This window comes from Neptunomonas sp. CHC150 (assembly GCF_030397555.1).
GTDB lineage: Bacteria > Pseudomonadota > Gammaproteobacteria > Pseudomonadales > Balneatricaceae > Neptunomonas > Neptunomonas phycophila.
Genome location: NZ_JAPNXU010000010.1, coordinates 230,687 through 346,029 on the forward strand (window position 1 = coordinate 230,687; position 115,343 = coordinate 346,029).

Genomic DNA, 115,343 nt, shown 5'->3' on the forward strand with positions numbered 1-115,343 from the left:
GCGCAGAACGGCGCTGCTCCGTCAACGATGCTTTTTTCTTACGTGGAGCGGGGGATGTTTCTTCAGTCATTTGACATTATGCCTCAAGGTTACGCAATAAACTCACCATTTCCATGGCTGATAAAGCGGCTTCCGCGCCTTTGTTTCCGGCTTTTGTACCCGAGCGCTCGATGGCCTGCTCAATACTGTTTACCGTCAAAATACCGTTCGCTACTGGGATGTCGAAATCCAATGAGATTTGAGCAACACCACCAGAGCTTTCACCAGACACATATTCAAAGTGCGGTGTACCACCACGAATAACAGCACCTAATGCAATGATGGCATCGTCTTTCTTTTGCTCAGCAACTTTTTTTACTGCCAATGGAATTTCAAACGCACCCGGCACACGGACAACACGTACCTTGTCATCGCTTACTCCATGGCGTTTTAGCGCGTCCAGCGCACCTATTAACAAGCTCTCAACGACAAACTCATTAAAACGACCTACGACGATTGTGTAACGGCCATCAGCCGAAACGAAATCACCTTCTATTACAGTTACAGACATGGGAATTCCCTATGATTCATCACAACTAATGTATTCCACAATTTCCAGATCGAAGCCAGAAATCGCATTAAACTTCATTGGTGCACTTAATAAGCGCATTTTACTCACACCCAGATCTCGTAGTATTTGTGATCCAGTACCAACCATCAGATAAGCACCCGACGCGTTGTGCGTGGCAGGCCGACGATGCACAGGCTTGCCTAGCAAGCGATCGAGTGCCGCTCCAATATCTTCACGACGCCCATTATCCAGCAGTAGCACCACACCTTTGCCTTCCTCAGCAACCGACTGCATGGCTTGCTGCATGGTCCATTTCGATTCGCCTTCACGCGTCACGCCCACTAAATCTCGTAGCACGTCACCACGGATGTGCACACGCACCAAGGTTGGATCTTCAGGCGTAATATCGCCTTTAACCAGCGCCATGTGCGTAACATCCTGAATAGTGTCGTGATAGGTCACATAGTTAAATTCGCCAAAGTCCGTCGCCAAAACACCTTCAGATTGCTTTTCCACTGTGCGTTCATTAGTGGTGCGATAATGGATTAAATCCGCGATCGTACCTATCTTAAGATTATGTTTTTCTGCAAACACTTCTAAGTCAGGGCGCCGTGCCATGGTGCCGTCATCATTCATGATTTCAACGATAACTGATGCAGGCGTCATTCCGGCCAAACGCGCCAAATCGCAACCCGCTTCAGTGTGCCCTGCCCGGCTTAACACGCCACCAGGTTGCGCCATGAGTGGGAAAATATGTCCAGGTTGAACTATATCTTCTGGCTTTGCATTTGCTTTTACCGCCGTTCTAACCGTTAATGCACGATCCGCCGCAGAAATACCGGTGGTCACTCCTTCAGCGGCTTCAATAGAAACCGTAAAGTTTGTGGCGTACACAGTGCCATTACTTTGCACCATTAACGGGAGTTTGAGCTGCTCGCATCGTTCACGTGTCAGCGTTAAACAAATCAAACCTCGACCGTGAGTTGCCATAAAATTGATATCTTCAGGACGAACCATTTCTGCCGCCATGACAATATCGCCTTCATTTTCGCGATCTTCATCATCCATCAAGATAACCATTTTGCCTTGACGGATATCTTCAATAATTTCTTGTGGCGTATTCAGCTTCATAACCCAGCCTGTGTCGATTGGTTAATACGATCATTAAAATGATAGGTTAGACGTACATCTTCACCTAAGTGGCGCACATCAGTGAGTATCAGTCGTTGTTGCTCTCGCATCTCCGATAGCGGTAAGTCAACTAATGGACGAGCTTGCGACCCAAGTAAAGTGGGAGCCATATAAACCACTAGCTCATCGACCAACTGCGCCTGAATAAATGCACCCGCTAAACGCGCGCCCGTTTCCACTAATACTTCGTTACATTGCTCCTGCTTTGCCAAGTAGTTTAGCAAAGCAGGTAAATCAATCCCTTGAGGTGAAGCAGGCATCACTAACTGTTCACATTCAAGACCAACTGATGCCATCGCCTCTTCTTGGGTTACGACCTGAACCGTCCGTCCTGACTGCTGAATGATAGATGCCGATTTGGGCAAACGAGCATGACTATCCAATACCACACGTAACGGTTGACGAATAAAACCATTTTCATCAGCTAAATCTACATCACGGACAGTGAGCGCAGGATCATCAAGTAAGACCGACTCAATGCCTGTAATAATGGCCGAGCTACAGGCCCTAAGCCGCTGAACATCACTACGAGCGGCAGCTCCTGTAATCCACTGCGACTCCCCACTACTCATAGCCGTTCGCCCATCTAAACTCATGGCTAGTTTTACACGAACAAATGGTTTGCCCGTCTCCATGCGTTTAATAAAGCCTGGGTTTAACGCTCGCGATTGAGTTTCTAGCAAACCCACCTCAGTGCTTATGCCTGCGGCTTTCAACATGCCCAGCCCACGCCCAGCAACACTTGGGTTTGGATCTTGCATCGCACTGACAACACGCGCCAACCCCGCATCAATCAACGCTTGGGCACACGGGGGCGTGCGACCAAAGTGACTACAGGGTTCTAATGTGACATAAGCCGTTGCACCACGCGCCTCATCCCCAGCCTCCCGCAAGGCATTAACTTCTGCATGCCCCTCGCCGGCTCGGATATGATAGCCTCGGCCTACAACTGTGTTGTTTTTAACAATGAGGCAACCAACACGAGGGTTTGGATCCGTTGAATAAACACCGCAACGCGCTAACCGGATTGCTTCCGCCATACATTGGTAATCATTGGCAGACCATGACGAACCACCTGTAACAAAACCTGAATCAACCGGATTCATGCTTTACCTTCTGACTGTTTACCGTCTGGCAGATCATCAACAGACAAGCGCTCAATCTCTTCCCGGAATTCGTTAATATCTTGAAAACTGCGATATACAGAAGCAAAACGCACATAGGCAACCTGGTCTAACTTACGCAGTTCAGACATCACTTCTTCACCAAGCTGGCGTGATGGCAATTCGCGTTCACCGGTAGCTCGAAGGCGATGCTTAATACGATTAATACAGGCTTCGATAGCCTCAACGCTCACAGGGCGCTTTTCGAGTGCTCGCTGGATACCGGCGCGGAGTTTATCTTCATCAAAAGGTTGGCGAGTGCCGTCCGCTTTAATCAAGCGAGGCATAAGAAGTTCGGCAATTTCAAACGTGGTAAAGCGCTCATGACAGGCGATACATTCACGACGACGCCTTACCTGCTGGCCTTCAGCCACCAAGCGGGAATCGACCACTTTAGTTTCATTGGTTCCGCAAAACGGGCAATGCATAGCGTGTTCCTGTCAGTAAAGAGCGTGGACACTAGTAGACTGGTATTGCAAAAATACGTTCAGCCTTGATTAGTTGTCCTAAATAAAGAGCGATGTAATTTTGTCATAACGACAAAAAGGGCGACTCAATGAGCCGCCCTGCGCATTCTACCGATTTACGCGTTATTTATAAACCGGGAAACGCGCGCAGATATCAACAACCTGGCCTTTAACACGTGCAATAACGTCTTCGTTGTTGATGTCATCAAGGATATCGCAGATCCAATTAGTTAACTGGGCCACTTCTTCCTCTTTAAAGCCGCGACGTGTCACCGCAGGTGTACCAATGCGAATACCCGATGTCACAAATGGAGAGCGCGGGTCATTAGGTACCGAGTTTTTATTCACGGTAATATTTGCGCGACCTAACGCAGCATCGGCATCTTTACCCGAGAACTCTTTGTCGATCAAATCGACCAAGAAAAGGTGGTCTTCAGTGCCATTTGAAACGATGTTAATACCACGAGACATAAATGTCTCAGCCATCGCTTGTGCGTTTTTAACCACTTGCGCTTGGTATGCTTTCCACTCAGGCTCCATTGCTTCTTTGAAGCAAACGGCTTTAGCAGCAATAACGTGCATGAGTGGGCCACCTTGCGATTCAGGGAATACCGCAAAGTTTAATTTTTTCTGCAGATCTTCATCAGCTAGCTTAGATAAGATCAAACCGCCACGTGGACCACCTAATGTTTTATGCGTCGTTGTAGTCACCACGTGCGCATGATCCATTGGAGATGGGTACACGCCCGCCGCCACTAAACCTGCAATGTGTGCCATATCAACGAATAGGAAAGCACCTACTTTATCAGCGATTTCACGGAATTTAGCCCAGTCCACAATACGAGAATACGCAGAGAAACCAGCCACAATCATTTTTGGCTTATGCTCAACCGCTAAACGCTCAACTTCGGCGTAGTCAATTTCACCCGTATCAGGATTTAGACCGTACTGAACTGCGTTGTAGATACGCCCAGAGAAAGAAACCGATGCACCATGAGTTAAGTGGCCGCCATGTGCCAAGCTCATACCTAAAATAGTATCGCCTGCTTTACACAACGCCATATAAACAGCCGCGTTAGCTTGTGAGCCAGAATGCGGCTGAACATTAGCATAAGTTGCGCCGAACAATTCGCAAGCACGATCAATGGCTAGCTGCTCAACAATATCAACATACTCACAGCCACCGTAATAACGCTTGTTAGGATAGCCTTCAGCGTATTTGTTCGTCAGAGCAGAACCTTGCGCTTCCATCACACGAGGGCTGGTGTAGTTTTCAGATGCGATCAGTTCGATGTGCTCTTCCTGACGCGTCGTTTCTGATTGCATCGCTGACCACAGATCGGCGTCAAAGTCGGCAATTGACATATCTTTGCTAAACATAGCTATCCCCTAAGATGTAGGTCTTACCCGATATAGGACGGGCTTTCAAAAAAAGGTCGTTAATTATACGCCTAAAGCAGAAGAAAACACACTTGAAACTCGATCACGTTTCAACAAACTGCATTCATATTTTGAGCAGATCATCGTTAGACTGTGCGGAAAAGTTCCGAACCGTGATAAACTCCGCGCGTTTACTTTATCGACACCCTTAAATATAGGTATCCAAAATGCGCTTTGTTCGTTGGTTTCTAGGTAATCTCATCCTCTTTATCGATTTTATTACGACACCACGTGGTATTAAACGATCCCCTGATGCACAAGCTCAAGTAGATCAACAGACACGCATGCTAGCACTCTACCAATTCCATGCCTGTCCTTTCTGCGTCAAAGTTCGTCGCTCAATGAAACGTTTCAGCCTTAATATCGAATTACGTGACGCCAAAAACAACAGCATGTATCGAGAAGAGCTAGAAAAGGAAGGTGGCCGCATCAAAGTCCCTTGTTTACGGATAACAAATGATGACGGTAGCGTTAGCTGGATGTATGAGTCCTCTGACATTATTCGTTACTTAGAAAAGCGTTTTGTTGAAACAACACCAACAAATAGCCAACACAGCAAAGCGTAAATCACAGCGTTAGCACAAATAAGCTCCCCGAAAGCGTGACGAGATTAGCAATCGCCACGCTGCAAGGTTAAAATCAGCGGCAATTGATCGAACATCACCGCTGAGGGCTTATGGCACAGTACGTTTATACAATGAATCGCTTAGGCAAGATTGTTCCGCCTAAGCGTCAAATTCTCAAAGATATTTCTTTATCCTTCTTCCCTGGCGCCAAAATTGGCGTGCTCGGCTTAAATGGTTCGGGTAAATCAACCCTTCTAAAAATTATGGCGGGCGTAGATACCGATTTCATCGGCGAAGCGCGTCCCATGCCAGATTTGAACGTAGGTTATTTACCTCAAGAACCGCAGCTAGATGACAGCAAAACAGTTCGCGAAATTATCGAAGAAGCAGTAAGCGATGTTAAAAATGCTATGGCTGAGCTCGATCAGGTGTATGCGGCCTACGCAGAGCCTGATGCCGATTTTGAAGCACTAGCCAAGAAACAAGAAACACTTGAAAACCTCATTACCGCTAAAGATGGTAATAACCTTGATCTTTCTTTAGAGCGCGCAGCAGATGCCATGCGCCTACCACCTTGGGAAGCTAAAGTTGAGCACTTATCCGGTGGTGAACGTCGCCGTGTAGCGCTATGTCGCTTATTACTTGAAAAACCTGACATGCTGCTACTTGATGAGCCGACCAACCACTTGGATGCTGAGTCCATAGCGTGGATTGAACGCTTCTTACAAGAGTATACGGGCACTGTTGTGGCCATTACCCATGACCGTTATTTCCTCGATAATGCAGCTGGCTGGATCTTAGAGCTAGACCGTGGACACGGCATTCCTTATGAAGGCAACTATTCATCTTGGCTTGAGCAAAAAGAAAACCGTTTAGCTCAAGAAAGCAAACAGGAAGCCGCACACCAAAAAGCCGTTAAATCCGAGCTTGATTGGGTACGCCAAGGGCAGAAAGGCCGCCAAGCAAAATCTAAAGCGCGCTTAAAACAGTTTGAAGAAATGAATTCTCGCGAATTCCAAGAGCGGAACGAAACACAAGAGATCTATATTCCGCCAGGACCTCGTTTGGGTGACAAAGTCATAGAAATCAATAACGTAAGCAAAGCCTACGGCGACAAGTTACTGATAGAAAACATGAATGTTAGCATCCCTCAAGGAGCTATTGTTGGTGTTATTGGCGGTAACGGTGCGGGTAAATCAACGTTATTTAAAATGATTGCCGGCGAAGAAAAGCCTGATAGCGGCGAAGTTGTTCTAGGCAGCACAGTCAAGCTGGCTTATGTTGACCAAATGCGTGAGCTCGATGGAAATAACACCGTATGGCAAGAGCTGTCAGACGGTCAAGACATCATCACAATCGGCAACTACCAAACATCATCACGCGCCTATTGCGGTCGTTTCAACTTCAAAGGCTCCGACCAGCAAAAACGAGTGGGCGATCTATCAGGTGGTGAACGTAACCGACTGCACCTAGCCAAGCTACTAAAAGAAGGTGGCAACGTTTTACTACTCGATGAGCCAACCAACGATTTGGATGTAGAAACGCTGCGTGCACTAGAAGAAGCGCTGCTAGCGTTCCCAGGTTGTGCCGTTGTGATCTCGCATGACCGCTGGTTCTTAGACCGCGTATGTACGCATATGCTAGCGTACGAAGGCGATTCTCAAGTCACTTTCTTTGATGGCAACTACACTGAGTACGCTGAAGACTTTAAAAAGCGTTTCGGCAAAGACCACCAGCCAGAGCGCATTAAATACAAGCGCATCAACTAGTTACACAATAAAGCCCCGTTTAGGGGCTTTTTATTTTCTGTAATTTCACGCCACATTTTTACAGAAAATTGACTATCATAAATAGAGTTTATGAAACTGGCCTATTGGCCTACGGAGGCTGCTGTGACCACCCCTACTACTGAACGCCGTCGATTCGCTCGCATTCACTTTGATGGCGACTGTATGTTTTATTCTGATACTGTCAAAGCCCCACTTAAAATCAATGACATTAGCTTTAAAGGCGTATTAGCCGAATCAGAACACCTACCTGAGCTAAAAGTCGACGATAAAGGCTTACTGATTATACAGCTCGATTCAGGCGAAACCCGGATCGAAATGCCCGTTACAGTCAATCATTTAACGGCTCGGTGCATCGCATTCCAAGCTGGCACCATGGAACTGGAAAGCATCGCCTACTTGCGCCGATTGGTCGAGCTCAACTTAGGCGATCCATCTTTGCTAGAACGCGAATTAGAAAATTTAGTGGCTCAAGAATAACAAACGGGTCTAGCTCTTTTATGCCAGCACTTTGTCGGGATCAGCTATCGTACTTAAATAGCATCTAGCGCTTCTTCTAATCGCGAGACGCCGACCACTTCCAAGCCAGGAATTTTTTCTTTCGGTGCATTGCCTTTAGGAACAATAGCCCTTGTAAAGCCATGTTTGGCCGCCTCTCTAATACGCTCTTGGCCATTAGGAACAGGACGGATCTCCCCCGACAAGCCAACTTCCCCAAATACCATCAAGTCTTGAGGTAAGGCGCGATCGCGATAACTCGAAACAACCGCCAGCAACAAGGCTAAATCGGCACTGGTTTCAAGCACCTTCACGCCACCTACGACGTTGACGAAAACATCCTGATCTCCCATATGCATACCGCCATGACGATGCAACACAGCTAGCAACATCGCCAACCGATTAGCTTCTAACCCCACGGCAACTCGGCGAGGGTTATTCATATGCGACTCATCTACTAAGGCTTGAATCTCAACCAGTAAAGGGCGAGTTCCTTCCCACACCACCATCACTACACTGCCTGGGCTTGGCTTTTCACCACGATTAAGAAAAATCGAGCTTGGGTTCTTCACCTCTTTCAAGCCTGTTTCAAGCATGGCAAATACACCTAACTCGTTCACAGCGCCAAAGCGATTTTTATGTGACCGTAGCGTCCTAAACCGACTATCCGACGAGCCTTCCAGCTGCAGCGAGCAGTCAATCATATGTTCCAGCACTTTTGGCCCTGCTAGCGAGCCGTCTTTAGTAACGTGCCCTACTAAAAATAAAACCGTACCCGTTTGCTTCGCATAGCGCGTCAAATCCGCCGCCGATTCCCTTACTTGCGCAACGGAGCCCGGAGCTGACGAGATCTCTGCCATATGCATAACTTGGATAGAATCAATGACGATCACTTTTGGCTGCAGTTCAGAAGCCACCTGTGTTATCGACTCCACACTGGTTTCCGATAACATTTTGAGCTGATCCGCTTTTAAGCCTAGACGATGCGCCCGCATTGCCACCTGCTGCAATGACTCCTCACCGGTTATGTAAAGCGCCGGCATTTTTTCAGCAAGGTAACACATAATTTGCAACAAAAGCGTGCTTTTACCGGCTCCGGGATGCCCTCCCATTAATACTGCCGAGCCTTGAACCAAACCTCCACCTAGTACCCGATCAAGCTCATTAGACCCTGTGGACATACGCGGCATTTCGGCCAAGTTCACTTCACTTAAGCTTTGCACTCGCCCACTGGTCTTGCCCGCATACCCATCAAAGCGAGGTTTAGCAGCCGCGCTTTTTTCTGCGGCGCCCAAACGCATTTCGGTTAATGTATTCCATGCTTGGCATGCTGTGCACTGACCTTGCCACTTTGAGTAATCAGCACCACACTCGGTGCAAACATACGCGGTTTTGGTTTTAGCCATAAAGCCTACTACCTACCTAAATATTTTATGAACATTACTTAATTAACAAAACTTTAGCATAAGAAACGCTAAAAATATGTATATCCATACAGCTTTTAAACTCATTTAATGAGTTTAATATAAAAGAGGCAACACATGGGTATATAGATCTGCTTACTCGTCTATCCACAAAAAAGGACGCTCGAAGCGCCCTTTTAAATCATTCGTTATTTCAACTGCTCTCAGGCATGGTACTTAGCACTGAGCTCATGCACAGCATCCACAAACACCTTTGCATGATCCGGATCGGCAAACTGATGAATACCATGACCCAAGTTAAAAACTTGACCATTCCCCGGCCCAAAGCGCTCTAGAATATCAGCCACTTCTGCCCGGATACGCTCAGGAGATGCATACAATACGCTAGGGTCCATATTGCCCTGCAAGGCCACTTGACCACCAACACGCTGGCGAGCCTCACCAATATCTGTCGTCCAATCAACACCTAGTGCATCAGGCTTAGCAGCTGCCATAGACTCCAACCACTGACCGCCATTCTTAGTGAACATAATCACTGGCACTTTGCGGCCTTCATGTTCTCGTATCAGGCCAGCGACAATGCGCTCCATATAAGCCAGCGAAAACTGTTGATACATTTCACGACTCAATACGCCGCCCCATGTATCAAAAATCTGGACCGCTTGAGCACCTGCACGAATCTGCGCGTTTAGATAAGTCGTTACCGATTGCGCAAGTTTATCCAGCAGTGCATTTAACACGTCGGGCTCGGCATACATCATTTTTTTAATATGACGGAAATCCTTCGAAGAACCGCCCTCAACCATATAGGTCGCCAGCGTCCAAGGGCTGCCAGAAAAGCCTATAAGAGGAACCCTACCGTTTAACGCGCCACGTATTTCTGTGACGGCGTTCATTACATAATCCAAATCGACTTCCGCATTTGGAACGACGATATCAGACACATCTTTTTCTGTGCGGATGATCTTTTTAAAGCGCGGCCCTTCGCCCTGCTCAAAATACAAACCCAAATCCATAGCATCAGGAATTGTTAAAATATCCGAAAATAGGATTGCAGCATCTAAATCAAAACGCTCAAGGGGCTGTAGTGTCACCTCACAAGCCAACTCACGATTCTTACATAAGCTTAAGAAATCGCCAGCTTGAGCTCGGGTCGCACGGTATTCAGGAAGGTATCGCCCTGCTTGGCGCATCATCCATACGGGAGTTACATCAACAGATTCGCGTAGTAAAGCACGCAGAAATCGATCGTTTTTTAGTGGCGCTTGTACTGTCGTTTGTGGTTCAGCCATAATCAATGTCAGCCATCATCAAGTTCGGATTCTGGCGAGCTATTCTACCGATTTCTTCACAAAAATGCGCCGCAATTCGTCCTAACTGAATTATCAATTAGGTTAGTCAACAAAATAACGAATACCGATAGCTTTAAGGCAAACAATCACCTAGCATAAATGATACTTGTTTCGATGATTGTATAATTATTAACCAAACCAGCTTATACTAAAATAACTATGCCAATCGCTGATACTAAACTACTCACATTACCAGAGACAGCAAACCATCATGACCATCAATACCACCAACTGGTGTTTGGTCTTGAAGGTGATACTGAATTTGATATCCAGGGTCGTGGTCAACACGTCAAGCTTGGTCACGGTTGTTTAGTACCTTCATCTACTGACCATGCTTTTTGCGGCATGGGTGACAATCGAATTGTTGTTATTAATATCCCAACAGACAAACTCGACGCTGGACTTATCGATCCTATTTCGCGCTTATTCAATGCGCCGTCTTATTTCACGCTCGATACTCAACGTAAGGTGCTACTGCAATCTATTTGTCGAGAAATGGCTGTCACCCCGCCCGAATCTCCTCTTCTTCAGGCATGCGGACAAGCATTACTGCTATCAATGCATAATTTCATGAACACACCTCGGCCGCGGAACAGCCAATCGGCGATAGACAAAACCGCTTTAGATCAGTACATCGCGATGAACATGCATCGTAAAATATCAATTTCTGAACTAGCCGCTTTAGTGTTTTTAAGCCCCAGCCATTTCCACAGCCGATTTAAAGAAGCCTTTAACATCACACCACATCAATATGTTCTACAAAAACGTTTAGAATACGCGCGACAGAAACTTGAGGAAGGATGGACGGTAATGAGAGCGGCTGAACATAGTGGTTTTAGCAGCCAAAGCGCATTTACCCACGCCTTTAGAGATTATTTTGCTATAACACCGGCACGCTGTAGAAAGCTTGTAAAAGAGCACTGACACATAACAAGCCAGCACTCTTAACTCTTAATGATCAACGCTGTTTAGATGAATACGGCTATCACCAAACGTTTGTTATTTATCGGACGACGATAGATTGCGATCAACCCATTCAAAGACTGTCGGGTATGGTTCTGGTAACAAGCTCGATAACTGGTGTAAAGAAGCACACAAATCAGATTGCTTGGGTGCACACACATTAATATGTCCCAATTTACGACCTGCTCTTACTTCCTTTCCGTACCAATACAGCTCAGCACCTTCAACACCCAACCAACCATCATTACGCTCAACGCCAATCAAGTTAATCATAACCGTTTGGGCTTTGATACGTGCAGGTGCCAACGTCAAACCCGCTACAGCGCGCACATGGTATTCAAACTGGCTAATTGACGCTCCTGCTTGAGTCCAATGGCCACTATTATGAACACGAGGAGCCAGCTCATTGACCATTAACTGATCCCCAACCCGGAAGCACTCCATTGCCATTACGCCCACATAATTTAGCGAGGTAAGTAGCTTACCGAGCATAGACTCCGCCACAGGCTGTAACTGAGCTAAACGCGAGAGCGGAGAGACCGATGCCATAAGAATGCCATCTAAGTGCAGGTTTAGCGTTAAGGGGTAAAAGAATAGGTTACCATCTTTATCGCGCGCGCCAACTAACGACACCTCTTCATCAAATGGTATTTTCTGCTCGGCGATCGATTGATTTAGAAAATCTTCTGGAACTTGAGTGGACTCAGCATTCTTTAACCAATATTGCCCGCGCCCGTCATAGCCACCTGTTCGGCGCTTCAATAGAACCGTATCGCCTAAGGCTGAGTACAAGCTAGCAGCCGTTGTTTCTGCTTCAACGACACGCCAAGGTGCCGTAGCAATGGAAAGCTCATCCAGCAACTGCTTTTGTGTATAACGGTCAGCCAAGCGAGGAAAGACATCTTTGTTAACAAAGTTTGGATGCGCCGATAGCTGATCAGTTACAGCCGACTGGGGCCACAATTCAATCTCTGCTGTTACGGCATCGTCAGAGCCAAGACTTACCTTAGGCGCGTCAAATGCAACAGCTTCTACGTCAACATTAAGCGGCAAACCGGCATGTTTCATCATCGCGCCTAATTGCCCAGCGCCAAGAACCCACACTTTTTTCATAACAACTACGCTTCCCGAGGATCCGGATTATCTAAAATGGTTTCAGTTTGTTCGTGACGGAAGCTATCTAAACGAGCAGCAAGCTCCGCGTCTTGGTTCGCTAAAATTTGCGCCGCGAGCAAGCCCGCATTGAATGCACCTGCTGTACCGATCGCCAGCGTACCTACCGCTATACCCTTGGGCATTTGCACAATAGATAACAGGCTATCCATACCGCTCAACGCTTTACTTTGAACAGGAACACCCAAAACCGGCAAACGAGTTTTAGAAGCCACCATGCCCGGTAGGTGCGCCGCACCGCCAGCCCCGGCTATGATAACTTGATAGCCATCATCCACAGCAGCAGCCGAAAACGAAAATAATTTATCAGGCGTGCGGTGAGCAGAGACTACTTCGACATGATAAGGAACCTGCAATAGGTCTAAAATATCAGACGCATTTTTCATCGTTTCCCAATCACTTTTGGAACCCATGATGATGGCAACTTTCGGCTGCATAGTAAGAAAACCCAGTTTAATCTAGTGATCTATAGTAGTGCGATAAGCGAGGCCAATCGCGAAAGCAGCGCATAATAGCAAATAACCCCGTTTTGATCTGCATAAAGTCGCATTTTAGATCGCATATGCGACATCAAATCAAAAAAGTTCCTTAAAAGCGGGGCAAAACCAACCCTCGTGTAGTTTTTCACAAAAGCTCCGTAGTTTTTCGCAAGACGAAAACTACATGTTGTCCCTAAAGTGAAACAATCATGTTTTAGGTTACTCCGCATTTTGCGAACGGCCTGTGTTGTGTTTTAGGAGAGCATACCTATGTTCAAGGCTATTGATGTCTTAACGCCCGGTTTTATCGACCAGCCACTATCGGCTATTTGGTCACTTATATCACCGCTTTACTCGGTCGACGAGTCAACTTGGTTACAAGAGCTGTTGCCCTTGGCCACCCCTACCGAGCAGGAACGCCAAAATACAACAACAGCGGCTACACAGCTGATCCAGCAAGTTCGTAAGGATGACGATGCCATCCACATGATCGACGCTTTACTACTGGAATATAGTCTAGATACACATGAAGGTATCCTTCTCATGTGCTTGGCTGAGGCTTTGATGCGCATTCCTGACGCGGATACGGCTGATGCGCTGATCCGCGACAAACTATCTGTTGCCGACTGGAAAAAACACCTTAGCAACTCAGATTCCCTATTTGTAAACGCATCGACCTGGGGCTTATTAGTCACAGGAAAAGTCGTAACAATGGATGAAAATGAAGACGGCACGCCTTCCAATGTCATCAATCGCCTTGTTAACCGCGTATCCGAGCCTGTAATTCGTAAAGCCATGAATCAGGCGATGAAGATCATGGGGCACCAATTTGTATTAGGTCGCAACATGAAAGAAGCCCTTAAACGCGGCCACGGCTTTCGTGACAAAGGCTACACCTACTCGTTTGATATGCTAGGCGAAGCAGCTTTAACACAGCAAGATGCAAATAAGTACTTCGACGATTACATGAAAGCCATTACGGCTGTCGGTAACGACGGCTACCAAGGCAGCAACTCTCCTAGCCCAACCATTTCTATTAAGCTTTCTGCCCTGCACCCTCGCTACGAGGTAGGACAAAGTGAGCGTGTGATGGGAGAAATGCGTGAACAACTACTTGGGCTTATTCGCCATGCGCGATCGCTTAATGTGGGTATCACCATTGATGCAGAAGAAGCCGATCGTCTAGAGCTGTCTTTGCACTTATTCAAATCACTATACGAACACCCAGACACCCGCGGCTGGGGTCAGTTTGGCTTAGTAGTCCAAGCCTACTCAAAACGCGCGCTACCGGTCCTCGCTTGGTTAGCAGCCCTTGCCAAACAGCAAGGAGACTGTATTCCTCTGCGTCTGGTTAAAGGCGCTTACTGGGATACTGAAATTAAAAACTGCCAACAGCGCGGCCTTAGCGGTTACCCGGTTTATACTCGCAAAGAAGCGACTGACACGTCTTACCTAGCTTGTGCGCGCTTCCTATTGAGTGAACCTGTTCGTGGGAATATCTTCCCGCAGTTTGCCAGCCATAATGCCCACACAGTAGCGGCCATTACTCAAATTGCCCAACACTCAGATTTTGAGTTCCAACGACTTCATGGCATGGGCGATGCTCTATACAACACTGTAATCAAACAAAACGATGTAAACGTACGCATATACGCACCGGTAGGTAGCCATAAAGACTTGCTTCCTTACCTCGTACGCCGTTTACTTGAAAACGGAGCCAACAGCTCATTTGTTCACCGTTTGGTGGACGCTCGCTGCCCTATTGAGGACCTTGTTCACCATCCCGCAGACGTCCTTGCGGGTCGTTCACCACTGGCTAATCCTCACATTCCGTTACCAGCTGACCTTTACGGTGATGAGCGTCGTAACTCACAAGGCTTCAACATCGAAATTGAGCACGAGTGGTCAACGTTTAGCGATCGCATTAAGCCTTTCATGCAGACACAATGGAAGGCTGGCCCTCTTATCAATGGCCAATTAATAACCGAAAACGTGGACATTAAATCTGTTCTAGCGCCATACGACCACAGCGAAACCGTAGGCAGCATCGGATGGGCTAATGCTGATTTGGTTAATGATGCTCTGAACACCGCCGCCCAAGCCTACCCTGCATGGCGTGATACGCCAGTGAATGAGCGCGCAACGGCGTTAGAAAAACTAGCTGATTTATTGGAAGAAAACTACGGCGAGTTCATGGCTCTTTGTCATCGTGAAGCCGGCAAAACAATCCAAGACAGTATTGATGAAGTCCGCGAGGCTGTTGATTTCTGCCGTTATTATGCTGTCCAAGCACGCAAAAACATGAGCGCTCCCGTCAGCTTTACTCGCCATGATCAACGCACCGTTCAGATGACTCGTAAAGGACGCGGCGTATTCGTGTGCATTTCGCCTTGGAACTTCCCGTTAGCGATATTTTTAGGCCAAGTTACTGCAGCCTTAGCCGCAGGCAACACGGTTATTGCTAAACCTGCAGAGCAAACAGGTCTTATTGCATTTCGTGCTATTGAACTCATGCTTGAAGCTGGCATTCCAGCCGGAGCTATTCAGTTTATGCCGGGTGATGGTGCGACAGTAGGTGCACCGCTGACCTCCGATAGCCGTGTAGCTGGCGTTGCCTTCACCGGCTCCACTGATACAGCTCGTTTAATTAACGCCGCTTTAGCAACACGTGACGCAGCGCCTGTGCCATTTATCGCTGAGACCGGCGGTCAAAACGCAATGATTATTGACTCTACATCTTTGCCTGAGCAAGTGGTACGTGATGTGGTTCGATCCGCATTTGCATCAGCCGGCCAACGTTGTTCTGCGCTTCGAGTGCTGTTTGTACAACAGGATGTAGCTGATCGAATCATCCCAATGATCAAAGGTGCCATGCAAGAACGCTCTGTAGGTCTGCCTGAGCAGCACAAAACCGATATAGGTCCAGTTATTGACCGTGAAGCGCAAAGCGGCTTACTTAACCATATCGCACGCCTCAAACAAGAAGCGACACTCATTGCAGAGTCTCCTTTACCGGCGTACGCTGAAAAAGGAACGTTTGTTGCTCCAACTGCATTTGTTATCGATTCTATCGATCAGCTTACCGAAGAGCAGTTTGGCCCTATTCTTCACGTAGTCCGCTATAAAGCGAAAGAGCTGGATTCGGTTATCGATCGCATTAATGCAACAGGTTTCGGCCTCACTTTAGGGGTGCATTCACGCAACGAAACGACAGCCAAGCATATTGCACAGCGCGTAAAAGCTGGCAACATATATATCAACCGAGATCAAGTCGGCGCTGTTGTTGGGGTTCAACCTTTCGGCGGACAAGGTCTTTCAGGTACCGGCCCTAAAGCCGGCGGGCCGCACTATCTCAATCGTTTTACGGTAGAACACCATACCGTTTTAGATACAGCTCAGGCATAAGGGGAAGAACATGACTGAATTAAACACTCAGACCCAATCAGCCTTGTCAGCACAAGAGCTATGGAATAATAAAAGCGCGGCTGCTCGAGTGGCTCTTTTAACCCCGATCGCGCAACATTATTCATTAGCGGCGTGGCTACTTGAAAAAATAGCTAACCATATGGAAGAAGAGCTGGTTTTACCAGGACCAACGGGTGAAGCAAATACACTGCTATGGGGCGGACGCGGCGTTGTGGCTGTATGTTGCGACGACACAGCATCCACACCAGCAGCCAGTAATGCATTTGCAGCTCACGCCTTTACAGCATTGGCGACTGGCAACGCTGTCGTCTTACAAGCGTGCTCACCTGCGGCAAAAGCACTAGCTTCCTCTTTGGCTGAAGCCTTGCCAAAAGGGCTCGTACATATCAGCGACTCCTCTCTAGAAACGCTAGCGAACGATATTAATTTTGCGGCATACGCCTTTGTCGGAAGTGCCGAAAACGAAACAGTACTCAACCGCCTTTTATCAAAGCGCGGAGGAGCATTGGCGCAGTTAATCTCAGAAACCGACTGGGATAACAGCGTGCTACAAACTAGCCAAGATTACCCTTGGCGGTTTACGACAGAAACCACTCTCACCGTAAACACTACGGCCGTGGGTGGGAACGCCTCGTTGCTGGAATTGGGTGGCAGCAACGATCATTAAAAAAAGAATAACGCCAGCGCAATGTCTGGCGTTTTTTTCATCTATCGGCCAGTAAACCCTGTGCTTACTGGAAACTATACTTATAAAAGGGGTCATCTCAATGATTGAGAATAGCGGTGCAATTATAGGCACTTTTATCGTCTATCTGGGTTTAATGCTCGCCATTGGTGTGTACGCATACAGGCGCACAGCCAATTCTTCCGACTACTTCTTAGGTGGTCGTACCTTAGGACCGTGGCCAGCGGCATTATCGGCCGGCGCTTCTGACATGAGCGGCTGGTTGCTATTGGGGTTACCCGGTTACGCCTTTTCATCAGGCTTAGAATCTTTGTGGCTAGGAGGAGGTTTACTGTTAGGTACGTGGCTCAACTGGTTACTGGTTGCCAAGCGCCTACGCACTTATAGCTTTGTTGCTGAAGATGCGATCACTCTTCCAGAATTTTTCGCTAAACGCTTCCAAGACAAATCTAATTTGTTGCAAGTAATTTCCGCTTTTTTCATTTTGCTGTTCTTCTTGTTTTATACCAGCTCGGGTCTAGTAGCAGGCGGCAAATTATTTGAAACCGTATTCGGTTTGGATTACACCCTAGCACTTGTCATCGGCACGCTATGTGTAGTCTCTTACACTTTATTCGGTGGTTTCTTAGCGGTATCTTGGACTGACCTTGTGCAAGGTCTATTAATGGCTGCGGCATTGGTTGCTGTTCCTGTAATTGCTATGCAGTCTGAAGGCGGATTTGACGCTCTCTTCGCTGCTGTAGAAGCCAAGAACCCAGAACTTCTCACTATTTGGAATGACGCCTCAGGTGAGCCTCTCACATGGATTGCCATTGTATCGCTAGCAGCTTGGGGCTTAGGCTACTTTGGCCAACCGCACATTTTAGCTCGTTTTGCGGCTATTCGAAGCAATGCTGATGTACCTACAGCTCGTCGTATCGCTGTAACTTGGTCAGCCATTGCAATGGCCGGTGCTATATTAGTTGGCTTCACCGGTATGATTTACGTGGACACTAACCTTGCTGGCACTCTAGGTGACGGCGAAAAAATCTTCATGGTTTTAGTGAACGCAATGTTCCACCCCGTTGTGGCCGGTATTCTATTAGCTGCGATCTTGGCTGCCATTATGAGTACTGCTGACTCACAACTGCTTGTATCTTCTTCTGCATTAGCCGAAGACTTTTATAAGCAAGTGTTCAATAAAGATGCTACCCAAAAGCAAGTTGTCTTAGTGGGTCGTGTAGCGGTTATTGGTTTATCCATTATTGCTCTTTTACTGGCACTTAACCCTGATAGCTCAGTACTTGGCCTAGTGTCTTACGCATGGGCAGGCTTTGGTGCTGCATTTGGTCCTACGCTAGTTCTAAGCCTCTACTGGAGCGCTATGAACCGCAAAGGCGCCTTGGCAGGTGTCATTGTGGGTGGCCTAACTGTAGTTGTCTGGAAACAACTCAGTGGCGGTTTGTTCGACTTGTACGAAATCGTACCAGGCATTGTGTTCGCAACAATCGCGATTGTTGCCGTAAGCCTAGCAACTGGCGAGCCTAGCGATGAAGTTAAAGCTCAGCACAAACGCTTCAAAGACGCGCTTTAAGCCAAGTCGAAGCACCCAACCTAAAGAGATCGAGCCTATGTAGATCTCTTTAGGTACACCTAAAAACACTAAGGTGTCAGAAACAAAAAAGCCGCTAATAAAATTAGCGGCTTTTTTAGGTCCGTAAACAGATGACCATTTACTACATGTCGTGTCTTAAACTTCTAAAAAGTCCAAGATACCTTCAGCTGCTTTGCGGCCTTCAGCAATAGCCGTCACCACCAAATCAGAACCACGAACCATGTCTCCACCGGCAAACACTTTATCGTTCGTTGTTTGGAACGCATGACGACCAAGTTCTGGACTCTCCGGCGCGATCACCCGCCCATCTTGGTGCAAATCTATACCAAAATCAGCAAACCATGGAGCAGGGCTTGGACGGAAACCAAAAGCGACAAGCACAGCGTCAGCAGGCAACACTTCTTCAGAACCCGGCACCACTTCAGCACGCTGACGGCCGTTTTCATCTGGCTCACCCATTTGCGTGCTAACCACTTTGATACCAACCACTTTTCCGTTTTCACCAACAACCTCAACAGGTTGACGGTTAAACTGGAACTTAACGCCCTCTTCACGTGCATTTTCCACTTCACGCTTAGAACCTGGCATATTGGCTTCATCACGACGATAAGCACAAACAACGCTTTTAGCACCCTGACGGATTGAGGTACGGTTACAGTCCATTGCTGTATCACCGCCACCTAATACGACCACCCGCTTTCCTTTCATCCCTATGTAATCCGCTTCATCTTTTTCAAAACCAAGGCAACGATTAACATTAGAAATTAAGAAAGGCAGTGCATCATAAACACCTTCAAGCTCTTCGCCTGGGAATCCACCTTTCATATAGGTATATGTACCCATGCCTAAGAAGACAGCATCATATTGGTCGATTAAGTCCTGCATTTGAACATCTTTACCAACTTCGGTGTTAAGGCGGAACTCAACACCCATATCGGTAAAAATTTCGCGACGACGAGACATAACATCTTTTTCGAGCTTAAACTCAGGTATCCCGAACGTCAGCAAGCCACCCACTTCTGGGTTACGATCAAAGACAACGGGCGTCACACCGTTACGCACCAAAATATCAGCCGCGGCTAATCCCGCAGGGCCAGCACCAATGATGGCCACTTTCTTGTCTGTTTTGACAACATGCGACATATCAGGACGCCACCCCATCGCAAAGGCGGTATCAGTGATGTATTTTTCAACAGAGCCGATGGTCACAGCACCAAAGCCTTCATTCAGCGTACACGCGCCTTCACATAATCGATCTTGCGGACATACACGACCACAGACTTCAGGCAACGAGTTGGTTTGATGGCTTAATTCAGCGGCTTTAATGATATTCCCTTCTGATACCAACTTGAGCCAGTTAGGAATATGGTTATGAACCGGACATTTCCATGAGCAATACGGGTTACCGCACTCTAAACAACGATGGGACTGCTCTGCAGCCTCTTCGCCTTTATAAGGCTCATAAATCTCGGCGTACTGTTTTTTACGAACAGATGCTTTGATCTTCTTGGGGCCTTCACGACCCACATCGAGGAACTGAAAATCGTTATTGAGACGTTCAGTCATATTGTCACCTCGTTTGAGGCACCCTTCAAAGGTGCAAATTAAAACTGGTTAGTGGTTAGCGCACAAACGGCAGCCGACCACATTACTACTCGAAACTTAACTGTGAACTTGAGGCCTGCAGGAAGTAAGCAAAGCGCATACCATACCAACAGGCCTTCGATATCACCGTATTATTCTGGGCGCTTACGTACGCTATTCATTAGATCGTTAATGCTGGCAGCTTTAGGTTTCACTAACCAGAAACGACCCAAGTAGTCTTCGTAGTTATCAAGGATCTCTTGACCCCACGCGCTACCCGTTTCTTTAACAAACTTGATGATGACTGAGCGTAAGTGGTTCTTATAAACCTCCATATGCTCAATATGAATACGATGTATCTCGACTAACTCGTGGTTATATTTATCCACGAAGTTCTTTTCAAGATCTAATACATAAGCAAAGCCACCGGTCATACCCGCACCGAAGTTATAGCCTGTCGGGCCTAAAACCGTGACAAGACCGCCGGTCATGTACTCACAACAGTGATCCCCGGCCCCTTCAATAACGGCATGACAGCCAGAGTTACGCACAGCGAAACGCTCACCTGCCGTACCCGCTGCATACAATTTACCACCGGTAGCACCGTATAAGCAGGTATTACCAATGATAGAAGTCTCATTCGACTTGATTGTTACTTCGCGGAATGGACGGATAACGACTTTACCGCCAGCCATGCCTTTACCTACGTAATCGTTGGCATCACCCTCTAGATACAGTGACTGACCACCCGCATTCCACACACCAAACGACTGTCCAGCATGACCTTTAAAACGGAAAGTAATCGGTGATGACTCCATCCCCAAATCGCCATAACGCTTAGCGATAGCTCCCGACGTACGGGCACCTACGGAGCGGTCACAATTGGTAATGGTCAATTCCCATTCACCGCCTGTTTTGTTTTCGATGCTCTCTAGCGACATCGCTAACATTTCAGTGTTTAACGAGCCTTGGTCATATGGCTCATTACGCGGCTTTTGACAAATCTGAGGATATTCAGCCGGTACACCCGCATCACTGATGATCGGCGACAAGTCCAAATTCTTTTGTTTAGAAGTAAAGCCTTCCGCTAACTCTAACAAATCAACGCGGCCAACTAATTCATCCATGGTTCGCACACCCATGGCAGCCATCCACTCTCGTGCTTCTTCAGCTACAAAGCGGAAGAAGTTCTTTGCCATTTCGACAGTACCACGGAAATGATCACGACGAAGCTCTTCATTTTGAGAAGCCACACCGGTTGCACAGTTATTTAGGTGGCAAATACGTAAATATTTACATCCCAGCGCAACCATTGGCATAGTACCAAAACCAAAGCTTTCTGCCCCAAGCATAGCTCCTTTCACAACATCCAAACCGGTTTTAAGACCACCGTCAGTTTGCAAACGGATATTGCCACGCAAATGGTTAGCACGTAGTGATTGGTGTGCATCTGCCAAGCCTAATTCCCACGGAGAGCCCGCATAGTGAATAGACGTTAATGGAGAAGCCGCTGTACCACCATCGTAGCCAGAGATAGTAATTAAATCGGCATACGCCTTAGCAACACCACACGCAATTGTGCCGACACCTGGACGTGATACTAATTTTACAGATACCAATGCTTCAGGGTTCACTTGTTTCAAATCGAAGATCAGCTGAGCCAAATCTTCAATCGAATAAATATCATGGTGTGGTGGAGGCGATATTAGCGTCACACCCGGAACGGAATAACGCAAACGGGCAATCAACTCATTTACCTTACCGCCAGGTAACTGTCCGCCTTCACCTGGTTTAGCGCCTTGAGCTACTTTAATCTGCATAACATCAGCACTACTCAAGTAACCCGGTGTAACACCGAAGCGACCAGAAGCAACCTGTTTAATTTTAGATCGCTTATTAGTGCCGTGGCGAACAGGGTCTTCACCGCCTTCGCCAGAATTAGACCGGCCACCTAGCTCATTCATCGCCATTGCTAGCGCCTCGTGAGCCTCAGGCGACAAAGCACCCAACGACATTGCGGCAGAGTCGAATCGTTTTAAGATATTTTCAACCGGCTCAACCTCATCCAGAGGAATAGGTTTAACGCCTTTTTTAAGCGACAGTAAATCACGGAGCGTAGCAACTGGGCGCTTGTTAACAAGATCAGCATAGATACGATATTTAGCCGGATCTCCTGTTTGCACAGCCTCGTGAATGGTACGCACCACATCAGGATTGTACGCATGGTACTCACCATCATGTGTATATTTGAGCAAGCCACCTTGCTGAATAGGCTTACGTGCAGTCCACGCTTCCTTAGCCAGCAACGACTGTTCAAATTGAAAATCTTCGAAGCGAGCCCCTTCAATCCGGCTAGTTACACCATTAAAGCAAAGATCAACTACTTCAGAACTCAAACCAATGGCTTCAAACAATTGCGCGCCACGGTAAGAGGCTATAGTTGAAATCCCCATCTTAGACAGGATTTTCATCAAGCCTTTCTTGATGCCTTTGCGATAATTTTCATGGCTCTCAAGCGGCGACAATGGAATCTCACCGTCTTTACACAAATCAGTCAAGACGCGATATGCCATGTACGGGAATACTGCCGTTGCACCAAAGCCAAACAAAACAGCAAAGTGGTGAGGATCTCGAGCGGTGCCGGTTTCAACAATGATGTTGGCATCACAACGCAGGCCGGTTTCTACTAGACGATAGTGCACAGCACCTGTCGCCATCGAAGCATGAACAGGAAGCTTGCCTTGCTCAATATCCGAGTCAGACAAAATAATGAGGGATTTTCCTGCACGAACGGCCTCTTCAGCCTGATCAACGATTAGCGTAATCGCCTGCTTCAAGCTTGTTGTTTCTGGGTCGTAATGCAGGCTTATTTGAGCGACTTCAAAGCCCTTCTCTGTATTATCACGCAAACGTTTAAACTTAGAGGCGGATAAAACAGGACTTGTCAGAATAACCCGACGCGCATGCTCGGCCGTCTCTTCGAACATATTTTGTTCGCGACCTAAGCAGGTTTCAAGCGACATCACGATGGCTTCTCGCAATGGATCGATTGGCGGGTTAGTCACCTGTGCAAACTGCTGACGAAAGTAATCATACGGTGAGCGAATGCGGCTAGAAAGCACAGCCATTGGCTTATCATCACCCATGGAACCAACAGCTTCCATACCGGACTCGCCTAAAGGACGTAAGATTTGCTCACGTTCTTCAAACGTCACTTGGTACATTTTCATGTACGCTTTTAACTCGTCAGCCGACATGTCCGTGAAGGATCTTGCTTCCTCATGGTTATCCAATGTCTGCTCTAAGCGTAATGCGTTCTCTTTAAGCCATTTTTTATAAGGCTTAGCCGCTTTGAGACGGTTATCGACATCGGCTGTATGTAAAATTTCACCAGTCTGAGTGTCAATCGCCAAGATTTGACCAGGACCCACGCGTCCTTGTGCCACAATGTCTTCCGGCTTGTAAGAAAACACGCCGATCTCAGATGCCGTGCAGATATAATCCTGCTTAGTCATTACCCAACGCGACGGACGCAAGCCGTTTCGGTCAAGCATACACACAGCAAAACGACCATCAGTCATTACCATACCCGCTGGACCGTCCCATGGCTCCATATGCATAGAGTTATACTCATAAAATGCACGTAAATCAGAATCCATAGTATCAACGTTCTGCCAAGCTGGCGGAACCACCATACGAACAGCACGGTAGATATCAACACCGCCCGCCATCAAAAACTCCAACATATTATCCATGCTGGAAGAGTCTGAACCAGTTGTATTAACAATAGGCTGGAGTTCATTTAATTCAGGTAGCAAATCTGTAGCAAACTTACGTGAACGAGCACGCGCCCAGCTACGGTTACCTTCGATTGTATTAATTTCACCATTATGGGCCAAGAAACGGAATGGCTGCGCCAATGGCCAGCGAGGTGCTGTGTTTGTTGAGAAGCGCTGATGGTATGTACACACCGCTGTTTTCAAACGCTCATCTGCCAAATCTTTATAAAAAGCTGGCAAATCAACCGGCATCATCAAACCTTTGTATGAAATTACGCTCTCAGACAAGCTGCAGATATAAAAATCGGCATCTGAAGTCAGGGCGTTCTCGGTTTTACGACGGGCAACAAATAAACTAATACCAAAAGCACGCTCGCTATTTTGGTCAGGCTCTACAAACACCTGTTCCATATGAGGGAGCGTGTCTTTTGCGATCGGCCCAAGACATGATTCATCTGTAGGCACAACACGCCAACCAGCGACTTTAAGGCCTTGAGCCTTCAATTCCTGATTCAGCGTTTCACGTGCTTTTTCAGCAAGTTTGGGTTCACGCGACATGAAAACCATGCCCACCGCATACTGCTCTCCTAATGTGATACCAAGCTCATCTTTGGTAACCATTCGAAGGAAGCTATCGGGCTTTTGCATAAGCAAACCGCAGCCGTCACCTGTCTTCCCATCGGCAGCGATACCGCCACGGTGGGTCATACACGCTAATGCTTCAATTGCCTTTAACAACAGATCATGACTGGCTTCACCTTTGAGGTGCGCCATCAGACCGAAGCCACAGTTATCCTTAAACTCACCGGGGCGATACAGACCTGTGCTCATAAGTCATTCTCACTTAAAAGTTCTTGTAAAACAAAGACTTAACAAAAAGCCTTTTCGACTGATTCTTATTATTGCAGGCAAAAAGGGACGGGTATTTTACACAGAGATACCGTTCGGGACAAATTTTAAGCAATTTGCCTTGCCCCTAAAGATTGGAAAAGCGCGATTTATGGCGCTTTTTTAAAAGAATTTACTAAAAAAGCGAAAGAAAAAGCTATTTTTTCTTTATGTCCAGCTGAACACCCCTAATACTTCTAGCCCAAGGTTTAAGACGTTTCAGCTCTTCTGGTAAGGTACTGACTGCTCGGTTGGCGGCGGTACGATCAGAATATTGACCATATACGACTACATGCCAAGGAGCACCTTTATAGACCGTTCTAAAATAATACAGTTTATCGCGATTATTTAAACCCGCCATAAACTGCGCAACACTCTGTTCCGATCTCGCACCTAATAACTGCAAAGTATACCCTTTTGCAGGCCATGCGAGTAGCTGATCCTCTTTTAACCACTTAGTGGCAGGCCCACTAGCGGCAACCTTAGCCGGTTCCACATCATTTTTCTGAACAACTTTTGGAGCTGGAGCTGGAGCTGGAACAGGTTCCTGGCTTGCTAAGGCCTCGTCAAGTATTCTTGCATTATCAACAACTTGTTGATCAACACTTGCCTCAGCCGGTACTGATTGACTCACCTGTTCGTTATCTTTAACAACAGGCGATGTCACAACTTCTGGCACTGAGGATAAAGTGGATTCCTCAACTATATCTGACTTAGCAGGAGCTTCTACTACCGAAGGAGGCGCTTCAATAACACGTTGGTTTGCACGTAATTCTGCTTCTTGAGCCGCTAGTCGTTTGGATAACTCACTTCGCTCATCCGCCATTTCAATAGGTGCGGGTAATACCTCTGACTGATCAACGCTATCAAGCGGTAGCGTTACCGGCATAGAGACCCGTCCATCCACAATCTCAGGTTCGGAGGAAACATCACTTGGAAACAGTTGCCACAAAGAAATTCCAACTAATACCAATATGACGACAGCAATGGCAGCTATATGAGGAACAGGCAAAGGCAAACGTGAGGCTGGAGATGATGTTTCAGGCCCCTGCAACAAGTCAACACTCTCGACCAAACCTCCGGGATAACCATCACTTAATTGATAGACTTTTTTATAAGCCTTTGGTGTTAATTCAGGCCGCAGCGGGTCGAGAAGCCTAAGAAATTCATGCCCTTCTTCTTCGGTAAATGCAGATAAGGTCTCAACATGAACACGCCCCTCTAATAGCTCAGGAATACCCAACGAGACCAAGCGCTTAACTAATGACTCTTCACCTGCCAGCACCAAGCGAGGACCGCCTGTGCCGGACATGAGCAAGCCTGCTAATAATTCTATTGCTTCATCATTGAGCCACTCAGCATTATCGATAACTATCATCAAATGCTGGCCCACTTCATCCAGCGCTTTACACTGCTCATGCATAGCAGCTAATGCTTCTGCTTGTGTATTAGCCTCTAGTTGCAGCGCTTTTTTTAAAGAAATCAGAAGTGGTTTTGTGCCAGTATCTGCAGACAGACTAACAATTGCTTGCTGTGTAGAAGAGTCGCTCGTAACGTGCATAAGCTGATGAGCTAAGCGTGTTTTACCGCTTCCTGAGGCCCCAGTAACCACCAACAAAAAGTCAGAATAGCGCAATAAATGCGCCATTTTATCAACTAGCTGCAGCCGACTGGGAGGCTCATAGTAAAATTCTTGGCTCATCTGTTCCCTATGCCTAGGCAAAGAATATTAAAGACACAACTCATCGAGTAATTCGTTAAGCACTGCTGGATCATACTCCGATGTCACAACAGCTTCGCCTATATTTTTTAGTAGCACTAATCGAATCCGACTGTCTAGATTCTTCTTATCTACGGCCATTAACGACATAAAGTCATCTCGGCTCATGTTATCCGGTGGAGTGACCGGCAAAGAAGCTCGCTCAAACATATTAATCGCCCGAGCTACGTCTTGTTCGGATATCCAGCCCAACCGCTCAGACATACGCATAGCCATTATAGTTCCCGCGGCTACTGCCTCCCCATGCAACCAAACCCCATAACCCTGATGAGTCTCGATAGCGTGACCGAAAGTATGCCCCAAATTCAAGATCGCCCGAATACCACCTTCACGTTCGTCTTGAGCAACCACTTGCGCTTTAATTTCGCATGAACGTTTAATGGCTTCAATCAGCACATCTGACTGTTTAGCCATCAATTGATCAAGATGAGCCTCTAGCCAGTTCAAAAAATCCTGATCATAAATCAAGCCGTATTTGATCACTTCCGCCAAACCGGCAGAAAGCTCCCGGGCAGGCAATGTATCGAAAACACTTATATCAATTAACACTGATTGTGGTTGATAAAAGGCCCCGATCATATTTTTGCCAAGCGCATGATTCACACCGGTTTTACCGCCAACAGATGAATCAACTTGAGACAATAACGTGGTAGGCACTTGAATAAAATTAACCCCACGCTGATAGCTCGCTGCCGCATAGCCGGTCATGTCACCTACTACACCGCCACCTAGCGCAATTAACGTCGTTGAGCGGTTATGGCGAGCGGCAAGTAGCCCATCATAAATAAGGTTTAAATGCGTCAAATCTTTGTAAGCTTCGCCGTCAGGAAGAATAACCACATCGACTTGATAATCACTCAGGCAAGCCTTCAATGCATCTAAATACAATGGCGCGATAGTGTCGTTTGTCACTATCATCACTTGCTTAGCATGAATGTACGGCTTAATTAACTCAGCGTTGAAGATCTCCTCTCCAATAATGATTGGATATGAGCGTTCGCCAAGGTTTACGGACAATGATTGCATGATAACTCCAGTTACCCTGACGGTAACTCAGATAACAAAGAAGCAGAGGATTCGGACTGATTTAACAGCATAACCTGTTTGATAATATCGGAAACAACGCCTTTAGGATGTCGGCGATCAGTTTTAATAATGATATCGCATGTTTCCAAATACAGCGGTTCGCGCAAAGCCAACAAGCGTTCTAGGACCGCTCGGGGATTCTCAGCTTGCAGCAAAGGTCTATTTTTATCCTTAGCCGTTCGCTCAAGCTGATGATCAACTGATGTCTTAAGGTAAACCACCGCGCCACGCTTTTTTAGAAACTCACGGTTTGATGCGCGTAAGACGGCACCGCCGCCTGTAGCTAAGACTATATTATTACGTTGTGTGAGCTCATCCATGACATTTTCTTCTCTGTCACGAAAGCCACTTTCACCCTCTACATCGAAGATCCAAGGAATATTAGCTCCCGCACGATCTTCAATGACACGATCAACATCAATAAACGCTAAGTTAAGTTCCTGTGAGAGCAGTCGCCCTATGGTGCTTTTCCCCGATCCCATAGGGCCTACTAAAAAAATGTTCAACTAAATATTACCCAATGATTAACGCGTACTGCCTAGGGACTCTCTGATCAACTTAGGTGTAATAAAGATCAACAATTCTTCTTTGTTGTTCTCTGCCACTGTTTTCTTAAACAGATTACCCAGCACAGGAATATCACCTAACAGTGGTGTTTTATAAACATAATCTGAGCGGTTATCTTGATACACACCACCTAAAACAATGGTTTCACCATCTTTTACCACAACAGATGTTTCGAGCTCGTTTGTGTCGATCCCGATTTCACCATTATCCAGCGTTTCACCGATAGAGTCTTTAGTAATCTTCAATTCTAAAGCAATTCTGTCACCTGGGTTTATTTGCGGCGTAACATCTAGACTTAAAACAACGTCTTTAAATTCGATGCTAACCTCACCATCCTCAACCGTTTGGTAAGGCACTTCTTTACCTGATTTAATGTAGGCCGCTTTACCGTTAGTCGTAATTACCTTGGGTTGAGATACGATCTCGATTTTACCTTCGCTCTGCATAGCTGATAATTCAGTTGCCAGTGCAAAACTATTAGTCGCATAACCCAATACTAGTGATGACGTTGTTCCTGAAGCGCCAAGGTCTACGTTAAGCGGCAAATCAGCCCCTGATACTGGGAAATCTTCTACGTAGTAAGCAGATGAATCACCAGAGCCTCCAGCGACAAAATTCCCATCCTGTAAACCAAAGCCCCAACGAATACCTAGTTCACGGCTATAATCTGCCCGAGCTGTCACCAAGCGTGCCTCAATCATAATCTGTGAAACTTCAGTATCGAACTGGCGTAACGTACGACGAATCTCTTCTAGCTGAGCTGACGTTTCGCGCACCATGAGTCGGTTAGTTTGATCATCAGCAACGATAAAACCGCGCTCTGTTACTAACTTGGCATCGTAGATACGCTGACGCATCTCTGACGCTTTGCGAAAGTCGACTTGGATAAAGTCAGTTACTAACGGAGATAATTCCTCAACCTGCTTAAGACTCTCTAATTCGATACGTTCGCGCTCGGCAATTTGCTCAGCCGGCGCAACTAATAACACATTACCAATTTGGCGCTTATCAAGACCACGTGTTTTAAGAACAATATCTAACGCCTGATCCCATGGAACATGCTTGAGCAACAGAGTGATTTCGCCATCAACCGCATCATCGACCACCAAGTTAAGCTGCGCCACTTCTGCTAAAATTTGCAAAACAGAACGAACACTTACATTCTGGAAGTTAAGATCGATTTTTTCGCCGCTGTAAGGGAATTCGTTCTTTTTAATTTCTTCTTTTTCAGCGCGCGTTAGCGGCTTAAAGTCGACGATTAGCTTGCTACCCGTTTGGTATGCCATATAGTCATACGGTTCAGCGCCTGGCTTGATCAAAATTTTAGTATTACGACCAGAAGCCATTGCATCCACAAAAGTAACTGGCGTAGCAAAATCCTGAACATCTATCCGTTGCTGTAACGAATTGGATAAAGAGGCTCCGCTCAAACTAACAACTACGTTATTACCTTCCTCTTCAATATTTAAGCCCGCTTGATCATCCGTCATAGTTACTACAACACGACCAATACCACCGTCTACACGCTGAAAGTCGATACCACTAACACGCGTTTTATCGTCATAAGACTGCTTAACATTTCGCGGGGCAGCTAGCTGGCGCTGAGGTGCTACAGAGGCTCCTGACTTCTCACCAAAAACAATAAATAAACTATTTCCTTCAGCGTAAGTCCGATAATCCGTCATTTGATTTAATGACGTAACTAAACGCAAACGGTCTCCGCCTTGTGCAAAGCTCATCGCGTCCACATCAGCCGTTCGGATATCAATAGACTTGGTACCCAGATCGTTTTCAACACCCCACATATCAAAAATGACACGTGCAGGGCTATCTGTAGTGTAAGCTTTTGGAACCGGAGGTGGCTGGTCAAACTCTAGACGAACCTCTAAGTTTCCTCCTGGTAAAGAAACAAAAGACGTGTCTTTTAACAGCACACTTTGCGCCTGAGCAGTTAATGACAGGAATAAGCTGAAACAGCCAATCAGTGCAGCTAATGCACCTTTCAAAACTTCGCCCTTGGCTCGGGACATTCGTACAACGGTGTAATGCTTCATTCAACTTTCCTTCGGTTATTCCTGCTCAACCAACTCTAAAGTGCGCGGGCGTTGCATCCACCCACCGCGTCCATTCGAAATAATTTCAATAACATCTACACGCTGCTCATTTACAGCGACGACCTTACCAAAGTCTAGTCCGATATAATCCCCGACAGATACACGATGTATTTCGCCATTATCATCTAAGATTAATGACCAAACACTCTTTTGGTCTGTTTTTCCTATTGTCCCTACCATGTGTAAGTCATCAATAGAAAATTGTTCCAAATAGCTTCGTGGCCGATTTTGATCTGGCTCTACCCCATCGCTATCGTCGTATTCGATATCTAATGCGGACTCAATTTTGACCAAAGGAACAAAAGGATCTCGCAAACTAGCGCCTTGATATACAAAGCTATGGTAAGGCTCAAATGTGGGCAATGGTTCAATAGTACCACGTGGTTTGGACTGCACATCAGAAACAAACGATGCTAAGTCCTGCGTATCTTCAACCCAGACGCACCCAGAGGCCACTATGCTGCAAAGTACAGCCACCACTAATGGTTTACTTTTCAGTATCATCATATCGGTATGTCTTCGCTAAAATTTTCATTTCTAGTCCACCTTCAGGCACCGGTGTAATAATAAAGTCATGCAAGGTTACGATACGACGGATAGCGGCAATACCACTAACAAACTGCCCCATCTGATGATAAGTACCACGCACTACAATGTTAATTGGAAGCTCAATATAAAACTGCTCTTTTTTCTCGGGCGCTAATTCAATTAATTTAATGTCTAAACCAGCCGCGCGACCAATATCTGAAATATCTTCCAGAAGGCCTGGTACTTCTTTTTCAGTTGGCAACTGTCGCAAGAGTTCAGAAAACTCTTCCTCTACATCGGCCATTTGTTTACGAAGCGCAGCCAAGTTAGCAACTTGAAACGATTTTCGCTGAAACTCTTGTCGAAGATCTGTTTCTTTGGCCACTTCACGATCCAACTGACCAGCTTTATCACTGATATAGAAATGATTACCTGCAAACAATACCAGAATAAAAAACAGTAAATAGACAATTACCTTTATGCCTATAGGCCAATTACCCGCCGTATTAACATCTAGGTTGTTGGGATCAAAACCCTGAAAAGCCGCTTTAAATGCCTGCATTATTGCGTCTCCTCAGCTTTAGGTTTTGCCAACAGAACACGCAGATCAAACGAGCGCACACCCGCCTGACTATTTATATCACCAACCTTGGCGAGGTCGGGCTCTCCAAACCAAATTGAGTTATCCATGTTTCGCATAAGCTCTGATACATCCTTGTTCTGAGCAACTATACCCTCAATGCGCAACGTATCACCCTTAAGGCCAGTTTCTTTAAAACCGGACTCTTTTCGTTCTACTGCAGTGTAATTAATAGAATCAGGCAAAACCCGCACTAATTCATCAAAATTACGAACAATGATAGGGCGGTTACCTTGCAACTCTTGAATGGCGTTAAGTCGTGCAAGTAAACGCTCTCGTTGAGCTTTCAGCTCTTCGATTTCTTTTAATTTAGCATCTAAGTCAGTTATTTTTCCTTGAAGGTAAGTATTACGCTGTCCCTGACGGTCCATTTGTATGTCGTAATACGTACCGGCTACAAAAACGACGGCCGCGCCAACCAAACAAGCGGCCAATACATTGGTAATAAACTGCTTTTGTCTTGCCGCTGAACGCTCTTCACGCCAGGGGCGAAGGTTAATCTTTGCCATAATTTACGCCCCTATTGATCAAAAGATCGTAATGCCAAACCACACGCTTTAACCAATGCAGGTGTATCTTTTATTAAACGTTCGCGATTAACTTTCGCACCAATATTCATGTCATCAAACGGCTTAGCCAAGGTCACTGGCATTGATAGTTCCTCTGTTAGCACGTCACCAATACCATCAATTGATGCAGCTCCGCCACACAGGTAGATCCGCTCTAGCTGGGACTGGACACCCGATGAATAAAAGAACTGAAGTGCACGCGAAACTTGCTGAGCAATCGTAAATCGAAATGGGTAAACCATTATTTCTTTGACTTCATCGCTCACTTCACCCAAACGTAGCGCTTGTTCGACCTCGTCAATAGCCATTCCATATTGATGATGAATACTGGTCGTTAAGTCATTACCACCAAATGACTGCTCACGGTTGTAAATAATTTGACCGTTTCGCACGACATTCAAAGTCAACGTGGCAGCACCTACATCCACTATAGCTACCATATCGTCCGCTTTGAGATTTTCGTTAATCAATATGGGAAACACACGCTCCATGGCGTAGGTATCAACATCTACGATTTCGCACTTTAAACCAGCGGCATTAATGGCATCCTCGCGCTGATCGACATCGTCACGACGACACGCCACCAGCAGGATCTCATTTAAGTCCGGATTATTAGCGGTAGGGCCCACTATTTCGAAATCCAACGCGACCTCATCAAGCGGGTACGGTATGAATTGATCAGCTTCTACTTTCACTTGCTCTTCGAGCTCTATTTCAGTGAAAACATTACTCAACTCAATTTTTTTGATGATGACCGATGAAGAAGGAACCGCGCAAATCGTATTGGCTTGGCGAATCCCACAGATCTTAACGCCTCTTTCGATAGCTTCCGATACGGCATTAATTTCTTGCACATTTCCATCGACCACCGCCGAGGGTGGTAAAGCAACGATTGCGTAGGCATCCAACCCTATTGAGCTGCCATGACGCGAAAGCGCAACCAGCTTAACAGACGAGGACCCAATATCGACTCCAACCCAGCTAGCTGTCTTTTTGCGAAACAAACTGACCACAGATTTTTCCTTTAATCATATAGATTTACGCTCTGTATGCAGACTTTAGCTATAATTTGCACAAAATTAAACTCTAATTCATGTGGAGAGGCTATATTAGCGTCGATATAATGCCCCTCTAACTTTCAACGACCAAGGTCTTTATGCGCGTTCTAACATGGTTTTGCCGTATTACCATCATTTTCATTGTACTTGGATCCATTATCGGAGGTATTGCTGCTTTTGCGCTATACCAACATTTTGTACCGCAATTGCCAGATGTCGAGACTCTGCGCGATACAAAATTCCAAACACCACTAAAAGTACTTTCAAGTGATGGCAAACTCATCGCCGAATTCGGCGAAAAGAAGCGTATCCCCGTTACTTACGAACAAATCCCTGAGCGTTTTGTTCAAGCACTACAGGCAGCAGAAGATAGCCGATTCTTCGAGCACAGTGGCATCGATATAAAGGGGCTAACGCGCGCTGCTGTCCAGCTTGTTTCTACCGGCCGCATACAAAGTGGTGGATCAACCATCACTATGCAAGTAGCCAAAAACTTCTTTCTTTCTCGCGATCGAACATTCGAGCGGAAATTTAATGAGATATTATTAGCGTTGAAAATTGAACGTTCCCTTAGCAAACCGGAAATTTTCGAACTTTATGTTAATAAAATCTATTTAGGCCACCGCTCCTATGGTATCCAATCAGCGGCCAATGTTTATTACGGTAAAAACATTGATGAACTAAATTTAGCACAATTAGCCATGATTGCTGGCTTACCTAAAGCTCCATCTGCCTACAACCCGATTACTAACCCTAGTCGAGCTTTAGAAAGACGCAACTGGATTTTAGGGCGCATGAAAGAGCTAGCCTTCATTTCTGAAAGCGAATACCAAGAAGCCGCTAACTCTCCTGTGACCGCTAAGTACCACACGACAGAAATAGAATTATATGCACCCTACATAGCAGAAATGGTCAGGGGTGAGCTATACGAGCAGTATGGTGAAGACTTATACACAGATGGGTTCACCGTTCATACTACCATTGACAGCCAGAAGCAGATTTTTGCTAACCGAGCCGTTCGTGACGGCTTATTGAGCTACGTTAAACGCCACGGTTATCGAGGCCCAGAAAAGAACCACAACATTACTGACCTTTCAAACGCTGAAATCACCCAGCTTTTAAAAGATGAATTGATGTACACGGATCTTGAGCCGGCCATTGTGGTTGCCATCGAAGACAAAACAACCAAAGCCATCAAGAAAGATGGCGAAGAGATCACCATTGAATGGGATGGCCTAAAGTGGGCCAAGCCATTCAAAAGTGTGAATGCCTACGGCTATGACCCCAAAAAGCCTGAAGACGTTGTCGCACTCGGCGACGTTATCCGTGTTTTATACGTAGAAGACCACTGGGAGCTAAGCCAAGTGCCCAAGGTACAAGGCGCCATGGTAGCCATGAAACCGCAAACAGGTGCCATTGAAGCCCTTGTAGGGGGTTTTAGTTTTGCTTACAACAACTTCAACCGAGCCACGCAAGCTTATCGCCAGCCAGGATCTAACTTTAAACCCTTTATTTATGCTGCTGCGCTCGAAAATGGCTACACACCTGCATCCGTCATCAATGATGCTCCTATCGTCCTAGATAGCACTAACATGGACAATTCTTGGAGACCCGAAAACTCAGGACGCAGCTTTGCTGGGCCCACACGCTTGCGTGTTGGCCTCTACCGTTCCCGCAATTTAGTATCTATTCGACTACTTCGCGCACTTGGCATAGGAACAGCGATCGAATACCTAGGCCGATTCGGGTTTGATACCACTAAGCTCCCACATAACCTTTCTCTGTCGCTAGGCAGCGCAGATGTCACACCATTAGAGCTAATTACGGGCTACGCCGCTTTTGCTAACGGAGGCTACAAAGTCACGCCTAACTTTATTAAAAAAATAGAGGATGGTTACGGTAACACTGTCTTTGAAGCGAATTACCCGACTGTTTGTTCAGACTGTTCCGACGAGCAAACCACTAAAGCACCACGAATTATGGACAGCCGTGCTAACTACCTGCTTTATACTATTTTGCAGGATGTTATTAGGCGCGGCACAGCAACCGCAGCCCGTGTACTGAAGCGAAACGACCTAGCAGGAAAAACAGGCACCACCAACGACCAAAAAGATGCTTGGTTTACAGGTTACAACCGCGAATTAGTGGCGACAGCTTGGGTGGGCTACGACCAACCTAGCACGCTAGGTAAACGTGAATACGGTGGCACGGCTGCATTACCGCTATGGATCAACTTCATGCGTGATGCCCTTAAAGACACCCCTGAAGCCCCCGTGCTCAAGCCTGGTGGCATCATACAACTGCGCATCGACGCCGCCACAGGCATGAGAGCATCGGCGGGTTCGGGCAATACTATTTATGAATACTTTAGCTCTGACAAAACACCGGGATATGGTGCTAGTGCAGGCTACAGCGGTGGGAAATCTACCGAAGACATTTTCTAAACGCAAAACAACAAAAAGCCCGGCTAGCCGGGCTTTTTACTGTCTGCTACTAAAAAAACATACGGTTTATTTTAGTAACGCATCCACCGTTGTGAGCGGATAATGAGCTGGTAATGGCAAACGAGCCACACCCGTGTCGATTGCCGCTTGCGCAACAGCCATAGACAACGCACCAAACAAACGCTCATCAGTTGGCTTAGGAATAATGTATTGCGGACCAAAAGACAAAGACTCTAGTCCGTAAGCGTCCAAGACGGCTTGCGGCACAGGCTCTTTAGCCAAATCAGCCAATGCACGAACAGCTGCAGCTTTCATTTCTTCATTAATCGCTGAAGCACGCACATCCAATGCACCACGGAAGATGAATGGGAAGCCAAGTACGTTATTTACCTGATTAGGGAAGTCAGAACGGCCGGTTGCCATAATGACATCATCTCGCGTTGAGTGAGCAAGATCTGGATGAATTTCTGGATCAGGGTTTGCACAAGCAAACACGACCGGAGAAGCCGCCATTTTTTTCAGCTGATCGGCAGACAACAAGTTCGGCCCAGACAAACCAACGAATACGTCGGCACCCTCAATGGCATCATCCAAAGTACGCTTATCAGTTTCCGTTGCAAAGATAGCTTTCTCAGTTGAAAGATCTTCACGTCCAGAGTGAATAACACCCTTACGGTCTAACATGAAAATATTTTCAACTTTAGCACCCATGTTCAGCAACAGCTTCATACAAGCAACTGCCGCTGCACCAGCACCTAGCGTAACAATAGTCGCCTCTTCAAGCTTTTTGCCAGCTACTTCTAGCGCATTAATCATACCTGCCGCGGTAACAATTGCTGTACCGTGCTGGTCATCATGGAAAACAGGGATATTACAACGCTCAATCAGAGCACGCTCAATTTCGAAGCATTCAGGCGCCTTGATATCTTCCAAGTTAATGCCACCAAATGTTTCAGCAATACGTGCAACCGTATCAATGAAAGCCTGTGGGCTTTCAGCGTCCACTTCGATATCAATTGAATCAATACCGGCAAACTTTTTAAACAGAAGTGATTTACCTTCCATTACAGGCTTAGAAGCCAAAGGCCCTAGATCACCTAACCCCAGAATCGCAGAACCGTTTGAGATCACGGCTACCAGGTTGCCTTTCGCTGTGTAGCGATAAGCATTATCAGGATCTTTAGCTATTTCACGCACTGGCTCGGCAACACCCGGGCTGTAGGCAAGAGAAAGATCACGCGCAGTGGCAGCTGGAGTTGACAGCTCAACACTAATTTTACCTGGACGAGGGAATTCATGGTAATCCAGCGCCGCTTTTTTTAGATCTTCAGACATGGTCGCTATTCCAATTTTTATACAAAAGACGGACGAACAATCATATAGAAAAGGGAATATTTGAACAACTATATCTCATGCTGCATCGCCCGCCAGAGCGACTATTTATGCCTGTTTCGAGCGACTATAAGACTTTGATGTTGGCTATATTATTCAAATGAAGTACATATAAAGCAGTAAAATCGTCGTAACGAAAAGGTTTTTTATTTACCCAGCCTCGCACTTCTAACGACCGACCTATACGCAAAGGCATCGAAGGTTTGGGCTTTATCATCAGAACAATAGAATCATCAATGACGACCGCATCAGCCGTTTTAAAATGAAAAACGCGTGTTATTTTTCCTGTGATTAATTGAAATCCGGCTGAATTGATATTTAAGGCACGCGACACAACCGACTTACTTGACCAAACTCCCACGCGGGCCTTTCTCGCGAGCGTTTCAGCACGAGCATAACATTGCTGCTTTTCATCATTCGGGGCGACGGTCACCGCATAAGCCAGCCCTTTCTTGATTAACGCCTCGCCTAGGTCTTCACCACTACCCGATACAAGATACCCCAAAGTCCGCCCGTAATTGTCTTTTGCGTCTTGAGCCACTTGTAAATATACAGGTGCGTTTTGATCAATCCAGTGGCGGGTAAAAACGGTTGCTTGCGCCGCAACCTCTGATATAACGAGATTAGTGCTATCCAATTCAGGCGTATTAATACCTGCCAGCCTTACTTTTTGCCGTTGGGCTATTTTGACAGTATCGCCATCGTATACATAAGAGACCTCGACCAACTTATTTGCCAGTACGGGCCCACAACCCATAGCACTCGATTTTGTGGGCAATACGACTACAGACACAAAAAAGGCACTCATAAAGAGTGCCTTTTTTAACAAATCAGTTCGCATTAAATTATGCGTCTTTCTTAGTACCAACAGCACCGAAACGCTTGTTGAAGCGATCAATACGACCACCTGTAGTAGCGTCTTTTTGCTTACCAGTAAAGAATGGGTGGCACTGGCTGCATACGTCAACGTGCATGCTTTCGCTTGCTGTAGATTTAATGTCCATAGTATTGCCACATGAACAAGAAATAGAAATGCTACCGTAATTCGGATGAATGTCCGCTCTCATGTTAACCTCGAGTATGTTTTTGCACCGCCACCTGATCTTTTGCCAGGCACCGTACAAAGATTAAGCTGATCAAAAAATCAACTATGGGGAATTAGCGCGGCATTATAGTGCCGCGCGACGACAACTGCAACCCGTGAACTCATACTTAAAAAACCTTACACTGAGCCCTCTGTGCTCACCAATGGCAATCACGTTACATGAATAAACTGCTGCGCGTTGCAATCCCTTCGCCCTTACGAAGGCTCTTTGATTATTTACCTCCTTGCGACTCCGAAACGAGCACGGAGAGTGCGACTTTAGACAGCAGTCACGCCTATTCTACAAACTCAGGCATTGGCAGGCGCGTAAAAGTTCCTTTTGGGCGTCGAGAATTAATAGGTGTTGTATTAGATGAAGTCACTGAAACTGACGTCCCACGCAATAAACTAAAACCCATCAACGAATTTATTGATGAAGAGCCTTTACTCCCAAGCTACATGCTGGAGCTTGTTCTATGGGCTGCTGACTACTACCAACACCCCGTTGGCGATGCGGTTTTACACGCCCTCCCCGCTTTACTCCGCAAAGGAAGCTCGACTGATAGCGTTCATCATTATGTTTGGCAAATCACGCCTCATGCCAATATTGAACAACTCGCTAAAAACGCTAGCAAACTTCGTAATAGCTTCCAAATTATTGCGGATCATCCTGCTGGTATCAGTCGTGAAGCGTTTCGGGCAGAAGGAGGCGACAGCCAAGCACTGAAAGCATTATTTAATAAAGGCCTGATCAGCGAGCAACTGCAAGAAAGCACACCGCCCATATCCAACCCTCTCAAGGAAGCGCCTCTAACACTCAATCCTGAACAAGCGCTCGTGGTACAACACTTACAAAACGCCCCTCACTTCAGCCCAATTCTGCTGGACGGCATCACTGGCTCAGGTAAAACCGAGGTCTATTTACAAGCCATTACTAACGTTCTCAATGCTGGACAGCAAGCCCTTGTGCTCGTCCCAGAAATAGGACTAACACCCCAAACAGTACAACGATTCAAACAGCGATTTAATGTCCCTATCCGCATTTTGCACTCAAACTTAACCGACAAACAGCGTCTAGAAGCCTGGTTAGATGCGCGTGATGGTCGGGCTAAAATTATTATTGGGACACGCTCAGCAATATTTACCCCTTTGCTGAACCCCGGCATTATTATCATTGACGAAGAGCACGACGGCTCTTTCAAACAGCAAGAAGGCTTTCGTTATTCAGCCAGAGATTTATCAGTAGTGCGTGCGCATGCTGAAAACATCCCGGTAATTTTAGGGAGCGCTACCCCATCGCTAGAGACTCTGCACAACTGCCAATCAGGCCGCTATCGTCACTTTACCTTGCGCCAACGCGCTGGTAACGCCATAGCGCCTGAGTTTAAGCTACTAGATATTCGCGGCGCTCGGCTCCACAACGGTCTTAGTGAGGTGTTAATAGAGCACATAAAAGCTCATATAGAGCAAGGCACGCAGGTACTGGTCTTCATTAACCGGCGTGGTTTTGCGCCCAGTTTAAGCTGCCATGATTGTGGATGGATTGCCGAGTGTCGCCGCTGCGATGCCCGTATGACCCTGCATTACAACCCAGCTCACTTACACTGCCACCACTGCGACAGCCAACGCCCCATTCCCGCCCGTTGCGACCAATGTGGTAGCGATGCAATAAAACCACAAGGGGCCGGTACAGAGCGCACCGAACAAACACTCCAAAGCCTCTTTCCTAACACCTCAGTATTGCGCATTGACCGTGATAGTACTTCACGAAAAGGCTCACTCGATAAGCTGATGGAGCAAGTTCACAGCGGGGAGCCATGCATATTAGTAGGCACTCAAATGCTAGCAAAGGGGCACCATTTCCCCAGAGTCACTCTGGTCGCTATATTAGATGCAGACGGTGGTTTATTTAGTACCGACTTTAGAGGCATGGAACGAACCGCCCAACTCATAACCCAAGTAGCTGGGCGCGCTGGGCGCGCTGACCATCCTGGCACTGTATTTTTACAAACGCTGCACGCAGATCATCCACTGCTCACCAATCTAGCCCTTGCAGGCTACGAAGCGTTTGCGGCTGCTGAATTAACGCTTCGCAAACAGTATCAGCTTGCGCCCTTTCGCTTTATCGCCATTGTACGCGCTGAATCCCAAAAACCAGGCACTGCAGAAAGCTTTTTACAATCCTTACGGGAAGCTATAGCGCCCTCATTTGGGGGTATTGATTGGCAAGGCCCTTTCCCATCACCTATGGAGAAGAAAGCGGGCGTATTTCGCTCCCAACTGCTCTTAAGCTGCCCGTCCCGAATTCACCTGCAAAACTGCTTATCTCATCTATGCTTAGTAAGCGATGAGCACCCAAGCCATTCTAAAGTACGCTGGTCCGTTGATGTTGACCCATATGACCTTTATTAACTAATCATTAACAAATTAGCCTAATGATCTAGTACTAAAGGCCGACAACACGCTCATCTACCACCCAAAATTTCAGCTTTCGTTATGGTGTAAAAGCAGATGAACATAGTTAAAAAAATAATACTAGGCTTTAGCATATTGGCCATTACCATTCTTGTGGTGGGTATTGGAGGCATAACGGGGATTAATAAAATCAACCAACAGCTCCAAGTTGTCTCGGAAGATTCAATCCCTAAGCTCGTGGGCAGTTACCAGCAAATACTATCACTTAATAACGCGAACCAAGCCCTGCTACAGTTTCTCAACAGCGGGGCTGAAGATTTCCAAACACACATCGACAGCTTTGATCAAAGCTACGAGCAGTTCCATCAAGAAATAGAGCAGCTGCAGGCGCAAACCTCAGAAGGCTCACCGATCAACACGGCATTAGTAGATGCCAAAACTTCCGCAGAGCAATACCATGAAGCGGCTAAAATACTAAAACGGTTACATGCTGAAGGCATTTTAATCGATACCTCTATGGTGAGCGAAGGCCAATTATTCCAATCTCAAATTGACTCATTAGCTCGCTGGGGACAACGCTATATCAGCTCAGGACGAGCATCGCCCACCGCCATTTCTGAGTACCAAGGGCTTAATAAGGTAATTAATAACATTCGCCTGAATATTCGTATTTACGAAAAAACTGGCGACCTTGGTAACCTCAAAAAATCCATGGGTGAGCTAAAAGGAAAAATGTTATCAAGCTATAAAAGCTTCCTGCAACAGGACCCCAAAGCTTCCCGTATAGAGGGGGTTATTACTGGGCTCGCTGACGCACTCAAGGACGATACTGGCCTGTTAGGCGCTTATATCAATAAAAACAATAATCAACACAAGCGCAACGAAACATTAGCAATCGCCAAAACACATCAAGACACAGCAGAAGCATCGCTCAACAACGTTCTTTCTATCGGCTTAGCCAATACACAAGCAGCACAAGCTACCGCTGCCAGCGCAATCATTACTAGCAAATCGTTGATTATTGGCTTGAGCATCATTGGTTTGCTCATTGCCGGTTTGGTGGGCTGGATTATTTTGTTAACCATCCGCAAACCACTCGCTAAGATCCAGCATCAATTGGGCGAACTAAGCCAAGGCAACCTGACGGTGGAGTTTGATCAACGTCGTAAAGATGAGTTTGGATTACTATCGGCCGACTTAAATACCGTGACGAATAGTTTGAGAGATATCCTCAAGCAAATGCTAAAAAATTCACAAGAACTATCGCAAGTTGCGTCTGAAAATGAGCGCATCAGTTTATCCACGACCAAGTCGATGGATCAACAGAGCGCGCAACTCGAACAGACTTCAGCGGCCGCTACCGAATTAGAGCATTCAGTCGAGGAGGTTTCTCAGCACTCTGACGCCACGCTAGAAAGTGTTCAAAAGTGCGATGACCTTGGCCGCGACGCCCACAAGAAGATGGAACAAACGCACAACAGCATTACATCTCAATCGCAAGTTATCCAATCCGCAATGAATGCATCAACCGAGTTGGCTGCAGATGGCAAGAAGATTGATAGCATTCTCGAAACGATTAACACCATCGCCGAGCAAACCAACTTATTAGCACTCAACGCCGCTATTGAAGCGGCACGCGCAGGAGATCACGGACGTGGGTTTGCTGTGGTAGCCGACGAGGTACGCCAACTAGCGAGCCGCACGCAAAACTCTACCGTAGAAATCCAGTCCATGGTCAGCAACATGCAGCACCGCATTAGTAGTGTTGTTACCAGCATGCAAGACAGCCATGATCAAGCCGCGCGCTGTGTGGACTACGCGCGCTCATCGAATGATGCCTTGCAGGCCATGCAAGCGGCTATCCACAGTATTCGCCAAATGAATACACAAATAGCAGCGGCGTCTACCGAACAAACGCATGCGGTACAGGAAGTAAGCCGTACATTGGTTGCTATTAATGCGGCATCGACAGAAACAGCCAAAGGCGCCAACCAAGCTTCCGAGAGCAGCTCTGGGCTACTTCGTATCGCCGAAGCGCAACGCGCATTAATCCAACGCTTTAGAACCTAAACACGAAAGCTTAAAAAAACAGACAATCTGTTGTGGCAAGGGGTTAACATCCCCGCCACAACAGAGGATAATACTCGGTTCTTTAACGACACTCGTTACAATCTTTCGAACCGACCGGTGATTTAAAGTCAATGAAACAGCAGATTGCAGATCTGATCAGCGTCGCCTTAGACACTTTGATCAAGAACGGCGTATTAGCCGACGATATCCAGCCTAACATCATGGTTGAAAACACACGCGACAAAGCTCACGGTGATTTTGCCAGCAACATCGCACTGACTTTAGCAAAACCGGCACGACGAAACCCGCGTGAGCTAGCTCAACAGCTAATTGATGCCTTACCCGCTTCGGACAGCCTTGTAAAAACAGAAATTGCAGGGCCAGGCTTTATTAACTTTTTCGTAAGCCAAGCCTCAACAGCCGCCGTCATCAATACCATTTTAGAGCAAAAAGCGGAATTTGGTCGCGGCTTTGCCAAGCAGGATGAGCGCGTTCAAGTAGAGTTCGTATCCGCCAACCCAACCGGCCCTCTCCATGTAGGTCACGGACGCGGAGCCGCTTATGGGGCGTCAGTAGCTGATTTACTTGAAGCCGCCGGGGTCCCGGTAGAGCGAGAGTACTATGTGAATGATGCGGGTCGCCAAATGAATATTCTAGGGACCAGCGTCTGGTTGCGTTACCTAGAAAAACAAGGCGAAGCCGTAACCTTTCCAAGCAATGGTTATAAAGGCGAATATATTTTCGATATTGCGCAAAGCATCATTGATAGCGATGGTGATAAGTACGCACATGCGATCTCCACTGTCGTGGCGGACATACCGGCGGATGAACCCCAAGGTGGCGACAAAGAAACACATATAGACGCGCTTATCGAACGCGCACAAGCACTGCTTGGAGAGCAGGGTTATGCCGTATTTTTTGATGCCGCATTAAACTCTATCCTCAGTGATATTCGCGATGACCTCGCCGACTTTGGCGTCACCTATCAAGAATGGTTTTCAGAACGCAGCTTAGCTGTGCACGGCGATGTTGATAGCGCCTTAGAAACACTTGATAAGAATGGCTACTTGTTCGAAGAAGATGGCAACCTTTGGTTCCGCTCTACTGAGTTTGGTGATGACAAAGACCGTGTTGTTCGTCGCGCCAACGGGCAAACCACGTACTTCGCATCAGATATTGCCTATCTTAAAAACAAATTTGAGCGAGGCTTCGACAAAGTCCTTTATATTTGGGGATCAGACCATCACGGCTATATTGCCCGCATGAAGGCCGCTTGCGAAGCGCTTGGTTATAACCCAGATCGTTTGCTAGTACGCCTAGTGCAATTTGCCATTTTATACCGCGGCACAGAGCGCGTGCAGATGTCGACGCGCTCTGGCTCCTTTGTGACCTTACGCGAGCTTCGCGAAGAAGTGGGTAAAGATGCTTGTCGCTTCTTCTATGTGGCTCGTAAAGCTGACCAGCATATGGACTTTGATCTAGAGCTGGCTAAATCGTCATCTAAAGACAATCCTGTGTATTACATCCAGTATGCTCACGCGCGTGTATGCTCTGTCATGCGCAAACTCGAAGAAGCAGGCTGGAGTTGGGACAAAGAAGCAGGTTTGGAGCACTTAGCCAAATTGGATACCGAGTCCGAAAAAGACTTAATTGTTAAATTATCCAAGTACCCTGAAGTCTTAACTAATGCCGCCGTTAACTATGAACCACATGCGCTGGCTAACTACCTACGTGAACTAGCCAATGATTTCCATGCTTACTATAACGCTAACAAAATGCTGATTGATGATGCAGATATGCGTAACGCACGTGTCACACTGAGCGAAGCCGCCCGTCAGGTTATCAATAATGGCCTTACGTTATTAGGTGTTAGCGCCCCTGAGCAGATGTAAGCGATAGATTGTAAGCAAGACAGGTTGTAAGAAGGATTTCACCCCATGGCATCGCGTAAAGATTTCGTACAGAGAAAACGTAATGGTTCCTCTGCCAGCCCATCACGGCCGGCAGCAAAACCACGCGCTCAAAAAGCGGCTCCGCCTCCGCCGCCTAAGAAAAAGCCATGGGGACTCGCCTTTTTAAGCCTAGCCGCACTCGCTGGGCTTATCTATTTGCTAAATAGCTTAATTAATATTGACCCCAACTCACCTGAAACCGTGAGGGCACCTACGAAGTCGCCCGACAAAACGGCCGCTAGCACTCCTACAGTGCCCGAGCGCACCACACAAGCGGCGCCGCCAGCCCCTAAACCCAAAGCACAACCGGCTGCCACACCCAAGCCCGTTACCCCCGCTAAGCCTGAGCCTGTAAAAGTGGTTGAACAATCAACGACCGCTGAAGCGACTGACGCCCCTAATCGTTATGAGTTTTATGACCTGCTACCAAAAACCGAAATCACTCCGGCAGAGGTAGCCGCTTATAAATCCACCCCACGCACCGCCAAACTTGATAAAAAATATGTGCTCCAAGCCGCCTCATTCCGCACCGCTGCAGATGCCGAAAAAATGCGGGCCCAGTTATTATTGTCCGGTTTAAAAAACGTACATACCAATAAATCTGATGGTAGCAACGGCATTTGGTATCGCGTACGCATAGGCCCTTTTGATAACCGCTCAGAAATGAACAAGGTGCACGATAAGCTTACTCGTTTGCGCATTAGCCCCATGACAATCGCTATCGATTAAATCAGATTTGACTCGCCCCCTTGAAATTTATCGAGGGGCATCCCATATCCTCCTTATTAAAGAACCGTTAATAAGGTTAACAATATGACAACGATTGTATCAGTACGCCGCGCAGGCCAAGTAGTGGTTGGCGGTGATGGGCAGGTTTCTCTAGGCAACACCGTAATGAAGGGAACTGCTCGTAAGGTCAACCCTCTTCCAAAGCACAAGGTTATTACTGGATTTGCAGGTAGTACTGCTGACGCCATCACCTTGCGTGATTTATTTGAACAACAACTTGATAAACACCACGGCAATATCGTCAATGCGGTTATCCACCTAGCCCGAGAATGGCGTAGTGATCGCGCTTTACGAAAGCTGGAAGCCCTCATGTTGGTCGCTAACGAAGAAAAAACCTACCTCATTTCAGGATCAGGCGATGTTATCGAACCCGAAGACGGTGTGATAGCGATTGGGTCAGGCGGTAACTATGCGCTGGCCTCAGCGAAAGCCTTAGTAGAGAACACCGATCTCAGCGCACTTGAGATTGTTGAAAAAAGCTTAAACATCGCCGCTGATATTTGTGTGTTTACCAACCACAACCTTACCTTAGAAAGCCTGCCCGCCAAGCAGTCCTAACCAGATTCTGGAGCCTTAATATGTCTAACATGACACCTCGTGAAATTGTCCACGAACTGGATCGCCATATCGTTGGCCAGCAGGACGCCAAACGATCTGTTGCGATAGCCCTACGTAACCGCTGGCGTCGCATGCAACTCGAAGATGACCTACGTCCAGAAGTTACACCTAAAAACATTCTCATGATCGGCCCTACTGGGGTTGGTAAAACTGAGATTGCTCGTCGTCTAGCAAAACTAGCCAACGCACCTTTTATCAAGGTCGAAGCCACTAAATTTACCGAAGTAGGCTATGTGGGCCGCGATGTGGAAACCATTATTCGCGATCTAATGGACATGGCGATCAAGCTTTTACGGGTTCAAGAAACCGAAAAGGTAAAATTCCGTGCAGAGGATGCAGCCGAAGAGCGCGTTCTAGATGCTCTACTACCGCAGGCTCGTCCAAACAACTTTGACGAAGCACCCGCTGACAGTAAAACGGACAATGCAACCCGCCAAATTTTCCGCAAAAAATTGCGTGAAGGTCAGCTCGACGACAAAGAAATTGAGATTGAATTAAGCCAGCCTAAAATGGGCGTAGAAATCATGACACCGCCAGGCATGGAAGAAATGACCAGCCAGTTGCAAAGCATGTTTTCTAATTTAGGTAGCGGTAACAAACAGAGCCGCCGCCTGCCAGTCAAAGAAGCGCTAAAGCTCTTAATTGAAGAAGAAGCCGCCAAACTAGTCAAAGAAGAAGATCTCAAACAAAATGCTGTAGAGCTTGTAGAACAAAACGGCATTGTCTTTTTAGATGAGATCGACAAGGTTTGTAAACGTGCAGAAACCAGCGGCGGCGACGTTTCTCGTGAAGGTGTGCAGCGAGACTTACTGCCGCTAATCGAAGGCTGTACAGTTAACACCAAATACGGCATGGTCAAAACTGACCATATCTTATTTATTGCCTCTGGTGCTTTCCACTTAGCGAAGCCTTCGGACTTAATCCCTGAACTACAAGGCCGCCTACCTATTCGTGTTGAGCTTAATGCATTAACGCCGGAAGACTTCCGCCGCATCTTAACTGAGCCAAAAGCTTCACTAACAGCTCAATATATCGCCTTAATGAAAACAGAAGGGGTGGATATCACTTTTGCAGAAGACGGAATTGCGCGCATTGCCGAGTTAGCGTATCAGGTTAACGAGTCCACAGAAAATATTGGTGCGCGCCGCTTGCACACCATGATGGAGCGCTTATTAGAGGACTTGTCTTATAATGCCTCCGATGAGACAGGCAAAACGATCACGATTGATGCAGCGTACGTCGACTCACAACTTAACGCGCTCAGCAATGATGAAGACTTAAGCCACTACATTCTCTAAACAGCAGTGATACACTGAGATTAAGCATGTAGATTAAAGCCGGCTGAAGCCGGCTTTTTTGATAGGTAAATACAGATGAATGCATCACAACTGCCCACTAATATTAAGTTACATAAAAAATCGAAAACTCTAGAGCTTTTTTATGGTGACACGAGTTATGAGCTAACCGCTGAGTTTTTACGCGTCCATTCTCCTTCTGCCGAAGTTCGTGGTCATGGCATTGGTAACGGCGTACTGCAAACAGGTAAAAAGTTTGTTGGGATTAATGCCATACAAGCATCTGGAAATTACGCACTCAAAATTATTTTTGATGATGGACATGACAGCGGTTTATTTACCTGGCCTTACTTATATGATTTAGCCCTACATCAGGAAAAATACTGGGCCGAATACTTAAGTAAGCTAGAGGCGGCTGGGGAAAGTCGTGACAGCGGACTCATTGGGAAATTTAAAGTCGTTTAGTTTTAACAACATCAGCCACATCTCAGACAGGACAAATACACTTGTCCTCGGTACAATGCCAGCGTCAATTGATACTCACATGCAGACAGAGCGGGTCACTATGAGCGAACAAAATCAGAAATCCACTACCGACTTTGGTTTCAAAGAAGTCCCAACGGATGAAAAGGTTAAACGAGTAGCGGATGTGTTCCACTCTGTGGCCGGTAAATACGACCTCATGAATGATCTCATGTCTGGTGGAGTTCATCGCCTTTGGAAAAAGCTAACCATCGAACAAAGCGGTGCTCGTAAAGGCTATACCATTTTGGACATAGCCGGAGGCACGGGCGATCTTACCAAGCGTTTCTCGCGCATTGTAGGATCTACCGGCAAAGTTGTATTGGCTGATATTAATGACTCCATGCTTAAAGTGGGGCGCGATCGCCTAATTGATAACGGTGTAGCTGGAAATGTAGAGTTTGTTCAAGCTAATGCCGAGTGTTTACCATTCCCAGACAACACTTTTGACATCATAACCATTGCTTTTGGTTTGCGTAATGTAACTGACAAAGACGCCGCCTTACGCTCAATGGCACGTGTATTAAAGCCTGGCGGTAAAGTCATGGTTCTTGAGTTTTCTAAAACAGATAACATTGCGCTCACCAAAATGTACGATTTCTACTCGTTTAATATCTTACCTACAATGGGTAAGATTATTGCAAACGACAGTGAAAGCTATCGCTACTTGGCTGAATCGATTCGCATGCATCCTGATCAAGATACACTCAAAGGAATGATGGAAAACGCAGGATTAGTCAACTGTAAGTACCAGAACATGACAGGCGGAGTGGTTGCTTTACACACGGGTATCAAACCATAGAGCATCCCTTAATTTACAAGTACTGACCCAGATAACGAGGCGTTACTTATGTCACTCGCAATGATTACTACAGCGATACTCGAATCAGTTGAGCAGACAATCAACCCCTTACTTAAGACAGATGCCGTTACTTGTAAACGTCTCGAAGCACTGGCAGGAAATGTTATTCAATTTGAGGTAACAGACCTGCCTTTATCGCTATTTATTCTCCCTATTCAAGGGGGAGTTCAGCTACAGCAGCAGTTTCCCAGCTCACCAGATGTCCTGTTGCGCGGCGACTCTGTTACGTTTATGAAGCTGCTAAACAGCAACGATAAGAGCGAACACTTTTTTGGGCACGGCATTAGTGTTGAAGGAAACTCCGGGCTAGCCAGCCAATTTCAAACGATACTGGCCGAACTAGAAATAGACTGGGAAGCACTACTAGCTAACATCACGGGTAACCTACCGGCACACCAACTCGTTTCGCTGACGCGCGGTCAGATAAACTATGCAAAACAAGTAACCACCAGCGTAACGCAGAACATTAACGAATATATCCAAGAAGAAATTCGTATCCTCCCACCACGTGTCGAGGCTGAGTGCTTTTTGGCCGATGTAGACGCCCTACGTGAGCGAACAGATCGCCTTAGCGCTCGTATCAATGCGATTAAAAGCAAGCTTGACGAGCCTACTCACTAACAGCCCACCTACGTTAACCCACTGTATCGAACACTCAGTCGTAAGCCACTCTACGAGAGCTTAATGTAGATAACGGATTAAAAAGGTTTAACAACGACAAAAATCAAAATAGGGATAAAAATGAGTAAGGGCAACTCATTAAAAAGTCGAAAGTAACGGCCTGTTTTTCCCAACTCATCTAGTAGCATCTTTTGGAGATAAGCACGACACCAAAAGTGATACCCTATAAGTAAAGCGACAAATGTTAATTTGGCATGTAACCAGCCACCTGAAAAGCCATAACCTAGCCACAGATAAAGACCTAGCCCTAAGGTAAATACCGCCATCACCGTCATAAAACCAAAGAGCTTTTTCGCCATAATTTTCAGACGTTCTACATCTTGGCCAGCCTCACGCCCTTCTGTGTAATGCACAAAGATACGCGGCAAATAAAAGATACCGGCCATCCAACTGGTCATGGCAAGAATATGAAACATTTTAATCCACAGCATCGCACTTCCTTATTGACTCATTTAACTAAAACAACTGATACAGCTCACCTTCAGAGCGAACCCGTAACGCTGAATTAGTGATCATACCTTTTTGTTGCAAGGACTGAATAGCGGCACGTACTTTAGGCCTCACCTGAGCTTCATTCATACCGGACTTTATTGCAGGGGTATATAAAATACGCAGCAACAAGTCATCCAAGCCCGTTAGCAATGTATCAGTACTTTTATCATTAAAAATAGAGGGATAAACCGCATCGTCATCCCTAGGAAGCCCTAGGACCTGAGTTATCTCTTCCACAATACAGGCGAGTAACTTAGCATGCCGCCGAGCACGATCCACGGGTATAAAGATGCGCGCTTCGACTATCTCAGACTGCGCATTACGGCGAAAAGACGCAATGCAAACAGAGCCCCGCTCATTCTTTACTGTGCTTGCACCGGTATATTTTTTTAAAAGCGGTATTAGCCGACTTTCCTGAGTAAAAAAGACCCGCACATTTGCCTGATCAGCTCGGTCGGTTAGTGCAATATCATGCTGTGTAATCTTTTTAAGATGAGCAATGTGTTGGGAAAGTAAGGATTCATGCAAGGCCTGATCACCCACTTGGTGCGTTACATACACCCGAACGGGCTTACGCCACTTATGGATCACGCGAGCCGCTGTGTTGTACTCACTTCCTAAAGCTATCGTTAAAAAGCTCTGCTCGATAAACGACGGCTGTTGCCAATGAGCCGTTTCAGCTAGAACCCCGTGGGAAAAAAACGCCAACAGCGCAATCAGCCAGTAGCGTTTCCAACAATGCTGTATCAAACCTAACCTTCCACGGTGGTTTCTACACGCAATAAATTAACTAACGACGCGACTAGCTGATCTCCTTTGCTGAGCTGGCCTACACCAGCAGGAGTCCCCGTTATCACGACGTCACCAGGCTCTAATGTAAAAAGCTGGCTTATCTCACTGATCAAAGGAACAACCTTATTCAACATCATTGATGAATTGCCGTCTTGGCGCATTTCACCATTAATTTGCAATTGAATTTGTATGTTTTGCAGATCATCTATCTGCTCTATCGGAACAAAGACCGATAAAGGACAGCTACCATCAAACGCTTTAGCACGTTCCCATGGCTGCCCTTTCTCCTTTAGTTTGCTCTGTACATCCCGTATGGTTAGGTCTAACGCAAGCCCTGCCCCCGCTATTCCACTCGCGACTTCAGCTTCATTAGCATGAGTGAGTGTTTCACCAATTAATATAGCCAGTTCAGTTTCGTAGTGCACGCTACCCCATTGCTCATTAATGGCAAACGATTGCTCCATAGTAACCGCCGATGTCGAGGGTTTAATAAAGAGTAGCGGTTCCGTAGGGATTGGGTTATTAAGCTCTTTAGCATGATCCGCGTAGTTGCGGCCTACACAAACTATCTTCCCTAAACACAAGCCAGTCGAACGACCGTCAGTAAAGCAATGCTGAAAAGCCATAACTACCTCAATTTTGTTAGCCTTGTTATTGTGAATTCATCTTGTACAAACATATAGCAGGCATGTTTTTGTTTACACGCCAATAACGGTATCCTATACCGCTTTATCGTCAAACTAAATGGGGAATATCATGGCTAGAGCACGTGCGCGCCATATTTTAGTAAACACAGAAGCTGAGTGTTTAGCATTAAAAGAGCAAATCGAAAGCGGTACTGATTTTGCAAAAGTTGCCAAAGAAAAATCCGGCTGCCCTTCTGGTGCACAAGGCGGAGACCTAGGCGAGTTTAGCCGCGGTCAAATGGTACGCGAATTTGACGAAGTGGTATTTTCAGGCGAACTTAACAAAGTTCACGGCCCCGTCAAAACACAATTTGGCTACCACCTGTTAGAAATAACTAGCCGTACTTAACTGTACGCCACGAGTACTTATATGCAGTTGATAAGTACTTGCTACAAGGCTAAGCACTTAACCGTGCTTAGCCTCTTTACCATGTAAAGGCTTCCACGCTTCATTCAGCCATGCCACTATGGCGTTACTGCGCCAATCGTCATGTGTTGACGATGTAAACGATGCAACATATAGGCAACGCTCAAAGTAGCAAACAACACCAGAAGCGAGCCTGCTACCACTCCCTCCCATTGTGCCCATTGCCAAAAAGGCGACAGATAAAAGCCACCTGTACTGGCACCCAAATAATAAAATACCAAGTACAGTGAAGACGCACTTGCTTTGTTCTCGTTAGCATTATGGCTCACCCACGCGCTGGCGGTAGAGTGCGTAAAAAAGAAACCAAAGGCACTGATAAGAAAGCCCACTATAATTGCAGCCACTGAAGGTAACAGGGTTACCAATGTACCTACCATCATGCAGGCAATCCCCACCATCATGCAGACTGTTTGTGGAATAGACTTAGCGATTTTACCTGACATCGCCGAGCCCACTGTGCCACTTAAATACGTTAAAAAAAGCATACCTAACCATGCTGGTGACAAATGATAAGGTTCTGCAGCCAACACAAAAGTAATAAAACTATATTGATTGATAAATATGAAAAAGTTAAAGCCCCCTACTAGGTAGGCACAGATTAACAGCGGATTACGCAAATGGTTCTTCATACCTTTTAACATTGAAGCCGGATGTAACGGCTTAGCGCTAAAGTGTTCAGAGGCAGGTAATAAAAACAAAAACGCGGCGAGCAATACAAAGCTAATCAGCGTCATGACTAAAAAAGCTTCTGACCAGCCTAGCCATTCCCCAACAAAACCACCAATTAATCGGCCGCCAATCCCTCCCAGCGTGTTTCCACTGATGTAAAAACCAACAGCCATCAACATCGCTTCCTTACGGAACTCATCTCCTAAGTAAGCGACCGCTATTGCTGGCAGGCCGCCTAAGCAAAAGCCTTGAACCCCTCGCAAAACAAGTAACTGATGATAATCTTGTGTTTGCGATAATAAAAAGGTGGTTAGTACAACGCCCGACATCGTTGCCGCCATAATATTTTTTCGTCCTATGGCATCGGATAACGGCCCATAGATAAGCAGAGAAAGTCCCAACATTAATGTTGTGATGGTAAAACTCCAGCTCGCTTTTAACTCGGATATATCAAAGTGATGCGCCATAGTCGGCAGCAATGGTTGTGTCACATACACATTAGCAAAAATCATAAATGAGCCAAGGCACAGCGCTAACGTGGCACGCCAAAAAGCAGAAGAACCAGCTTCGATCATAAGAAACTCCAAAATAGTCTGCCAATAGGCCGAGTCAAGATAGGTATGGCGCTAGCGTACGCCTCAGATTAGAATCAGTAAAATATATAGAAATGATAAACAACATAAGAAATATTGATATGGATACTAAGCAATTACGTTATTTCCAACGCGTAGCCCACTGCCAAAGCTTTTCGCGCGCCGCAGAACAATTACACATTGCTCAACCCGCTATCAGTATGTCGATTCGCAAATTGGAAGAATCCCTAGACTTAACCCTGTTTCACCGCGGTGACCGCCACATCCGGCTAACAGATGAAGGCGAAAGACTACTGGTACACGCCAACACCATCCTAAGTAACTTAGCCAGCGCAGAGCTCGAAATGCGTGAACTCAAAGGCTTGAAACAAGGGAAAGTGCGAATAGGCATATCCAGTATGTTAGGGTCGTATTACTTCCCTCCCATCTTACTCGCTTTCAAACGCCGTTATCCAAACTTAGACTTAGAGGTTATTGAAGGTGGAACGTGGAACCTGCAAAAGATGATAGAGGCAGGCCAACTGGATATGGGTGTTGTCGTCTCAGAATTTGTTACGCCATCTCTGGAAACAGCCGTCTTTTTACGCGAGCCGATGCTAGTAACAATGAGTAAACATCACACATTAGCGCAGCAAACGAGCGTTACCTATGACGAGTTCTTTAAAGAAGAACTGGTGATGTTTAAACAAGGTTATTTTCATCGCAACGTTGTTGACCGGTTGGCCAACCAAATTGGCGCCAAGCCACACATTGGCTTTGAAACCAACCTAGTACCTCTGATCAAATCTGTTGTAAAACAGGGTTATGGTATATCCACCCTGCTAGGAATGGCCGTTGCCGACGAAGCAGACCTTGTCTCGCTACCTTTTGCCGAACCTATTTGGCTAGACTTAGCCATTGCGTGGAATAAAGACCGCTACCTATCACAAGCCAACCGCGCATTTATTGACTTTCTCTTAGATTTTTTCAATAGCCAAACGTCCATCCAGCCTCTATGATGCTGCGCAGATTCAATCGGAGAACTTAGATGCTAAATGTAAACGAATATTTCGATGGTAATGTAAAGTCTATCGGCTTTGAAAATTCAGAAGGCAAAGTCACTGCCGGTGTTATGGATATCGGTGAATACGAGTTTGGCACCAGCGTAAAAGAGCTCATGAAAGTCGTTAGTGGCGAATTGATCGTTAAGCTGCCTGGCGCAACCGACTACGTTAGTTACCCTACTGGAACAGAGTTTTCCGTAGAGGCTAACCAAAAGTTCCAACTCAAAGTGAAGCAAGCTACGGCTTACTTGTGCTTTTACAGCTAAGTAACTGATGTCGTTACCAAAGCGCTCATAGCTAGCCCGCTAGCGCTTTGGCTCTCTAGATACAGGCAATACGCAACCCTTGGCTTTGTGAACCCATGCAACCACTGCGTCAATGCCATTCAACATTGATTGAATATTTTTCCAGCAATCCGCCACCTTAGTTCAATCACTTTCATCTATCGCTGTGATACTATAAGCGCCCTTTTACAGCCTGATGTGCTGTTTTCTCAGTCCCTATTTCTGAACCCAAGTAAAGAGTTACAGACGATGAGCAAGATTACCTCACTGGATAAGAGCAAAATTAAAATTCTGTTGTTGGAAGGCGTACACCAGTCCGCTATCGACACGCTTAATGCTAACGGTTACACCAACATCGAATTTCACACCGGCTCGCTTCCTGAAGAAGAGCTGCTAGAACGAATCGCTGATGCACACTTTGTGGGTATTCGTTCGCGTACTCAGCTTACGGAGCAGGTTTTCGAAGCGGCCCAAAAACTGGTCGCCGTCGGTTGTTTTTGTATTGGTACGAACCAAGTTGATCTGGAAGCCGCTTCACGCCAAGGTGTGGCCGTCTTTAACGCTCCTTATTCAAACACACGCTCTGTAGCCGAATTAGTATTAGCTGAAGCTATCTTATTACTGCGAGGCGTGGCTGAGAAAAACGCTAAAGCTCATCGTGGCGAATGGCAGAAATCTGCGGTAAATTCTTATGAAATCCGCGGCAAAAAACTCGGTATCGTGGGCTACGGCAGCATTGGTTCACAACTGAGCGTGCTTGCAGAAGCGTTAGGTATGGAAGTTTACTTCCACGATGTGATCAATAAATTACCATTAGGTAACGCTAAGCAATCGGCAAACCTCAATGAATTGCTGCGCACTTGCGATATCATCTCTCTTCATGTGCCAGAAACTAAGTCCACCAAAGATATGATGGGCAAAGAGCAGTTTGAGCAAATGAAAGAAGGCTCTATTTTCATTAACGCAGCTCGCGGCACTGTCGTAGTTATTGATGACTTATGCGATGCTTTACGCAGTAAAAAACTACTGGGCGCCGCCATTGATGTATTCCCTGTTGAGCCTCGTTCTAACAAGGACGAGTTCGTCTCTCCACTGCGCGAGTTCGACAATGTGATCCTAACACCACACGTGGGCGGATCCACGATGGAAGCGCAAGAAAACATTGGTTATGAAGTAGCCGAAAAACTGGTTAAATACAGTGATAATGGCTCTTCTATTACCTCTGTTAACTTCCCAGAAGTCGCATTGCCTGAGCATCCAAATGTTCACCGCTTATTGCACGTACACCAGAATATTCCAGGCGTGTTGTCTAAAATTAACAACATCATTTCTGAGAATAACATCAACATCTCTAGCCAATACCTACAAACCAACGAGAAAGTCGGTTACGTTGTTATTGATGTAGATGCTGATTGCTCGGAAGTAGCGCTTGAGAAGTTGAGCGAGGTAAACGGCACTATTCGTTGCCGCCGTTTATTCTAAGTACCACGCTCTCATAAAAAGCAGCGGCGTGACTCCCTCTGAATATTTATCCAGACGGGCGTTTCACTCAGCTGCTTTTTTGTTTCCTTAAAGGCTCGACAGCATTAGCTCACTGGCTTTGGGCGGCGAGGATACGAGAGATTTCTTCAAAAACGGGCACACGCCACTGATCATCTTCATTGGCTAAATTGTGCCGCGCATCAGTGATCCTATGAATGTTTATCGTAGGATAAATGTCACTCAAAACCGCTAAGTTATGCTCCCACTCCACCGTTTGGTCATCTGTCCCTTGAAAAACAGTCACGTCGGTTTGCTTAGGTCGCCACGTTTCAATGGATTTAACCCACTCCAACATAGCGCCAATCCAGTCGACTGATACCCATGATTTTTGTAATGGGTCTTTATCACGTATAAACCGTGTAAAACCTTTATCATGCGAATTGGGTGTGTAAAAGCGTTTCACACGATCCAGAAAGTAATGAAAGATATGATATTGCAGCTGAATAGCGCGGTATTGTTTGGGTCGTATTAAAGGCGCTAACAAAATACGATGCGCCACATCTAAGCGTTCTGAAACGCCACTATTATCAGCCGAGGCAACCGCATCACCAAACAAACGATGATGCTCCAGAATGATTGCACCTCCCGTACTTTGCCCCATCAGTACCAAGGGTGATGCTAGTTGCGGATGGTGCGACAACACCTGTTCTAGTTGCGCGGCATATTCGGAAAAACGACCAATCGCGTGGCTGGCACCCGACGACAAACCATGGCCTGGTAAATCATAACTGAGCAGTGCCCACCCCTGTTCTACTATGTGGCTAATCAATTTTCCGTACAGCGCCACATGGTCCATGTAACCATGCATGAGTACAACGGTTCCTTTTGCTCGTTTAAGATCCGCGTTGGGAGCAAACAGCTGAACAACTAGTTCGGTATCATCCAGCACCTCAATACCCATACTGTAATGATACTTCTCCACTGAAGAGGCAAGCTTATAAAGTGCATGGTACTCTTGCCATACACCCTCTATTAAAAATGGTGTTTCAGGGTTGAATGCGCGTAATTGACTGCGCATTTCATCAGCATTGAAGTGAGTCATTAGGTTGGCATCCTGACGCTTTAGTTACGGATATTCTTTAACAAATGTATGGGCGCGGGTAATATCCGCACTAAACTTAGCCTCAAAAATTGTGTCTATCGTTACCACATCAATCAATCCATAGAGCTATTATTATCGTCAAGGACAGTATGAGACTTTTAAACCGCTGGTTGTTCCTCTTAATGTTTTCTCTTAGTGCTTTATGCACTCAAGTATTTGCAGATTATGCGGATAATATTGCGCTTAACCAACAACGATTAGAGCAGCTTCCCACTGAGGATAGCGACCCCGATGTAAAACAGCAAAGAGAGCGGCTACAGAAAATTATAACAGCCTATCAGGAAGCCACGACGTTTGATAAGGAGTCGGCCGAGCTACGTAAAGAGCTAGAGACCTATACAGAACGGCTCAACCAATTAACCTCTTCGCTCAAACAACGCACGCCGAGTATCGACCGAGCTAGCTTAATGCAACAAAGCATTAGCAACCTAGAACAGCGCCAAACATTAGAGCAAGCTAAGCAATTAGAGCTTGAGCAACAACAAGAGCAATTACAAAATACTATTAATCAAAGTGATCAGTACCTTATCAAGTTGCGCGAACAATTAACGCAGTTAAAACAGACGAGCGTACAACTAGCAGAAAACAATAATGATTTAACCGAAGCGCAATTTGCCCAGCGCAGCGCCCAAATCCAATACATTCAATTACAAATACTGCATCAACCAAACCGAAATAACCTTGATCAAGCTAGACTTGACCTCCTTAAGCAGCAAATTAAGGAGCAAAACAGCCTCATTGAAGCGTTACAAGAGATCATACAAAGCAAGCGACAAAGTGAAACCGAAGAGGCACTCGAAAAGCTCTCTAACTCAAAAGACAGCACACAATCTCCTGTCATTGCCTCCTTGCTGAAAGATAACCAGACTTTGGGGGAACAATTAAAAAAGGTACAACAACAAAGCTCACAAGCAAGACAGCAACGTAGTAGCCTAGAGTCTGAATTAACGATAGTGAGCCAAAGCTATAGTACTATCCAGCAAGAATTAGAGCTGAGTAATCAGCCCTTGGGGATTGAGCTGCGCACATTTACCCGACGTCTTTCTCAGCCTATATCCACAAGCGAGACTAAAGATGGCATCAATGAACTACGCTTATTAAACCTTAATATTAGCCGCCAGCTGTTTAGTCTTGAACGCGAACAGCAACTACCGGATTTATCGCAAGGGCTGCAACAACAGGCCGATGCGTTAATCGACAACAAAAAAACGCTGCTAACCCGCATTAATGATGCAAGCAGTGAGGCCATTAATGAGCTCTCACAGCTGCTGACTATTCAGGAGCAAATTAATAACCAAGTACGCCTAGGACGGGAACTAATTTCACAACATTTGCTATGGATCCCCAGTATCCAACCGGTAACCCCCGATTGGCCCGCTGAGATCATTAACGGTGTGGGTCCGTTGGTGGACATCATCACCCCATACAAAACAATCCCACTGATACAACACTCTGCTAACTGGATCCCTAAAATCGCCTTATGGCTTGGCGTTGTCTTACTGTCTATTGTGACCGTGCGGCTTTATCGCCGCAGAGCACCAGAGTGGGCAAACGCTATTGGACATGTAGTAAAAGATAAATTTATCCACTCTTTCAATATGGTGTGGATGCCTATCGTTACGTCGCTGCCTTTGCCGACCGCCATTTATTTTATAGGCCACGAGATTCTAAATGCCGAGGCATGGCCAAACGATGCACTTATCCAGCTGACCAATGTGCTCAGTATGGGGTTATGGATATATCTCATTATCCACGCTTGGCTTCGAACACCGCATGGCTTGTTAGCGGGCCACTTCGCTATGCCAGTCAAGCTATGCAAAAGTTTACGCGCTTTTATACACCCACTTTTTTGGCTAGGTATGCCTCTGGTGCTGTTACTGCTGGTTACTGACCAGTCAAACTCAAACACCCTACAGTCTGGTATTGGGCGCTTAGCCTTCATCTCGTTAGCAACGCTCGTGGCCATTTTCTGGTTAGCGATGTTACGTTTAGCCCCACACATTGATACTTTTTTAAACGGTGAGGTTTGGTGGAAACGTGCTCAATTCTGGCTATCCAGCTTAGTGGTTATCCATCTACTGGGCATCGGCGTAGCTCTATTTGGTTATGTTTTTTCCGGCACCATTACCATGCTAATCCTATTAGTGTTAGCCGGAATTATTGCTGCTACGTTTATCATTTTTAAACTGGGCAACCGCTGGCTACTTATTGAAGAGCGCCACTTAGCCTACGAGCGCGCTAAAATACGCCGCAATGAAATACTCGAAGCACGAGAAAAAAATGAAGAAATAGCAGCTCTCGAAGAAAACTACATAGATGTACAGACACTTTCAGACCAAGCACGTGTTTTATTAAAAACCGTCACGGTTATTATCTTTGCAACTTTATTGTGGATGTTGATTAAAACAGTTCTTCCTACGCTCGATATGCTTGACCAAATCGTTTTATGGGGTGGCGATGTCGATTCGGCGGGGAGCATTATTTCGCAGGCGATTACACTCAAGAATCTGCTCTTTAGCTTAGTGCTTATTAGCTTGTGTGTATTAGCGGCTTACAATTTGCCGGGGCTGCTTGAGCTGCTTGTTTTACGACACATTACCTTAGCGCCAGGCACCTCTTACGCGATTACCAGCGTCACTAAATACATTTTGATTGTCGTTAGTATCATGGTCGGAGCATCTCAGCTTGGCCTTGAATGGTCTAAACTGCAGTGGTTAATTGCCGCACTAGGTGTCGGGCTAGGCTTTGGTCTTCAAGAAATCGTTGCTAATTTTGTCTCGGGTATCATTATCTTATTTGAAAAACCCATGCGTATTGGCGATATGGTCACCGTCGGAGGTATTTCTGGCACCGTAAGCCGAATCCAGATACGCGCAACAACGATTACTGATTTTGATCGTAAAGAAGTCATTATTCCCAACAAGACCTTTGTAACAGACCAACTCATTAACTGGTCGCTTACAGACCCAATCACTCGTGTAGTCATCCTAGTGGGCGTTGCTTATGGTTCTGATACTAAGTTAGCTCATAAACTACTGCTTGAGGTAGCCAATGAGCATCCACGCGTATTAGACGACCCTGCACCCAATGCCTTTTTCTTAACATTTGGTGCAAGCACATTAGATTTTGAATTGCGGATCTTTGTAAACAGCTTAAGCGACCGATTAGAAGTAACGCATGAAATCAACCAAGCGATTGATCAACGTTTTAAAGAGAACGGTATTGAAATCGCCTTCCCGCAAATGGATGTGCATTTACACCGAGCGCCAAAAAAGAAATCTTAGTTTATTAACGGCCTCATTAAGCAAGAGCAACAAAGGCGCCCTTGCATCTCAAAAAACGCAGTTACCGGCTCGCATTAGAGCCGGTAACTATTGCGAAGCGGTTTAAGACTTTCGCGCCTCACAAACATCTGCTTACAGGCTGTCCACACAGCATTTTTAGTAGATAACCTTCACCTTTAGTGCCAGCTCATGTGTCATCTTTTAGCTAATCCGCCTCATACTTTAGGCTTGACAGGGAGGACAGATGGTTCATATTTAGGGTATTTTTGCATTGCACAATCTTTGCCTATCACGGCGTATATCTGTGCACGACATTAACTACCGGTCATGGTTGCCTCGCTCCGGGCTGGAAACAATGACAATGAGGCATTACTACTATGAGTCAAAGGGTACAGACTGGCGGCCTACAAGTCGCTGAAGGTCTTTATAATTTTATTACTGATGAAGCCATCCCAGGAACCGGTTTATCTTCCGATACTTTTTGGGCTGCAATGGATTCAATCATCCACGATCTGGCACCTCGTAACCGCGAGCTATTAGCCAAACGCGACCATATCCAGGCGCAAATTGATCAGTGGCACCTCGACCGTAAAGGTCAGGCATTCGATCTTAATGCTTACAAAGCTTTTTTAACCGAGATCGACTATTTACTGCCGGAAGGCGATGATTTTGTAGCCGAGACGACCGATGTTGACCCTGAAATGGCAACGATGGCCGGTCCTCAGCTCGTTGTTCCTGTGATGAATGCTCGCTTTGCTCTCAACGCCGCTAATGCGCGTTGGGGTAGCTTATACGATGCTCTTTACGGGACTGATGCTATCTCTAACGATGGCGGAGCCGAAGCAGGCAAAACCTATAACCCCGTACGTGGCGCAAAAACGATCGCTTTTGCCCGTAACTTCTTGGATCAATCCGCTCCCCTAGCAAGTGGATCACATAAAGATTCAACTGGTTATAGTATTGCAGAAGGCGCTTTGGTCGTTAGCTTACGTGATGGCTCTCAAACCACGTTGGCGCATCCTGAAAAACTAATAGGCTTCACGGGTGAGGCGGATAACCCAACAGGGATTTTATTTAAAAACAACGGACTGCACTTTGAAGTGCAGATCGATCGTAGCCACCTTATCGGTAAAGATGACGCCGCTGGCGTGAAAGACATTGTGATGGAGTCTGCATTAACCACCATCATGGACTGCGAAGACTCCGTTGCCGCCGTTGATGCGGCTGATAAAACAATCATCTACCGCAACTGGCTTGGTCTGATGAAAGGAGATTTGTCAGAAGAAGTCTCTAAAGGCGGAAAAACCTTTACCCGAGTGATGAACCCCGACCGTGTTTATACGGGTATTGATGGTTCCGACGTCGTACTCAAAGGTCGCAGCTTGATGTTTGTCCGTAATGTAGGTCACCTCATGACAAACAGCGCCATCATCGACAGCGAAGGCAACGAAGTCCCCGAAGGTATCATGGATGCCATGGTGACTACGTTGATCGCCCTTCACGACATGAAAGGCTTGGGCAAATTCCGCAACACGACAACAGGCTCTATGTATATCGTTAAGCCGAAAATGCATGGCCCAGAAGAAGTCGCCTTCGCAAATGAACTGTTTGCACGTGTTGAAGACGGCTTGCAGCTCGACCGTTTCACCCTAAAAATGGGTATCATGGACGAGGAACGCCGCACTACCGTGAACTTAAAAGAGTGCATACGCGCTGCTAAAGAACGCGTTGTATTTATCAACACAGGCTTCCTAGACCGCACCGGTGATGAGATTCATACCTCCATGGAAGCAGGCCCTATGATCCGCAAAGGTGATATGAAAGGCGCCAAATGGATCAGTGCTTATGAAGACTGGAATGTTGATAACGGTCTTAATTGCGGTTTGAGCGGCAAAGCTCAAATTGGTAAAGGTATGTGGGCCATTCCCGACCAGATGGCCAACATGCTGGCCGCCAAGGTAGCACATCCTAAATCCGGCGCTAACACAGCATGGGTTCCATCCCCAACAGCGGCAACCTTGCATGCCATGCACTACCACCAGATCGATGTCTTCGAATTGCAAAAAACGATCAAAGAACGCCCTCGTGCTAACCTTGATGACATTTTGACAATTCCTGTCGCGTCCAACCCTAACTGGAGCGCCGAGGAGATTCAGCAAGAACTGGATAACAATGCGCAAGGCCTGTTGGGTTACGTAGTTCGTTGGGTTGATGGCGGTATCGGTTGCTCGAAAGTGCCCGACATTAACAATGTTGGATTGATGGAAGACCGTGCAACACTGCGTATTTCCAGCCAACATATTGCCAATTGGTTACATCATGGTATTTGCTCTGAAGCACAAGTGATGGAAACCTTAAAACGCATGGCAAGCGTCGTCGATGCTCAAAATGCAAACGACCCTACATACCGAGCCATGGCTACTGATTTTGACGGTAGCGTTGCCTTTGCAGCAGCTTGCGAGCTTGTGTTTGAGGGGACTAAACAGCCGAACGGCTACACAGAGCCTGTCCTACATCGTCGCCGTATCGAAGCTAAAGCTAAATTTGGTGAATAAAACGCCTTACTAGCTAACGCGTCAATACGATTGATAAGCCCTCCCTAAGTTGGAGGGCTTTTTTATGGGCGAGTATTAATCGCCAATTTGGTCTTCGGTATAGTCTATCTGAAACGACTCCACTTCATCAGCGACATCACTCACACTGTCTTCAAAGCAAGCTATGTGCACAACCGCATCACCTTCATGCACCATGGGCAACTCTAAACGACCAATGACAACACCTTCGTGTGTTGCGTTAACCGCATGCTGCCCACCACTGTAAGGATCGTCGATATAACCTAACAATTCGCCTTTAGCGACATGTTCACCTTGCGAAACTATCATGCGCATCATGCCGCTTTCAGTGGCACGAACCCATACACTTTTGCGGGCTATATAAGGTTCGTAAGCACGACCTTTACGCCGCGAAGCAGGGAGCATACCCAGTGTGCGCATCACGTTCATCACGCCGGTAACACCGGCTCTGATAGACGATTCATCATAACGCAGCGCTTCGCCCGCCTCATAAAGTAAAACAGGAATGCCATATTCTTTACAGGCGCCTCGCAAAGAACCATCTCTTAAAGAAGCATTTAACAACACAGGTACACCAAAGCTCTCTGCAAGCTTGCGGGTTTCATCGTCATCTAAATCGGCACGAATTTGAGGTAAGTTACTGCGATGTACTGCGCCAGTATGCAAATCGATACCGTGTGTACACTTAGACACCACCTCTTCTACAAATAAATGAGCTAATCGAGCAGCCAAAGAGCCTTTCTGCGACCCTGGGAATGAACGATTTAAATCCCGGCGATCTGGCAAATAACGACTTTGCTGTATTAATCCGTAACTGTTCACCACAGGGATTGCGATTAAAGTGCCAGCAATTTTCGCGATGGACTTATGAGCTAAAACACGTCGTATGACCTCAATTCCATTTAACTCATCCCCATGAATGGCCGCACTGATAAACAACACAGGGCCATTGCGGCGTCCATGTACCACATGCAAAGGCATATTCATGTTGGAATGATTACTTTGCTTTGGCATCGGAAGGTCAACCACTGTTCGACTTCCCGGAGCCACAGTAATACCGGCTATTTCAAAGCTTTTACGCATGCTCTTATGATCCTTTTCCTAATGTCCATGTCGGTTTAACAGCAGACATTTGCCAACCCATTATTTTCACAAACGCAGCTCGCCGTATCGTGCCAATCCCTTTACCTTTCTAACTGGTGACCGGCTTGCATCATTCATTATATTTTTAGTCCGCCTTACTGAACACAAGAACCTCACCTAATTATCAGCTCGCCATAGACAGAGTCGCGTTGTTACTCAAAAAGGCTGCTTTTACAGGATACAGCTTTTCGAACATTTCTTGAGCTCGATACAAACGCATTTTCGTTGCACTCAAACTTAAACCTAGCCGCTCGCTAATACTGGTGATGGGTAACTCAGCATGAAAGCGTAGATGCAATATATCGCGCACAGCATCCGGCAAGCGTGTCAAAGTATCCTGAACATAGTCCGTTGCATCTGCCGCTTCCGCCTCTAACTTTTGGTTAAGTTCGGCTAATTCGATTAGCTCATTTATATGGTCGCAATCTGTATATCGCGACTCTTTCTTGGTCAGCGTGTAACACTGGTTATCGGCAATAGCGATTAACCATGTACGGAAATTTGAATCACCGTTAAAACGACTTAATGCCCGATAGCCTCTCACTAGTGTTTCCTGAACGACATCTTCTGCATCATCATAGTTACCTAACCGATTGCGACAACGATTCAGCAAAGCTCCCTTATGACGACGCACTAGCTCACCAAACAATGTCTCTGAATGTTCATGACCCGCTTTAATTAACTCAACAACTTGCTCATCATTCAAATCGAACACAGAGCTGTGATGTACATTATTTTTCATATTTCACCCTCCGGGCTTGTTGTGGAGGGGGAAATATAGATAATCACTAATAATAAAAATAACTATAAATTTTTATGCTTTTTTAAAAAATATTTTATTATTCATATTAGGTACGGACTCATGGATCTGGAATTACTAAGAACATTTCTTGAAGTAGCGCGTCTTCGCAACTTTGGCCGTGCCGCCGAAGCTCTTTACCTAACGCAAGCGGCCGTCAGTGCCCGCATCAAGTTGCTAGAAACACAACTTGATGTTCAACTCTTTGACCGATACAAAAGGGATATACGCTTAACGCCCGAAGGTAATAGGCTAGTCCGCCATGCCGAATTACTCTTGGCAAATTGGCGTAAAGCCCGACAAGACGTAACAGCAGGCGGCGCTCAATCCCAATTATCACTGGGGGGAAGCCTGAGGTTATGGGATGTAATGCTACAGCCTTGGCTACATCAAATTCGTAGCCATCACCCTGAGATTGCTTTAATCGCGGAATCACATACACCTGAAGTACTGACTCGTCGGTTGTTAGATGGCGTACTGGATATTTCCTTCATGTTAGAACCGGCGCAATTAGATGTGCTCACCCTCCAACAAGTCGGCGACCTAGAGTTGATGCTAGTTGCCTCAACACCCAACATTTCCTTAGATGACGCCCTTGGTGATCACTACTTGATGGTCGATTGGGGCTTATCCCATATGCTGACCCACCGCCGGCTCTTTCCAGATATAGCTGAACCGCATACCCGCTTGGGGACGGCTAAAATGGCCATCGCTTTCTTACAAGCATTAGGGGGTAGTGCTTATCTACCTTTATCGGCTATTGAGCAGGAAATAGAGACAAAGCAGTTGCATGTCGTGAAGGAGGCGCCTGTTATAAAGCACCCAATGTATGCGGTATACCCTGTACGCAGCCCTCATTTAAATCTCATCAAACAAGTACTTTCACTTTATTAAGTCAGCGCCGACTGTTCATCCGAGCCCCCTTGTCAGACCAGCCACAAAAAAGCCCCTCAGTGAGGGGCTTATGCAGGGGAGATGAGCTGTTTCGGGGCGTGTACTACTTCAAACGGTAAGTTAATCCCATCAGTACAGCACGATCTACACGATCGTTTCCGTTGTTACGGATTTCGTCTTCTACGTTTGTCAGACGTCCGGTTACTGTAAAGCTCAGTTCATTCGATAAGTAATAACGATAAGTTGAGCTCAAAATATTCGTCGTTGTGTCATTGGCATTATCATACGCGGCATAATCAATACCCCATGTGTTTTCCCAGTCCACACGATCACTCACTTCATAAGTCAACGACATATCGTTACGTGCGTGGTAGCTATTGTCGCCATCATCTAACGTTGTTGTAATTAATGCTTCATTAGAGAACTGTGCACGGTTACTCAGTGGGTAATGATATTCTGCACCTAATTCCAACGCTGGTTTACTATCCGAGCCATCGTAATCACTTATAATTGCCCCCACACCTGCACGCACTAACCAACCGTGCTTACGTGTAGAGATACGCTCATTAGTTAACACGTCATACGACTTAATAGCACCTTTGGTTGTTAGCTCGCTACCCAAGGCATTTTCAATGTCCTGTATCCAAGTCATTTCGTAGTCAGCCGCGCCATACTTGCTGCGGTACTCATCTTCACGCGCAATAACATTAGCCACTTTATTGTAAGTCGCCTTAGATGGCGTAGTTTGCAAAATGCCGCGCTCTTGTAATGCTTCTACTAAACGAATGGCTGTAGCCATAGGAGTAGCATTCACTACTCGGCCGTAACCCACACCTAAGGTCAGCTTGGTGTAAGGGTCTTCCATATCTTTTTGAATGCCGACTTCACCCTTACCGTACCAAAAACCGGCATTGCTGCCTGGTTGGAAATACTGATCCGAGGTTACAGCGCCCGTTGCTTGATAATACGAGTCTGTCTTATCACCTTCGTTAGGCCCACGCTCACGCGAGGTTTCGCCATCAAACTCAATCTTTGTATTTTGATCTGGCGAAGAAAAAACCCGATCATATTCCACATCAAGGTCTAAATTGTAGCTAGACTGATCTTGGTTACCATCTTGAACATTGAATTGGCCGTTGATGTAAGCATCTTCATAAGCAGAGGTTGCCTCAGTGTAATCAAACAGCGTAACTGGCTCAGCTTGCGCTGCTGCTACACTGCCACCTACAGAGATTGTTGCGATGATGCTTGCCAGTTTATTCACTTTCATTTTGCCTTCTCCTAAAGAAAGTCACATAGACGATTCCGGAAAAATTCCCGGCTTCTTATTCACTTAGACTTAGGCAGAGATAGTGAAAGTCACAGACTCACTAAAATATTTTTTTATTTTGACACTTTGTCTGAAAAGGCTGATTTTTAATAAGACTCACAGTAGAGTGCTCTCACTCTTGGCTAGCTACGGACGACACTATGGAATTAACAGACGCTTCATTACTCGCACTGATTGCCCTATTCAGCTTAGGGTGCCAATGGGTGGCATGGCGATTTAAGCTCCCCGCTATTCTGTTTTTATTACTTACCGGAATCATGCTGGGTCCCGTTACACACGTGCTTGATCCGGACGAGCTCTTTGGTAGCTTGCTGTTCCCCTTAGTTTCTTTATCTGTAGCCATTATTTTGTTTGAAGGCAGCTTAACGCTCCACTTTGATCAAACAAAAGAAATAAGCACTATTGTTCGGCGCTTAGTGACATGGGGAGCTTTAATCACGTGGGTGTTAATTTCATGGGCTACACATCTGATCTTTGATCTCAACATGGAATTATCCGCCCTGTTCGGCGCACTCGTTGTAGTAACAGGCCCTACCGTTATTGTGCCGATGCTTCGCACTTTGCGAGCCACCAACCGAATTACCAACGTGCTACGCTGGGAAGGTATCGTGATCGATCCTGTCGGCGCACTGTTGGCGGTTTTGGTCTATCAGTGGCTAATTTCAAGCCAACAATTTAATGGCCAAATTACACAAACTATTATCCTATTCTTTGAAGTCACGTTAGTGGGGACATTGTTAGGTGCTGGCGCGGCGGTCATTCTCGCTTTTGTTATGAAACGTCATTGGCTACCAGAGTACTTGCATACTTTTGGCACGCTGGCATTAGTCGTGGTGACCTTTACCCTATCCAATCACCTTGCTCACGAGTCAGGCCTGCTCGCGGTGACCGTGATGGGCATATGGTTAGCCAATGTTAAGGGGCTCAATCTTGAAGAAGTGCTAGCCTTTAAGGAACAGCTGACCGTTTTACTGATTTCCGGCCTGTTTATTTTGCTTGCGGCTCGTTTAGATTTAGATCAGCTTTTATCACTTGGCTTACCCGCACTCTTATTACTTGCTGTTATCCAATTCGTTGTGCGCCCTATTTCTGTTTTCTTATGCAGTATAGGCACCGACCTAAAATGGCAAGAGCGTGCGCTTATTGCATGGGTAGGGCCTCGCGGTATTGTAGCCGCTGCCGTTTCGGCTCTTTTTGCTCTACGCTTAGAGGAAATTGGCTATGAAGGGGCCAGCACGCTCACGGCATTAACCTTCTCAGTTATTATAGGCACCGTTGTATTCCAGAGTGCTACCGCTCGCTTTGTTGCACTTCGCTTAGGCGTCACAGAACCGGAATCTCGCGGCATTGTTATTGTGGGAGCTAATAAAATTGCTCGCTGCTTAGCCGAGGCTTTAAAGAAGCAAAATATCCCCTCAATTCTCATTGATCCAAGTTGGGAGAATATTAGCGAGGCCCGTATGCTTGGCCTTAATACTTTGCACGGTAATCCGCTATCCAGCAGCGTCAATCAAAAGTTAGAACTGGGGGGCTACGGCCAAGTATTAGCCATTACGCCACAACGTGATATCAACATGCTCTCAGCCTTACACTTTAGAGAAGAGTTTGAAGATCGCTTTGTTTATTCCGTTAAATCCGAAGCGCCTCGCAATAAAAGCTCCGCTCGCCATCAAGTATCAAGCCGCTTCCAGCCTAGCGGCTTTGGCGAAGATGAGTTTAGCTTCCAGAAACTATCAAGCCTGATTAGCCAGGGAGCCAGCATACGTGCTACGTTGATTACGAGCGATTACACGCTTGAGCGCTGGCGCACCGAGCATCAGGCCCAGCGAAGTTTGCTCATGGCAGTTACACCTGAAGGCTGGCTTAGGATTATATCGTCTGAGAAAGTTCCGGTAATCAAAGCCGGTTGGACGGTGATGTCTATCGACAAAGGGGCCAAAAAATCAGAGCCTCCTGCTGAAAAACAAAGCGCTTAACCGACAGCCCGGTCAGGGTGTGCTAGCCACACTCTGATCTCTTCAATCAGCCGGTTAGGAAATTGACGATAATCTGGGTAGGGTGTAAGTAATATATTTCCTTTGTACCAAGCGCGCTCCTCAGCGTCGAGTGCCGTAAAGCCAGTTAAACTAATCCCCAAGCGCTCCCAGCTTGCTTTACCCGCCACCCAATGCACGCAATACTCGCCCGTGTTAGGTGCTATGAGTGTGTCATGAAAGCTGATCGCCTGCTCCCTCAGCAAGTCACCATCCCGGTAATCCTGCCACCGCCCCTCTTTAACGACCAGTTTGGCGTAAATACTAAGGATTTTTCGCCAATGGTTACCGTTTGCTTGGATTATGCTCACGGCGTCGTCTCCATTCGACAAGTTGGGTGGATTGGGGAGATAAAGCAATATATGAGATAGACGACCTAACACCGTGGCTCCTTGTTCGTTTAACATAACAACCCTACAGACCTATAATAACATGCGAGCAAGCGGTACAACTGATGGCTACTACACAAGAGACCCGTTTAACCCCACAAGAAACAGCAGAACGGTTAGATCATTTTATCGCTCAGCATCCCCGCTTGTTTATTCTGACAGGGGCAGGTATTTCGACAGATTCAGGCATCCCTGACTATCGAGATAAACACTCCCAATGGAAGCGTCAACCTCCGGTGCAGCACCACGACTTTATAAACAAGATCTATACCCGACAACGCTTTTGGGCACGAAGCTTAATCGGCTGGCCTATTATGCGGGATGCAATCGCCAATACAGCACACCATTGGCTTGTCTCATTAGAAAGCGCGGGACATGTTCAAAGCTTAGTAACGCAAAACGTTGATGGTTTGCACCAACAAGCAGGCTTAGAGAATGTCATTGATTTACATGGCCGTTCCGATCGTGTCATTTGTATGCAATGCCAGAAAACACTCAGCCGAGATAAAGCCCATCTCTGGATGGCCGAACTCAACCCCTCGTTCGCGGCTCTGACCGCTACAGCGGCACCCGATGGAGATGCTGACTTAGAGAACGTCCCTTTCGAAGACTTTGTGATACCCGATTGTCCATCGTGTGGCGGCTTACTCAAACCTGATGTCGTTTTTTACGGCGATAATGTCCCTAAAGAGCGCGTCGAAACAGCACTGAATCACTTAGCTCAGTCTGACGCTTTACTGGTTATAGGGTCTTCCCTAATGGTGTATTCAGGATTTCGATTTTGTAAACGAGCACACGAGGCAAAAAAACCTATCGCTTTATTAAACCAAGGTATTACACGAGCCGATTCGATCGCTACGCTAAAACTCGATTCAGTAATAAGCCCAGTTTTAGAGGCTTGTAGGGCATTTTAGCCTACTTTTCAAAAAGCCAGCTTTTTTACATTTTATCGGCCAAAGTTATTTGCGTTACCTAGATCAAGGAGATACACTCGAAACTGATCTGTGTTTAGAGATCAAGTTTTATGCGTTTGAAGTGGTTACCTTTCTAAGCTTACCTGCTCCATCTCGCTCTCTTGCTCCCCATTCACAGTGCTCGAGTTACATGGATGTACATCCTGTGGCTAAATCTTTAAATTTTACATTGAGTATTGTTACCGTGTCAGAAACACAAAACGGAACCGTTAAATGGTTCAACGACGAAAAAGGTTACGGATTCATCCAGCGCGAAGGCGGTTCAGATTTGTTCGTACACTTCCGTTCAATCATTGGTCAGGGTCGTCGTACTTTGGCTGAAGGTCAAGCTGTCACCTTCGTTGAAGTTCAAGGACAGAAAGGCCCACAGGCTGATGAAGTAACTCCGCTGTAAGCGAGTCTGCTCTGATTCCTCGAAAGCAGGCTCATTTGAGCCTGCTTTTATTTTGGCTAAAGCGTATGTCAAGGCAGCTACGCTTTAGCCAATCCCAACCCTTGCTCACGCGTCCATTGCGGCGGCTTATGATAACGGCCCACCACCGAGCTCATCACTGCGAACGCCACCATGGAAACAGCAACCTGCTGTGGCTCAAACACCCATAATGCAGCGATAGCTATAAACATATCTCCTACAATCGTTGTTCGTCCTGGGTGAATACCAAAACGCCGCTCTAAATACATCGCCAGTATATTGAGTCCACCTAACGAAGCATGATGCCTAAATAGAATAATTAGTCCGAAGCCTATCAGCAGCCCACCTAAAATCGCTGCAAAAATCGGATCTACCGTTAGCTGCAAGTAGCGTTGCATTAGCTCAGTCATAATTGACAACAAACTAATGCTACAGAAGGTCCGAACTGTAAATTCAGTACCCATATAGCGCAGCGCCAGCACGTAAAAAGGGATATTCAATAGGAAAAAAATAGCACCGAACGAAAGATCGGTCAGTTGGCGTAAAATCATACCAGCACCAGCCGTGCCGCTGATAAGTAAATCGCTCGCGTTTAGTATATGAATACCTAAAGCCACGAGTAGACAGCCCTCAAGAATTGAGAGCCAACAGTGGGTCGTATACATGGTAGTACACCTCAATACAGTATGAAACTTGTGGTTGCACACTGGTTGTTAACATTCACCGTCTCTTGTGAAGACATAGGTGATCCATTTAAAGCCTGAATAGCTATACCTTTTCTAAGCAAGATTCATGCTTAAAAAAGGTCATATTTTGCCGTCTAAAACGACAAAAGCAGCACCATTATAGTGAGCAATCAAATAAATTGCCCACAAAATGTGCTGCTTGATAAAACTACGTGTTCTTACTTGAAAAAGCTAGAGGCCAACCCGGCTAAACCACCCACGCCGCCTACCGATTCCAACAAACCACCTGCAGAGCTGTTCTGATCGATTAATTCAGGGATCATATCGGACAAAGCACCCGCTGTTTCTTGCTCAGGAACACCAATTTGGTTAGAGAACTCAGCAACATTAGATTCACCTAAAACGGATAAAACATCACTGATCGAAAAGCTGTCATTTTGGCCATCACCCAACCAAGACTGTGCCAACGCGCCTAAACCACTGCCAGATACTTTTGAGATCAAATCGCTCAAGTTCAGATCACCATTCCCGCCACCTAACAAAGATGATAACGCATTAGAAACCATATCTGGATCTAAACCACCCGCCGATGTACCGAGTTTGTTCAAAAAGAGTTGCGTTGCCATTTTAACTAGATCCATTACCATTCCCCATTGATTCAAATTGTTGCTTTAGAGTAACTCTATTGCATGAATCATCTATTAACAGCTTTCGTTAGTAAACGTCTTCAACCAAATAAAAGCTACATATTGGACACCACACCCTGCAACTTATCAACGCAACTAGACTGAGGAATTAACAGCTGTGTAATCGAATCGGCGCTGACAGGACGAGAGAACAAATAGCCTTGCCCTAAAACACACCCTTGGCTAATCAACGCGATACGCTGCTTATCAAGCTCTATACCCTCTGCGACCACATTTAAACCTAAGCTCTCGGCCAACTGCAAAATGGTGGTAATAAAGCGTAAGTCAGATGGGCTATCAAATAAGTCCTGAATAAAGCTTTTATCAATTTTTAAGCGCTGTACGGGTAATGATTTCAAATGGCTTAACGATGAATAGCCTGTTCCGAAATCGTCTAATGCCAGTGATACCCCCAGCGAGCTTAATCCACGTAATATATGTGGAGAGCTTTCTATATCCTGCATAGTGGTATCTTCTGTTACTTCCAACATGAGATATTGGCTCTGTAATTGAGTGCTTTCGAGCACCTCCTCAACCATTGAGACCAAATCATGGTCGGTATACATCGATGGCGATATATTGACACTTACAGCAACAAAATATTCCATCGTGTGCCAAGCAACGGCCTGTTTACACGCGGTTGTTAACACCCAGTGATTAAAAATATTAGCCAACCCGGCTTGTTCAGATGTGGTGACTATTTCTTCAGGTGAAATCGTACCAAATTCTTCACTATGCCAACGCACTAACGCCTCCACTCCTACCATCTTGCCGGAGGTCATGTTAAAGATCGGCTGGTAGAGCAGGTTAAGTTGGTTGTTGTTAATTGCCTTCTCTAACGCATCGGCTAATTGCTTACGGCGCTTTAAATCCTCGTTCATTTGAGCATCAAAAAAGCGATAACTCATCCCTTGTTCACTCTTGGCTTGATACATCGCTACATCGGCATTGAGCTGTGTTTGAGTAATATTTCCATCATCATCAGGATACAGGCTGACCCCTACACTCGCTCGGGGGTAAAACACGATGTCTTGAATCATGAGTGGTTCTGTTATGACTTCACAAATCTGCCATGCCCTTTGCTCAGCCTCATTACGCCCTTCTATGCCCCCTTGTATTAGTGCAAACTCATCCCCACCTAAACGCGCAGCCCGGTTTTTTCCTTGGGCAAGGCCTTGTAAGCGTTCAGCTACTTTTATTAAAAAAGCATCGCCCACTGCATGACCATACACATCGTTAATTTCTTTAAAATTGTTTAAATCTACAATGTGCACAGCTACCGAAAGGCCGGATTTATCTGCATCCTGGGCTGCGGCTTCAAGAGATCGCTTAAAGTAAACCCGGTTGGGTAAGCGAGTTAACGCATCGTGCATAGCAAGATGCCGATTTTTAGAACTTTCACGAAAGATCATAAAGACAAGGAATGCACCGCTGCCCAATAGGCCTAACATAAAGTATTGAGTATCCAACTCCAATATATGGGCCTTATCAATCCCTGCCATACGCTCAGAGCCGTTATAACTTTGCACATGCAACAGTCGAATACTGGGAAACAAACGGGCGAAGCCGTCACGTATTTGCCGAGCTCGCTCAGGGGATACTTGCTCATTACTCACTAATGCAGGTTCGGCGTCCTGCAGCAGCCCTTTTAAGTCAGTCAGCAGTTTTTGACTGCCTTCAAGCTGTCTAAACTGAAGCGTTTCTTTACCTATGCTTAGAATATTGACTCGCGACCACAGCAAATCGAACGTGAGCAACATATCCTCTTTACTCACCAGTTTTTCTGAATACATCGCCAAGTTATGCTGAAAATGTAAATAATCAATTTCTAGCTGAGCGGCAGCCCAAGAAGATGTTTTTATATCTTCCGACAAGATACGTGTAGCCTCGGCATGGCGCTTAAAACTAACGTATACGCTTGCCGCGCTGATAACAACCATCATGATTAACAAGGTGTAGCGCCATGGACGAGATAACATGGGCTAGAAAACCACTATACTGCTAACTTGCCACACCATACTCGATACATGCTTAGGCTGGTCCAACTCAGGAAACTCTTTCACTGGATAGATGACCCACAACGGCCCTTTATCCCTAATAGACATTGCTTCGCCATCCATCGCGTAGGCTAAAATAATAGGAAACTGCTCCAACGTTTTGACGTCGATATCAGCTGAATACATATTTAAAGCAGTGACGCGAATTTTTTGTCCCTGAGCTTTTACTTTGTCCAACAAGTCAGTTAAAAGCACCCCTTTGAAAACCGGCGTCCCATTCGTCCAAGAAGTGTAGGTGGTTATATGTTGAGAAGGCAGTTCTTGTAACATTGCCATATCAAATTCAACAACTGGATCGGGTGAACCGAGCATATTTGTTTCTTCAATTAAGCCAGAAATGCTCAATATCACGCGCTCGGAAGGCCTTTGGATATCGGCCTGAGCCACAAAAGTAAGGCTAACAAATAAGCAAATCAAGTAAGAGGACACAAGCGTTCGCATAGGGCGTATAAACATACACAATAGTCTTTTTAGGTTGGGAATCTACATAGTAAAGCGTAGACCAGATGTTCATACACCGCCACAAACCCATAAAAAAACCACCCGAAGGTGGTTTGATATACTTAACAATTAAAACAGGTGTTTACAAAACTTTTACGTCTAGAGCACCTGTCTCATATTTAACAGCCATATCCTCTAGCGCTATGGCTTTAATCTTAGACGCGTGACCTGCAGCACCAAATGCCTCGTAACGATCAATACAGATATCACTCATCGCTTCGATAGTTTTCTTCAGGTATTTACGCGGGTCAAATTCGGATGGATTTTCTGCCAGGAATCGACGAATAGCGCCCGTCGATGCTAAACGTAAATCCGTATCGATATTTACCTTACGCACACCAAACTTAATACCTTCAACGATTTGCTCAACAGGCACGCCGTAAGTCTCAGGAATTTCACCACCAAACTCATTAATGATCTTGAGCCACTCTTGCGGCACAGAGGACGAGCCATGCATGACTAGGTGAGTTTCTGGAATACGCTGATGGATAGCCTTAATACGATCAATCGCCAAGATGTCGCCTGTAGGCGGACGCGTAAACTTATATGCACCATGTGAAGTACCACAAGCGATTGCCAATGCATCAACACCCGTTTTTGTCACGAAGTCAGCAGCTTCGTCTGGATCAGTCAGCATCTGATCATGAGACAGCGTGCCTTCAGCACCTACTCCGTCTTCTTCACCTGCTTGACCTGTTTCTAAAGAGCCTAAGCAACCTAATTCACCCTCCACAGAAACACCACAGGCATGCGCCATTTCTACGGTACGACGAGTTACGTCAACGTTGTACTCATAGCTAGAAGGCGTTTTGCCGTCACTCATTAACGATCCATCCATCATCACTGATGAAAAGCCCATAGCGATTGAACGCTGGCAGATCGAAGGCGAGGTACCGTGATCCTGATGCATACAGACAGGCACATGAGGGAACTCGTCAATTGCGGCCAAGATCATATGGCGCAAAAAATTAGAGCCCGCATATTTGCGCGCACCGGCTGATGCTTGCACTATCACAGGAGAGTCAGTTTTAGACGCCGCTTCCATAATAGCGCGCATTTGCTCTACGTTATTAACGTTAAACGCAGGGATACCGTATCCAAATTCAGCGGCATGATCGAGCAGCTGACGCATTGAGATAAGAGCCATGTTTCACCTATTTCCTTTAATAAAGTTGTTAGCCTGGCCTGTTAGCTCGCGGCACGGGTTTCCAGAATCGCTACTGCTGGCAATACTTTACCCTCTACAAACTCAAGGAAGGCACCGCCTCCCGTTGAGATATAAGACACTTGATCAGCAATGTTATACTTATCCACAGCGGCTAACGTATCACCGCCACCCGCAATAGAAAAGCCTTCACTTTCAGCAATAGCTAAGGCTAAGGTTTTCGTTCCTTCACCAAATTGATCAAATTCAAACACACCTACTGGGCCGTTCCAAATAATAGTACCGGCATCCTTTAGTAGGGCCGCTAAGTTAGCAGCGGATTCCGGACCTATATCCAAAATCATATCATTTTCAGCTACGTCGTCGACAGCCTTAACCGTTGCCGTTGCTGATTCCGAAAACTCCGTAGCAACCACAACATCAACGGGCAACGGAATGTTTACCCGCTTCATGAGCTCTTGCGCTACTGGAATTAAATCATGCTCGCATAGCGACTTACCCACAGGTTTGCCTGCGGCGGCCAAGAACGTGTTAGCGATGCCTCCACCAACAATCAGTTGGTCAACTTTATCAGACAGTGCATTTAACACTTCTAGCTTGGTTGAAACTTTTGAACCACCAACAATTGCCGCCAGTGGTGGTGTAGGCTTATCTAGCGCTTTACCCAATGCTTCTAGTTCATTGGCCAACAACGGACCTGCGCAAGCAATCGGTGCAAAACGCGCCACACCATGCGTTGATGCCTGAGCACGATGGGCCGTTCCAAAGGCGTCCATTACATATACATCACACAGCGCAGCCATTTGTTGCGACAGTGCTTCATTGTCTTTCTTCTCACCGGTATTGAAACGAACGTTTTCTAATAAAACGAGATCGCCCTCTGCTACTTCAAACCCACCAGCCAACCAATCTTTAATTAAAGGTACTGATCTAGAAAGCAGTTTTTCTATATGCGCAGCAACAGGCGCTAATGAGTATTGCTCTTCATATTCACCCTCAGTTGGACGGCCTAGGTGAGACATAACCATCACCTTAGCGCCCGCTTTTAAGGCAAATTCGATTGTTGGTAGAGATGCGCGAATACGGGCATCTGAGGTGACCTGTCCATCCTTAACAGGAACATTGAGGTCTTCACGGATCAGTACGCGTTTACCGCGCAGATCCAGATCAGTCATCTTCAATACACTCATGAGGCTGTCCTACTTCATTTTTATAAATTAAAAGAAAACTACTTCGCCTTTAGCCAATCGACAGCAACATCCAACATTCTGTTAGCAAAACCCCATTCGTTATCAAACCAGCACAATAACTTAATGAGCGTTTCGCCACTCACCCGTGTTTGGGTGCCATCGACTACTGCCGAGCGAGGATCATGATTAAAGTCTACCGAAGCATGCGGCTCTTCGGTATACCCCAAAAGACCTCTAAATTGCTGTTCGGAGGCGTTCTTGAGTAGCTTATTCACTTCCGCGGCATCAGTGCCTTTTGCTACATTAATACTCATATCCATGACAGAGACATTAATGGTAGGCACACGCAGATGTAAGCACTCGAAGCGTCCGGCCAGCTCTGGCAATAATCGGTCAATACCGCGGCTCAAACCGGTATCAACAGGAATAATCGACTGCATAGCGCTTCGCGTCAGGCGCAAATCAGTTTGGTGATAACTATCAATCACCGGTTGATCATTCATTGCTGAATGAATCGTGGTCGTTACTCCTTGGGTAATACCAAAGGCTTCATTTAACAAATGTAAGACCGGAATAACACAGTTTGTGGTACAGGATGCCGCTGAAACAATCTGCATCTGCGCCGTTAAATCTTGATGGTTTAGGCCATAGACGATCGTCGCATCCACATCAGGCTTGGCAGGTTGAGAAAACAGTAACTTACTTGCTCCTGCTTGCAAATGCTGTTCAGCCGTTGCTCGATCACTGAAAGAACCCGAACACTCGATTACCAGATCAACATCCAGCGCCTTCCAAGGCAGCAAGGAAGCATCTGGCTGATTCAGCACAAGTATCGCATCTTCATCAATTAACAGATGTGTTTCGTCATGCTCAACCGGAAATGGAAATCGACCATGCGTGGTATCATAGCGCGTTAGGTAGGTGACCGTATCAATATCTGACAGTTCGTTTAATGCAACAACCTGTAACGTCTTATTTAGACCTTGTTGATAGATAGCCCGCAGCACACACTGACCAACACGTCCATAACCATTAATGGCTACCCGGTAACTCATCGCTGCCTATTACCTAAAACAAATAAAGAACTTATAACAAATTAGGCCGGGTTAACCCGGCCTATGCTATGACAGTTAAAGTACTGACTTAACCGTGTTGACTACATTCTCGACAGTAAAGCCAAAATGTTTGAACAGATCACCGGCTGGAGCCGACTCACCAAAGGTAGTCATACCTACCACAGCGCCATCTAAGCCCACAAATTTATACCAGTAGTCAGCATGCAACGCCTCAACCGCTACTCGCGCTTTAACGGCGGCGGGTAAAACAGATTCGCGATATTCAGCATCCTGAGAAGCGAACAGAGTTGTCTCTGGCATAGAAACGACACGAACCTTAATACCTTCGGCAGCTAACGCTTGAGCAGAGTCCATGGCTAGCCCCACTTCTGAGCCTGTCGCAATTACAATAGCGTCTGGCTGTCCGTCTGTATCTTTTAAGATATAACCGCCACGTTTGATGTTCTGAATTTGCTCATCAGTACGTGTTTGATGCGCTAAACCTTGACGAGAAAAGATCATCGCAGTAGGACCATCAGCGCGTTCAATGGCCGCTTTCCAAGCAACAGCAGACTCTACGGCATCAGCAGGACGCCAGCAGCTCATGTTTGGCGTGGTGCGTAAATTTGCAACTTGCTCGATAGGCTGGTGTGTTGGACCATCTTCACCCAGGCCAATCGAGTCATGCGTGTATACATGGATGGCACGTTGCTTCATTAAAGCAGCCATGCGTAGTGCATTACGAGCATATTCCATGAATACAAGGAAGGTTGCACCATAAGGAATAAATCCGCCATGCAGCGCAATACCGTTCATAATGGCCGACATACCAAATTCGCGTACACCATAAAACAGGTAGTTACCTGACGCATCATCAGCACTGATCCCTTTAGCGCCCGACCATAACGTTAAGTTAGAGCCAGCCAGATCAGCAGAACCACCCAACAACTCAGGCAATAAAGGACCATACGCATTCAATGCATTTTGAGAGGCTTTGCGCGATGCAATGGTTTCGCCTTTGGCAACAACATCGGCAATGTAAGCATCAGCTTTGTCAGAAAAATCAGCCGGCAATTCGCCAGAGATTCGACGTAAGAACTCTGCCGCCAACTCAGGGTACTCATTGCGGTATGATGCCAAACGCTCATTCCAATCATTTTCCGCGTGGGTACCCGCCTCAACAGCATTCCAATCCGCGTAAATATCTTCTGGGATTTCGAATGCTGGATGAGTCCAGCCTAAACGCTCACGTGTCAACACGATTTCATCATCACCTAGCGGAGCGCCGTGGCAATCTTCTTTACCTTCTTTATTTGGAGAGCCAAAGCCAATGACTGTTTTACAACAAATTAACGTTGGCTGCGCGGTGTTCTCTTGAGCGGCAAGAATCGCTTCACGGATTTGGTCTGCATCGTGGCCATCGACACCAGGGATAACCTGCCATCCGTAAGACTCGAAACGCTTCACGTTATCGTCGGTGTACCATCCTTCGACTTCACCATCGATAGAAATACCGTTGTCATCCCAGAAGACAATCAGTTTACCCAGACCCAAAGTACCGGCCAGTGAGCATGCTTCATGAGAGATGCCTTCCATCATGCAGCCATCACCCATGAATGCATAGGTATGATGATCAACAATGTTGTGGCCTTCACGGTTAAATTGCGCCGCTAGCGTTTTTTCAGCTACGGCAAAACCCACCGCATTGGTGATACCCTGCCCGAGAGGGCCTGTCGTGGTTTCAACACCTGGGCAGTAGCCGTATTCAGGGTGGCCTGCTGTTTTTGAATGTAACTGGCGAAAGTTTTTAAGGTCGTCGATAGACACATCATAGCCGGTCAGGTGTAGCAATGAGTAGATCAACATGGATCCATGACCATTCGACAAAATAAAGCGGTCGCGGTCAAACCACTGCGTATTAGCAGGGTTGTGCTTCATGAAATCATTCCAAAGCACTTCGGCGATGTCCGCCATGCCCATAGGCGCGCCTGGGTGGCCTGATTTAGCTTTCTGAACGGCATCCATGCTTAGCGCACGGATTGCATTAGCCAGTTCTCTGCGAGACGACATTCAATAAACTCCTGGGATAACCCGGTTTTTTGTAGGGATGAAGCAAAAAAACAGGGCGTAATTTTCTCGCAGATAACGGCTCGCTTCAATGAAAAAACGTTATTTTGCGCAAAATGAGTGCATTTCACTCTGACTCAACGAACTTTCATCAAAAAAGCAAAGCGAAAATTGTGCATCTGTTGACCGAGAACGGTAAACTATGTGCCATTCCAAAAACGACAGGGTATCGATTTCATCCCTGACTTTTACATGTATTACGAGGACAAAAACAGCCAATGAGCGAATATAGCTTATTTACTTCAGAATCCGTCTCTGAAGGCCATCCCGACAAAATTGCCGATCAAATCTCTGATGCGGTTCTGGATGCGATCATTAGCGAAGACAAGCATGCACGCGTAGCTTGTGAAACTTTGGTTAAAACCGGCGTTGCGGTTGTGTCTGGCGAAATTTCAACGTCCGCATGGATCGATCTTGAAGACCTCGTGCGTAAAGTCATCTGCGATATAGGTTACACGTCATCTGAAGTCGGTTACGACGGCGAAACGTGTGGTGTAATCAACATTATCGGTAAGCAATCGGTTGAGATCGCTCAAGGTGTTGACCGCTCTCGCCCTGAAGACCAAGGCGCTGGCGACCAAGGCTTAATGTTCGGTTATGCTTCAAACGAAACCGATGTATTAATGCCTGCACCTATCACCTTTGCGCATCGCTTAGTTGAGCGTCAAGCTGAAGCTCGCAAATCAGGCCTCTTGCCTTGGTTACGCCCAGATGCAAAATCGCAAGTAACTTTCCGTTACGAAAACGGTAAGCCGTCGGGAATCGACGCTGTTGTATTATCGACTCAGCACAGCCCTGACGTCAGCCAGGCTGACCTGCGTGAAGCGGTAATGGAACTCATCATCAAGCATGTTTTGCCAGCTGAGTGGATTACGAAAGATACCCAATTCCATATCAACCCAACCGGCAAATTCGTTATCGGCGGCCCAGTGGGCGACTGCGGCTTAACAGGCCGTAAGATTATTGTTGATACTTATGGCGGTATGGCTCGCCACGGTGGCGGCGCGTTCTCAGGAAAAGACCCTTCCAAAGTGGATCGTTCTGCTGCTTATGCAGGCCGTTATGTGGCTAAAAACATCGTAGCGGCTGGTTTAGCTGACCGCTGTGAAATTCAAGTGTCATACGCCATCGGTGTAGCCGAACCAACTTCTGTATCTATCAACACATTTGGTACTGGTAAAATCTCTGATGACAAAATCATCGAGCTGATTCGCCGTCACTTTGATCTACGTCCTAATGCAATAACACGCATGCTAGATTTGTTGCACCCTATGTACCAATTGACTGCCGCATACGGACACTTTGGCCGCGAGCCAGAAGAAGTCTCAGTGAATGGCGATACGTTCACCACTTTCACATGGGAACGAACAGATAAAGTAGAAGCCCTGAAAGCCGACGCCGGTTTATAAACCAATACGACTTTCGATGAGACTCTGATAAAAAGGTGCTTACAGGCACCTTTTTTTTTGCCTACAAACCATTAACTCAATACGAGTTTGTTAAGCATTTGATTATCAGATGCGAGCCACTTTAAAATAAGCACTCCTTATACTCTGCTTTACTTGGACGCCTGCATGCGCATACCTCGTTTTTATGAATCAACCGACATTCGTCAAGGCGAAGCCTTTTCTCTCAGCGATGAGGTGACTCAACATGTTGCTCGCGTATTACGCATGAAAGCCGGCCAACAAATCACCTTATTTAACGGAGACGGCGCAGAACATCTATGCAAATTAACGCACGTAGAGAAGCGCCACGCTGAAGCCATCGTTATCGATACCCACCATGTCAGCCGTTCAAGCCCATTAGCGATTCACATAGGCCAATCAGTTTCTCGTGGCGAGCGGATGGATTACGCGGTTCAAAAAGCCACAGAAACGGGCATGGCCAGCATGACACCGCTCATAACTGAACGTTGCGAGGTCAAGCTAAACAATGAGCGACAAGACAAACGCATTCGACATTGGCAACAGGTTGCCGTAAGCGCATGCGAGCAATCTTTACGCAATGAACTCCCTACCATTAATGCCATCCAAACCTTAGATGATTGGCTAGCCAATGTTGAGGCTGATTTAAAGCTCGTTTTACATCATCACACAGAGCAACCGTTAGGCGATTACCCGCGTCCCGATTCTGTTGCTTTATTGATTGGCCCTGAAGGAGGGCTAACAGAAGATGAAGTATCTGCGGCCTTAGCCGCTGGTTTTAAACCAGTAGCCATTGGGCCGCGAGTTATGCGAACCGAAACGGCACCAGTGGCAGCACAGGCAATACTTCAATACCTATGGGGTGATCTAGGCTAGGACAGACCGCACGAATACATTACACTCTGCACGACCTATGTAAATAGCCAGGCATTTGAGTAGCGCACACAAAAGACCGGCCTTTAACATTGACCCTAAATATAGATCGTTAACATAGACCCAACCGAACAGAGGAACCGCACATGACGTTAAAAGTCGGCATTGTTATGGACCCAATTGAGCAAATCAACTTCAAAAAAGATAGCTCACTGGCCATGTTGTGGGCGGCTCAGCGAAAAGGCTGGGAGCTTTGGTACATGGAGCAAAAGCACCTATTTAGCCGCGACGGTAAAGCCAAAGCACTAATGGCACCCCTTACTGTGGATATGAATCATGAAAACTGCTTTGAACGGGGTGATTATACAACCGCAAACCTGAGCGATCTTGACGTTATATTAATGCGTAAAGACCCGCCATTTGATAATGAGTTTATTTACAGTACCCACTTGCTAGAAATGGCTGAAAAAGAGGGCACCCTTATTGTCAACAAACCGCAAAGCCTGCGCGACTTTAACGAGAAACTGTTCGCCACACAGTTTCCACAGTGTTGCCCGCCGGTTTTGGTCACACGCGAGCCAAACTTAATCCGTGAGTTCCACAAAGAGCACGCCGATATCATCGTAAAACCTCTGGATGGCATGGGCGGAGCCTCTATATTCCGTGTTAAAGAAGACGGTCTGAATCTAGGTGTCATTATTGAAACCGTCACAGCCCACAGTAGTGAGATGGTGATGGTGCAGAAATTTATCCCCGAAATCACCGAAGGCGACAAGCGTATTTTAATGATTAATGGGGAACCTATTTCTCATTCGCTGGCGCGCATACCAACTGGGGGGGAAACCCGCGGCAATTTAGCGGCAGGCGGCCGAGGAGAAGGCCGAGAACTGACTGATCGTGACCGCTGGATTTGTGAACAAGTAGGCCCCACCCTAAGAGCAAAAGGTTTATTGTTTGTCGGACTGGACGTTATTGGCGACTATCTCACTGAAATTAATGTGACTAGCCCTACTTGTATACGCGAACTCGACAATCAATTTGGCTTGGATATAGCGATGCAATTAATGGACTCAATTGAGCAGACTATTCATTCTAAGCAGGCGTAACTTTTGTGTCAGTAGCGACAAACGAGACCAACACCCCAACACGATTAGGCTCAATGGATAAGCTCGGCTTAGCCCTCGTTATCGCTATTGCGCTGCATGCTCTTTTCATATTCGGTAGCAGCTTTATTACCACTGACACACCTCCGCCTGTTCATACGCTAGAAATTACACTAGCCAAGCACGCCGCTAAAGAGGCCCCCAAAGACCCTGACTTTTTAGCGCAAAGTAACCAAGAAGGCAGCGGTACTCAGGAAGAAAAGCGAATTTTATCAACAACTCAACAATCCAATTTTGAAGACGATCGGATTCGCAATCAATCGGCTCTACCGACTAACGCTGAGCCCGCCGAAGAAATAACACCGGAGCCTCCAACGCCGGCCACTACTAAAGCACCTGAAGCGGGCCCTGAGAAAGAGAGCAGCAAGCCTTCTCAAACGGTTGTTACTACCCAAAAATCCAAACAAAAGAAAGAATCAGTAAAACCCAAAAAAACACAACAAGCTAGCAGCGCTCCTAAAGCAGGACAGTCAACGTCACTATTGGCGCGTTCACTCGAAATTGCCAACTTACAGGCCGAAGTAAGATTACAAGAAGAAGAGCTAGCGGCATGGCCCCGCATCAAACGCCTAACGTCAGTATCCACCGCCGCTTATGATGATGCTGTGTATCTCAACAACTGGCGAAAGCGCATCGAAAATGTGGGTAACTTAAATTACCCTGAAGAAGCTCGTAGTCGCGGCGTATTCGGCACATTGCGCTTAATGGTTGCTATTCTTCCTGATGGCAGCCTCAAAAGTGTCGAGATTCTGCAGTCATCAGGCCACAAAATCCTCGATGATGCGGCTATACGCATCGTGCGCCTAGCATCTCCTTTCCAACCATTTACACCAGAAATGCGCAAACGCACTGATATTCTTGAAATCATACGCACGTGGAAATTTGAGAAAAACACACACTTGTACTAAACCTAATGGGTCAGTCTAAGAGTGTGCGTGCAAAGAACCATGAATAAAAAACAAACCTGTTTGCGAGATCACTTTTTAATCTCCATGCCTCACCTTCAAGACGATGGTTTTGCTAAAACCATTATCTATTTGTGTGATCACAGTGAATACGGAGCAATGGGGCTCGTAATTAACCAGCCCTTAGCCCTCACGTTAAGTGAAATGCTAACGCATTTGGATATGAAGACAGGCAAGTATCAACAAGCCACATCCGTTTACGCTGGAGGCCCGGTTCAAAGCGATAGGGGTTTTGTTTTACACCGCCCTTATCTGGGCGACCCGTGGTTATCCACCTATAAGATATCTGACGAGATCCAACTCACCACTTCGCTTGATATTCTTGAAGCCATTTCAAGTCATGGTTCAGCTGAGGCCTTAATCGCCATTGGTTATGCGGGATGGGGTGCTGGGCAACTTGAAGAAGAAATTAGTAACAATGTCTGGTTAAGCTGTCCTGCAAATTCCGATATAATGTTCAATATGCCTGCTGGCGAACGTATGCAGGCGGCCGCCGCCCTGCTGGGCGTGAATCTTAATTTGCTGACCGCTCATAGCGGCCGCGCCTAAATAGATAACTCATGACTGCAACCAGCCAATGTGTGCTGGCCTTTGATTTCGGCACGCGCAGAATAGGCGTCGCAGCAGGCCAGACATTTACAGGTACATCAACCGCATTAACACCTGTTTTTGCTAAAGAAGGCACCCCCGATTGGCCTTCTCTCGAAAAACTCATCAATGAATGGCAACCTGACATTTTAGTTGTCGGTATCCCACTTAACATGGACGGTACTATCAGCGAAATGTCGCGCCGCGCACGCAAGTTCGCCAACCGCATACAAGACCGTTTTCAACTCCCTTGCTTTTTGATGGACGAGCGCCTCTCTACCAACGAGGCAAAAGAAATCCATTACAGCAAGGGCGGTAGTAACAATTTCAAGAAGGAGTCTGTCGATGGCTTAGCCGCTCAAATCATTTTTGATGGCTGGCTAAACTCATCACAGCGTATTCCAAGCCATACCCGTCTGGAGGATCTTTATGGTCTCGGGAACTCTTAACGTCGATTCTTTGTTGGATAAAATGATCGACGAGCTGAACCAATTATTACAACACCGTGAAATTAACGACCCCTACATTATTGGCATTCACACCGGTGGTGTATGGATTGCTGAGCGTTTGCATAGCGCACTGAATGCGCAGCAAACGATGGGCACTCTGGACATTTCGTTCTATAGAGATGATTTCTCGCAAATAGGCCTCAACCCTTCTGTACAAGCGTCAAATTTACCTGACGCCACCGAAGGCCGTGACATTATTTTAGTGGATGATGTCATTATGAGCGGTCGAACCATTCGCGCCGCTCTTAACGAGCTGTTTGATTATGGACGTCCAGCCTCAGTCACACTGGTCACATTACTGGACTTGCAACGCCGTGAGCTTCCCATACAGGCGGACGTTTCAGGGGGCACGCTATCGCTTGGACCTAACCAGCAAGTAAAACTGCTAGGCCCGACACCTTTAGCATTAGAAATCCGACAAAAACCAATGACTTAAGGCCGGAGCGCACCATGTTCGAACTAAAAGATGCCTACAGCGTTCAATTGAACCAAGAAGGCCAACTCAAACACTTCATCACCGTTGAAGGTCTATCTAAATCTCTATTGACCGAGATTTTAGACACAGCCGACTCATTCGTCGGCATGGGTGCCCAACAAGTCAAAAAAGTGCCGCTGCTTCGTGGTAAGACCGTTGCCAACCTCTTCTTCGAGGCTAGCACACGCACACTAAGTACATTTGAGTTAGCCGCCAAACGCCTGTCAGCTGACGTGCTAAACCTCAACATCAGCACGTCATCAACATCTAAAGGTGAAACGCTCAAAGACACGTTGCAAACGTTAGAGGCAATGCAAACAGACATGTTTGTCGTACGCCACTCAGATAGCGGCGCAGCCCATTTCATTGCTGAGCAAGTCACGCCTAATGTTGCCGTCATCAACGCGGGAGATGGACGACATGCCCATCCAACGCAAGCCATGCTAGACATGCTAACTATTCGTCGCCACAAGGGGCAATTTGAACCGCTTGTCGTGGCAATTGTTGGGGACATTCTCCACTCTCGTGTGGCACGTTCTCAAATACATGCATTGCTAACACTGGGGGCGGCAGAAGTCCGAGTCATTGCCCCCACCACACTCTTACCCAAACATATAGAAATGCTTGGTGTACGCGTCTTTACTGACATGAACCAAGGATTAAAAGACGTTGATGTCGTGATCATGCTGCGTTTGCAAAAAGAACGTATGCAAAGTGCTCTACTACCCAGCGAGTCTGAATTTTACCGACTATACGGCTTAACAAACGAAAAACTAACCAACGCAAAACCCGATGCTGTTGTTATGCACCCGGGCCCTATCAATCGCGGCGTTGAAATAGAATCTGCGGTAGCCGATGGGCCCCGATCGTTAATTCTTGATCAAGTAACAAACGGAATAGCCGTGCGCATGGCTGTTATGTCGATGGCGATGAGCGGCCAAACCGCCGAAAAGAACAATGTGGTAGAGGCTTAACTTGTTATGTTATTAATCAAAAATGGTCGACTCATAGACCCTAAACATCAAATCGACCAAGTCTGCGATCTGTACATCGATAACGGCAAAGTCGTTAGCATCGATCAAACACCAGCAATTGATGTATCTCCAACTAAAACTATTGATGCAACAGGGCTAGTTGTTACCCCTGGGCTCATCGATATGAATACCCATTTACGTGAACCAGGGCAAACCCAAAAAGCAACCATTGCATCTGAGTCTGCCGCTGCAGTCGCGAGCGGGATTACGACCATGGTGTGCCCACCAACAACTAGCCCTGTTGTCGACTCCCCTGCCGTTGCCGAACTCATTCTAGATCGCGCGCAAGCCACAGGGTTAGCTAATATTTTACCAGTGGGCGCTCTGACACAGGGTTTGAAATCAGAACAGCTCGCACCGATGCATGCTTTAGCACGTTCAGGCTGCGTGGCCTTCAGTAACGGTCGCGAGCAAATCAGCAACTCTCTTGTACTATTACGCTGCCTAGAATACGCGGCCACCCATGACTTCTTAGTGATCTTCCATCCCCAAGATAAAGACTTAGCCGGCAAAGGTTGTATGCATGATGACATTACCTGTACCCGTCTAGGTTTAACGGGTATACCTGAAACCGCGGAAACAGTTGAAGTCTCTCGCTGTTTATTACTCGTTGAGCAAACGGGCGTTCGTGCCCACTTTGGGCAACTTTCATCTGAGCACTCTACGCGCATGGTGATAGAGGCTCGCAAACGCGGCTTAAATGTTACCGCCGATGTTGCCATACATCATTTGCTACTGACTGATGAAAACGTTAATGGCTTTAACAGCTTGTTTCACGTTATACCGCCATTGCGTAGCCAACTGGACCGTGCAGGCTTACTCCACGCCTTAGTCACCGATGGCATACAAGCTATTTGTTCCGACCACCAGCCTCATGACCCTGCCGCTAAACAGGCTCCCTTCGCCGCAACAGAACCCGGAATATCAGGGCTGGAGACCTTGTTACCTCTTGGCTTAATGTTAGTAGAGCAGCAGTTGTTATCCCTGGCGCAACTCATTGAAAAGCTCACCAGTTCACCGGCTCAAATCCTTGATATTAACCGAGGTTCCCTTGCCATTGGCGATATAGCCGATATTTGCATCTTCGATCCCGAACTAACGTGGGAGCTATCGCAAGAGAACTGCGTATCAGCAGGTAAGAACACCCCTTTCATCGGCGTGCCACTAAAAGGGAAAGTCACTCATACTCTGGTTAACGGTGAACTGGTGTACCAAGCTTTGTAAGGCGTTTATTTTAACGCTTGTGCAAGCCAATAAAAAACGCGCCTTAAGCGCGTTTTTTATTGCTGTCTATTTAAGAGCATCACATGTGAATCTGTTACAGGTTTCGAATCTCCAAATCACCTGACATATTCATATAATCCTCATCCTCTTGTAAGAAAAGCGAGTCATTTTCTGTGGCGGCCGCCGCATTTAATTCGGGATTTGTATCAGCATTTAGCTTAATCATTAAGCGTAAATCGTTCGCGGAATCTGCATGCGCCAGAGCGGTGTCGTAGTTGATAGTTCCTTCACGATAAAGCTCATACAAAGCCTGATCAAAGGTCTGCATACCCAAATTAGTCGACTTCTTCATGATCTCTTTAATTTCATGGACTTCCCCTTTACGGATCATATCCTGAATAAGCGGCGTACAAATCATAACTTCGATAGCAGCGCGACGCCCTTTACCATCTTTGGTTGGCAACAATTGCTGTGCCACGATGGCTTTTAAATTAAGAGATAACTCCATCCACACTTGATCATGGTGCTCAGGCGGGAAGAAGCTAATAATGCGATCCAATGCTTGGTTCGCATTGTTAGCATGCAAGGTCGCCATACATAAGTGGCCCGTTTCAGCAAACGATAAACCGTACTTCATTAGCTCACGTGTACGAATTTCGCCCATCAAAATAACATCAGGAGCCTGACGCAAAGTGTTTCTCAAAGCAATCTCGAACGAGTCCGTATCAATGCCAACTTCCCGTTGAGTCACTATGCTTTCTTTGTGCTCGTGAATATACTCAATTGGATCTTCTATCGTGATGATATGGCCACGGCTATGGCGATTTCGATAATCGATCATCGACGCTAAGGAGGTAGATTTACCGGTTGATGTACCACCCACGAAAAGAATCAAACCGCGTTTAGTCATGGCTAGATCTTTCATAACCGGCGGCAAATTCAGTTCTTCGAAATTGGGGATGTGCGTATTAATGCGACGCAACACCATGCCCGGCGTGTTACGTTGAACATAAGCACTGACCCGAAAACGCCCTAGCCCCGGTGCGCTAATTGCAAAGTTACACTCGTGCGTGCTTTCGTACTCTGCAATTTGCTTATCATTCATAGTTGAGTAAACCAGCGATCTAGCTTGCGAAGGCTTCAAAGGTTCTTTGGTAAGCGGCTTAACCGTGCCATCAACCTTGATGCTAGGACGCGCGCCTGCCGAGACAAATAAATCTGACGCACCGCGCTCAATCATGACTTTGAGTAGCTGTGTAAACTCCACTATTGGATCTCCAGTTATATCTAATTAGGCCACTTAAAATGCTTGTGGGTTCTTTGCCTTAGCACGAGCTACTTCACGAGTAATTTGGCCTTTTTGTACTAATTCAGTCAACGACTGATCAAGCGTTTTCATTCCATGAGACGCGCCTGTTTGTATTGAAGAATACATTTGTGCCACTTTATCCTCACGGATAAGATTGCGAATCGCAGGAGTACCAATCATTATTTCATGAGCAGCCACACGACCACCATTAGTTTTTTTCAATAATGTTTGAGAAATAACCCCTTGTAAGGATTCAGACAACATAGAGCGAACCATATCTTTTTCGGCCGCTGGGAAAACGTCAATAATCCGGTCAATGGTTTTAGCTGCAGATGTCGTATGCAAAGTACCAAAGACTAAATGCCCCGTTTCGGCCGCGGTTAGCGCTAAGCGAATCGTTTCAAGGTCTCGCATCTCACCCACAAGGATAACATCCGGGTCTTCACGCAACGCTGAGCGCAACGCATTCGAAAAGCTTTGCGTATCGCGATGCACTTCTCGCTGGTTAATAAGGCATTTTTTACTTTCGTGAACAAACTCGATGGGATCTTCAATAGTTAAAATATGATCCGATCGGTGATCGTTCACATAGTCAATCATCGCCGCTAACGTTGTACTTTTACCTGAACCGGTTGGGCCTGTCACTAGTACTAAGCCCCTTGCTTCATTTGATAGGTCTTGAAAAACCTTACCCATCCCCAAATCTTCCATGGTCATTACTTTACTTGGGATGGTACGAAATACAGCCGCCGCTCCGCGGTTTTGGTTGAATGCATTGACACGAAACCGCGCTAAACCGGGTACTTCAAACGAAAAATCCGCCTCCATTGTATCTTCATACTGTTTGCGGATTTTATCATTCATGATGTCATAGATAAGTGTGTGGACCTGCTTATGCTCTAAGGCCGGCAACTTAATTCGTCGGACGTCACCATCAACACGAATCATAGGTGGCATACCCGCTGTGATGTGCAGGTCAGACGCGCCCTGCTGTACTGTAAATGAGAGAAGTTCTGTAATATCCATTGTTTCTTATACACCTAGGGCTTACTTATTTCCTTGGCTTACTTCAAAATAGGTAGAAGCATTACCACACAATATGTGGCCATTTAACCAAAGAATACTGTTTTTGAATACGACCTTATGTCAAGCATAGCAGAGAACTACTCAAGCATAGGCCAGCAAATCAAACTGGCCACACAAAAAGCAGGACGTGACGCCAACGCTGTTACTCTGTTAGCTGTGAGCAAAACACGAACAGCCGAGGATATTCGCGGTTTGTATCAGCTTGGGCAACGGCAATTTGGCGAAAACTACACACAAGAAGCACTCGAAAAAATAGCCGCTCTTAGTGATTTACCGATAATCTGGCATTTTATTGGCCCAATACAGTCCAATAAAAGTCGAAGTATCGCTGAGCATTTCGATTGGGTTCATAGCGTCGATAGACTAAAAATAGCTAAACGCCTTTCAGAGCAAAGGCCTTCACATCTGCCAGCTCTCAATATTTGCGTGCAAGTGAATATTAGTCACGAATTGTCCAAGTCAGGATGTTTACCTGAATCAGCTGAAGCACTGCTGAACCAAATAGCCGAATTGCCAAACTTATCACTGCGAGGCTTAATGGCTATTCCAGCAGCAACCACTGATAAAACCGAGCAGCGCCAAGCACTTGCCAGTATGAAACACCTCTTTGAAACGCTCCAAAAAAAGCACCCGTCCTTAGATACCCTTTCTATGGGGATGTCTAACGATATGGAGATAGCAATTCAAGAAGGTGCTACCATGGTGCGCATTGGAACTGCCTTGTTTGGACCCCGTTCTTAAAGCATAAACGAGGCTCAAACACCGCATATCTTTATTTTTAATGAATAACCGGCTTTAACAGCCATGAGGTATTTTTTGTGACTCAGCCAGCAAAGCAACCTACTCTTGCATTTATCGGCGCAGGCAATATGGCACGCGCTATTATTGGCGGCCTACTTAAAACAGGTTTCCCCGCTGATCGTATATGGGCCAGTGAACCAACCTTAGACCGTATGGATGACTTAAAAGCACAAGGGCTGAATACCACTGACGATAACGCTGTAGCCGTAAAGAATGCTGATTTAATTGTGCTGGCCGTCAAGCCTCAATTATTGAAAGAGGTCTTACTACCCTTACAGTCAGCCGCTAGCACTGAAGACAAACTTTTTGTATCCGTTGCGGCTGGCATTACTTGTGACAGCATCAACCAATGGCTAGGGGGACAACAAGCCATTGTTCGTTGTATGCCAAATACTCCAGCATTAGTGGGTATGGGCGCGAGTGGATTGTATGCAAACGCCCAAGTATCTGAAGAGCAGAAAACTCAAGCCGACTCTGTTCTTTCGGCCGTCGGCATTACCGCGTGGGTGGATGAAGAGTCGTTACTACACGCTATTACCGCGGTATCTGGCTCTGGGCCTGCTTACTACTTCTTATTCATGGAATCCATGATTAGTGCCGGTATAAAACAAGGATTATCACGTGAGGTGGCGACGCAGTTAACACTGCAAACGGCACGAGGCGCCGCTGAAATTGCGTGCACAAACGACAGTACACCGGCTGAGCTATGTCGCCAAGTGGCGTCTCCTAAGGGGACAACCGAGCAAGCCATTCTGTCTTTTCAGTCACAACAGTTAGACCAAGTGGTAGAAAACGCAATGGCCGCTTGTGCCGATCGCTCGCACGAATTGGCTAAACTATTAGGCGAGTAATCTTGTCGTTTGAGCCGTAATGCCAAGAAAACTTGCTTACGGTTCATTCATCCCCATAAAGACACTATACTGCGAACAACTCAGGCCTATTTAAAGGATAGATCCAGCTATGGGAACCGATCCAATATCATTGATTATCAGTACATTTGCTCAACTTTACATACACATCATGTTGGTGCGTTTTTTGTTACAAATTTCTGGAGCTGACTATTACAACCCACTATCCCAATCGATAGTAAAAATTACGCAGCCGGTACTGACTCCGCTGCAACGCCTGCTGCCAAAAGTAGGACGGATTGATATATCGCCTCTTATTACCGCCTTTGTCTTAGTTGTGGCCCTTTATTGTGTTCTTCTACTCATTAAAGGATATGCTTTGCAAGAAGGCTTAGGAATAGTCCTGCTTTCGAGTGTTGCTTACACCATTAACGCTATCCTTAATATTTATTTTTACGCTGTGATTGGCTCAGTCATTATTAGCTGGATCGCACCGGGTAGCTACCACCCTGCCCCACAGTTAATTATGCAATTAACCGAGCCTCTGTTTAAGCTTTTCCAAAAAGTCATTCCACCCATTGGGGGCCTTGACCTATCGCCTATTTTTATATTTTTGGCTATTCAGCTTATTCAATCGCAACTAGCGCAATTGATTATTCGTCTGTATTAAGTGATGGCTGCCGTGAATGCTTATCTTAATATAGACAATACAAACCAAGCTTTAACGTTGAGCCCCCCTGTTCAGCGTAGAGCGTTTTGCAACGAGCGCCATGTACCGCTGCCTACCCGGCGGTGCAAGCTCCTTATATATGAGATGTGATGTCCGACTAATTCACTTTTTATTTTTTAGTCGAGGAGCACTCTGATGCCACAAAAAATACCAACAGACTCTATTGGTTACGTTATTCCCCAAGCCATTGATTTTACCGAACCCCTAGCGCTAGCATGCGGGCGAACGCTTGATGCTTACCGTTTAATGATTGAAACCTACGGCACTTTAAACGATGACGCCTCTAATGCCATTTTGATTTGCCACGCCCTATCAGGCCATCACCACGCAGCCGGATTTCATGAAGGTGATAGCAAACCGGGTTGGTGGGACAGCGCTATTGGCCCAGGAAAAGCCATTGATACTAATAAGTTTTTTGTAGTTTCGTTAAACAATTTAGGAGGCTGCCATGGCTCAAGTGGGCCTAATCAAATAGACCCCGCCACAGGGAAACCTTATGGCCCCGACTTTCCATTGATGACGGTTACAGACTGGGTTGAAAGCCAAGCGCGATTAGCCGACCGTTTAGGCATCCAACAGTGGGCAGCCGTTGTTGGAGGCAGCTTAGGGGGTATGCAAGCATTGCAGTGGGCTATTTCTTACCCAGAACGCTTACGTCACTGCTTGGTTATCGCCTCGGCGGCTAAACTATCGGCGCAAAATATCGCGTTTAACGAAGTAGCACGCCAGGCCATTTCAAAAGACCCGTGTTTCCACAAAGGGCGCTACTATGATGTAGACGATGTCCCGCGCACCGGACTCATGCTGGCCCGTATGGTTGGCCATATTACTTACCTTTCTGACGACGGCATGCGTGATAAGTTTGGCCGCGAAATGAAAACAGGTAAACTCATGTTCGACTTCAATCCGCAGTTTGAAGTTGAATCATACCTGCAATATCAAGGTGAGCGCTTTTCGACGTCATTTGATGCTAATACCTATCTTTTAATGACCAAAGCATTGGATTATTTTGATCCAGCAGCCGAGGCTCAGCACGATTTAGCCAAAGCGCTAGCCCATGTAAAAGCAAAATTTTTATTGGTATCTTTTACAACAGACTGGCGGTTTTCGCCGGAGCGCTCACGTGAAATTTTAGATGCGTTAATCGACGCCGGAAAAGATGTGAGCTACGCCGAGGTTAATGCCCCTCAAGGCCATGATGCCTTTTTACTACCTATTCCTCGCTACATGGATATTTTAAAAGCTTATATGTCACGTGTAGAAGCCGACATACCCGCAACATCCTCCACAACCGCTGAAGTAGAGGCCTAATCATGCGTGCCGATCTTGATATTATCCGTGAGTGGATTGCTCCGTCAACCCGAGTCTTAGACCTAGGCTGTGGAGATGGGGAGCTATTGCACCATCTAATCCAACAAAAGCAGGTAAGAGGTTACGGTCTCGAAATTGATCACAGCAATATAACCACGTGTATATCCCGTGGAGTCAATGTGATCGAAAAAAACATAGACGAAGGCTTAGCCACACTGCAAGACGGTAGCTTTGACTCAGTTATCATGACTCAAGCGTTACAAGTCATGAACCACCCAGATTTGATTGTTGAAGAAATGTTGCGCATCGGCAAAGAGTGTATTGTCACCTTTCCTAACTTTGGCCACTGGCGGGCCCGCTTCTATCTTGCTTTTCGCGGCCAGATGCCTGTATCGAAGTTTCTACCGTACACTTGGTACAACACACCTAACATTCATTTTTGTACCTTTAAAGATTTTGAAAAGCTGTGCGTTGACCAGAATATTCGCATTCTTAACCGCACCGTGGTAGACAATGAGCACCGTGACCGTTGGTGGAACCATTTATGGCCCAACATGCTCGGTGAGATTGCGATTTACCGTATCACGCGTTAATGCGTGAATAACGGTTCATCAAGGCAGACCGAGGATACCTACATGAAAACAATGATGACCTACCTTACCCTTGCGCTAACCGTGGTGATATCCAGCGTTATGCCAACGGCACAGGCTGAACAAACCATAGAAACTGAACAGTACATCATCCATTACAATGCCTTTAACAGCACCTTTATAGCACCCGAGGTAGCTCAGGCGAACAATATTGTTCGCAGTAAATATTCTGCCATGCTCAACATTGCTGTCATGAAAAAAGACGAAAACGCAGAACCTAAGCCCGTTAAGGCACTCATTAATGGCGAGGTTACGAACCGCCTTCAACAGCTTCAAGCTCTGCGTTTTTCTCTCATTAACGAAGGGGATGCAGTGTATTACCTAACTAGCTTCACCTTTGCAGATGCGGATACTCTCGATTTTACGATTACAGTGCAACCGGACCCGAATAAAGAGGCGATCACGCTGCGCTTTGATCAACAGTTTTTCACCGATTAAATAGGCCAAATTTATGACTGACCGTATCGTACTTGCCAGCGGCAACCAGGGGAAACTTAATGAATTTAACGAAATTCTGAGCCAGTTCCAGATTGAGGTTGTTCCACAGTCATTGCTGAATGTTGATGATGCCGATGAAACCGGCTTAACCTTTGTCGAAAATGCCATCATCAAAGCACGCCACGCCTGTGAAGCAACGGGGTTGCCTGCATTAGCCGATGATTCGGGCCTAGAAGTGGATGCACTTAACGGTGCCCCGGGCATTTATTCTGCTCGTTTCTCTGGTCCGGGCAAAGGCGACCAAGCCAATAACGCGAAATTACTCGAATCTTTAGCCAATGTTGCCGAACCTCAACGAACGGCCCGCTATCGTTGTGTTTTGGTATATATGCGCCACGCTAAAGATCCAATGCCACTTATCTGCCAAGGCACGCTTGAAGGCCGTATTTTAGAAGCCCCTCAAGGCTCCTTTGGCTTTGGTTATGATCCATTATTTTTGGTGGCAGGCACCGATCAAACGGCGGCACAATTATCTCCGCAGGAGAAACACCGCATCAGCCATCGCGGTAAAGCTGTTAAACAATTTTTAGCGCAGATCGATAGTTACCTGTAAGCTGTAACCTTCCCGTTTAAGCCTTTTGAAGCCCTATATGCACACACTACCACCTTTATCTTTGTATATTCATATTCCGTGGTGTGTGCGTAAGTGCCCGTATTGCGACTTTAACTCGCATGCCGTTAAAGAAGAAATCCCCGAAGCCGCCTATGTCGACGCCGTGCTTAACGACCTACGCGGCGAACGAGCAGCCGCTCAAGGCCGCTCAATTAGTACTATCTTTATAGGGGGCGGCACACCTAGCCTCTTTACACCTGAGGCGATAGATCGCATCTTAACCGCAGCGGATCAAATTATCCCGTTCCAAAACAACATCGAAATCACCATGGAGGCGAACCCGGGCACGTTTGAACAAGCACGTTTTGAAGGCTTTAAGCACGCGGGGGTTAACCGCCTCTCTGTCGGTGTACAGAGTTTTAATACTAACCATTTAAAAGCCTTAGGCCGTATACATAGCAGCACTGAGGCCCGCACGGCGATCAGCGCCGCAAAAGACATAGGGTTTGACCGCCTCAATATCGATTTAATGCATGGCTTACCTGATCAAAGTACCGAGCAAGCATTATTAGATTTAGAAACCGCCCTCGCATTACAGCCAGACCACCTATCTTGGTACCAGCTCACAATTGAGCCAAATACCGAATTTCATGCCCGCCCGCCCGTCGTCCCTGAAGACGAACAATTATGGGATATTCAGCAAGCAGGGCAAGCTTACCTGGCCCAACACGGGTTTACGCAATATGAGGTCTCAGCTTACGCTAAACAACCCGCTTCGCGAGCACAACATAATCTGAATTATTGGCAGTTTGGTGACTATTTAGGTATTGGCGCAGGCGCTCACGGCAAGATTACTTACCCACAGCAAGATAAAATTGTGCGGCGCTGGAAGCAACGCTCGCCCAAAGCCTACTTAAACGCCATCACACCGTTAGGGGGAGAGCATGAAATTGTCCATGAAGACCGCCCCTTTGAATTTATGATGAATGCATTAAGGTTGATCGATGGCGTTGACGAAGGGCTGTATAGTTCTCATACCTTACAGCCTATTGAAACCATCAAAGCACAACTCAATCAGCTTCGTCAGCAAGGCTTACTAGACAAACAACGGTTGCAGACAACGCATAAAGGCCAGCTCTTCCTTAATGATGTTTTAGAAAGCTTTCTGGTCTAGCACGACCTTGATTATCGGCGCCTTCAGCCTGTTACAAACAGGCTCGGCGACGCTGATTAATAGACGCAACCGCGGCGGGGATCTGTGACAAACATGTCACATCGGCAGTTGCTTTGGGGCCACCAGGCCACTTTTCACCTTTGAGATTCACCCAAATAGTCCACATCCCTACCTCAGCCGCTCCTTGAACATCGGCTACCGGGTTATCACCAATATGGATGACCTGCTCTGGACGCAAGTTCTGCGCCGCTAAAACCTGCTCAAAAATATCAGGATGCGGCTTTTCAACACCGGCCTCATCAGCATTGAGCTGGAAGTCCATGCAATGGCCTAAGCCCACTTTATAAATGCTGGCATTGCCATTGCTAATTGCGCCTACCTGATACCCCTCCTTTTTGAGACCTTCTACCATGCTTAGTGCATGCTCAAAAAAGCTGACCTCTTGGCGCGCATCGTAAAATACGCGAAAGCTAGCCTCGACCAAATCCACTACTTGCTCCTTCGGATAGCCTGCTTCAAGAAAGCCAGCTTCCAGAGCCGCCAGGCGAACCTGAGTAACACTGTGAGCAATATGCGGAGACGCTTCTACAACCTTAGTCCGTAGCCTGCCCTTTATATCTTCAACGCTGTGGCGTTCAACAAATAACGGCGCATTAGCTTGCATCCAACTAAACAAACGCTCATTAGCCACTTCAATGACAGGGTCAACAGCCCACAAGGTATCATCCAGATCGAAAGTAATACATTTAATCATCTTTTTTCCGTGCTCTCGGGTGTGCTTTTTCGTAAACATCCATTAAGTGTTGAAAGTCTAAATGGGTGTACACCTGTGTAGTAGAGATATCTTCATGGCCAAGTAGTTCCTGTACTGCACGTAAATCACCACTAGACTCCAACACGTGGCTGGCAAAACTATGACGTAAACGGTGTGGGTATACTTTACCCTGCGTATGCATGCGCTTAGCCCAGTGATCAAACCGCAATTGCACACTGCGCACTGTTAATCGCTGGCCTTTTTTAGCAATAAACAGCGCATCTTGATCTGGCCCCGTATAACTGGCCCACGCTTGTCGATGGGTGATCCAGAGCTGTAATGCACTGACCGCCATGCGGCCCACGGGTAACATTCGAGTTTTATTGCCCTTACCGGTAACAACTAAGCTACCCGCTCGTAAATCGACATCATGAATATTCAGACTTACTAACTCTGACACCCGCAAACCAGACGAATATACCAGCTCAAGCATGGCTTTATCTCGAGCCGATATAGCATCCTCAACAGGGAAAGACAGCAGATGGCTTAGCTGGTCAGTATCGAGTGTCTCTGGCAAGTGCCTGCCCGCTTTAGGCGCTTTAACTCCCAAAGCAGGGTTAGCATCACTGAGGCCTTCGGCTACTAAAAAGCGATAAAAGCTACGGATAGAAGATAGCTGACGCTGAATACTCTTTGCACTGAGTTCATCACGATGAAGCTCAGCAATAAACGCCCGAATATGACGCTCGCTGACTTGGCCCCATTGGTCTATTCGGCTGTCAGCAACAAAGTCCATCAAACGCTCTAAGTCTCGTCGATAATGGAGTTGAGTATTAGCTGCTAATTGACGTTCACTGTGTAAGAACGTCATAAACTGATCGATTAGCGGCGCTAGGCGGTCAGAGAATGACGTGGAGCTTATCATGCCGGTTCTTCGTGCAGAATCCGACTAACAACGCGGCTTAATACTTCACCGACATAGCTTAGGAATAATGTACCCTGGCTACGTTGGAAATAGTACGGGTCGTGACTACCTATTGCCAACAACCCAATCGCGTCGCCTTTAACTAATGGCACTACTGCCGCCGAATGAACCTCATTGGCCTCATCACCAAATAAAAAACGGTTTTCAACTAACTGCAGTTGTCCACAGGTAGGGAGGTTCGTTTTAATCAAAGACTCGACAACGCCCGCCGTTGAACGAGGGATCATTGTTAAGTTATTTACATTGAGAGGCTGATCGGCAAACAATACCAATGACGTGGCATCGCCATAAAAATCACGACACAAGCTTTCTTCCAATGCGACCGCTACATCATCTAACGTAGCCGAATCCAAAAGAGCAAGCACCATGCGTTTAGTCTTTTCAAACTGAGAGTCATTATGGCGAGCGATATCAATCAGATCTCCCATATGGAGTGTCAATTGTCGGTTACGTTCGCGTAATAAAGATGTTTGACGCTCTACAAGAGAAACGGCCTTACCCGCATTATGAGGGACACTCATCACCTCTAACAAAGCGGGATGACTCATGAAGAAATCTGGGTTCTTGCCCAAGTAATCAGCCACTTGTTCAGCATCTATTGGCATAACTTCAACGTCGGCCGTGTCGTCCGTTAAGTGATCGTCATTTGGGGTGTTGCGCGTGTCATCCTGGCTCATAAATAAATTTGTCCTTCAAAAACACTGGTCGCGGGGCCTGTCATTATAACGGGGTCGATTTCACTGCCTTTCCAAGAGATTTCTAAATCCCCACCTAGTAAGTGCACAGTGACATGGTTATCAAGAATACCTTGAAGCCGCCCGGCTACAACAGCCGCGCATGCACCTGTGCCACAGGCTAAAGTTTCTCCTGCTCCTCGCTCGAAGACACGCAGGCGTATCTCTGAACCGGAAACGACCTGCATAAATCCAATATTAGCTTTCGCCGGAAACTGAGGGTGCTTCTCCAATAATGGTCCTAGCGTTTCAACAGGCGCGGTATCGACATTATCCACGACCAACACGCCATGAGGATTGCCCATAGAAACAGCCGATAGCGATACAGTCTGACCGTCAACATCAACCTCATAAACAGCACGCTTTGTGTCTGCGATAAAAGGGATTCCTGACGGGGACAACACGGGAGGCCCCATATTGACCTCAACCAGATTATCATCACGTACATTTAAAATGGCACGCCCTTGCGCTGTTTCTACCACAATTTCTCGCTTGCAAGTTAATCGCTTATCCAGCACAAAACGAGCAAAGCAACGAGCCCCATTACCGCAATGCTCCACTTCCGACCCGTCGGCATTATAGATGCGGTAGCGAAAATCAACATCCGGATCACTGGGCGCTTCTACAATTAGCAGTTGATCAAACCCAATACCTGTATGCCTATTCGCTAGCCATTTAACTTTTTCCTCACTGAGGCGCACGCGCTGTGTAACGAGATCAATCACCATGAAATCATTACCTAAGCCGTGCATTTTCGTAAAACGTACCAACATAGCTTACAACTCGTCTCAGTTACCCGCAGGCAATGTTTGTTCACCACGCATAATGTCGTGCAATGTCTCACGGGCACGTACTTCGTATACGTTATTATCGTCAACCATAACTTCAGCGGCGCGGCCACGAGAGTTATAGTTTGAGCTCATTACAAAACCGTAAGCACCCGCTGAGCAAACCGCTAGCAAATCGCCCGCTTCGATCGTAAGCGCACGATCTTTTCCAATGAAATCGCCTGTCTCGCAAATAGGGCCAACAAGGTCATAGGTTACTGGTTTGCCTTCCTCTCTAACTGAAACCGGTATGATCTCTTGGTAAGCGCTGTAAAGTGCCGGGCGGATTAAATCATTCATAGCCGCATCAACAATCGCAAAGTTTTTACTCTCGTTGCACTTTAAAAATTCCACTTGAGTCAACATCACCCCAGCATTAGCCACAATAGAGCGCCCTGGTTCAAAAATAAGCCCCAGATCACGACCCTCTAGCTTTTTGAGCACAGCACTGATGTAATCTTGCGGCGAAGGCGGTACTTCGTCGGTATAACAAACGCCTAAACCACCTCCCATGTCTAGGTGCTTTATTACAATTCCAGACGCTGCCAGTTTATCTACCAGCACCAACAGCCGATCCATAGCATCCATAAAAGGAGCTATTTCTGTTAACTGGCTACCTATATGACAATCCATTCCCACGACATCAACATGTTGCATGGCGGCTGCTTTCGCGTAGATACGCTCAGCTTCATCAATAGCAATACCAAATTTATTATCTTTTAAACCCGTAGAAATGTACGGATGTGTTCCGGCATCAACATCAGGATTAACACGGAACGAAATCGCGGCATTAATACCGCACTGGCCCGCGACATCATTCACACGATCAAGCTCTGCTTCGGATTCTATATTGAAGCAGTGAATTCCGACTTTTAGTGCGCGCTCAATCTCGTGAGCTTGCTTGCCTACACCAGAGAAAACGATTTTTTCAGGCTTACCGCCAGCCTTTAGTACTCGCTCTAGTTCGCCCAGAGAGACAATATCGAACCCTGCACCCAAGCGCGCTAGCACATTTAGCACCGCCAAATTACTGTTTGCCTTAACGGCGAAACACACTAATGCATCGTGCCCTTCCAATGCTTGTGCATATCCCAAAAAGGCACGTTCAATTGCATCACGCGAATAAACATAAACGGGCGTTCCGAACTCTTTCGCTACGTCTGCAAGAGCGACGTCTTCACAAAAAAGCTGGTTGTTACGGTACTCAAAGTTATCCATCATATTTCTCTACTGCGACTAGACAGCGATCAAGCGTGATTGCAATGATATTGCCGGCTAGCTACTGGTTGATCGTGGCCGCTTCGCGTAACCACTCAAAGGGTCGTTAATTACATTAACTAAATACTATTCGGCGACAGCTTTGCTTGTCGCCTCAAGAGGCTGCGTCTCTTGCCCTTCTGGGGCTTTTTCCGCTTCAGCTTTGGGTAGATACAAAGGCCCTTTTTGGCCACAGCCTGCTAGCAAAAGTATACCTACGAATAAAATACAGCGCTGTTTCACGTTGAGGCCTGCTCATTCAAAAAAATTACCCTGATTATACCCTGTAATCTTGTCTAACTTGAACCTTATGAGCAGGCTAAGCCTCGGATCATTCCGGATTTTACTGGTATACTAGCAACTACATACTTGCTCTTCGTACTTTTAGGACAGACTCCCGCCATGATGACAGAAAGCGAATTTTACGCCCTCGTAGACGAAACCCTGATTAGCGTAGAAGAAAAACTAGATGACGCTGAAACCGACTTGGACTATTTGATTAGCGGTGGCGTTCTAACCATTAAATGTGAGAATAAAAGCCAAATAATCTTCACTCGCCAGACTCCCGTCCGACAACTATGGCTAGCCACTAAAACGGGGGGATTCCACTTTGACTATGATGCTGAGCTTAAAACGTGGGTACGCGACAGCGACAAAGCGACTATCCGCTCTGTGTTTGAAGCGGCTTTTTTAGATCAAGCAGGCGAGTCACTGAGCTTTGATATTTAAGCGGCAATGAATAAAACAAAGCGCTTGTTCAGACCGGCGGGTTAATCAAGCGCTTTTCCACCTGCAGAAATAACTGGTCTAGCGCACCACGCTGAGATTCGGCATAGGCAAAAGCTGCCGCCCCCATGCCCAACAACGGAGCGGGCTCAACCATCATAGAAGCAGTCTTTTCAAGCGCCTGGGACATCGATTCCACATAGGCCATACCACCAGATTCCACCATCGCATCGCAAATAACAGCAAAATTATGATAAAACGGCCCCATAACAACAGGTGTTTTCACGGCTGCAGGTTCAACAGGGTTATGCCCTCCCACATCGACAAAACTACCGCCCATCACCACTACATCAGCGGCCGTATAGAACAATAGCATTTCACCTAATGTATCACCGACCACAACACGCGTACTGTCAGTAACAGACGCTGGCAAAGAGCGCCTCGCCACGGCCGCCATCCCCAACTGATCGACAAAGTATTGATACACAGACTCAAAACGTTCGGGATGCCGCGGGACTACCAGCAACAACAATTGAGGAAACCGAGCTAGCATCGACTGGCTCGCAGCTAAAAATTGAGCCTCCTCATCTGAGTGGCTGCTGGCCAACATGCAAACAAAGCGCCCTGTAAATCGCTGTTTTAATAGCTCTCCCTCGCGCCGTTGGACAGGATCCACATGAATATCAAACTTGATACTGCCAGAAACCGCTATTCGCTCGTCGGGTACACCTAATTGACGAAAACGATCGGCATCAGCATCACTTTGTGCCACTAAATAGCTAAAGCGTCGCATCATAGGATAAGCAAGTGACTTTACACGATGATAGCCGCGCGCAGAACGAGCAGACAGTCGCGCATTAGCCACCATGAGAGGAACTTTCTGAGCTTCGCAGGCAGCCACCATATTCGGCCACAGTTCCGTCTCAACCACTAAACAGCCAAGCGGATTGAGCCGTTTGATAAACCGAAACAGCGCGTCAGGCAAATCATAGGGGCAATAAAAATGCTGTATATGATCACCAAATAACGATTCTGCGCGAGCTTTCCCGGTGGGAGTCATGCTCGTCATTACTATTGGCAAATCGGGATATTGATCCAACAAACGCTGAACCAAAGGAGCTATCGCAATTGTCTCACCCAGCGAGACTGCATGAATCCACAAGGGCGGTCCTGAGCGAGACGAGACTTTAGGAACAAAACCAAACCGTTGCCACCAGTTTCGACGGTAACCAGCAGACTCTCGCCCACGCCACCACAGACGTACCAAGAGTATTGGCACTGCAATATAGAACAAGCACGTATAAACGTATCTTGACCACTCACGCATGCTCTGGCGTGTCCTCAAACTGCAAGTTATGCAACTGCGCATAAGCGCCATGCTTAGCAAGCAACTCATCATGGGTTCCTTGCTCAACAATCTCACCCTGATCCATAACCACAATAAGGTCGGCTTTTTCAATAGTAGAGAGTCGGTGAGCTATGACGAGAGTTGTTCTATTTCTCATCACGTGCTCCATCGCCGATTGAATATGGCGTTCTGACTCAGTATCCAGCGCCGATGTGGCCTCATCCATAATTAAGATCGGAGCATCTTTTAAAATAGCACGAGCAATTGCAATACGCTGACGTTGGCCGCCGGAGAGAAGTACTCCGTTTTCCCCAACCATGGTGTTAAGCCCATCAGGCAACTTATCCACAAACTCCATCACATGCGCCGCTTTCGCCGCTTGCTTAATCTCTTCTTCGGGTTTGTTCGCTAAATCGCCATAAGCGATATTATCGGCAATTGTTCCGTTAAAAAGTACAACCTGCTGATTAACCAATGCGATCTGGCTGCGCAAACTGGCTAACGTATAGCTTTGTAATGACTGATTATCTAACGTAATCTGCTCTGCATTTGGCACGTCATAGAAACGCGGTAACAGGCTCGCTAACGTTGACTTACCACTACCGGAGCGACCAACAAGCGCGACATTCTGGCCAGGTTCAATTGACAAATTAATATGGTTTAACACATCTTTATCCGTATTCGGATAGCGAAACGACAGATCATTAAATGCAATAGCGCCGGCAACGTTCTTCGCAACCAAGGTACCATTATCATTTTCTGGAGATTCATCCAGTACTTCAAACAAGCTTTGCGCAGCCGCTATACCGCGTTGAATGACGCTATTAACATCCGTTAATTGGCGTAACGGTTTTGTTAACATGCCAGCCGCTGTAATAAATGCAATGAACTGACCGGTATTCATTGTCGACATAATAGACGGCTCCATTGCAAGGTACAGCAATAGAGATAACGCACAAGCCACCATCAGCTGTACAGCTGGGGTGCTTAATGATTGAGTGATCACCAATTTCATATGTTGATCACGGTTCTTTTCACTTACTTCAGTGAAGCGGTTCATCTCAAAATCTTGACCGCCAAACGTACGTACTACTTGATAACCCTTGATTGCCTCCGATGCCGTATTCGTTACATTACCCATTGAGTGTTGTAGCTTCTTACTTAAGCGGCGAAAGCGCTTAGAGACAAAAGACACTAAAAAACCAATAAATGGGCCTAAAAATAAGAAAATCAGCGTCAACTTCCAATTAAGCCACAACAAATACCCAAACAAACCAATAACAGTTAACCCTTCTTGAATAACAACCTTCACGGCGTTGGTAGCCGCCCCTGTTACTTGTTCAACGTTATACGTTAGCTTAGAAAGCAGAGTACCCGAGCTATTAGCGTTATAGAACGTGCTCGGTAACTTTTGCATGTGAGCGAAAAGCTCTAAGCGTAAGCAGTGCACCAACGTACGCGCAATACGTGTAATGAAATAGTTACCCATAAAGGTGCCAAGCCCTCGGATGACAAATAATCCAAGCACACTTAGCGCCAGCCAACCACGATGCTCTATAGCGTTGTTCTCAATAGCTTGGACAACCGTCTCCATCCACTTAGCAAAGCCCGCTTGGGTGCTGGCATATAAAGCAAAGCCTGCCACACTAAGCAAAAAGAGTGGCCACTGGTGTCTTATGTAAGTCAGTAAGCGCAGATAAAGACGAAGACCACTAATTTCTCGGGTAGTTTGTTTTTTCATTATTCGCAACGTATTGAAATCAAAGACTGCATTGTACACCATAGCGATATCAAATCGCTGGCACTTGTTAGATCATACCTACGCAAATGATCGGTTATAGGGATCTGCTGCAAAACAGATTAGAATAGGCACCGAACGAGAACAATAGGTTAGTAAAAATAGTTGTTATGAAACAAAAGCGCCCAGAAAACTTATGGCATCCAACTTATTGGCCCACCTTCTTAGGACTTGGACTAGTTTGGCTTATTAACAGGTTACCGCTACCAGCCCAACATAAGATCGGGCGGTTGCTGGGGCGCATATTGATGTGTATTGCTAAAGATCGTAGACACGTAGCTGATACCAATTTATCACTCTGCTTTCCTCATTTATCTCCAAAAGAGCACAACCAGATGCTGAGTGATGTCTTTAAAGACCAAGGTATCGCGATGATCGAGTCTGGAATGGCATGGTGGCCTCAGCCAGAAAAGCTTACACCGCTGGGTGATATTATTGGCTTTGAGCATGTTGAAAAAGCTCAAGCAGAAGGGCAAGGCATCCTTTTCTTAAGCGGCCATTTTACCTGTTTAGATGTAACAGGCGGGATTTTAGCTCAACATATGCGCTTTGATGGAATGTATAGAAAAAACAATAACCCTGTTATCGAAGAGCTAAGCAAAAAGGGTCGCGAAGTATTTTTTGAAGAACTGATCGAGCGTGGCGATATCCGCCGTTTAGTTCGCCGCCTTAAAGACGGAAAGGCCGTATGGTATGCACCGGATCAAGATATGGGTATGAAGCTGTCTGTTTATGCGCCATTTTTTGGCGTGCCTGCCGCAACAATTACCGCAACGGCACGCATAGCTAAAATGTCCAAGGCTGCTGTTATCCCACTATCAATGAGACGCAATGATCAAGGTCGCTACATTATTGAAATGCTTCCGCCATTGGAGGACTTCCCTACCGGCGATGATGTAGCAGACGCCACAAAAGTGAACCAAGTAATAGAAAGCATGATCATGAAGGCACCTACACAATACATGTGGGTGCACAGACGCTTTAAGACCCACCCGAAGGGCAAAGCCTTCCTTTACAAATAAGTAAGGCTTTACTCTAAGGCTCACTTTGGAATGGATAAGCCTAACTACGCTCTTTTTTTTCTTTTATTAATGTTTCGAATAAATTTTTGTATTTATTAACAATAACATCCATTGAGAAATTGTTATTAAACTCTGCAAAGCCGCTTTCCGTTAGTTTATCCACTAAAGCAGTGTCAGACAGCACTCGATTAACCTCGGATGCACAAGCATTTACATCATCTATATCAAACAATAGTCCGTTTTCGTTATGCGTTATTAGCCAGGCAGGGCCGGTACTCGACGCCGCTACAATAGGCGTATTTGTTGCCCATGCCTCTAAAACCACATTACCTAGAGGTTCAAATCGCGATGGGAAAACGCATACATCGGCTAAATCAAACAATTGACGTATATCTTTTCGCAAACCTAAAAACTTAACGCGCTCGGATACACCTAATGAGTCGGCCAGACTTTTTAATTCGTTTTCTAACTCCCCTGTACCCGCTATCAGCAGTGTGGCGTCTGGGATCATAGGTAGTGCTTTAATAATAGTGTCGTGCGCTTTCTTTTGATGCAATCGACCTAAAGCCAAAAGCACCTTATGTCCTGTGGGTATTTCTGGAAGCGAGCTTGATATCTCTAACGTTTCGGGCAGATCACCAAAATTACTAATCATGCTCACTTTCGTTTCTGGCCAACCATTTGAAACAACGTGATGAACTAAATCTGGCGTATTAACAATTAAATGATCACATTTTTTATAATTCTTTATATCGTAATAACCGCCTAGTCGCCCAACAACGACCGCACTTGTTGAAGGGCACTTTCTAGAAGCCCTATTTACCCAAGTAACAATAAGATCTGGCTCAAACTCTTTAACATGCTTTTTTAAAGAGTAATTATAAAACAGAGGCTTTTTTACTTTCCCCATAGGTAAAGTACTAAAATCCACACCAGAAGCTTGAAGCCTTTTCTCACGAGAAGGCTGCTCTTCAATAACAAGTCGCTGAGTAATACTGGCATCTTTGGCAAGCGCGGCTGCAACTTTTTCAAAATAAGTTTCGGCTCCAGCCTCTGATTGAGACAAAAGCATTTGCATTAATTTCATATTATATAGCCATCTCTAAGTTCTTGTTGTATTGCAAAATCAGCCCACAAGCTATCGATAATTTAGCATTCCTACTTTACTTGGCGCTTTCCCACTTTCACACTTAGCAACAAACTCATCTATACGATATTTAAAGCGTTCCACTTTGTTTGATACTGCACGTTTTTTTACAAATGTTGGGAATATCTGAAAAGGAATCGCTGATGCTGATCCAAGGCCGTCTATTACAACTAACCGCTTTATATCCTGATGAGCGCCTTGCTGTACGAGAACATTGTGGGTCAAAATATCTCGGGAAGGTATTAAATTGTGCTCCCAAAAACCAATCAAATCAGCAACCGCCTTCTTACAAGCATCAGAATAGCCATACTCCCAAATATACTGCTTGAGCGATAAGGAAATACGCCCGTCATCATCTAAAACAAGCTCCGTTTCTAAGCCAGCCCCTAAGTCTGTTTCAACAAAGCCAAAGCATTGATAAATATGGCTAAATAAATCCCCACCAATCATTTTATGTAGGTTGGTAATAACTTTGAACTCTTCAAGGTTGTCATCAAACGATGATAGAGGCTTTAAGTTTTTAGGAAAACCTTTCTTTCTACGGCAATCCTCTAGCGTAAAGTCAGGTCTTCTAACCTTGATACACCGGTTAGGATTATCCGGATGAACAAAGCACTGCCTGTTTCCTCCCTGAGCAAACGGGGTCAACTCTTTCAAATATAACGTCATACTTTACAGCTCATCCATAACACCCATAATCTTTCAAAACTCAACGCATAAAAAGCTGTCAGCTACTACAGCAATTCTTTTAATACTACTTCTTCATTACCAAAAAGGACTTTCTTTGCTCGCTTATAAGTACCAGGCATTTGCCCAAAATCAATAGCTTGGTATCCGTCAAGAGCCAAGTCATAAGCCATTACAGTAGCTGTAGGGCCAAGCACAATCAAAATCAGATATTCATCTTTATTATATTGCTTAACCTTATTAACTATTTCATCATATACTTCAAAAGCATTTTTTGCAGGCGCATAAACATAGTCTACACTTTCAACATTATTGAATAGCTCTTCTTCAAAAGTAAATCGGCTATTTTCACCTACAACCAATAAAATTTTACGGCCTTCCCAAAGTTTTTTGATTTTCAGGATACGATTTACCAAATTCTCTTTAGTGTTTTTTGGCAAACCACGAAACACTCCCATTGAAGGGTAACGTCGGTTGCTATCTAGTAAATTTAATACGGGTGAACCGATGCGGATAATAAACTTTTGCCAAATACGTCCCAAACTATCAAAGTCCCTAACGGGATGAATGGCAACAAGAATATTAGGAACATTACTATTCAACACTTCAATTAACCGACTATTGAGTGAGTGGTTTACATCTTGAAATGACTTATGTTTCTCACCGACCATAAGCTTAAGCTCACCATCACCAAAACGGCAGATGCTACTCTTGTTTTCTAACAAGTGTTGAATAGTCTCTTCTTCACTCCAAACTGCAGGGTATCGGTCAATAAAGACTTGTATTTCATCTTTGTATAAACCAATTATTTTATCATCAAAAAACTCTCTACATTTCGCCCTTCTTTTTTTACTAAAACAGAAAATAGAAACAACCTGAGATGTTCGTCTTAAAAAAAAACGAGAGATTTTTCTAACCAAAATTTTCATATCAAACCTTCTCGCTCCAACCCTTACAATTAACAATCAACCCAACAACAAAAACAGCACAATTATCTGCAGATATACCTTTGAAAAATAAAAAAGCAGAAACCTATTCATTTAAATAAAAAAGTCTGACTGAATCGGAAATTTTTTCAACATCCCCCTTTTCAAGACCATACCAGATAGGTAACCGCACTAAACCAGAGCTCAAAGACGTAGTATATTGGTCAACTCCATTGAAACGACCAAACGAGCTACCTGCTGTAGCCGAGTGCAAGGGAACATAGTGAAAAACAGCCAATATATCATCATTTTTTAGATGTTCTATTAGCCTTGTCCGTTGCTCTAGATCCTTTGTTTTAAGGTAGTACATATGAGCATTATGGGTAAGGTTCTGCGGCACCGTAGGACGTTCAACATATCCTTTCTTTTCTAAATCTTTAAACGACTCATGATAGCGAGACCAAATATCCAAACGAAAGTCATTTATCTCTGTTACCCTTTCCAATTGTCCCCAAAGATAAGCGGCTTGCAGATCACAGGGCAAATAGCTGCTACCTAAGTCGACCCAACTGTACTTATCAACCATTCCTCGAAAAAACTGACTACGATTAGTCCCTTTTTCACGAATTATTTCAGCACGAGCAGAAAACTGTTGATCATTAATAATTAGCAGCCCTCCTTCACCACCACTGGAGTAGTTTTTAGTTTCATGGAAACTAAAAGCGCCAAGATGCCCAATAGTACCCAAAGGTTTACCTTTATACGTAGACATCATTCCTTGCGCAGCATCCTCTATAACAAACAACTGATACTTTTCAGCTATTGTCATAATCACATCCATTTCACAAGCAACGCCGGCATAATGAACAGGAACAATTGCCTTCGTTTTAGGAGTTATGGCTGACTCAATTAGCTTTTCATCTATATTTAGCGTGTCCGGACGTATATCAACGAAGACTATTTTTGCACCTCGAAGGACAAAAGCATTTGCAGTACTGACAAAGGTGTAGCTTGGCATGATAACTTCATCGCCTGGCTGTATATCAATTAGCAATGCCGCCATCTCTAAAGCATGAGTACATGAAGGTGTTAGCAAAGCCTTTTCACACTTTAATTCTATCTCAAACCAAGATTGGCAACGCTTACTAAATACCCCATCGCCAGAAATTTTATCGCTATGCATGGCTTGCAATACGTACTGGTCTTCATTACCAGTGTACGGGGGCTTGTTAAATGGAATCATTGAGCTTCTCGCTTAAAAACTTTTTTTCGAGCTGCAGTAAACTTTTCTTTCTATCCTTTAGCCGCTTCGCAGGGCTTCCAACATAAATCCCCCAAGGCATAGTACTTTTTAGAACCAAAGATAACGCCCCTATAGAACAACCTTCTGCAACTGTGACGCCGGGCATTATTATCGACCCGGCTCCTACTATAACATGCCTTTTAAGGAGAATTTTCGACTTAAATTCATGCTTATATTTTTGCGGCACAGTCGAATTCGTCATCGTCTCGCCCGAGTAATCGTCTGATTGAGTAAACACTTGTACTCGATATGCGAGTGCTGAAAAATCTTCTATGACGATTCCTTTCTCTCCACCCGCCAACAAACAAAATGGTGTGATGTGAACATAGGAACCTATTTTTATGTTTCCTGACACGACACAAAAATCATCAATTCTTGAGTTATCACCAATTTCTATGAGTTCAGGGTCGTAAATGCTAGCTTTATCGCTAATTTTTACATTTTCCCCTAAAAACTTAAAACCCATCTTCTCTAAAGAAGATCGACTGTAGTAAGCCATTTTATCCCTCAAATATAACTTTCAGCTGATCTGCTAACTTTTCTCGGCTGAAGTTTTCTCTAATTATTTTTTTATTAGCAATACGCTCATCATCCGTCAATAGATCTACCGAGAAACTATTAACATCATAAATATTTAACCCCAAAGAGTCTAAAACTTCCCAGGAAGTCACATCGCTTCTAAAATAAACTTTCTTCCCCATACCTAACAGCGAAATAATATTCCCCATACCTTGCTGCCTTTTATGGTTGAAAACTGCAATATCGATATCACCAAGGAACGCCAAGTATTTATCAAAAGGCATAAAATCGAGCATAGGAAAAAACTTATCACCAAACATGTTATGCCCTGCTTCTATAACAGATGCAGCATGCTTTTTATTCCCATAAGACAATGGCACATATATAGCTATATTTTCATCTTTATAGGGTTCTAGCATATCCAAAATATCAAAGTGATTATTACTAGGATCAGCTGAATTTCCTATTTGAATATTAATTTTTTTATTCGACTTTTCAGGAACCACAATCTCTGAAAAAAGGTTTGTAGTATACATAATACAGTTAAGGTGCTTTCCTTTAGCTCCATACCATTTTCTAGCCAACTCCACATCACCGTTAACGTAAGTAACAAGAAAACCTAAATCTCGTATAACCTTTCTTCTAAAAAATTCTAGGCGTTTCCATTTACTTCCTTTCTTAGGATCTTGGTACGTATATAAATCCTTTCCCCAGATAACCCAGTAACACTTTTTTAAAGACCATGGCTGAAAAAAAAGACAATAAATAACACGTTTATCGAATAGTCCATGTAAAACAACCCGATCAGCGCGCATCATTTTGCAATAGAGAGCAAATATTGAAAAAAAGTAGCTAATCAGCCCTTTCCCATAATGACTAATATTAGTCCTATCTTTATAAGGATATTTCTTTGAATTCCCCAGAAAAAAAAACTGTTGATTAGGGAAAACAGCTGGCATTTCGTCTGCAACGAAGTCGACAAACGGCGGTATAAATTTATTCAACTTCGCCACATGCAAAATATTTTTACTCATAAACAACCTAAGATAAAAGTTAATTTATATGCCGATAACTATCGACTCGGGCCCCGAATACTCCCATAAAGACACCAGCGTACCGACACATTTTCAAGAACGACTGGTTCCTTGCGAGCCCCCGCATCAATAGCGCCATCAGCAGCATTTTCAAAGCCGAAGCAACTACATGGAACGATGCTGACATGACAATACTAATTTTGGAGCGACCTCGCTGAGACTTTCGCCAGGCATCCGTAATACCGGCCCTATATTTGCGTTTGGCCAGCCACTTGAGGGTTGCGCGTTGTTTTGGGATTGTTTCATACACAAGCGCTTCATTGCATTGGAAAATTTCAACCCCTTTTGATGTAGCCTGCGTAAAGAAAATAGTATCAGTTCCTCCTGCTAAGGGATTGCTTTCGTCAAATCGCAATTCAAGCTCCGTTACTAAATGGATAGGAATTAATACATTATCGGTAGCACAGGCACTCAGCGCTTCACCCGAGAATCGTTTTCCTCCTTTATAGAGACCCTGTATAGAAGGCGGCAAGTTGTCAGGTAGTCGCTGTGAAACCTTTCCATGAACAACAGCTCTCCCTCCTTTTTGAACATTGTAATTGTACAAATTAACCAGCCAGTCAGCGGTTACTATTTCATCATCATCAATAAAGACTATAAAATCAGCCCCATGTTGTATGCTCTCTTCAATGGCACGATTTCTTGCGCATGGAATACCTCTCTTGGCCTCCTGCATGTAACGAACAGTGAAAGGTAACGCTTCTGCTGCACGACTCACGCAACCCTCTGAGCTGCCTGATGCATCATTATCAATAACACTAACCGTCACAGTCACTTCATCTGGTACGTTAACGGCCACTAAGCTTTGCAAACAATCTGATAACATTTGTTCACGCATATAAGTACAAATACAAATATTAACGATGTGCATGACGTATCCAAACCCTTTGTAAATGATGCTTTTTCTGAGTAAACATATTAACTACTGAATTCTTAAAAAATAAAACAGGGACAAACTACCATAGTATCAACCTATTCTTTAGACAATCTGGGTAACTCCTGTAATAATTTCTCAAATTTTTGTTTCTAGAGATGCCTCATGACACTCAGCAAGCCATCATTGCACGTTTTACAAGTGTTACCCGCTCTCAATTCGGGTGGGGTGGAACGTGGAACGGTAGAGTTCGCCAATGAGCTAGTTTTAAGAGGCCACCGCTCTACCGTCATGTCAAATGGTGGGCAGTTAGTAAAGGAACTAGAAAATAATGGTTCGACTCATCTGCTTGTACCTGTGCACAAAAAATCACTAACCTCGCTCCTACAGGTTAGACGCGTACGACATATACTTAACGAACTTAAACCCGATGTTATTCATGTACGCTCACGTGCTCCAGCATGGATTATTTGGCTCGCATGGCGCAAGCTTCCCAAAGAAAACCGCCCTCGCTTAGTGAGCACTTTTCACGGTATGTACTCGGTCAATAAGTACAGCGCTATTATGGCAAAAGCAGAGCACTGTATTGCTATATCCAACTGCGTGCAGGACTACATGCTTACGAACTATGAGATTCCCCCGTCCAAAATCACAAGAATTTACCGCGGCCTTGATCCTAAATCGTTCAATTCCAACGCATGTAATCCGCAATGGAGAGCATCTCTTTTACAAGAGTACCCAGAGCTTGAGAATAAAAAAATTATTTTGATGCCCGGCCGCTTGTCTCGCTGGAAAGGCCAAGAAGCTTTTATCAAAATGATGCATCTACTGATACAAATAAGGCCCGATTGCCATGGCGTCATTGTCGGTTCTGCTGAGCCTCAAAAAGAGCATTACCAATCTGAACTTCTCTCACTGACATCAAGTTTAGGGCTCGAAAATAATATAAGCTTCATGGGGCACCGCTCAGATATCCAAGCTTTCTATGGCTTTGCAGATGTGACCTGCCATATGTCTAATAAAGCGGAACCCTTCGGGCGCACAGTACCTGAAGCCTTGGCATGTGGTTGCCCCGTCGTCGCATTTGATCGAGGAGGTGCTAGCGAATCGCTCAACGCGGGTTTCCCTAAAGGCCTAGTGGAACCAGACAACATCCAAGCCTTTGCCCAACGTATAGCGGAACTGCTTGATACGCACCCAGAATTCTATTTACCCAAAGAGTTTTATCTCAATCAACAAGTAGACAACACATTAGGCGTCTATGAAAAGTTGCTCTCGAATGAAGAGCAAGCAAACTAAACGCAGATCTTCGAGCCTATTTGCTATACCTTAATTACATCAAATACACTGTAGTCAATTTCTAACAACCACCTATGGCTTACACTGTAGCAGCTACGGAACTTTAAATGAGAATTCTCCATATCGCCTATCAGCAACTTAAACGTTACGGCAAAACTCGCGTTAGCTGGGCTGAAAAAATGACATTTGGTTTAATCAAAAACGACCATTATGTTAAAACCTATAGTGATCGCGATGTTGCCTCGAATGAAGCACCTTTTAAAATTCGAGACTTAGGCAAAAAGGCGGCCAATAAATACCTATTAGAAACGGTTGAATCCTTTGATCCGGATCTTATCATCGCGGGCCATTGCGATATGATCACCAACGAAACATTAGCCGCTATAAAAAAAGCAGTCCCACACAGAGTCATTGTTCATTGC

The 115,343-nt window shown here is 46.0% G+C and carries 105 protein-coding genes (2 of these 105 running past the window's edge); 48 read left to right on the forward strand and 57 right to left on the reverse strand.

Translation table 11 applies throughout. The features are described from left to right. From nusB to glyA, 6 genes are all read right to left on the reverse strand, one after another. Window positions 1-70: the start of a transcription antitermination factor NusB gene (gene nusB, locus OW491_RS12845; protein WP_075171101.1), read on the reverse strand. The gene continues 413 nt to the left of window position 1, outside the view; 70 of the gene's 483 nt are visible here — the first part of the coding sequence; it begins with the start codon at window positions 68-70; the stop codon falls past the left edge of the window. Between the two features lie 6 nt (window positions 71-76). Next, window positions 77-550, reverse strand: a complete 474-nt coding sequence (ribE, locus tag OW491_RS12850; RefSeq protein WP_075171100.1) for a 6,7-dimethyl-8-ribityllumazine synthase — start codon at window positions 548-550, stop codon at window positions 77-79. A 9-nt stretch (window positions 551-559) separates the two neighbouring features. Further along, complete coding sequence (gene ribBA / locus OW491_RS12855) at window positions 560-1,681, reverse strand: bifunctional 3,4-dihydroxy-2-butanone-4-phosphate synthase/GTP cyclohydrolase II (RefSeq protein ID WP_075171099.1); 1,122 nt, start codon at window positions 1,679-1,681, stop codon at window positions 560-562. Beyond that, window positions 1,678-2,847 carry a bifunctional diaminohydroxyphosphoribosylaminopyrimidine deaminase/5-amino-6-(5-phosphoribosylamino)uracil reductase RibD gene (gene ribD / locus OW491_RS12860; RefSeq protein ID WP_290036353.1) on the reverse strand — a complete coding sequence of 390 codons (1,170 nt, stop codon included), beginning with the start codon at window positions 2,845-2,847 and terminating at the stop codon, window positions 1,678-1,680. The genes ribBA and ribD overlap by 4 nt, the downstream gene beginning before the upstream one ends. Beyond that, window positions 2,844-3,332 (reverse strand): transcriptional regulator NrdR, encoded by a 489-nt coding sequence (nrdR, locus tag OW491_RS12865; RefSeq protein ID WP_075171098.1) that lies wholly within the window; start codon window positions 3,330-3,332, stop codon window positions 2,844-2,846. The genes ribD and nrdR overlap by 4 nt, the downstream gene beginning before the upstream one ends. Window positions 3,333-3,494: 162 nt before the next feature. Continuing rightward, window positions 3,495-4,751 carry a serine hydroxymethyltransferase gene (gene glyA / locus OW491_RS12870; RefSeq protein ID WP_290036355.1) on the reverse strand — a complete coding sequence of 419 codons (1,257 nt, stop codon included), beginning with the start codon at window positions 4,749-4,751 and terminating at the stop codon, window positions 3,495-3,497. A 227-nt stretch (window positions 4,752-4,978) separates the two neighbouring features. On the opposite strand from glyA, the gene OW491_RS12875 reads away from it, so the two are divergent. From OW491_RS12875 to OW491_RS12885, 3 genes are all read left to right on the forward strand, one after another. Continuing rightward, window positions 4,979-5,377: a glutathione S-transferase N-terminal domain-containing protein gene (locus OW491_RS12875; RefSeq protein WP_075179173.1), complete on the forward strand. Its 399-nt coding sequence runs from the start codon at window positions 4,979-4,981 to the stop codon at window positions 5,375-5,377. A 110-nt stretch (window positions 5,378-5,487) separates the two neighbouring features. Continuing rightward, entirely contained in the window at window positions 5,488-7,146 is a 1,659-nt protein-coding gene (gene ettA / locus OW491_RS12880) for an energy-dependent translational throttle protein EttA (RefSeq protein ID WP_290036358.1), read from the forward strand. Between the two features lie 123 nt (window positions 7,147-7,269). Further along, entirely contained in the window at window positions 7,270-7,644 is a 375-nt protein-coding gene (locus OW491_RS12885; RefSeq protein ID WP_290036360.1) for a PilZ domain-containing protein, read from the forward strand. A gap of 53 nt (window positions 7,645-7,697) precedes the next feature. Here OW491_RS12885 and radA read toward each other — a convergent pair whose 3' ends face one another. Together radA and hemE are read right to left on the reverse strand one after the other, a co-directional pair. Further along, the gene (gene radA / locus OW491_RS12890) at window positions 7,698-9,068 is read right to left on the reverse strand and encodes a DNA repair protein RadA (RefSeq protein ID WP_290036361.1); all 1,371 of its coding nucleotides are present in this window, start codon (window positions 9,066-9,068) and stop codon (window positions 7,698-7,700) included. 221 nt (window positions 9,069-9,289) lie between these two features. Beyond that, complete coding sequence (gene hemE / locus OW491_RS12895; RefSeq protein ID WP_290036363.1) at window positions 9,290-10,378, reverse strand: uroporphyrinogen decarboxylase; 1,089 nt, start codon at window positions 10,376-10,378, stop codon at window positions 9,290-9,292. A 219-nt stretch (window positions 10,379-10,597) separates the two neighbouring features. Between hemE and OW491_RS12900 the strand changes: the two genes are divergently transcribed. Then, entirely contained in the window at window positions 10,598-11,362 is a 765-nt protein-coding gene (locus OW491_RS12900) for an AraC family transcriptional regulator (protein ID WP_290036365.1), read from the forward strand. Between the two features lie 75 nt (window positions 11,363-11,437). Here OW491_RS12900 and purK read toward each other — a convergent pair whose 3' ends face one another. Both purK and purE read right to left on the reverse strand, forming a co-directional pair. Then, window positions 11,438-12,514, reverse strand: a complete 1,077-nt coding sequence (purK, locus tag OW491_RS12905; protein WP_290036366.1) for a 5-(carboxyamino)imidazole ribonucleotide synthase — start codon at window positions 12,512-12,514, stop codon at window positions 11,438-11,440. Between the two features lie 5 nt (window positions 12,515-12,519). Continuing rightward, window positions 12,520-13,011 (reverse strand): 5-(carboxyamino)imidazole ribonucleotide mutase, encoded by a 492-nt coding sequence (purE, locus tag OW491_RS12910; protein WP_075171090.1) that lies wholly within the window; start codon window positions 13,009-13,011, stop codon window positions 12,520-12,522. 312 nt (window positions 13,012-13,323) lie between these two features. On the opposite strand from purE, the gene putA reads away from it, so the two are divergent. The 3 genes from putA (at window position 13,324) to putP (ending at window position 18,737) form a co-directional block, all read left to right on the forward strand. Further along, window positions 13,324-16,458, forward strand: a complete 3,135-nt coding sequence (putA, locus tag OW491_RS12915) for a bifunctional proline dehydrogenase/L-glutamate gamma-semialdehyde dehydrogenase PutA (RefSeq protein ID WP_290036367.1) — start codon at window positions 13,324-13,326, stop codon at window positions 16,456-16,458. Window positions 16,459-16,468: 10 nt separating this feature from the next. Then, window positions 16,469-17,146 (forward strand): hypothetical protein, encoded by a 678-nt coding sequence (locus OW491_RS12920; RefSeq protein WP_075171088.1) that lies wholly within the window; start codon window positions 16,469-16,471, stop codon window positions 17,144-17,146. A 100-nt stretch (window positions 17,147-17,246) separates the two neighbouring features. After that, on the forward strand, window positions 17,247-18,737 hold the full coding sequence (gene putP / locus OW491_RS12925) for a sodium/proline symporter PutP (protein WP_075179177.1): 1,491 nt from the start codon (window positions 17,247-17,249) through the stop codon (window positions 18,735-18,737). A gap of 156 nt (window positions 18,738-18,893) precedes the next feature. Here the strand turns inward: putP and OW491_RS12930 are convergent, their stop codons facing one another. The 10 genes from OW491_RS12930 to pilM all read right to left on the reverse strand — a co-directional run bounded on the left by OW491_RS12930 (window position 18,894) and on the right by pilM (window position 33,306). After that, window positions 18,894-20,324, reverse strand: coding sequence for an FAD-dependent oxidoreductase (locus OW491_RS12930; protein WP_075171086.1), 1,431 nt, complete (start codon window positions 20,322-20,324; stop codon window positions 18,894-18,896). Between the two features lie 170 nt (window positions 20,325-20,494). Then, entirely contained in the window at window positions 20,495-24,952 is a 4,458-nt protein-coding gene (gltB, locus tag OW491_RS12935) for a glutamate synthase large subunit (RefSeq protein ID WP_075171085.1), read from the reverse strand. 214 nt (window positions 24,953-25,166) lie between these two features. Further along, entirely contained in the window at window positions 25,167-26,711 is a 1,545-nt protein-coding gene (locus OW491_RS12940; protein ID WP_290036371.1) for an AAA family ATPase, read from the reverse strand. A 27-nt stretch (window positions 26,712-26,738) separates the two neighbouring features. Further along, window positions 26,739-27,815 carry a 3-dehydroquinate synthase gene (gene aroB / locus OW491_RS12945; RefSeq protein WP_290036372.1) on the reverse strand — a complete coding sequence of 359 codons (1,077 nt, stop codon included), beginning with the start codon at window positions 27,813-27,815 and terminating at the stop codon, window positions 26,739-26,741. A gap of 11 nt (window positions 27,816-27,826) precedes the next feature. Beyond that, on the reverse strand, window positions 27,827-28,381 hold the full coding sequence (gene aroK / locus OW491_RS12950; protein ID WP_281363044.1) for a shikimate kinase AroK: 555 nt from the start codon (window positions 28,379-28,381) through the stop codon (window positions 27,827-27,829). Window positions 28,382-28,399: 18 nt separating this feature from the next. Next, window positions 28,400-30,496 carry a type IV pilus secretin PilQ gene (gene pilQ, locus OW491_RS12955; protein ID WP_075171082.1) on the reverse strand — a complete coding sequence of 699 codons (2,097 nt, stop codon included), beginning with the start codon at window positions 30,494-30,496 and terminating at the stop codon, window positions 28,400-28,402. Window positions 30,497-30,511: 15 nt separating this feature from the next. Continuing rightward, entirely contained in the window at window positions 30,512-31,063 is a 552-nt protein-coding gene (locus OW491_RS12960; protein ID WP_246283307.1) for a pilus assembly protein PilP, read from the reverse strand. Further along, window positions 31,044-31,646: a type 4a pilus biogenesis protein PilO gene (gene pilO / locus OW491_RS12965; RefSeq protein WP_075171081.1), complete on the reverse strand. Its 603-nt coding sequence runs from the start codon at window positions 31,644-31,646 to the stop codon at window positions 31,044-31,046. Before pilO ends, OW491_RS12960 begins: the two co-directional genes overlap by 20 nt. Further along, the gene (locus tag OW491_RS12970) at window positions 31,646-32,233 is read right to left on the reverse strand and encodes a PilN domain-containing protein (protein WP_075171080.1); all 588 of its coding nucleotides are present in this window, start codon (window positions 32,231-32,233) and stop codon (window positions 31,646-31,648) included. The genes pilO and OW491_RS12970 overlap by 1 nt, the downstream gene beginning before the upstream one ends. An 11-nt stretch (window positions 32,234-32,244) precedes the next feature. Beyond that, on the reverse strand, window positions 32,245-33,306 hold the full coding sequence (gene pilM, locus OW491_RS12975) for a type IV pilus assembly protein PilM (protein WP_075179181.1): 1,062 nt from the start codon (window positions 33,304-33,306) through the stop codon (window positions 32,245-32,247). A 143-nt stretch (window positions 33,307-33,449) separates the two neighbouring features. On the opposite strand from pilM, the gene OW491_RS12980 reads away from it, so the two are divergent. After that, the gene (locus OW491_RS12980; RefSeq protein WP_215150721.1) at window positions 33,450-35,795 is read left to right on the forward strand and encodes a penicillin-binding protein 1A; all 2,346 of its coding nucleotides are present in this window, start codon (window positions 33,450-33,452) and stop codon (window positions 35,793-35,795) included. A 66-nt stretch (window positions 35,796-35,861) separates the two neighbouring features. Here OW491_RS12980 and OW491_RS12985 read toward each other — a convergent pair whose 3' ends face one another. From OW491_RS12985 to rpmE, 3 genes are all read right to left on the reverse strand, one after another. Continuing rightward, a complete protein-coding gene (locus OW491_RS12985) occupies window positions 35,862-37,130 on the reverse strand; it encodes a malic enzyme-like NAD(P)-binding protein (RefSeq protein ID WP_178967878.1) in 1,269 nt (422 codons plus the stop codon). A 124-nt stretch (window positions 37,131-37,254) separates the two neighbouring features. Beyond that, window positions 37,255-37,995 (reverse strand): thermonuclease family protein, encoded by a 741-nt coding sequence (locus OW491_RS12990; protein ID WP_290036376.1) that lies wholly within the window; start codon window positions 37,993-37,995, stop codon window positions 37,255-37,257. 37 nt (window positions 37,996-38,032) lie between these two features. Continuing rightward, on the reverse strand, window positions 38,033-38,254 hold the full coding sequence (gene rpmE / locus OW491_RS12995; protein ID WP_075171075.1) for a 50S ribosomal protein L31: 222 nt from the start codon (window positions 38,252-38,254) through the stop codon (window positions 38,033-38,035). Window positions 38,255-38,451: 197 nt separating this feature from the next. On the opposite strand from rpmE, the gene OW491_RS13000 reads away from it, so the two are divergent. The 9 genes from OW491_RS13000 to OW491_RS13040 all read left to right on the forward strand — a co-directional run bounded on the left by OW491_RS13000 (window position 38,452) and on the right by OW491_RS13040 (window position 49,415). Further along, window positions 38,452-40,683 carry a primosomal protein N' gene (locus OW491_RS13000; RefSeq protein WP_290036378.1) on the forward strand — a complete coding sequence of 744 codons (2,232 nt, stop codon included), beginning with the start codon at window positions 38,452-38,454 and terminating at the stop codon, window positions 40,681-40,683. 99 nt (window positions 40,684-40,782) lie between these two features. Further along, window positions 40,783-42,756, forward strand: a complete 1,974-nt coding sequence (locus OW491_RS13005) for a methyl-accepting chemotaxis protein (protein WP_290036380.1) — start codon at window positions 40,783-40,785, stop codon at window positions 42,754-42,756. Between the two features lie 131 nt (window positions 42,757-42,887). Beyond that, complete coding sequence (gene argS, locus OW491_RS13010; RefSeq protein ID WP_290036382.1) at window positions 42,888-44,648, forward strand: arginine--tRNA ligase; 1,761 nt, start codon at window positions 42,888-42,890, stop codon at window positions 44,646-44,648. A gap of 45 nt (window positions 44,649-44,693) precedes the next feature. Further along, complete coding sequence (locus tag OW491_RS13015) at window positions 44,694-45,437, forward strand: SPOR domain-containing protein (RefSeq protein ID WP_290036384.1); 744 nt, start codon at window positions 44,694-44,696, stop codon at window positions 45,435-45,437. Window positions 45,438-45,521: 84 nt separating this feature from the next. After that, entirely contained in the window at window positions 45,522-46,055 is a 534-nt protein-coding gene (hslV, locus tag OW491_RS13020) for an ATP-dependent protease subunit HslV (RefSeq protein ID WP_075171070.1), read from the forward strand. Window positions 46,056-46,075: 20 nt separating this feature from the next. After that, on the forward strand, window positions 46,076-47,413 hold the full coding sequence (gene hslU / locus OW491_RS13025) for an ATP-dependent protease ATPase subunit HslU (protein WP_290036385.1): 1,338 nt from the start codon (window positions 46,076-46,078) through the stop codon (window positions 47,411-47,413). 75 nt (window positions 47,414-47,488) lie between these two features. After that, window positions 47,489-47,875 carry a DUF971 domain-containing protein gene (locus OW491_RS13030; protein ID WP_290036386.1) on the forward strand — a complete coding sequence of 129 codons (387 nt, stop codon included), beginning with the start codon at window positions 47,489-47,491 and terminating at the stop codon, window positions 47,873-47,875. 100 nt (window positions 47,876-47,975) lie between these two features. Continuing rightward, window positions 47,976-48,734: a bifunctional demethylmenaquinone methyltransferase/2-methoxy-6-polyprenyl-1,4-benzoquinol methylase UbiE gene (gene ubiE / locus OW491_RS13035; RefSeq protein ID WP_075179188.1), complete on the forward strand. Its 759-nt coding sequence runs from the start codon at window positions 47,976-47,978 to the stop codon at window positions 48,732-48,734. A 48-nt stretch (window positions 48,735-48,782) separates the two neighbouring features. Further along, the gene (locus tag OW491_RS13040; protein ID WP_290036389.1) at window positions 48,783-49,415 is read left to right on the forward strand and encodes an SCP2 sterol-binding domain-containing protein; all 633 of its coding nucleotides are present in this window, start codon (window positions 48,783-48,785) and stop codon (window positions 49,413-49,415) included. A 77-nt stretch (window positions 49,416-49,492) separates the two neighbouring features. On the opposite strand, the gene OW491_RS13045 is transcribed toward OW491_RS13040, so the two are convergent. From OW491_RS13045 to OW491_RS13055, 3 genes are read right to left on the reverse strand one after another with little or no spacing between them, the layout of a single operon-like run. Further along, window positions 49,493-49,906, reverse strand: coding sequence for a CopD family protein (locus OW491_RS13045; protein ID WP_075171065.1), 414 nt, complete (start codon window positions 49,904-49,906; stop codon window positions 49,493-49,495). Between the two features lie 25 nt (window positions 49,907-49,931). Continuing rightward, on the reverse strand, window positions 49,932-50,717 hold the full coding sequence (locus tag OW491_RS13050; RefSeq protein WP_290036393.1) for a DUF2927 domain-containing protein: 786 nt from the start codon (window positions 50,715-50,717) through the stop codon (window positions 49,932-49,934). Window positions 50,718-50,719: 2 nt separating this feature from the next. Further along, the gene (locus OW491_RS13055; protein WP_290036395.1) at window positions 50,720-51,385 is read right to left on the reverse strand and encodes a fumarylacetoacetate hydrolase family protein; all 666 of its coding nucleotides are present in this window, start codon (window positions 51,383-51,385) and stop codon (window positions 50,720-50,722) included. A gap of 130 nt (window positions 51,386-51,515) precedes the next feature. Between OW491_RS13055 and OW491_RS13060 the strand changes: the two genes are divergently transcribed. Continuing rightward, the gene (locus OW491_RS13060; protein WP_075171063.1) at window positions 51,516-51,794 is read left to right on the forward strand and encodes a peptidylprolyl isomerase; all 279 of its coding nucleotides are present in this window, start codon (window positions 51,516-51,518) and stop codon (window positions 51,792-51,794) included. A gap of 116 nt (window positions 51,795-51,910) precedes the next feature. Here OW491_RS13060 and OW491_RS13065 read toward each other — a convergent pair whose 3' ends face one another. After that, on the reverse strand, window positions 51,911-53,116 hold the full coding sequence (locus OW491_RS13065; RefSeq protein ID WP_290036397.1) for an MFS transporter: 1,206 nt from the start codon (window positions 53,114-53,116) through the stop codon (window positions 51,911-51,913). Window positions 53,117-53,235: 119 nt separating this feature from the next. On the opposite strand from OW491_RS13065, the gene OW491_RS13070 reads away from it, so the two are divergent. From OW491_RS13070 to serA, 3 genes are all read left to right on the forward strand, one after another. Beyond that, on the forward strand, window positions 53,236-54,132 hold the full coding sequence (locus OW491_RS13070) for a LysR family transcriptional regulator (RefSeq protein ID WP_215150739.1): 897 nt from the start codon (window positions 53,236-53,238) through the stop codon (window positions 54,130-54,132). Window positions 54,133-54,161: 29 nt separating this feature from the next. Continuing rightward, complete coding sequence (locus OW491_RS13075) at window positions 54,162-54,443, forward strand: pyrimidine/purine nucleoside phosphorylase (protein ID WP_075179192.1); 282 nt, start codon at window positions 54,162-54,164, stop codon at window positions 54,441-54,443. Between the two features lie 267 nt (window positions 54,444-54,710). Next, window positions 54,711-55,943 (forward strand): phosphoglycerate dehydrogenase, encoded by a 1,233-nt coding sequence (serA, locus tag OW491_RS13080; protein ID WP_075171059.1) that lies wholly within the window; start codon window positions 54,711-54,713, stop codon window positions 55,941-55,943. Between the two features lie 109 nt (window positions 55,944-56,052). On the opposite strand, the gene OW491_RS13085 is transcribed toward serA, so the two are convergent. Further along, window positions 56,053-57,045 (reverse strand): alpha/beta hydrolase, encoded by a 993-nt coding sequence (locus OW491_RS13085; protein ID WP_290036400.1) that lies wholly within the window; start codon window positions 57,043-57,045, stop codon window positions 56,053-56,055. A gap of 149 nt (window positions 57,046-57,194) precedes the next feature. Here OW491_RS13085 and OW491_RS13090 point away from each other — a divergent pair, with 149 nt between their 5' ends. Both OW491_RS13090 and OW491_RS13095 read left to right on the forward strand, forming a co-directional pair. Continuing rightward, window positions 57,195-60,389: a mechanosensitive ion channel domain-containing protein gene (locus tag OW491_RS13090; protein ID WP_290036401.1), complete on the forward strand. Its 3,195-nt coding sequence runs from the start codon at window positions 57,195-57,197 to the stop codon at window positions 60,387-60,389. A 377-nt stretch (window positions 60,390-60,766) separates the two neighbouring features. Next, window positions 60,767-62,944 carry a malate synthase G gene (locus OW491_RS13095; RefSeq protein ID WP_075179195.1) on the forward strand — a complete coding sequence of 726 codons (2,178 nt, stop codon included), beginning with the start codon at window positions 60,767-60,769 and terminating at the stop codon, window positions 62,942-62,944. A gap of 75 nt (window positions 62,945-63,019) precedes the next feature. Here the strand turns inward: OW491_RS13095 and OW491_RS13100 are convergent, their stop codons facing one another. After that, window positions 63,020-64,045, reverse strand: a complete 1,026-nt coding sequence (locus OW491_RS13100) for a succinylglutamate desuccinylase/aspartoacylase family protein (protein ID WP_075179196.1) — start codon at window positions 64,043-64,045, stop codon at window positions 63,020-63,022. Between the two features lie 184 nt (window positions 64,046-64,229). Next, window positions 64,230-64,847 carry an RNA polymerase sigma factor gene (locus OW491_RS13105; RefSeq protein WP_075171054.1) on the reverse strand — a complete coding sequence of 206 codons (618 nt, stop codon included), beginning with the start codon at window positions 64,845-64,847 and terminating at the stop codon, window positions 64,230-64,232. A 120-nt stretch (window positions 64,848-64,967) separates the two neighbouring features. On the opposite strand from OW491_RS13105, the gene OW491_RS13110 reads away from it, so the two are divergent. Continuing rightward, on the forward strand, window positions 64,968-65,798 hold the full coding sequence (locus OW491_RS13110) for a LysR family transcriptional regulator (protein ID WP_290036405.1): 831 nt from the start codon (window positions 64,968-64,970) through the stop codon (window positions 65,796-65,798). Window positions 65,799-65,901: 103 nt separating this feature from the next. Here the strand turns inward: OW491_RS13110 and OW491_RS13115 are convergent, their stop codons facing one another. Then, window positions 65,902-67,068 (reverse strand): DUF481 domain-containing protein, encoded by a 1,167-nt coding sequence (locus OW491_RS13115; RefSeq protein ID WP_290036407.1) that lies wholly within the window; start codon window positions 67,066-67,068, stop codon window positions 65,902-65,904. Between the two features lie 200 nt (window positions 67,069-67,268). Here OW491_RS13115 and OW491_RS13120 point away from each other — a divergent pair, with 200 nt between their 5' ends. Continuing rightward, window positions 67,269-69,104 (forward strand): sodium:proton antiporter, encoded by a 1,836-nt coding sequence (locus OW491_RS13120; RefSeq protein WP_290036408.1) that lies wholly within the window; start codon window positions 67,269-67,271, stop codon window positions 69,102-69,104. On the opposite strand, the gene OW491_RS13125 is transcribed toward OW491_RS13120, so the two are convergent. Beyond that, the gene (locus tag OW491_RS13125; RefSeq protein WP_139309060.1) at window positions 69,101-69,568 is read right to left on the reverse strand and encodes a hypothetical protein; all 468 of its coding nucleotides are present in this window, start codon (window positions 69,566-69,568) and stop codon (window positions 69,101-69,103) included. The genes OW491_RS13120 and OW491_RS13125 overlap by 4 nt on opposite strands. A 47-nt stretch (window positions 69,569-69,615) precedes the next feature. Here OW491_RS13125 and OW491_RS13130 point away from each other — a divergent pair, with 47 nt between their 5' ends. Further along, complete coding sequence (locus tag OW491_RS13130) at window positions 69,616-70,464, forward strand: NAD-dependent protein deacetylase (RefSeq protein WP_215150748.1); 849 nt, start codon at window positions 69,616-69,618, stop codon at window positions 70,462-70,464. 244 nt (window positions 70,465-70,708) lie between these two features. Further along, entirely contained in the window at window positions 70,709-70,918 is a 210-nt protein-coding gene (locus OW491_RS13135; protein ID WP_246283346.1) for a cold shock domain-containing protein, read from the forward strand. A 77-nt stretch (window positions 70,919-70,995) separates the two neighbouring features. On the opposite strand, the gene OW491_RS13140 is transcribed toward OW491_RS13135, so the two are convergent. From OW491_RS13140 to tkt, 8 genes are all read right to left on the reverse strand, one after another. Continuing rightward, window positions 70,996-71,601: a YitT family protein gene (locus OW491_RS13140; protein ID WP_215150750.1), complete on the reverse strand. Its 606-nt coding sequence runs from the start codon at window positions 71,599-71,601 to the stop codon at window positions 70,996-70,998. Window positions 71,602-71,840: 239 nt separating this feature from the next. Further along, on the reverse strand, window positions 71,841-72,263 hold the full coding sequence (locus OW491_RS13145; RefSeq protein ID WP_075171047.1) for a YidB family protein: 423 nt from the start codon (window positions 72,261-72,263) through the stop codon (window positions 71,841-71,843). 101 nt (window positions 72,264-72,364) lie between these two features. Continuing rightward, complete coding sequence (locus OW491_RS13150; protein ID WP_290036410.1) at window positions 72,365-74,287, reverse strand: EAL domain-containing protein; 1,923 nt, start codon at window positions 74,285-74,287, stop codon at window positions 72,365-72,367. 3 nt (window positions 74,288-74,290) lie between these two features. After that, on the reverse strand, window positions 74,291-74,821 hold the full coding sequence (locus OW491_RS13155) for a molybdopterin-dependent oxidoreductase (RefSeq protein ID WP_290036411.1): 531 nt from the start codon (window positions 74,819-74,821) through the stop codon (window positions 74,291-74,293). 127 nt (window positions 74,822-74,948) lie between these two features. Then, window positions 74,949-76,013 (reverse strand): class II fructose-bisphosphate aldolase, encoded by a 1,065-nt coding sequence (gene fba, locus OW491_RS13160; protein WP_075179204.1) that lies wholly within the window; start codon window positions 76,011-76,013, stop codon window positions 74,949-74,951. Window positions 76,014-76,054: 41 nt separating this feature from the next. Continuing rightward, complete coding sequence (locus OW491_RS13165; protein ID WP_075171044.1) at window positions 76,055-77,221, reverse strand: phosphoglycerate kinase; 1,167 nt, start codon at window positions 77,219-77,221, stop codon at window positions 76,055-76,057. A gap of 38 nt (window positions 77,222-77,259) precedes the next feature. Then, window positions 77,260-78,276, reverse strand: a complete 1,017-nt coding sequence (locus OW491_RS13170; protein WP_075171043.1) for a glyceraldehyde 3-phosphate dehydrogenase NAD-binding domain-containing protein — start codon at window positions 78,274-78,276, stop codon at window positions 77,260-77,262. Window positions 78,277-78,351: 75 nt separating this feature from the next. Beyond that, window positions 78,352-80,346, reverse strand: coding sequence for a transketolase (tkt, locus tag OW491_RS13175; protein ID WP_290036412.1), 1,995 nt, complete (start codon window positions 80,344-80,346; stop codon window positions 78,352-78,354). 275 nt (window positions 80,347-80,621) lie between these two features. On the opposite strand from tkt, the gene metK reads away from it, so the two are divergent. The 9 genes from metK (at window position 80,622) to OW491_RS13220 (ending at window position 88,661) form a co-directional block, all read left to right on the forward strand. Further along, on the forward strand, window positions 80,622-81,812 hold the full coding sequence (gene metK / locus OW491_RS13180; protein WP_075171041.1) for a methionine adenosyltransferase: 1,191 nt from the start codon (window positions 80,622-80,624) through the stop codon (window positions 81,810-81,812). Between the two features lie 165 nt (window positions 81,813-81,977). Beyond that, on the forward strand, window positions 81,978-82,706 hold the full coding sequence (locus OW491_RS13185; RefSeq protein WP_290036414.1) for a 16S rRNA (uracil(1498)-N(3))-methyltransferase: 729 nt from the start codon (window positions 81,978-81,980) through the stop codon (window positions 82,704-82,706). Window positions 82,707-82,849: 143 nt separating this feature from the next. Then, window positions 82,850-83,809, forward strand: coding sequence for a glutathione synthase (gshB, locus tag OW491_RS13190; RefSeq protein WP_290036415.1), 960 nt, complete (start codon window positions 82,850-82,852; stop codon window positions 83,807-83,809). A 5-nt stretch (window positions 83,810-83,814) separates the two neighbouring features. After that, entirely contained in the window at window positions 83,815-84,774 is a 960-nt protein-coding gene (locus OW491_RS13195) for an energy transducer TonB (protein ID WP_246283306.1), read from the forward strand. Window positions 84,775-84,813: 39 nt separating this feature from the next. Then, a complete protein-coding gene (locus OW491_RS13200) occupies window positions 84,814-85,380 on the forward strand; it encodes a YqgE/AlgH family protein (protein WP_075171038.1) in 567 nt (188 codons plus the stop codon). An 11-nt stretch (window positions 85,381-85,391) separates the two neighbouring features. Then, window positions 85,392-85,868, forward strand: a complete 477-nt coding sequence (ruvX, locus tag OW491_RS13205; RefSeq protein ID WP_075171037.1) for a Holliday junction resolvase RuvX — start codon at window positions 85,392-85,394, stop codon at window positions 85,866-85,868. Continuing rightward, window positions 85,849-86,364 (forward strand): bifunctional pyr operon transcriptional regulator/uracil phosphoribosyltransferase PyrR, encoded by a 516-nt coding sequence (pyrR, locus tag OW491_RS13210; protein ID WP_178967861.1) that lies wholly within the window; start codon window positions 85,849-85,851, stop codon window positions 86,362-86,364. The genes ruvX and pyrR overlap by 20 nt, the downstream gene beginning before the upstream one ends. Before the next feature lie 14 nt (window positions 86,365-86,378). After that, window positions 86,379-87,377 (forward strand): aspartate carbamoyltransferase catalytic subunit, encoded by a 999-nt coding sequence (locus OW491_RS13215; RefSeq protein WP_075179205.1) that lies wholly within the window; start codon window positions 86,379-86,381, stop codon window positions 87,375-87,377. 6 nt (window positions 87,378-87,383) lie between these two features. Further along, window positions 87,384-88,661 (forward strand): dihydroorotase, encoded by a 1,278-nt coding sequence (locus tag OW491_RS13220; RefSeq protein ID WP_290036422.1) that lies wholly within the window; start codon window positions 87,384-87,386, stop codon window positions 88,659-88,661. Between the two features lie 94 nt (window positions 88,662-88,755). Here OW491_RS13220 and OW491_RS13225 read toward each other — a convergent pair whose 3' ends face one another. Both OW491_RS13225 and OW491_RS13230 read right to left on the reverse strand, forming a co-directional pair. Continuing rightward, window positions 88,756-89,928 (reverse strand): PilT/PilU family type 4a pilus ATPase, encoded by a 1,173-nt coding sequence (locus OW491_RS13225; protein ID WP_178967859.1) that lies wholly within the window; start codon window positions 89,926-89,928, stop codon window positions 88,756-88,758. 33 nt (window positions 89,929-89,961) lie between these two features. Then, window positions 89,962-90,996, reverse strand: coding sequence for a type IV pilus twitching motility protein PilT (locus OW491_RS13230; protein WP_075171032.1), 1,035 nt, complete (start codon window positions 90,994-90,996; stop codon window positions 89,962-89,964). A 117-nt stretch (window positions 90,997-91,113) separates the two neighbouring features. Here OW491_RS13230 and OW491_RS13235 point away from each other — a divergent pair, with 117 nt between their 5' ends. The 8 genes from OW491_RS13235 to hemW all read left to right on the forward strand — a co-directional run bounded on the left by OW491_RS13235 (window position 91,114) and on the right by hemW (window position 97,621). After that, window positions 91,114-91,797 carry a YggS family pyridoxal phosphate-dependent enzyme gene (locus tag OW491_RS13235; protein WP_290036426.1) on the forward strand — a complete coding sequence of 228 codons (684 nt, stop codon included), beginning with the start codon at window positions 91,114-91,116 and terminating at the stop codon, window positions 91,795-91,797. 77 nt (window positions 91,798-91,874) lie between these two features. Further along, complete coding sequence (proC, locus tag OW491_RS13240; RefSeq protein ID WP_254842925.1) at window positions 91,875-92,708, forward strand: pyrroline-5-carboxylate reductase; 834 nt, start codon at window positions 91,875-91,877, stop codon at window positions 92,706-92,708. Between the two features lie 109 nt (window positions 92,709-92,817). Next, the gene (locus tag OW491_RS13245) at window positions 92,818-93,375 is read left to right on the forward strand and encodes a YggT family protein (RefSeq protein WP_075171030.1); all 558 of its coding nucleotides are present in this window, start codon (window positions 92,818-92,820) and stop codon (window positions 93,373-93,375) included. A gap of 195 nt (window positions 93,376-93,570) precedes the next feature. Further along, window positions 93,571-94,746 (forward strand): homoserine O-acetyltransferase, encoded by a 1,176-nt coding sequence (locus tag OW491_RS13250; protein WP_178967857.1) that lies wholly within the window; start codon window positions 93,571-93,573, stop codon window positions 94,744-94,746. A gap of 2 nt (window positions 94,747-94,748) precedes the next feature. Continuing rightward, the gene (gene metW, locus OW491_RS13255) at window positions 94,749-95,339 is read left to right on the forward strand and encodes a methionine biosynthesis protein MetW (RefSeq protein WP_075171028.1); all 591 of its coding nucleotides are present in this window, start codon (window positions 94,749-94,751) and stop codon (window positions 95,337-95,339) included. Between the two features lie 42 nt (window positions 95,340-95,381). After that, window positions 95,382-95,834, forward strand: coding sequence for a DUF4426 domain-containing protein (locus OW491_RS13260; protein WP_290036429.1), 453 nt, complete (start codon window positions 95,382-95,384; stop codon window positions 95,832-95,834). 13 nt (window positions 95,835-95,847) lie between these two features. Continuing rightward, window positions 95,848-96,447, forward strand: coding sequence for an RdgB/HAM1 family non-canonical purine NTP pyrophosphatase (rdgB, locus tag OW491_RS13265; RefSeq protein WP_075171026.1), 600 nt, complete (start codon window positions 95,848-95,850; stop codon window positions 96,445-96,447). A 37-nt stretch (window positions 96,448-96,484) separates the two neighbouring features. Beyond that, window positions 96,485-97,621: a radical SAM family heme chaperone HemW gene (hemW, locus tag OW491_RS13270; protein ID WP_290036431.1), complete on the forward strand. Its 1,137-nt coding sequence runs from the start codon at window positions 96,485-96,487 to the stop codon at window positions 97,619-97,621. Between the two features lie 31 nt (window positions 97,622-97,652). On the opposite strand, the gene OW491_RS13275 is transcribed toward hemW, so the two are convergent. The 6 genes from OW491_RS13275 to OW491_RS13300 form a co-directional block, all read right to left on the reverse strand. Further along, a complete protein-coding gene (locus OW491_RS13275; RefSeq protein ID WP_075171024.1) occupies window positions 97,653-98,375 on the reverse strand; it encodes an HAD family hydrolase in 723 nt (240 codons plus the stop codon). Next, window positions 98,368-99,300, reverse strand: a complete 933-nt coding sequence (xerC, locus tag OW491_RS13280; protein ID WP_075171023.1) for a tyrosine recombinase XerC — start codon at window positions 99,298-99,300, stop codon at window positions 98,368-98,370. Before xerC ends, OW491_RS13275 begins: the two co-directional genes overlap by 8 nt. Beyond that, complete coding sequence (locus tag OW491_RS13285) at window positions 99,297-100,037, reverse strand: DUF484 family protein (RefSeq protein WP_277252677.1); 741 nt, start codon at window positions 100,035-100,037, stop codon at window positions 99,297-99,299. The genes xerC and OW491_RS13285 overlap by 4 nt, the downstream gene beginning before the upstream one ends. Then, window positions 100,034-100,867, reverse strand: coding sequence for a diaminopimelate epimerase (gene dapF / locus OW491_RS13290; RefSeq protein ID WP_290036433.1), 834 nt, complete (start codon window positions 100,865-100,867; stop codon window positions 100,034-100,036). The genes OW491_RS13285 and dapF overlap by 4 nt, the downstream gene beginning before the upstream one ends. A gap of 15 nt (window positions 100,868-100,882) precedes the next feature. Continuing rightward, the gene (lysA, locus tag OW491_RS13295) at window positions 100,883-102,139 is read right to left on the reverse strand and encodes a diaminopimelate decarboxylase (protein WP_075179213.1); all 1,257 of its coding nucleotides are present in this window, start codon (window positions 102,137-102,139) and stop codon (window positions 100,883-100,885) included. Window positions 102,140-102,265: 126 nt separating this feature from the next. After that, window positions 102,266-102,421: a lipoprotein gene (locus OW491_RS13300; protein WP_083609879.1), complete on the reverse strand. Its 156-nt coding sequence runs from the start codon at window positions 102,419-102,421 to the stop codon at window positions 102,266-102,268. Window positions 102,422-102,580: 159 nt separating this feature from the next. On the opposite strand from OW491_RS13300, the gene cyaY reads away from it, so the two are divergent. Next, window positions 102,581-102,907, forward strand: a complete 327-nt coding sequence (gene cyaY, locus OW491_RS13305; RefSeq protein ID WP_246283303.1) for an iron donor protein CyaY — start codon at window positions 102,581-102,583, stop codon at window positions 102,905-102,907. Between the two features lie 28 nt (window positions 102,908-102,935). Here cyaY and waaA read toward each other — a convergent pair whose 3' ends face one another. Together waaA and msbA are read right to left on the reverse strand one after the other, a co-directional pair. After that, window positions 102,936-104,231 (reverse strand): lipid IV(A) 3-deoxy-D-manno-octulosonic acid transferase, encoded by a 1,296-nt coding sequence (waaA, locus tag OW491_RS13310; protein WP_290036437.1) that lies wholly within the window; start codon window positions 104,229-104,231, stop codon window positions 102,936-102,938. Beyond that, complete coding sequence (gene msbA, locus OW491_RS13315; protein WP_075179305.1) at window positions 104,224-105,993, reverse strand: lipid A export permease/ATP-binding protein MsbA; 1,770 nt, start codon at window positions 105,991-105,993, stop codon at window positions 104,224-104,226. Before msbA ends, waaA begins: the two co-directional genes overlap by 8 nt. Window positions 105,994-106,160: 167 nt before the next feature. Here msbA and lpxL point away from each other — a divergent pair, with 167 nt between their 5' ends. Continuing rightward, window positions 106,161-107,072, forward strand: coding sequence for an LpxL/LpxP family Kdo(2)-lipid IV(A) lauroyl/palmitoleoyl acyltransferase (lpxL, locus tag OW491_RS13320; RefSeq protein WP_290036439.1), 912 nt, complete (start codon window positions 106,161-106,163; stop codon window positions 107,070-107,072). A 40-nt stretch (window positions 107,073-107,112) separates the two neighbouring features. Here the strand turns inward: lpxL and OW491_RS13325 are convergent, their stop codons facing one another. The 7 genes from OW491_RS13325 to OW491_RS13355 form a co-directional block, all read right to left on the reverse strand. Next, window positions 107,113-108,159, reverse strand: coding sequence for a glycosyltransferase (locus OW491_RS13325; protein ID WP_290036441.1), 1,047 nt, complete (start codon window positions 108,157-108,159; stop codon window positions 107,113-107,115). A gap of 51 nt (window positions 108,160-108,210) precedes the next feature. Then, window positions 108,211-108,888 (reverse strand): YrbL family protein, encoded by a 678-nt coding sequence (locus OW491_RS13330; protein ID WP_290036443.1) that lies wholly within the window; start codon window positions 108,886-108,888, stop codon window positions 108,211-108,213. A 65-nt stretch (window positions 108,889-108,953) separates the two neighbouring features. Then, on the reverse strand, window positions 108,954-109,835 hold the full coding sequence (locus tag OW491_RS13335) for a GT-D fold domain-containing glycosyltransferase (protein ID WP_290036445.1): 882 nt from the start codon (window positions 109,833-109,835) through the stop codon (window positions 108,954-108,956). Between the two features lie 103 nt (window positions 109,836-109,938). Beyond that, the gene (gene rffA / locus OW491_RS13340) at window positions 109,939-111,075 is read right to left on the reverse strand and encodes a dTDP-4-amino-4,6-dideoxygalactose transaminase (RefSeq protein ID WP_290036447.1); all 1,137 of its coding nucleotides are present in this window, start codon (window positions 111,073-111,075) and stop codon (window positions 109,939-109,941) included. Next, window positions 111,062-111,634 (reverse strand): acyltransferase, encoded by a 573-nt coding sequence (locus tag OW491_RS13345; protein ID WP_075179219.1) that lies wholly within the window; start codon window positions 111,632-111,634, stop codon window positions 111,062-111,064. The genes rffA and OW491_RS13345 overlap by 14 nt, the downstream gene beginning before the upstream one ends. A 1-nt stretch (window position 111,635) precedes the next feature. Further along, complete coding sequence (locus OW491_RS13350) at window positions 111,636-112,688, reverse strand: TDP-N-acetylfucosamine:lipid II N-acetylfucosaminyltransferase (RefSeq protein WP_290036449.1); 1,053 nt, start codon at window positions 112,686-112,688, stop codon at window positions 111,636-111,638. 19 nt (window positions 112,689-112,707) lie between these two features. Next, a complete protein-coding gene (locus tag OW491_RS13355; RefSeq protein WP_290036450.1) occupies window positions 112,708-113,619 on the reverse strand; it encodes a glycosyltransferase family A protein in 912 nt (303 codons plus the stop codon). A gap of 168 nt (window positions 113,620-113,787) precedes the next feature. On the opposite strand from OW491_RS13355, the gene OW491_RS13360 reads away from it, so the two are divergent. Beyond that, window positions 113,788-114,921 (forward strand): glycosyltransferase family 4 protein, encoded by a 1,134-nt coding sequence (locus OW491_RS13360; protein WP_290036452.1) that lies wholly within the window; start codon window positions 113,788-113,790, stop codon window positions 114,919-114,921. 107 nt (window positions 114,922-115,028) lie between these two features. Then, window positions 115,029-115,343 carry the start of a glycosyltransferase gene (locus tag OW491_RS13365; RefSeq protein WP_290036454.1) on the forward strand. Its footprint extends 726 nt past the window's final position, so only the first 315 of its 1,041 coding nucleotides appear in the window; the start codon lies at window positions 115,029-115,031; its stop codon lies off the right edge, out of view.

Excerpts from the sequence above, each read along its gene's own strand:
- ribE (WP_075171100.1), bottom strand. The coding sequence starts at position 550 with ATGTCTGTAACTGTAATAGAAGGTGATTTCGTTTCGGCTGATGGCCGT.
- ribBA (WP_075171099.1), bottom strand. The coding sequence starts at position 1,681 with ATGAAGCTGAATACGCCACAAGAAATTATTGAAGATATCCGTCAAGGC.
- ribD (WP_290036353.1), bottom strand. The coding sequence starts at position 2,847 with ATGAATCCGGTTGATTCAGGTTTTGTTACAGGTGGTTCGTCATGGTCT.
- nrdR (WP_075171098.1), bottom strand. The coding sequence starts at position 3,332 with ATGCATTGCCCGTTTTGCGGAACCAATGAAACTAAAGTGGTCGATTCC.
- glyA (WP_290036355.1), bottom strand. The coding sequence starts at position 4,751 with ATGTTTAGCAAAGATATGTCAATTGCCGACTTTGACGCCGATCTGTGG.
- OW491_RS12875 (WP_075179173.1), top strand. The coding sequence starts at position 4,979 with ATGCGCTTTGTTCGTTGGTTTCTAGGTAATCTCATCCTCTTTATCGAT.
- ettA (WP_290036358.1), top strand. The coding sequence starts at position 5,488 with ATGGCACAGTACGTTTATACAATGAATCGCTTAGGCAAGATTGTTCCG.
- radA (WP_290036361.1), bottom strand. The coding sequence starts at position 9,068 with ATGGCTAAAACCAAAACCGCGTATGTTTGCACCGAGTGTGGTGCTGAT.
- hemE (WP_290036363.1), bottom strand. The coding sequence starts at position 10,378 with ATGGCTGAACCACAAACGACAGTACAAGCGCCACTAAAAAACGATCGA.
- OW491_RS12900 (WP_290036365.1), top strand. The coding sequence starts at position 10,598 with ATGCCAATCGCTGATACTAAACTACTCACATTACCAGAGACAGCAAAC.
- purK (WP_290036366.1), bottom strand. The coding sequence starts at position 12,514 with ATGAAAAAAGTGTGGGTTCTTGGCGCTGGGCAATTAGGCGCGATGATG.
- purE (WP_075171090.1), bottom strand. The coding sequence starts at position 13,011 with ATGCAGCCGAAAGTTGCCATCATCATGGGTTCCAAAAGTGATTGGGAA.
- putA (WP_290036367.1), top strand. The coding sequence starts at position 13,324 with ATGTTCAAGGCTATTGATGTCTTAACGCCCGGTTTTATCGACCAGCCA.
- OW491_RS12920 (WP_075171088.1), top strand. The coding sequence starts at position 16,469 with ATGACTGAATTAAACACTCAGACCCAATCAGCCTTGTCAGCACAAGAG.
- putP (WP_075179177.1), top strand. The coding sequence starts at position 17,247 with ATGATTGAGAATAGCGGTGCAATTATAGGCACTTTTATCGTCTATCTG.
- OW491_RS12930 (WP_075171086.1), bottom strand. The coding sequence starts at position 20,324 with ATGACTGAACGTCTCAATAACGATTTTCAGTTCCTCGATGTGGGTCGT.
- gltB (WP_075171085.1), bottom strand. The coding sequence starts at position 24,952 with ATGAGCACAGGTCTGTATCGCCCCGGTGAGTTTAAGGATAACTGTGGC.
- OW491_RS12940 (WP_290036371.1), bottom strand. The coding sequence starts at position 26,711 with ATGAGCCAAGAATTTTACTATGAGCCTCCCAGTCGGCTGCAGCTAGTT.
- aroB (WP_290036372.1), bottom strand. The coding sequence starts at position 27,815 with ATGCAATCATTGTCCGTAAACCTTGGCGAACGCTCATATCCAATCATT.
- pilQ (WP_075171082.1), bottom strand. The coding sequence starts at position 30,496 with ATGAAGCATTACACCGTTGTACGAATGTCCCGAGCCAAGGGCGAAGTT.
- OW491_RS12960 (WP_246283307.1), bottom strand. The coding sequence starts at position 31,063 with ATGATGATACTGAAAAGTAAACCATTAGTGGTGGCTGTACTTTGCAGC.
- pilO (WP_075171081.1), bottom strand. The coding sequence starts at position 31,646 with ATGCAGGCATTTAAAGCGGCTTTTCAGGGTTTTGATCCCAACAACCTA.
- OW491_RS12970 (WP_075171080.1), bottom strand. The coding sequence starts at position 32,233 with ATGGCAAAGATTAACCTTCGCCCCTGGCGTGAAGAGCGTTCAGCGGCA.
- OW491_RS12980 (WP_215150721.1), top strand. The coding sequence starts at position 33,450 with ATGCGCGTTCTAACATGGTTTTGCCGTATTACCATCATTTTCATTGTA.
- OW491_RS12985 (WP_178967878.1), bottom strand. The coding sequence starts at position 37,130 with ATGTCTGAAGATCTAAAAAAAGCGGCGCTGGATTACCATGAATTCCCT.
- OW491_RS12990 (WP_290036376.1), bottom strand. The coding sequence starts at position 37,995 with ATGAGTGCCTTTTTTGTGTCTGTAGTCGTATTGCCCACAAAATCGAGT.
- rpmE (WP_075171075.1), bottom strand. The coding sequence starts at position 38,254 with ATGAGAGCGGACATTCATCCGAATTACGGTAGCATTTCTATTTCTTGT.
- OW491_RS13000 (WP_290036378.1), top strand. The coding sequence starts at position 38,452 with ATGAATAAACTGCTGCGCGTTGCAATCCCTTCGCCCTTACGAAGGCTC.
- OW491_RS13005 (WP_290036380.1), top strand. The coding sequence starts at position 40,783 with ATGAACATAGTTAAAAAAATAATACTAGGCTTTAGCATATTGGCCATT.
- argS (WP_290036382.1), top strand. The coding sequence starts at position 42,888 with ATGAAACAGCAGATTGCAGATCTGATCAGCGTCGCCTTAGACACTTTG.
- OW491_RS13015 (WP_290036384.1), top strand. The coding sequence starts at position 44,694 with ATGGCATCGCGTAAAGATTTCGTACAGAGAAAACGTAATGGTTCCTCT.
- hslV (WP_075171070.1), top strand. The coding sequence starts at position 45,522 with ATGACAACGATTGTATCAGTACGCCGCGCAGGCCAAGTAGTGGTTGGC.
- hslU (WP_290036385.1), top strand. The coding sequence starts at position 46,076 with ATGTCTAACATGACACCTCGTGAAATTGTCCACGAACTGGATCGCCAT.
- OW491_RS13030 (WP_290036386.1), top strand. The coding sequence starts at position 47,489 with ATGAATGCATCACAACTGCCCACTAATATTAAGTTACATAAAAAATCG.
- ubiE (WP_075179188.1), top strand. The coding sequence starts at position 47,976 with ATGAGCGAACAAAATCAGAAATCCACTACCGACTTTGGTTTCAAAGAA.
- OW491_RS13040 (WP_290036389.1), top strand. The coding sequence starts at position 48,783 with ATGTCACTCGCAATGATTACTACAGCGATACTCGAATCAGTTGAGCAG.
- OW491_RS13045 (WP_075171065.1), bottom strand. The coding sequence starts at position 49,906 with ATGCTGTGGATTAAAATGTTTCATATTCTTGCCATGACCAGTTGGATG.
- OW491_RS13055 (WP_290036395.1), bottom strand. The coding sequence starts at position 51,385 with ATGGCTTTTCAGCATTGCTTTACTGACGGTCGTTCGACTGGCTTGTGT.
- OW491_RS13060 (WP_075171063.1), top strand. The coding sequence starts at position 51,516 with ATGGCTAGAGCACGTGCGCGCCATATTTTAGTAAACACAGAAGCTGAG.
- OW491_RS13065 (WP_290036397.1), bottom strand. The coding sequence starts at position 53,116 with ATGATCGAAGCTGGTTCTTCTGCTTTTTGGCGTGCCACGTTAGCGCTG.
- OW491_RS13070 (WP_215150739.1), top strand. The coding sequence starts at position 53,236 with ATGGATACTAAGCAATTACGTTATTTCCAACGCGTAGCCCACTGCCAA.
- OW491_RS13075 (WP_075179192.1), top strand. The coding sequence starts at position 54,162 with ATGCTAAATGTAAACGAATATTTCGATGGTAATGTAAAGTCTATCGGC.
- serA (WP_075171059.1), top strand. The coding sequence starts at position 54,711 with ATGAGCAAGATTACCTCACTGGATAAGAGCAAAATTAAAATTCTGTTG.
- OW491_RS13085 (WP_290036400.1), bottom strand. The coding sequence starts at position 57,045 with ATGACTCACTTCAATGCTGATGAAATGCGCAGTCAATTACGCGCATTC.
- OW491_RS13090 (WP_290036401.1), top strand. The coding sequence starts at position 57,195 with ATGAGACTTTTAAACCGCTGGTTGTTCCTCTTAATGTTTTCTCTTAGT.
- OW491_RS13095 (WP_075179195.1), top strand. The coding sequence starts at position 60,767 with ATGAGTCAAAGGGTACAGACTGGCGGCCTACAAGTCGCTGAAGGTCTT.
- OW491_RS13100 (WP_075179196.1), bottom strand. The coding sequence starts at position 64,045 with ATGCGTAAAAGCTTTGAAATAGCCGGTATTACTGTGGCTCCGGGAAGT.
- OW491_RS13105 (WP_075171054.1), bottom strand. The coding sequence starts at position 64,847 with ATGAAAAATAATGTACATCACAGCTCTGTGTTCGATTTGAATGATGAG.
- OW491_RS13110 (WP_290036405.1), top strand. The coding sequence starts at position 64,968 with ATGGATCTGGAATTACTAAGAACATTTCTTGAAGTAGCGCGTCTTCGC.
- OW491_RS13115 (WP_290036407.1), bottom strand. The coding sequence starts at position 67,068 with ATGAAAGTGAATAAACTGGCAAGCATCATCGCAACAATCTCTGTAGGT.
- OW491_RS13120 (WP_290036408.1), top strand. The coding sequence starts at position 67,269 with ATGGAATTAACAGACGCTTCATTACTCGCACTGATTGCCCTATTCAGC.
- OW491_RS13125 (WP_139309060.1), bottom strand. The coding sequence starts at position 69,568 with ATGTTAAACGAACAAGGAGCCACGGTGTTAGGTCGTCTATCTCATATA.
- OW491_RS13130 (WP_215150748.1), top strand. The coding sequence starts at position 69,616 with ATGGCTACTACACAAGAGACCCGTTTAACCCCACAAGAAACAGCAGAA.
- OW491_RS13140 (WP_215150750.1), bottom strand. The coding sequence starts at position 71,601 with ATGTATACGACCCACTGTTGGCTCTCAATTCTTGAGGGCTGTCTACTC.
- OW491_RS13145 (WP_075171047.1), bottom strand. The coding sequence starts at position 72,263 with ATGGATCTAGTTAAAATGGCAACGCAACTCTTTTTGAACAAACTCGGT.
- OW491_RS13150 (WP_290036410.1), bottom strand. The coding sequence starts at position 74,287 with ATGTTATCTCGTCCATGGCGCTACACCTTGTTAATCATGATGGTTGTT.
- OW491_RS13155 (WP_290036411.1), bottom strand. The coding sequence starts at position 74,821 with ATGTTTATACGCCCTATGCGAACGCTTGTGTCCTCTTACTTGATTTGC.
- fba (WP_075179204.1), bottom strand. The coding sequence starts at position 76,013 with ATGGCTCTTATCTCAATGCGTCAGCTGCTCGATCATGCCGCTGAATTT.
- OW491_RS13165 (WP_075171044.1), bottom strand. The coding sequence starts at position 77,221 with ATGAGTGTATTGAAGATGACTGATCTGGATCTGCGCGGTAAACGCGTA.
- OW491_RS13170 (WP_075171043.1), bottom strand. The coding sequence starts at position 78,276 with ATGAGTTACCGGGTAGCCATTAATGGTTATGGACGTGTTGGTCAGTGT.
- tkt (WP_290036412.1), bottom strand. The coding sequence starts at position 80,346 with ATGTCGTCTCGCAGAGAACTGGCTAATGCAATCCGTGCGCTAAGCATG.
- metK (WP_075171041.1), top strand. The coding sequence starts at position 80,622 with ATGAGCGAATATAGCTTATTTACTTCAGAATCCGTCTCTGAAGGCCAT.
- OW491_RS13185 (WP_290036414.1), top strand. The coding sequence starts at position 81,978 with ATGCGCATACCTCGTTTTTATGAATCAACCGACATTCGTCAAGGCGAA.
- gshB (WP_290036415.1), top strand. The coding sequence starts at position 82,850 with ATGACGTTAAAAGTCGGCATTGTTATGGACCCAATTGAGCAAATCAAC.
- OW491_RS13200 (WP_075171038.1), top strand. The coding sequence starts at position 84,814 with ATGAATAAAAAACAAACCTGTTTGCGAGATCACTTTTTAATCTCCATG.
- ruvX (WP_075171037.1), top strand. The coding sequence starts at position 85,392 with ATGACTGCAACCAGCCAATGTGTGCTGGCCTTTGATTTCGGCACGCGC.
- pyrR (WP_178967861.1), top strand. The coding sequence starts at position 85,849 with ATGGTCTCGGGAACTCTTAACGTCGATTCTTTGTTGGATAAAATGATC.
- OW491_RS13215 (WP_075179205.1), top strand. The coding sequence starts at position 86,379 with ATGTTCGAACTAAAAGATGCCTACAGCGTTCAATTGAACCAAGAAGGC.
- OW491_RS13220 (WP_290036422.1), top strand. The coding sequence starts at position 87,384 with ATGTTATTAATCAAAAATGGTCGACTCATAGACCCTAAACATCAAATC.
- OW491_RS13230 (WP_075171032.1), bottom strand. The coding sequence starts at position 90,996 with ATGGATATTACAGAACTTCTCTCATTTACAGTACAGCAGGGCGCGTCT.
- OW491_RS13235 (WP_290036426.1), top strand. The coding sequence starts at position 91,114 with ATGTCAAGCATAGCAGAGAACTACTCAAGCATAGGCCAGCAAATCAAA.
- OW491_RS13245 (WP_075171030.1), top strand. The coding sequence starts at position 92,818 with ATGGGAACCGATCCAATATCATTGATTATCAGTACATTTGCTCAACTT.
- OW491_RS13250 (WP_178967857.1), top strand. The coding sequence starts at position 93,571 with ATGCCACAAAAAATACCAACAGACTCTATTGGTTACGTTATTCCCCAA.
- metW (WP_075171028.1), top strand. The coding sequence starts at position 94,749 with ATGCGTGCCGATCTTGATATTATCCGTGAGTGGATTGCTCCGTCAACC.
- OW491_RS13260 (WP_290036429.1), top strand. The coding sequence starts at position 95,382 with ATGAAAACAATGATGACCTACCTTACCCTTGCGCTAACCGTGGTGATA.
- rdgB (WP_075171026.1), top strand. The coding sequence starts at position 95,848 with ATGACTGACCGTATCGTACTTGCCAGCGGCAACCAGGGGAAACTTAAT.
- hemW (WP_290036431.1), top strand. The coding sequence starts at position 96,485 with ATGCACACACTACCACCTTTATCTTTGTATATTCATATTCCGTGGTGT.
- OW491_RS13275 (WP_075171024.1), bottom strand. The coding sequence starts at position 98,375 with ATGATTAAATGTATTACTTTCGATCTGGATGATACCTTGTGGGCTGTT.
- xerC (WP_075171023.1), bottom strand. The coding sequence starts at position 99,300 with ATGATAAGCTCCACGTCATTCTCTGACCGCCTAGCGCCGCTAATCGAT.
- OW491_RS13285 (WP_277252677.1), bottom strand. The coding sequence starts at position 100,037 with ATGAGCCAGGATGACACGCGCAACACCCCAAATGACGATCACTTAACG.
- dapF (WP_290036433.1), bottom strand. The coding sequence starts at position 100,867 with ATGTTGGTACGTTTTACGAAAATGCACGGCTTAGGTAATGATTTCATG.
- lysA (WP_075179213.1), bottom strand. The coding sequence starts at position 102,139 with ATGGATAACTTTGAGTACCGTAACAACCAGCTTTTTTGTGAAGACGTC.
- cyaY (WP_246283303.1), top strand. The coding sequence starts at position 102,581 with ATGATGACAGAAAGCGAATTTTACGCCCTCGTAGACGAAACCCTGATT.
- waaA (WP_290036437.1), bottom strand. The coding sequence starts at position 104,231 with ATGCGTGAGTGGTCAAGATACGTTTATACGTGCTTGTTCTATATTGCA.
- msbA (WP_075179305.1), bottom strand. The coding sequence starts at position 105,993 with ATGAAAAAACAAACTACCCGAGAAATTAGTGGTCTTCGTCTTTATCTG.
- lpxL (WP_290036439.1), top strand. The coding sequence starts at position 106,161 with ATGAAACAAAAGCGCCCAGAAAACTTATGGCATCCAACTTATTGGCCC.
- OW491_RS13325 (WP_290036441.1), bottom strand. The coding sequence starts at position 108,159 with ATGAAATTAATGCAAATGCTTTTGTCTCAATCAGAGGCTGGAGCCGAA.
- OW491_RS13330 (WP_290036443.1), bottom strand. The coding sequence starts at position 108,888 with ATGACGTTATATTTGAAAGAGTTGACCCCGTTTGCTCAGGGAGGAAAC.
- OW491_RS13335 (WP_290036445.1), bottom strand. The coding sequence starts at position 109,835 with ATGAAAATTTTGGTTAGAAAAATCTCTCGTTTTTTTTTAAGACGAACA.
- rffA (WP_290036447.1), bottom strand. The coding sequence starts at position 111,075 with ATGATTCCATTTAACAAGCCCCCGTACACTGGTAATGAAGACCAGTAC.
- OW491_RS13345 (WP_075179219.1), bottom strand. The coding sequence starts at position 111,634 with ATGGCTTACTACAGTCGATCTTCTTTAGAGAAGATGGGTTTTAAGTTT.
- OW491_RS13350 (WP_290036449.1), bottom strand. The coding sequence starts at position 112,688 with ATGAGTAAAAATATTTTGCATGTGGCGAAGTTGAATAAATTTATACCG.
- OW491_RS13355 (WP_290036450.1), bottom strand. The coding sequence starts at position 113,619 with ATGCACATCGTTAATATTTGTATTTGTACTTATATGCGTGAACAAATG.
- OW491_RS13360 (WP_290036452.1), top strand. The coding sequence starts at position 113,788 with ATGACACTCAGCAAGCCATCATTGCACGTTTTACAAGTGTTACCCGCT.